This is a genomic window from Sulfitobacter albidus, from assembly GCF_018200035.1.
Taxonomy (GTDB): domain Bacteria; phylum Pseudomonadota; class Alphaproteobacteria; order Rhodobacterales; family Rhodobacteraceae; genus Sulfitobacter; species Sulfitobacter albidus.
In genome coordinates this window covers 980,301-1,095,643 of record NZ_CP073581.1, presented here as the reverse complement: position 1 = coordinate 1,095,643, position 115,343 = coordinate 980,301, and the positions used below count along the sequence as shown (strand labels likewise).

The 115,343-nt window shown below is 62.7% G+C and carries 92 protein-coding genes, 3 tRNA genes and 11 pseudogenes (2 of these 106 cut by a window edge); 64 read left to right on the top strand and 42 right to left on the bottom strand.

Translation table 11 applies throughout. The features are described 5' to 3' along the window. Together tig and KDD17_RS05130 are read right to left on the bottom strand one after the other, a co-directional pair. A protein-coding gene (gene tig / locus KDD17_RS05135) for a trigger factor (RefSeq protein ID WP_212705580.1) crosses the window boundary here: on the bottom strand, nucleotides 1-629 show its 5' end (the start). It extends 703 nt beyond the left edge of the window; only the first 629 of its 1,332 coding nucleotides appear in the window; the start codon lies at nucleotides 627-629; its stop codon lies beyond the left edge, outside the window. Nucleotides 630-738: 109 nt separating this feature from the next. Continuing rightward, nucleotides 739-1,023 (bottom strand): DUF2312 domain-containing protein, encoded by a 285-nt coding sequence (locus KDD17_RS05130; RefSeq protein WP_212705579.1) that lies wholly within the window; start codon nucleotides 1,021-1,023, stop codon nucleotides 739-741. 101 nt (nucleotides 1,024-1,124) lie between these two features. Between KDD17_RS05130 and KDD17_RS05125 the strand changes: the two genes are divergently transcribed. Beyond that, nucleotides 1,125-1,364, top strand: coding sequence for a hypothetical protein (locus KDD17_RS05125; protein ID WP_212705578.1), 240 nt, complete (start codon nucleotides 1,125-1,127; stop codon nucleotides 1,362-1,364). A gap of 66 nt (nucleotides 1,365-1,430) precedes the next feature. After that, nucleotides 1,431-1,856: a protein tyrosine phosphatase family protein gene (locus KDD17_RS05120; protein WP_212705577.1), complete on the top strand. Its 426-nt coding sequence runs from the start codon at nucleotides 1,431-1,433 to the stop codon at nucleotides 1,854-1,856. A 21-nt stretch (nucleotides 1,857-1,877) separates the two neighbouring features. On the opposite strand, the gene KDD17_RS05115 is transcribed toward KDD17_RS05120, so the two are convergent. The 6 genes from KDD17_RS05115 to KDD17_RS05090 form a co-directional block, all read right to left on the bottom strand. Continuing rightward, nucleotides 1,878-2,414, bottom strand: coding sequence for a FliM/FliN family flagellar motor C-terminal domain-containing protein (locus KDD17_RS05115; protein ID WP_212705576.1), 537 nt, complete (start codon nucleotides 2,412-2,414; stop codon nucleotides 1,878-1,880). Beyond that, nucleotides 2,414-2,977, bottom strand: coding sequence for a hypothetical protein (locus tag KDD17_RS05110; protein WP_212705575.1), 564 nt, complete (start codon nucleotides 2,975-2,977; stop codon nucleotides 2,414-2,416). The genes KDD17_RS05115 and KDD17_RS05110 overlap by 1 nt, the downstream gene beginning before the upstream one ends. An 87-nt stretch (nucleotides 2,978-3,064) precedes the next feature. Further along, on the bottom strand, nucleotides 3,065-5,770 hold the full coding sequence (locus tag KDD17_RS05105; protein WP_212705574.1) for a sensor histidine kinase: 2,706 nt from the start codon (nucleotides 5,768-5,770) through the stop codon (nucleotides 3,065-3,067). Then, nucleotides 5,770-6,018, bottom strand: coding sequence for a hypothetical protein (locus tag KDD17_RS05100; RefSeq protein ID WP_212705573.1), 249 nt, complete (start codon nucleotides 6,016-6,018; stop codon nucleotides 5,770-5,772). The genes KDD17_RS05105 and KDD17_RS05100 overlap by 1 nt, the downstream gene beginning before the upstream one ends. Next, nucleotides 6,018-6,395, bottom strand: a complete 378-nt coding sequence (locus tag KDD17_RS05095) for a response regulator transcription factor (RefSeq protein WP_212705572.1) — start codon at nucleotides 6,393-6,395, stop codon at nucleotides 6,018-6,020. Before KDD17_RS05095 ends, KDD17_RS05100 begins: the two co-directional genes overlap by 1 nt. A gap of 89 nt (nucleotides 6,396-6,484) precedes the next feature. Further along, nucleotides 6,485-7,783, bottom strand: a complete 1,299-nt coding sequence (locus tag KDD17_RS05090) for a helix-turn-helix transcriptional regulator (RefSeq protein ID WP_212705571.1) — start codon at nucleotides 7,781-7,783, stop codon at nucleotides 6,485-6,487. 233 nt (nucleotides 7,784-8,016) lie between these two features. Between KDD17_RS05090 and KDD17_RS05085 the strand changes: the two genes are divergently transcribed. The 6 genes from KDD17_RS05085 (at nucleotide 8,017) to KDD17_RS19005 (ending at nucleotide 14,552) form a co-directional block, all read left to right on the top strand. Further along, a complete protein-coding gene (locus KDD17_RS05085) occupies nucleotides 8,017-9,354 on the top strand; it encodes a substrate-binding protein (RefSeq protein WP_212705570.1) in 1,338 nt (445 codons plus the stop codon). Between the two features lie 93 nt (nucleotides 9,355-9,447). Next, nucleotides 9,448-10,479 carry a branched-chain amino acid ABC transporter permease gene (locus KDD17_RS05080; protein ID WP_212705569.1) on the top strand — a complete coding sequence of 344 codons (1,032 nt, stop codon included), beginning with the start codon at nucleotides 9,448-9,450 and terminating at the stop codon, nucleotides 10,477-10,479. Between the two features lie 3 nt (nucleotides 10,480-10,482). Then, nucleotides 10,483-11,700 (top strand): branched-chain amino acid ABC transporter permease, encoded by a 1,218-nt coding sequence (locus KDD17_RS05075; RefSeq protein ID WP_212705568.1) that lies wholly within the window; start codon nucleotides 10,483-10,485, stop codon nucleotides 11,698-11,700. Between the two features lie 11 nt (nucleotides 11,701-11,711). Then, a complete protein-coding gene (locus KDD17_RS05070; RefSeq protein ID WP_212705567.1) occupies nucleotides 11,712-12,473 on the top strand; it encodes an ABC transporter ATP-binding protein in 762 nt (253 codons plus the stop codon). 10 nt (nucleotides 12,474-12,483) lie between these two features. Next, entirely contained in the window at nucleotides 12,484-13,236 is a 753-nt protein-coding gene (locus KDD17_RS05065; RefSeq protein WP_212705566.1) for an ABC transporter ATP-binding protein, read from the top strand. Between the two features lie 185 nt (nucleotides 13,237-13,421). Beyond that, the gene (locus KDD17_RS19005; protein WP_212705565.1) at nucleotides 13,422-14,552 is read left to right on the top strand and encodes a calcium-binding protein; all 1,131 of its coding nucleotides are present in this window, start codon (nucleotides 13,422-13,424) and stop codon (nucleotides 14,550-14,552) included. Between the two features lie 18 nt (nucleotides 14,553-14,570). Here KDD17_RS19005 and KDD17_RS05055 read toward each other — a convergent pair whose 3' ends face one another. Further along, a complete protein-coding gene (locus KDD17_RS05055; protein ID WP_212705564.1) occupies nucleotides 14,571-16,040 on the bottom strand; it encodes a class I adenylate-forming enzyme family protein in 1,470 nt (489 codons plus the stop codon). 130 nt (nucleotides 16,041-16,170) lie between these two features. On the opposite strand from KDD17_RS05055, the pseudogene accB reads away from it, so the two are divergent. The 3 genes and pseudogenes from accB to aat all read left to right on the top strand — a co-directional run bounded on the left by accB (nucleotide 16,171) and on the right by aat (nucleotide 18,664). After that, nucleotides 16,171-16,661, top strand: a pseudogene (gene accB / locus KDD17_RS05050) (acetyl-CoA carboxylase biotin carboxyl carrier protein). 12 nt (nucleotides 16,662-16,673) lie between these two features. Then, nucleotides 16,674-18,025 (top strand): annotated as a pseudogene (gene accC, locus KDD17_RS05045) (acetyl-CoA carboxylase biotin carboxylase subunit). Nucleotides 18,026-18,028: 3 nt separating this feature from the next. Then, nucleotides 18,029-18,664, top strand: coding sequence for a leucyl/phenylalanyl-tRNA--protein transferase (aat, locus tag KDD17_RS05040; protein WP_212705563.1), 636 nt, complete (start codon nucleotides 18,029-18,031; stop codon nucleotides 18,662-18,664). Here aat and KDD17_RS05035 read toward each other — a convergent pair. Both KDD17_RS05035 and KDD17_RS05030 read right to left on the bottom strand, forming a co-directional pair. Next, nucleotides 18,628-18,981, bottom strand: a complete 354-nt coding sequence (locus tag KDD17_RS05035) for a DUF2155 domain-containing protein (RefSeq protein ID WP_212706154.1) — start codon at nucleotides 18,979-18,981, stop codon at nucleotides 18,628-18,630. The two genes, aat and KDD17_RS05035, sit on opposite strands and share 37 nt — an antisense overlap. A 5-nt stretch (nucleotides 18,982-18,986) precedes the next feature. After that, nucleotides 18,987-19,370, bottom strand: a complete 384-nt coding sequence (locus KDD17_RS05030) for an NADH:ubiquinone oxidoreductase subunit NDUFA12 (RefSeq protein ID WP_212705562.1) — start codon at nucleotides 19,368-19,370, stop codon at nucleotides 18,987-18,989. A 354-nt stretch (nucleotides 19,371-19,724) separates the two neighbouring features. Here KDD17_RS05030 and KDD17_RS05025 point away from each other — a divergent pair, with 354 nt between their 5' ends. Further along, entirely contained in the window at nucleotides 19,725-20,375 is a 651-nt protein-coding gene (locus KDD17_RS05025) for a DUF4760 domain-containing protein (RefSeq protein WP_212705561.1), read from the top strand. Here the strand turns inward: KDD17_RS05025 and KDD17_RS05020 are convergent. The 3 genes from KDD17_RS05020 to KDD17_RS05010 form a co-directional block, all read right to left on the bottom strand. Further along, the gene (locus KDD17_RS05020) at nucleotides 20,372-20,725 is read right to left on the bottom strand and encodes a RidA family protein (protein WP_212705560.1); all 354 of its coding nucleotides are present in this window, start codon (nucleotides 20,723-20,725) and stop codon (nucleotides 20,372-20,374) included. The genes KDD17_RS05025 and KDD17_RS05020 overlap by 4 nt on opposite strands. An 80-nt stretch (nucleotides 20,726-20,805) precedes the next feature. Then, nucleotides 20,806-22,071, bottom strand: coding sequence for an ATP-dependent Clp protease ATP-binding subunit ClpX (clpX, locus tag KDD17_RS05015; protein WP_212705559.1), 1,266 nt, complete (start codon nucleotides 22,069-22,071; stop codon nucleotides 20,806-20,808). Nucleotides 22,072-22,194: 123 nt separating this feature from the next. Next, on the bottom strand, nucleotides 22,195-22,833 hold the full coding sequence (locus KDD17_RS05010) for an ATP-dependent Clp protease proteolytic subunit (protein WP_212705558.1): 639 nt from the start codon (nucleotides 22,831-22,833) through the stop codon (nucleotides 22,195-22,197). Between the two features lie 131 nt (nucleotides 22,834-22,964). Between KDD17_RS05010 and KDD17_RS05005 the strand changes: the two genes are divergently transcribed. The 5 genes and pseudogenes from KDD17_RS05005 (at nucleotide 22,965) to KDD17_RS04985 (ending at nucleotide 28,204) form a co-directional block, all read left to right on the top strand. Next, nucleotides 22,965-24,161, top strand: coding sequence for an FAD-binding domain-containing protein (locus KDD17_RS05005; RefSeq protein WP_212705557.1), 1,197 nt, complete (start codon nucleotides 22,965-22,967; stop codon nucleotides 24,159-24,161). Between the two features lie 101 nt (nucleotides 24,162-24,262). Next, nucleotides 24,263-24,724, top strand: coding sequence for a GNAT family N-acetyltransferase (locus tag KDD17_RS05000; protein ID WP_212705556.1), 462 nt, complete (start codon nucleotides 24,263-24,265; stop codon nucleotides 24,722-24,724). Between the two features lie 157 nt (nucleotides 24,725-24,881). After that, the gene (locus KDD17_RS04995) at nucleotides 24,882-25,364 is read left to right on the top strand and encodes a GNAT family N-acetyltransferase (RefSeq protein ID WP_254796893.1); all 483 of its coding nucleotides are present in this window, start codon (nucleotides 24,882-24,884) and stop codon (nucleotides 25,362-25,364) included. A gap of 121 nt (nucleotides 25,365-25,485) precedes the next feature. Beyond that, nucleotides 25,486-27,515: pseudogene (locus KDD17_RS04990) on the top strand (PhoX family protein). 101 nt (nucleotides 27,516-27,616) lie between these two features. After that, on the top strand, nucleotides 27,617-28,204 hold the full coding sequence (locus KDD17_RS04985; RefSeq protein ID WP_212705555.1) for a DUF6434 domain-containing protein: 588 nt from the start codon (nucleotides 27,617-27,619) through the stop codon (nucleotides 28,202-28,204). On the opposite strand, the gene KDD17_RS04980 is transcribed toward KDD17_RS04985, so the two are convergent. After that, nucleotides 28,201-29,247 carry a zinc ABC transporter substrate-binding protein gene (locus KDD17_RS04980; RefSeq protein ID WP_284438385.1) on the bottom strand — a complete coding sequence of 349 codons (1,047 nt, stop codon included), beginning with the start codon at nucleotides 29,245-29,247 and terminating at the stop codon, nucleotides 28,201-28,203. The genes KDD17_RS04985 and KDD17_RS04980 overlap by 4 nt on opposite strands. A gap of 80 nt (nucleotides 29,248-29,327) precedes the next feature. Here KDD17_RS04980 and KDD17_RS04975 point away from each other — a divergent pair, with 80 nt between their 5' ends. From KDD17_RS04975 to KDD17_RS04965, 3 genes are read left to right on the top strand one after another with little or no spacing between them, the layout of a single operon-like run. Further along, entirely contained in the window at nucleotides 29,328-29,810 is a 483-nt protein-coding gene (locus KDD17_RS04975) for a transcriptional repressor (protein ID WP_212705553.1), read from the top strand. Further along, nucleotides 29,807-30,544, top strand: coding sequence for a metal ABC transporter ATP-binding protein (locus tag KDD17_RS04970; RefSeq protein WP_212705552.1), 738 nt, complete (start codon nucleotides 29,807-29,809; stop codon nucleotides 30,542-30,544). The genes KDD17_RS04975 and KDD17_RS04970 overlap by 4 nt, the downstream gene beginning before the upstream one ends. Further along, complete coding sequence (locus KDD17_RS04965) at nucleotides 30,544-31,329, top strand: metal ABC transporter permease (RefSeq protein ID WP_212705551.1); 786 nt, start codon at nucleotides 30,544-30,546, stop codon at nucleotides 31,327-31,329. Before KDD17_RS04970 ends, KDD17_RS04965 begins: the two co-directional genes overlap by 1 nt. A 36-nt stretch (nucleotides 31,330-31,365) precedes the next feature. Here KDD17_RS04965 and kynU read toward each other — a convergent pair whose 3' ends face one another. Genes kynU through KDD17_RS04950 form a run of 3 tightly spaced genes read right to left on the bottom strand, consistent with a single transcriptional unit; the run spans nucleotide 31,366 to nucleotide 34,256 of the window. Then, nucleotides 31,366-32,556, bottom strand: a complete 1,191-nt coding sequence (gene kynU / locus KDD17_RS04960) for a kynureninase (protein ID WP_212705550.1) — start codon at nucleotides 32,554-32,556, stop codon at nucleotides 31,366-31,368. Continuing rightward, nucleotides 32,557-33,384 (bottom strand): tryptophan 2,3-dioxygenase, encoded by an 828-nt coding sequence (locus KDD17_RS04955; RefSeq protein ID WP_212705549.1) that lies wholly within the window; start codon nucleotides 33,382-33,384, stop codon nucleotides 32,557-32,559. Next, nucleotides 33,381-34,256, bottom strand: coding sequence for a hypothetical protein (locus tag KDD17_RS04950; protein ID WP_212705548.1), 876 nt, complete (start codon nucleotides 34,254-34,256; stop codon nucleotides 33,381-33,383). Before KDD17_RS04950 ends, KDD17_RS04955 begins: the two co-directional genes overlap by 4 nt. Before the next feature lie 122 nt (nucleotides 34,257-34,378). Between KDD17_RS04950 and KDD17_RS04945 the strand changes: the two genes are divergently transcribed. After that, nucleotides 34,379-34,454: transfer RNA gene (locus tag KDD17_RS04945), tRNA-Thr, on the top strand. A gap of 529 nt (nucleotides 34,455-34,983) precedes the next feature. On the opposite strand, the gene KDD17_RS04940 is transcribed toward KDD17_RS04945, so the two are convergent. The 9 genes from KDD17_RS04940 to KDD17_RS04900 form a co-directional block, all read right to left on the bottom strand. Next, the gene (locus KDD17_RS04940) at nucleotides 34,984-35,382 is read right to left on the bottom strand and encodes a hypothetical protein (RefSeq protein ID WP_212705547.1); all 399 of its coding nucleotides are present in this window, start codon (nucleotides 35,380-35,382) and stop codon (nucleotides 34,984-34,986) included. Nucleotides 35,383-35,750: 368 nt separating this feature from the next. Next, complete coding sequence (locus KDD17_RS04935; RefSeq protein WP_212705546.1) at nucleotides 35,751-36,986, bottom strand: SUMF1/EgtB/PvdO family nonheme iron enzyme; 1,236 nt, start codon at nucleotides 36,984-36,986, stop codon at nucleotides 35,751-35,753. Nucleotides 36,987-37,504: 518 nt separating this feature from the next. Then, complete coding sequence (locus KDD17_RS04930) at nucleotides 37,505-38,869, bottom strand: ApeA N-terminal domain 1-containing protein (RefSeq protein ID WP_212705545.1); 1,365 nt, start codon at nucleotides 38,867-38,869, stop codon at nucleotides 37,505-37,507. A gap of 267 nt (nucleotides 38,870-39,136) precedes the next feature. Then, nucleotides 39,137-40,342 carry a hypothetical protein gene (locus KDD17_RS04925; protein ID WP_212705544.1) on the bottom strand — a complete coding sequence of 402 codons (1,206 nt, stop codon included), beginning with the start codon at nucleotides 40,340-40,342 and terminating at the stop codon, nucleotides 39,137-39,139. Between the two features lie 151 nt (nucleotides 40,343-40,493). Continuing rightward, complete coding sequence (locus tag KDD17_RS04920; RefSeq protein WP_212705543.1) at nucleotides 40,494-40,715, bottom strand: hypothetical protein; 222 nt, start codon at nucleotides 40,713-40,715, stop codon at nucleotides 40,494-40,496. A 133-nt stretch (nucleotides 40,716-40,848) separates the two neighbouring features. Next, entirely contained in the window at nucleotides 40,849-41,070 is a 222-nt protein-coding gene (locus tag KDD17_RS04915; RefSeq protein WP_212705542.1) for a helix-turn-helix transcriptional regulator, read from the bottom strand. Nucleotides 41,071-41,243: 173 nt separating this feature from the next. Further along, nucleotides 41,244-42,062: a hypothetical protein gene (locus KDD17_RS04910; RefSeq protein ID WP_212705541.1), complete on the bottom strand. Its 819-nt coding sequence runs from the start codon at nucleotides 42,060-42,062 to the stop codon at nucleotides 41,244-41,246. A 41-nt stretch (nucleotides 42,063-42,103) separates the two neighbouring features. Then, the gene (locus KDD17_RS04905; RefSeq protein WP_212705540.1) at nucleotides 42,104-43,261 is read right to left on the bottom strand and encodes a site-specific integrase; all 1,158 of its coding nucleotides are present in this window, start codon (nucleotides 43,259-43,261) and stop codon (nucleotides 42,104-42,106) included. A gap of 766 nt (nucleotides 43,262-44,027) precedes the next feature. Next, nucleotides 44,028-47,753, bottom strand: coding sequence for a calcium-binding protein (locus KDD17_RS04900; protein ID WP_212705539.1), 3,726 nt, complete (start codon nucleotides 47,751-47,753; stop codon nucleotides 44,028-44,030). Nucleotides 47,754-48,037: 284 nt separating this feature from the next. On the opposite strand from KDD17_RS04900, the pseudogene KDD17_RS18735 reads away from it, so the two are divergent. The 7 genes and pseudogenes from KDD17_RS18735 (at nucleotide 48,038) to KDD17_RS04860 (ending at nucleotide 58,212) form a co-directional block, all read left to right on the top strand. Further along, a pseudogene (locus KDD17_RS18735) lies at nucleotides 48,038-50,103 on the top strand (hydantoinase/oxoprolinase family protein). After that, nucleotides 50,100-51,740, top strand: coding sequence for a hydantoinase B/oxoprolinase family protein (locus tag KDD17_RS04885; RefSeq protein WP_212705536.1), 1,641 nt, complete (start codon nucleotides 50,100-50,102; stop codon nucleotides 51,738-51,740). Before KDD17_RS18735 ends, KDD17_RS04885 begins: the two are co-directional and overlap by 4 nt. Before the next feature lie 28 nt (nucleotides 51,741-51,768). Beyond that, on the top strand, nucleotides 51,769-52,755 hold the full coding sequence (locus tag KDD17_RS04880) for a TRAP transporter substrate-binding protein (protein WP_212705535.1): 987 nt from the start codon (nucleotides 51,769-51,771) through the stop codon (nucleotides 52,753-52,755). 54 nt (nucleotides 52,756-52,809) lie between these two features. Beyond that, entirely contained in the window at nucleotides 52,810-53,331 is a 522-nt protein-coding gene (locus KDD17_RS04875) for a TRAP transporter small permease subunit (RefSeq protein ID WP_212705534.1), read from the top strand. Continuing rightward, a complete protein-coding gene (locus KDD17_RS04870; RefSeq protein WP_212705533.1) occupies nucleotides 53,324-54,613 on the top strand; it encodes a TRAP transporter large permease in 1,290 nt (429 codons plus the stop codon). Before KDD17_RS04875 ends, KDD17_RS04870 begins: the two co-directional genes overlap by 8 nt. Next, on the top strand, nucleotides 54,610-55,326 hold the full coding sequence (locus tag KDD17_RS04865; protein ID WP_212705532.1) for a GntR family transcriptional regulator: 717 nt from the start codon (nucleotides 54,610-54,612) through the stop codon (nucleotides 55,324-55,326). The genes KDD17_RS04870 and KDD17_RS04865 overlap by 4 nt, the downstream gene beginning before the upstream one ends. 450 nt (nucleotides 55,327-55,776) lie before the next feature. Next, on the top strand, nucleotides 55,777-58,212 hold the full coding sequence (locus KDD17_RS04860; RefSeq protein ID WP_212705531.1) for a GcvT family protein: 2,436 nt from the start codon (nucleotides 55,777-55,779) through the stop codon (nucleotides 58,210-58,212). Between the two features lie 49 nt (nucleotides 58,213-58,261). Here the strand turns inward: KDD17_RS04860 and KDD17_RS04855 are convergent, their stop codons facing one another. Then, nucleotides 58,262-59,875, bottom strand: coding sequence for a long-chain-fatty-acid--CoA ligase (locus KDD17_RS04855; protein WP_212705530.1), 1,614 nt, complete (start codon nucleotides 59,873-59,875; stop codon nucleotides 58,262-58,264). 193 nt (nucleotides 59,876-60,068) lie between these two features. On the opposite strand from KDD17_RS04855, the gene KDD17_RS04850 reads away from it, so the two are divergent. Together KDD17_RS04850 and KDD17_RS04845 are read left to right on the top strand one after the other, a co-directional pair. Then, on the top strand, nucleotides 60,069-60,875 hold the full coding sequence (locus KDD17_RS04850; RefSeq protein ID WP_212705529.1) for a substrate-binding periplasmic protein: 807 nt from the start codon (nucleotides 60,069-60,071) through the stop codon (nucleotides 60,873-60,875). A gap of 62 nt (nucleotides 60,876-60,937) precedes the next feature. Then, nucleotides 60,938-62,110 (top strand): sensor histidine kinase, encoded by a 1,173-nt coding sequence (locus tag KDD17_RS04845; protein ID WP_212705528.1) that lies wholly within the window; start codon nucleotides 60,938-60,940, stop codon nucleotides 62,108-62,110. Between the two features lie 227 nt (nucleotides 62,111-62,337). On the opposite strand, the gene KDD17_RS04840 is transcribed toward KDD17_RS04845, so the two are convergent. From KDD17_RS04840 to KDD17_RS04830, 3 genes are all read right to left on the bottom strand, one after another. Next, nucleotides 62,338-64,671, bottom strand: a complete 2,334-nt coding sequence (locus tag KDD17_RS04840) for a glycosyltransferase family 2 protein (protein ID WP_212705527.1) — start codon at nucleotides 64,669-64,671, stop codon at nucleotides 62,338-62,340. Then, the gene (locus tag KDD17_RS04835; protein WP_212705526.1) at nucleotides 64,668-68,750 is read right to left on the bottom strand and encodes a glycosyltransferase family protein; all 4,083 of its coding nucleotides are present in this window, start codon (nucleotides 68,748-68,750) and stop codon (nucleotides 64,668-64,670) included. Before KDD17_RS04835 ends, KDD17_RS04840 begins: the two co-directional genes overlap by 4 nt. Before the next feature lie 127 nt (nucleotides 68,751-68,877). Further along, the gene (locus KDD17_RS04830) at nucleotides 68,878-69,159 is read right to left on the bottom strand and encodes a hypothetical protein (protein ID WP_212705525.1); all 282 of its coding nucleotides are present in this window, start codon (nucleotides 69,157-69,159) and stop codon (nucleotides 68,878-68,880) included. Between the two features lie 422 nt (nucleotides 69,160-69,581). On the opposite strand from KDD17_RS04830, the gene KDD17_RS04825 reads away from it, so the two are divergent. The 10 genes and pseudogenes from KDD17_RS04825 (at nucleotide 69,582) to cysG (ending at nucleotide 83,641) form a co-directional block, all read left to right on the top strand. Next, entirely contained in the window at nucleotides 69,582-70,166 is a 585-nt protein-coding gene (locus KDD17_RS04825) for an ANTAR domain-containing response regulator (RefSeq protein ID WP_212705524.1), read from the top strand. Then, nucleotides 70,163-71,335: an ABC transporter substrate-binding protein gene (locus KDD17_RS04820; RefSeq protein WP_212705523.1), complete on the top strand. Its 1,173-nt coding sequence runs from the start codon at nucleotides 70,163-70,165 to the stop codon at nucleotides 71,333-71,335. The genes KDD17_RS04825 and KDD17_RS04820 overlap by 4 nt, the downstream gene beginning before the upstream one ends. Nucleotides 71,336-71,595: 260 nt before the next feature. After that, entirely contained in the window at nucleotides 71,596-72,957 is a 1,362-nt protein-coding gene (locus tag KDD17_RS04815) for a CmpA/NrtA family ABC transporter substrate-binding protein (RefSeq protein WP_212705522.1), read from the top strand. Nucleotides 72,958-73,035: 78 nt separating this feature from the next. Next, entirely contained in the window at nucleotides 73,036-74,118 is a 1,083-nt protein-coding gene (locus tag KDD17_RS04810; protein WP_212705521.1) for an ABC transporter permease, read from the top strand. Between the two features lie 5 nt (nucleotides 74,119-74,123). Beyond that, nucleotides 74,124-75,823: pseudogene (locus tag KDD17_RS04805) on the top strand (ABC transporter ATP-binding protein). Nucleotides 75,824-75,826: 3 nt separating this feature from the next. After that, nucleotides 75,827-78,256, top strand: a complete 2,430-nt coding sequence (nirB, locus tag KDD17_RS04800) for a nitrite reductase large subunit NirB (protein ID WP_212705520.1) — start codon at nucleotides 75,827-75,829, stop codon at nucleotides 78,254-78,256. Continuing rightward, nucleotides 78,253-78,585 (top strand): nitrite reductase small subunit NirD, encoded by a 333-nt coding sequence (gene nirD, locus KDD17_RS04795; RefSeq protein ID WP_212705519.1) that lies wholly within the window; start codon nucleotides 78,253-78,255, stop codon nucleotides 78,583-78,585. Before nirB ends, nirD begins: the two co-directional genes overlap by 4 nt. Then, nucleotides 78,582-81,181: pseudogene (locus KDD17_RS04790) on the top strand (molybdopterin-dependent oxidoreductase). The gene nirD and the pseudogene KDD17_RS04790 overlap by 4 nt, the downstream one beginning before the upstream one ends. Further along, a complete protein-coding gene (locus KDD17_RS04785; RefSeq protein WP_212705518.1) occupies nucleotides 81,178-82,146 on the top strand; it encodes a glycosyl transferase family protein in 969 nt (322 codons plus the stop codon). Before KDD17_RS04790 ends, KDD17_RS04785 begins: the two are co-directional and overlap by 4 nt. A gap of 13 nt (nucleotides 82,147-82,159) precedes the next feature. Continuing rightward, complete coding sequence (gene cysG, locus KDD17_RS04780) at nucleotides 82,160-83,641, top strand: siroheme synthase CysG (RefSeq protein WP_212705517.1); 1,482 nt, start codon at nucleotides 82,160-82,162, stop codon at nucleotides 83,639-83,641. Nucleotides 83,642-83,661: 20 nt separating this feature from the next. Here cysG and KDD17_RS18730 read toward each other — a convergent pair. After that, a pseudogene (locus KDD17_RS18730) lies at nucleotides 83,662-83,796 on the bottom strand (IS3 family transposase); the annotation flags it as partial. 518 nt (nucleotides 83,797-84,314) lie between these two features. Continuing rightward, nucleotides 84,315-85,021 (bottom strand): annotated as a pseudogene (locus KDD17_RS04775) (IS3 family transposase); the annotation flags it as partial. A gap of 232 nt (nucleotides 85,022-85,253) precedes the next feature. Here KDD17_RS04775 and KDD17_RS04765 point away from each other — a divergent pair. After that, the gene (locus KDD17_RS04765; protein ID WP_212705516.1) at nucleotides 85,254-85,823 is read left to right on the top strand and encodes an AAA family ATPase; all 570 of its coding nucleotides are present in this window, start codon (nucleotides 85,254-85,256) and stop codon (nucleotides 85,821-85,823) included. Nucleotides 85,824-86,466: 643 nt separating this feature from the next. Next, entirely contained in the window at nucleotides 86,467-87,126 is a 660-nt protein-coding gene (locus KDD17_RS04760) for a recombinase family protein (RefSeq protein WP_212705515.1), read from the top strand. A gap of 91 nt (nucleotides 87,127-87,217) precedes the next feature. Here KDD17_RS04760 and KDD17_RS04755 read toward each other — a convergent pair. Then, nucleotides 87,218-87,307: transfer RNA gene (locus tag KDD17_RS04755), tRNA-Ser, on the bottom strand. A gap of 222 nt (nucleotides 87,308-87,529) precedes the next feature. Here KDD17_RS04755 and KDD17_RS04750 point away from each other — a divergent pair. The 7 genes and pseudogenes from KDD17_RS04750 (at nucleotide 87,530) to KDD17_RS04720 (ending at nucleotide 93,967) form a co-directional block, all read left to right on the top strand. Continuing rightward, a pseudogene (locus KDD17_RS04750) lies at nucleotides 87,530-88,383 on the top strand (SPOR domain-containing protein). Between the two features lie 21 nt (nucleotides 88,384-88,404). Beyond that, nucleotides 88,405-89,565: a D-alanyl-D-alanine carboxypeptidase family protein gene (locus KDD17_RS04745; RefSeq protein WP_212705514.1), complete on the top strand. Its 1,161-nt coding sequence runs from the start codon at nucleotides 88,405-88,407 to the stop codon at nucleotides 89,563-89,565. After that, nucleotides 89,562-90,188 (top strand): dTMP kinase, encoded by a 627-nt coding sequence (gene tmk, locus KDD17_RS04740; protein ID WP_212705513.1) that lies wholly within the window; start codon nucleotides 89,562-89,564, stop codon nucleotides 90,186-90,188. The genes KDD17_RS04745 and tmk overlap by 4 nt, the downstream gene beginning before the upstream one ends. Nucleotides 90,189-90,242: 54 nt before the next feature. Then, nucleotides 90,243-91,355: a DNA polymerase III subunit delta' gene (locus KDD17_RS04735; RefSeq protein WP_212705512.1), complete on the top strand. Its 1,113-nt coding sequence runs from the start codon at nucleotides 90,243-90,245 to the stop codon at nucleotides 91,353-91,355. A 34-nt stretch (nucleotides 91,356-91,389) separates the two neighbouring features. Further along, the gene (locus KDD17_RS04730) at nucleotides 91,390-92,178 is read left to right on the top strand and encodes a TatD family hydrolase (RefSeq protein ID WP_212706152.1); all 789 of its coding nucleotides are present in this window, start codon (nucleotides 91,390-91,392) and stop codon (nucleotides 92,176-92,178) included. After that, complete coding sequence (locus tag KDD17_RS04725; protein ID WP_212705511.1) at nucleotides 92,178-92,978, top strand: MBL fold metallo-hydrolase; 801 nt, start codon at nucleotides 92,178-92,180, stop codon at nucleotides 92,976-92,978. The genes KDD17_RS04730 and KDD17_RS04725 overlap by 1 nt, the downstream gene beginning before the upstream one ends. Nucleotides 92,979-93,037: 59 nt before the next feature. Further along, a complete protein-coding gene (locus tag KDD17_RS04720) occupies nucleotides 93,038-93,967 on the top strand; it encodes an AEC family transporter (RefSeq protein WP_212705510.1) in 930 nt (309 codons plus the stop codon). Nucleotides 93,968-93,976: 9 nt separating this feature from the next. Here the strand turns inward: KDD17_RS04720 and KDD17_RS04715 are convergent. Next, nucleotides 93,977-94,060, bottom strand: a tRNA-Leu gene (locus KDD17_RS04715). A gap of 136 nt (nucleotides 94,061-94,196) precedes the next feature. Here KDD17_RS04715 and KDD17_RS04710 point away from each other — a divergent pair. From KDD17_RS04710 to KDD17_RS04690, 5 genes are all read left to right on the top strand, one after another. Then, entirely contained in the window at nucleotides 94,197-94,718 is a 522-nt protein-coding gene (locus tag KDD17_RS04710; RefSeq protein WP_212705509.1) for a Hint domain-containing protein, read from the top strand. 333 nt (nucleotides 94,719-95,051) lie between these two features. After that, on the top strand, nucleotides 95,052-95,390 hold the full coding sequence (locus KDD17_RS04705) for a P-II family nitrogen regulator (protein ID WP_212705508.1): 339 nt from the start codon (nucleotides 95,052-95,054) through the stop codon (nucleotides 95,388-95,390). A 45-nt stretch (nucleotides 95,391-95,435) separates the two neighbouring features. Then, on the top strand, nucleotides 95,436-96,842 hold the full coding sequence (gene glnA / locus KDD17_RS04700; RefSeq protein ID WP_212705507.1) for a type I glutamate--ammonia ligase: 1,407 nt from the start codon (nucleotides 95,436-95,438) through the stop codon (nucleotides 96,840-96,842). Between the two features lie 391 nt (nucleotides 96,843-97,233). Further along, nucleotides 97,234-98,037 carry a lytic murein transglycosylase gene (locus KDD17_RS04695; RefSeq protein WP_212705506.1) on the top strand — a complete coding sequence of 268 codons (804 nt, stop codon included), beginning with the start codon at nucleotides 97,234-97,236 and terminating at the stop codon, nucleotides 98,035-98,037. Between the two features lie 267 nt (nucleotides 98,038-98,304). Next, nucleotides 98,305-98,733, top strand: a complete 429-nt coding sequence (locus tag KDD17_RS04690; protein ID WP_212705505.1) for a glyoxalase superfamily protein — start codon at nucleotides 98,305-98,307, stop codon at nucleotides 98,731-98,733. An 18-nt stretch (nucleotides 98,734-98,751) separates the two neighbouring features. Here KDD17_RS04690 and KDD17_RS04685 read toward each other — a convergent pair whose 3' ends face one another. Continuing rightward, complete coding sequence (locus KDD17_RS04685) at nucleotides 98,752-99,483, bottom strand: heme-dependent oxidative N-demethylase family protein (RefSeq protein ID WP_212705504.1); 732 nt, start codon at nucleotides 99,481-99,483, stop codon at nucleotides 98,752-98,754. Nucleotides 99,484-99,607: 124 nt separating this feature from the next. Between KDD17_RS04685 and dddP the strand changes: the two genes are divergently transcribed. Next, nucleotides 99,608-100,948 carry a dimethylsulfonioproprionate lyase DddP gene (dddP, locus tag KDD17_RS04680; RefSeq protein ID WP_212705503.1) on the top strand — a complete coding sequence of 447 codons (1,341 nt, stop codon included), beginning with the start codon at nucleotides 99,608-99,610 and terminating at the stop codon, nucleotides 100,946-100,948. Here dddP and KDD17_RS04675 read toward each other — a convergent pair whose 3' ends face one another. The 3 genes from KDD17_RS04675 to KDD17_RS04665 form a co-directional block, all read right to left on the bottom strand. Next, entirely contained in the window at nucleotides 100,949-101,377 is a 429-nt protein-coding gene (locus KDD17_RS04675; protein WP_212705502.1) for a DUF4399 domain-containing protein, read from the bottom strand. 69 nt (nucleotides 101,378-101,446) lie between these two features. Beyond that, nucleotides 101,447-101,947, bottom strand: coding sequence for a GNAT family N-acetyltransferase (locus KDD17_RS04670; RefSeq protein WP_212705501.1), 501 nt, complete (start codon nucleotides 101,945-101,947; stop codon nucleotides 101,447-101,449). Continuing rightward, nucleotides 101,944-103,089, bottom strand: a complete 1,146-nt coding sequence (locus KDD17_RS04665; RefSeq protein ID WP_212705500.1) for a trans-sulfuration enzyme family protein — start codon at nucleotides 103,087-103,089, stop codon at nucleotides 101,944-101,946. The genes KDD17_RS04670 and KDD17_RS04665 overlap by 4 nt, the downstream gene beginning before the upstream one ends. Nucleotides 103,090-103,239: 150 nt before the next feature. Here KDD17_RS04665 and KDD17_RS04660 point away from each other — a divergent pair, with 150 nt between their 5' ends. Beyond that, nucleotides 103,240-104,457, top strand: coding sequence for a bifunctional alpha/beta hydrolase/OsmC family protein (locus KDD17_RS04660; protein ID WP_212705499.1), 1,218 nt, complete (start codon nucleotides 103,240-103,242; stop codon nucleotides 104,455-104,457). Here the strand turns inward: KDD17_RS04660 and KDD17_RS04655 are convergent. Beyond that, a complete protein-coding gene (locus KDD17_RS04655) occupies nucleotides 104,454-104,813 on the bottom strand; it encodes a hypothetical protein (RefSeq protein ID WP_254796892.1) in 360 nt (119 codons plus the stop codon). The two genes, KDD17_RS04660 and KDD17_RS04655, sit on opposite strands and share 4 nt — an antisense overlap. 71 nt (nucleotides 104,814-104,884) lie before the next feature. Between KDD17_RS04655 and purB the strand changes: the two genes are divergently transcribed. From purB to KDD17_RS04630, 5 genes are all read left to right on the top strand, one after another. Then, nucleotides 104,885-106,189, top strand: a complete 1,305-nt coding sequence (gene purB, locus KDD17_RS04650) for an adenylosuccinate lyase (protein ID WP_212705498.1) — start codon at nucleotides 104,885-104,887, stop codon at nucleotides 106,187-106,189. Nucleotides 106,190-106,303: 114 nt separating this feature from the next. Next, nucleotides 106,304-106,465 (top strand): carbohydrate-binding module family 14 protein, encoded by a 162-nt coding sequence (locus tag KDD17_RS04645; protein ID WP_212706294.1) that lies wholly within the window; start codon nucleotides 106,304-106,306, stop codon nucleotides 106,463-106,465. Between the two features lie 139 nt (nucleotides 106,466-106,604). Beyond that, a complete protein-coding gene (locus KDD17_RS04640) occupies nucleotides 106,605-107,126 on the top strand; it encodes a tetratricopeptide repeat protein (protein ID WP_212705497.1) in 522 nt (173 codons plus the stop codon). A 132-nt stretch (nucleotides 107,127-107,258) separates the two neighbouring features. Then, nucleotides 107,259-108,335: a flagellar motor switch protein FliG gene (locus tag KDD17_RS04635; RefSeq protein ID WP_254796891.1), complete on the top strand. Its 1,077-nt coding sequence runs from the start codon at nucleotides 107,259-107,261 to the stop codon at nucleotides 108,333-108,335. A 71-nt stretch (nucleotides 108,336-108,406) separates the two neighbouring features. Next, complete coding sequence (locus KDD17_RS04630; RefSeq protein ID WP_212705496.1) at nucleotides 108,407-109,297, top strand: lysophospholipid acyltransferase family protein; 891 nt, start codon at nucleotides 108,407-108,409, stop codon at nucleotides 109,295-109,297. Here the strand turns inward: KDD17_RS04630 and KDD17_RS04625 are convergent. Next, nucleotides 109,294-109,989, bottom strand: a complete 696-nt coding sequence (locus KDD17_RS04625; protein WP_212705495.1) for a DUF1223 domain-containing protein — start codon at nucleotides 109,987-109,989, stop codon at nucleotides 109,294-109,296. The genes KDD17_RS04630 and KDD17_RS04625 overlap by 4 nt on opposite strands. A 198-nt stretch (nucleotides 109,990-110,187) precedes the next feature. Between KDD17_RS04625 and acnA the strand changes: the two are divergent. From acnA to KDD17_RS04610, 3 genes and pseudogenes are all read left to right on the top strand, one after another. Next, nucleotides 110,188-112,973, top strand: a pseudogene (gene acnA, locus KDD17_RS04620) (aconitate hydratase AcnA). An 85-nt stretch (nucleotides 112,974-113,058) separates the two neighbouring features. Further along, entirely contained in the window at nucleotides 113,059-113,745 is a 687-nt protein-coding gene (locus KDD17_RS04615; RefSeq protein WP_212705494.1) for an SDR family NAD(P)-dependent oxidoreductase, read from the top strand. Nucleotides 113,746-113,844: 99 nt separating this feature from the next. Next, a pseudogene (locus tag KDD17_RS04610) lies at nucleotides 113,845-115,151 on the top strand (short-chain fatty acid transporter). On the opposite strand, the gene KDD17_RS04605 reads toward KDD17_RS04610, so the two are convergent. Then, nucleotides 115,148-115,343, bottom strand: the 3' end of a protein-coding gene (locus KDD17_RS04605; RefSeq protein ID WP_254796890.1) for a DsbE family thiol:disulfide interchange protein. It continues 353 nt past the right edge of the window; 196 of the gene's 549 nt are visible here — the last part of the coding sequence; its start codon lies beyond the right edge, outside the window; its stop codon occupies nucleotides 115,148-115,150. The pseudogene KDD17_RS04610 and the gene KDD17_RS04605 overlap by 4 nt on opposite strands.

The following is a 115,343-nucleotide window of genomic DNA, read 5'->3' as shown; positions in this document are numbered from 1 at the left end:
TTCACGCCGACCAGTTGCTCTTCGAAACCGGGGATGAAGGAGTTGGACCCCAGCACCAGCGGGTAGTCCTCGGCAGAGCCGCCTTCAAACGCCTCCCCGTCGACCTTGCCGACAAAATCCATGACAACCTGATCGCCGTCCTTGGCTTTTGAGCCTTTCTTGCGGGCCTTGAAATCCTGCGCCGTCTCGGCGAGCGATGCGAGCGCTTCGTCGATCGCGGCGTCATCGGCCTTCACAACCATTTTTTCCAGCTTGATTCCGGACAGGTCGACCTCGGGGATCTCGGGCAGCGCCTCGTAGGACATCTCGACCTCGACATCGTCACCCTCTTTCCAGTCCTCGTTGGTCATCTTGACCTCGGGCTGCATCGCGGGGCGGTCGCCGGATTTCTCGAAATGCTCGTTCATGGCGCCGTCGATGCTTTCCTGCATCGCCTCGCCCATGACGCGCTGGCCGAACTGCTTTTTCAGCAGCGCCATGGGCACCTTGCCCTTGCGAAAACCCTTCATCTCGACGTCGGGCTGCGCCTCGGCCAGCTTTTCGTTGACCTTGGCATCCAGCTCGGCCGCCGTCAGGGTGATGGCATAGCCGCGTTTCAGACCGTCGTTCAGCGTCTCTTTGACCTGCATGTGTGCTCCATAGCGTAGGGCCGCGCGGGGCGCGCGGGGCATCAAATTTGCGCTCTTCTATTGGCCACGTGACCGGCGTGCAAGGGCGTTTCGCCCCGCAAGCGGGCGATCACATGCCCAGCGCTTCCTTATACATCTCCATAACCGCCTCTTCTTCGGCGATATCGTCGGGCTCACGCTTGCGCAGCGCGATCACCTTGCGCAAAACCTTGGTGTCATAGCCGCGCGATTTGGCTTCGGCCATCACTTCCTTTTGCTGCTCGGCGAGGTCTTTCTTTTCGGCGTCCAGCCGTTCGATCCGCTCGACGAACTGGCGCAATTCGTTGGCGGTCACGCGGTAGTTGGCATCGCCCGCGGTTTCGGTTGGGCTGGGGTCGGTGTTGAAATCGCTCATGTCAGGCTCCTGTCGCGCGGCGGGTTGAGCGCTGTGACTACCGCGCGCGCCCGGCGGCGGCAAGCCTTGTCAGAGAGGGCGAATTCAACTAATCGGGCGGCATGGAAACCGCAGCCGCCCCCACCCTCGACACGATCATCTGGATCGGGACCGCCATCTCCCTTTTGGGGTTGTTGGGGCTGATCTATTGCATTGTCCGCGTCAGCCGGGCCAAGCGCGGCGGCATGGCCGACGAAGAACTGCGCGCGGAGCTGCGCCGCGTGGTGCCGCTGAACCTGGGCGCGCTGTTCTTGTCCGTGATCGGGTTGATGGTGGTGATCGTGGGCATCTTCCTGACCTGACGACTTCCTGACCTGACGACGCGCATGCGCTGGACAGCATATGGCCCCGGCGCTACACCCATGGTCATGGACATCAGACAGCTCACCCCGACCTATTTCGTGGCGCCGCAAATCGCGCCTGACATGCTGCCCGCGCTCAAGGAGGCGGGGATCACCCGCATCCTGTGCAACCGCCCCGACGCCGAAGTGCCGCCCGCCCTGAGCGCCGAGGCGATCGCCGGCGCCTGTGCGGCGGCGGAGCTTGAATTTGCCGTGCAGCCCCTCACCCATCAAACGATGACCCCCGACGTTATCGCGCAGAACCACGCGCTGGGGGCACAGCGGGACGGGGTGACGCTGGCCTATTGCGCCTCGGGCACGCGCTCCTGCATCGCCTGGGCGCTTGGCGAGGCGGGCACGCGCCCAGCGGAGGAGATCATCACCGCAGGCCGTCAGGCCGGCTACGATCTGGAGCAGTTGCGCGGCTATCTTTCGCAGGCGGACGCCGGATAATCAGCAAACGCGGCACGAGCCCTATGCGCGCCGCCGATCTGCCGGCTCGGCGGCCCCAGTCGCAGTCTGCGTCGCGAAATCTGCGTCCAGATCGATGTCGAGATCCAGATCGGACATGTCCGGCATCTCCTCGCCGCCGTCGAACACATCAATCTTTGTCGTCGGCGCAGGCGTCGCGGCGTTTACATCCGGCAGATCCAGATCGGCCCGGTCCGAGGCGCGGCGCATCGGATGGGCCATGCCGCGTCTGCGCTGTTCCACCTGCACGGCACGCTGGCCGTCGACCTGCCCCAGCGTGCCCCGCGCCACCGTGCGGCCCTGCGTGTCGAGCACCATCGCACCGGTAAGCCGCGTGATGGAGAGCGGGACGACATCGCCGGGCCGAAAACCGTTCACATCGCCCAGCGGCAGCGTCAGCGCGTCGATCACGATGGCAAGCTCTGCCTGCACGTCGAGGACCGCATCGCCCAGCGTGACCGGCGGCAGTGGCACGGGCGGCTCGGCGGTCTCCTCCTCGGGCGCGGGGATGTTCCCCCGCACCGGCGGCAGCACCAGCATCAGCCGCCCCGCCCCGCCCCCGCCGCGAGATCGAGCGACAGCGTCAGCACGTCGTAGTCAGGCATATCAAGCGCGAGGCAGGCGGTGCGCAGCCCGTCGGCCCGCACGCCGAACCGCCAGCCCGCCAGCAATGCACCTTCGCGCGCGTCGTCGGGCAGCGGCGCGCCATTGGTCAGAAGATCCTCCACCAACGGCGCGCAGAGCGCGGCATCGGTTGCCGTGAAGGGGCGGTTCATCTCCGCTGGCTTGATCCGGCCGGTCGTCTGCGCCTGCACAAGGCCCATGGCCAGATCGGCGTCCAGCGCGGCAAGACCGACGCGCCCTGCCCCGCCTTCGAGTAACAAAAGCAACAGATCATCGCCCAGCGCCGCGGCCACATCAACGCCGCGCACCGTGCTGCGGGTCTGACCGATCACGCTCACCGACAGGGCCATCCGCCGCTCGGCCGTGCGGGCCAACGTCAGGCGCAGCGCCCGCGCCAGCGTCATCGCGCGGGCATCATAGCTTTCGCGCCCGCTGCGTGCCTTGCGCTGCACCAATGAGGAAACCTGCCCGACGCTCATCTGTCCAATGCCCCTCGCCCCTGTTCACCGGCCCCGTGACCAGGGGCGATTGCCCGCTGTCTAGCAGCACAATGGTTACCAGCGCCTTTATGCGGGCATCTCCTGCGCCGCGCTTTGCACGCTGCGGGCCAGCGTCACCTCGAAACAGGCGCCCTGGTCCGTGGGGACATGGGTGATTGCGCCGCCCAGCCGGTCCATGATCTCGCGACAGATGGCGAGGCCAAGGCCCGCACCGTCCCCCGCGCCGCTGCCTTGTGCCAGGCGCGCGAATTTCTCGAACACCAGCGCGCGCGCGTCCTCCGGGATGCCGCTGCCGTTGTCGGTAAAGCGTACGGTGACGTCGTGCGGTCCGGGCTCCACGCTGATGCGCAGGGACGGTGCACGCGCGTCACAGTATTTCGCAGCGTTGCTGATCAGATTGATGAATACCTGCGCCAGACGGTCGGTATCGGTGACCACATCGACACGCTCCTGCGCGGGGCTGCGGAGCACGTCGATCGACTGGCGCGCGCCCCCCGTCGCCGTCATCACCGCCCTGTCGAGAACGTCGTGCAGATCCGCGCGCTGCAGCGTGAGAGAGACCTGACCGTTCTCGAGCACGGACAGATCCAGCAGATCATCCAGCAACCGCGTCAGCCGGATCGTTTCGGTATGGATGATGCTGGCGTAGTGGTGCTGCTCTTCGTCGCTCAGATCCGAGGTGTCGCGCAAAATCTCCGAAAACGCGCGGATCGAGGTCATCGGCGTGCGCAGCTCGTGGCTGATCTGGCTCAGAAAGCCATCCTTTTGCTGACTGAGTTTCAGCAGCTTCTGGTTCGCCTCGCCCAGCTCGTCGGCAGTTTCCGTCAGCTGGCGCGACTGCGCCTCCAGCCGGTTGGAATATTCAAGGATTTGCGCGGATTCGTCGGCCACCGCCAGCAGATCCTCGACCGAGACGATCTGCGCGCCGCCGATCTGGCCGATCATCGCATGCGCCGTCGCCGCGCCCACCGCCCCCGCCAGCTCCCGCTCCAGCGATTGCACGAAGTCGATCGTCGGATCGGGCAGTTTGCCCGGCCGCCCCTGCGCCGTGGCCGCCTGCGCAAAGAACCGCTGCGCCTCCAGCGCGCCGAGGATCCGCTGCGACATGATCATCAGATCCTCCGCCTGACCGGCGGCGGCGCGCGGCAAGCCGCGCGTGCCGGGCTGCGCCTCCATCACGTTGACAAACTGCGCACCCTGCAACCGCTCCAGCGGATGCGGAAAGGTAAAGGCAGAGACGGTCAGAAACATCAGCGTGTTGAGTGCGAGGCTCCACCACACCGCGTGCACCACCGGATCAAGCCCCTCGATCCCGAACATCGCCTGCGGGCGCAGCCAGCCCAGCCCCCAGAGCCCCGCATCGAAGACCCCCTGCGACAGAACCGCCCCGGGGCCAAAGCTGGGCAGCAGCATCGTGAAGACCCACAACCCGAAACCCGTCAGCAGCCCGGCCAGCGCGCCCCAGCGCGTCGCCCCCCGCCAGAAGATCCCGCCCAGGAGCGCGGGCAGGAACTGCGCCACCCCGCCAAAGGAGATCAGGCCAATCGCCGCCAGCGCCTCGGACCCGCCGGAGACCCGGTAATAGACATAGCCCAGCCCGATAATCAGCAGGATCGACAGGCGCCGCGCGCGGATCACCGCCTCGCGCACGTCGCCCGATTGCTGCGCCCCGCCCTGCCGCAGCGCCAGCCACACCGGCATTACCACGTGGTTCGACATCATCGTGGCCAACGCCAGTGTCGCCACGATCACCATCGACGTGGCAGAGGAAAATCCTCCCAGAAACGCCAGCGTCGCCAGCCCGTTCTGCCCCTCGTTCAGCGGCACGCTCAGCACATAGAGGTCGGGGTTGGCATCCGCGGGCAGCGTGCCCAGCCCGACAACGGCGATGGGTACGACAAACAGGCTCATCGCCATCAGATAAAGCGGGAAGGCCCAGCTGGCAGATTGCAGATGCCGCTCGTCGTCATTCTCGACCACCATGACCTGAAACATGCGGGGCAGGCAGACGAAGGCCGCGGCCGACAGCACGATCAGCGCCGACCAGCGGCTGCCCGAGGTCTGCCAGCTGCCGATGGGCGAGGCATCGATACGCGCGAGCGTCTCGCTCACGCCGCCCGCCACGCCCCAGACCACAAAGGCGCCCACGGCCAGCAATGCCACAAGCTTGACCACCGCTTCGACTGCGACGGCGATGACGATGCCGTGGTGACGCTCGTTGACGTTGAGGTTGCGGGTGCCGAAAAGAACGGTAAACAGCGCCAGCCCCGCCGCGATCCACAGCGCCGCCTGCGCGCTGTCGGGCGCGGTGCCGGGATCGCCTGCGGCAAATATCGACAGCGACAGCGTCACCGACTGCAATTGCAACGCGATATAGGGGGTCACGCCGATCACCGCCATCAGCGTAATCAGCACCGCCAGCGCGTTCGATTTACCATAGCGGGCCGAGATCAGATCGGCCACCGACGTCACCCGCTGCATCCGCCCGATCCGCACCAACCGGCGCAAGAGCCACCACCAACCGATCATCACAAGGCTGGGGCCCAGATAGATCGTGACGTATTCCAACCCCGAGCGCGCGGCGTAGCCGACCGCGCCGTAAAAGGTCCAGCCAGTGCAATAGATCGACAGCGACAGCGTGTAGACCAGCGGCGAGCGCAAGAGCCATTGACCGCGCCCGCGCAACGCCGCGCGTTCGGCCAGAAACGCCACGGCAAACAGCACGACAACGTAGCCCAGACAAACCGCAACCAGCTGGTTGAGCGTGACCATCAGCCCCGCGGCCCCGTCCGTTCCCGCGTGCGGCGCCACAGCGCAAAGCACGCGGTGATCGCCAGCAGCCAGATCGCAAACACGTAGCGCAGCGCTGACGACAGCGTCGTGCCCGCCCCCTCGACCGGCCACATCAGCGGCACAATGATCCAGAGCACCGCGCAGACAAAGGGCACAACCCGCACCACATCCATCAATCGCCGCGTGCGGTAGCGCTTGCGCTCCAGAAACAGCGGCTGCTCTCCCATCAGCCGACGGCTCCGGGGACGAGGCTGCGCACGGCGTCGAGCATTTCCTGATTGGAGAACGGTTTGGTCATGAACCGGCTGACCCCCGCCGCCTCTGCCATGTCACGGTCACGGGTCTGGCCGCGCGCGGTCAGCATCAGCACCGGCAGATCGGCCATGCTTTCCTCGGCGCGCAGCTCGGCCAGGATTTCAAAGCCGGTCTTGCCCGGCAACATCACGTCCAGCATCACCAGATCCGGGCGCGCGTCGCGGATGACATGCGCGGCGTTGGTGCCATTGGCCAGCACCTCCACGCGCCATCCCTCCCGGCCCAGCAGAAAACGGATCGCCTCCGCGATGTTGGTCTCGTCTTCAACCAACACGACGTGTCTGGTCATGCCAGCGTTCCTCCCTATCGCCCCGCGCGCGGATCATGCCGTCTTGTGCTGTCGGAGCCTTGGCAGGATGCACCCGTTCCGCCGCGCTGTCAAAGCCCCTCGGCGGCGAGAATGGAGGGCACCCGCCGCGCGCCGCAGGTGGCATCGGGGCAGATCCGGCAGGTTGCGCCCACCGTGCGCAGGGGCATCGTTGTGTCCCCGACCACGGCAGGCACCAGCAACAGAATTCCGCGCGCGAGCGGCGGCGCGTTATAGGCGGGTGCCACCTGCGGCTCTGCAGTGGCGTAGGCGTCAAACGCCGCCTGCCCACGCCCCAGCTGGCCGATGCGTTCGTGCAGCACCGTGCCGGGGGCGGCCAGCGCACCAAAGAGCGGCCAGAGCGGGCAACAGCTGTCGAATTGCGGCACCGAGAAGCCGTCGACGGATTTGCGAAAGATCACCGTGCCGGAGCGGTCGCAGACCACCAGCCCCACGCCCAGCGTCTCGACCGAGGCAAGGCGGCGCAGCACCACGCCCACCGGCGCGCCCAACCTGCGCGCCAGCGCCACCGGATCGGGGCGCGTCTGCGTCAATGCTTCTTGCAGGCGCGCCATGGGCAGCGCCGCCGCGTCGCTGGCCATCTGGGTCAGCACGCCGCGCAGAATGAAGGCCGCCGTCACACTCAGCGGTGGATCGGCGGCCTCCAGCAGCGCGTCGATGTCGCCCGCACCATCCTCAAGCGCCGGCAGATGATAGGCGCGCTGCGCCAGATAGGCCTCCACCTCGGCCTGCGGCGTGCCTGCCTCGGGGGCGGCCTTGACCCGGTCATCCTCCAGATAGCCGACCAGCGACTGCACGCTTTCGGCCAACCGAGCGCTGTCGGTATCGAGGTTCGTGTGGAACCGTTTTTGCCATTCGCGCTCCAGCGCTTCCTCCCCCGCGAGGATCTCGGCAGTGGAGCGCACGGCGGCGGCTGTGGTGAGCAACTCGTGCATCTGCCCGGCGAGATGCGGATCGTGGGCCATGCGGTCGCTCAACGTCTCGACCGTGCGCTCCAGATCGGCAATGCGGCGGCCTTGCGCGGCCAGCGCCTCCGCCCAGCCGGGAAAGCGCCCGGCAAAGACCTCGACACGGTCCATCTCCTCCGGCGCGATGCCCACGGCCAGCGCCGCCTCGTGCAGCGCCCCCAGCAGCGCGGCCTCGGCTCCGTCGGTAAGGGCGTGCGGCTCAACCTCAAGCGCGCGGGCGATGTCCAGCAGCAGCTTGCCGCCGATTCTGCGCTTGTTGTGCTCGATCAGGTTGAGATAGCTGGGTGAAATGCCGATGCGCTGCGCTAGCTCGGCCTGTTTGAGCGATTGCATCACCCGCCGCTCGCGGATGCGGCTGCCGGTCTGCGCCTCAGCGGACATGCACAACCCTGAGGGTAAAGCGCCGCCAATTCAGGGGCTTTCTGCACTGCAACAACATGAAATTTACAAACCTCACAATTTGACTGTACATATATTTACAAACAAATCGTTTTAATCAAGCCACTTATTGCCCGATGCCCCCGCGCTGCCAATACTGCGACCACACGCAAAGTGTATGCGTCAACGGACAAAAGAATGCCGTGGCGCCGATTTAACCTTTTGGGAGGACATCCATGTCAGTTTTCAATCCGACCCGTCGCGGCCTGATCCAGACCGGCGCCATCGCGGGCGCGGGCCTTGCGCTGCCGACCTATCTGCGCGCCGACGGTCACGCCGGTTTCACCAACGCGCCGCAGGGCGACACCGTCACGCTCGGTTTCAACGTACCGCAGTCCGGCCCCTACGCCGACGAGGGCGCGGACGAGCTGCGCGCCTATGAGCTTGCAGTCGAGCACCTGAACGGCGGCGGCGACGGCGGCATGATGGCCACCTTCTCCTCCAAGGCGCTGGAAGGCACCGGCATCCTCGGCAAGAAGGTCGAGTATGTGACAGGCGACACGCAGACCAAATCGGACGCCGCGCGCGCCTCGGCCCGGTCGATGATCGAAAAAGACGGCGCGGTGATGATCACCGGTGGCTCCTCCTCCGGTGTGGCCGTGGCCGTGCAGGCGCTCTGCCAGGAGGCCGGCGTGATCTTCATGGCGGGTCTGACCCACTCCAACGACACCACCGGCAAGGACAAGAAGGCCAACGGCTTCCGCCACTTCTTCAACTCCTACATGTCCGGTGCGGCCCTCGCGCCGATCCTCGCCGCCAACTACGGCAAGGACCGCAAGGCCTATCACCTGACCGCCGACTACAACTGGGGCTACACCACCGAGGAAGCCGTGCGCACCTCCACCGAAGCCATGGGCTGGGAAACCGTCAACGCGGTGAAAACACCGCTGACACAGACCGACTTCTCGGCCTATATCGCGCCAGTGCTTCAGTCGGATGCGGACGTTCTGGTTCTCAACCACTACGGCGGCAACATGGTGAACTCGCTGACCAACGCGGTTCAGTTCGGTCTACGCGACAAGATCGTCAACGGCAAGCAGTTCGAAATCGTCGTGCCACTCTACTCGCGCCTGATGGCCAAGGGTGCGGGCGCCAACGTGAAGGGCATCTTTGGCTCGACAAACTGGCACTGGTCGCTGACCGACGAAGGCTCCAAGGCATTCGTTCAGTCCTTCGGCACCAAATACGGCTTCCCCCCCAGCCAGGCGGCGCACACCTGCTACGTGCAGACGCTGCTCTATGCGGATGCGGTCCAGCGTGCGGGCTCGTTCAACCCATGTGCGGTTGGCGAAGCGCTCGAGGATTTCGAATTCGACGGCATGGGCAACGGCCCGACCCTGTACCGCGGTGCAGACCACCAGTGCTTCAAGGACGTGCTGGTCGTGAAAGGGAAAGAGAACCCCGAATCCGAGTTCGACCTTCTGGAGATCGTCGAAGTCACCCCGGCCGAGCAGGTCACCTACGATCCCGCCATCTTTGGTGGCGATCTGGGCACGTGCAACCCCGGCGCATAAGCCTCTGACACAATCGGAGGGCGGCACTTGCCGCCCTCCATCCCCACCACCCGCAGCCAGCGGGGTGACCCCGGCGTTGGAAAGGGTAAATCCATGGACGCAATTATCCTGCAAATTCTCAACGGGTTGGACAAGGGATCGGCCTATGCGCTGATCGCTCTCGGCCTGACGTTGATCTTTGGCACGCTGGGTGTGGTGAACTTCGCCCACGGCGCGCTCTTCATGATCGGGGCGTTCTGCGCCGTGACGTTCAGTAAGCTGCTGAGCCTGTCGCACACCGTCATCGACGAAAGCCGCACCGATTTCCTGGGCAACCCGGCCAAGGTCGAGGTGCCCTATCTGCACGACTGGTTCGGTGCGCAGACCGGCGATGCCATCATCGACTGGGCCGTGCCGCTGTCGATCCTCTTTACCATCCCCGTCATGATCGCCATCGGCTTCATCATGGAGCGCGGGCTGATCAAACACTTCTACAAGCGCCCCCACGCCGACCAGATCCTCGTGACCTTTGGTCTGGCGATCGTGCTTCAGGAAATCATCAAATATTACTACGGCGCCAATCCGATCCCGACGCCGGCGCCCGCCGCCTTTGCCGGATCGTTCGATTTTGGTGCCGCGATGGGGTTTGACCCCAACACCATCATCTATCCCTACTGGCGGCTTGTGTATTTCGCCTTTGCCGCGCTGATCATCGGTCTGGTGTTCGCTTTCCTGCAATTCACCACCTTCGGGATGGTCGTGCGTGCCGGCATGGCCGACCGCGAAACCGTGGGCCTCCTGGGCATCAACATCGACAAACGCTTTACCATCATGTTCGGGATCGCCGCCGCTGTCGCGGGGCTGGCCGGGGTGATGTACGCGCCCATCAACTCCCCCAACTATCACATGGGTATGGATTTTCTGGTGCTGAGCTTTGTCGTGGTCGTCGTCGGCGGCATGGGCAGCCTGCCCGGTGCCGTCCTGGCGGGTTTCCTGCTGGGTATCCTCGAGAGCTTTGCCTCGATGGCCGTCGTGCTTGAGACGCTGCCCGGCATCAACCAGATCATCATCTACCTTGTCGCAATCATCATCTTGCTGACCCGGCCCCGTGGCCTGATGGGCCGCAAGGGCGTGATGGAGGAATAATCAATGTTCGGACTGAACTCACGAGACGCGGGCCTTCTGGTCATCGTCGCCATCCTGTGCCTCGCGGCACCCTTCATCCTCAACCCCTTCCCCGAAGGGTCCGGCATGGCGCAATTCAACGCGGGCTACCCGGATCTGATGCAGCGGCTGGTGATCTTTGGCATCTTTGCCATCGGTTTCAACATCCTGTTCGGCCTCACCGGCTATCTCAGCTTTGGTCACGCGGCCTTTCTGGGTGTGGGATCCTACGCCGCGATCTGGATGATGAAGCTGCTGACGATGAACGTCATCCCGGCGATCATCATTTCGGTCATCATCGCGGGTCTGTTCTCCCTTCTGGTGGGCTGGATTTCGCTGCGCCGCTCGGGGATCTACTTTTCGATCCTGACACTGGCCTTCGCACAAATGTCCTACGCGCTGGCCTATTCGGTGCTGACGCCGATCACCGGCGGTGAAACGGGCCTTCAGCCCACCCCCTCCGATCCGCGCATCCTTGACGGGGCGCTGGCCGAGGGCGAGACCGCGCGCGCCAACCTCTTTGGCCTTGAGATGCACCAGAGTTTCGAGCTGTCCATGGGCGGATGGATCTTTACCTTCAACGCGGGCTACTACATCGCGGCGGTGGTGATGATCCTTGCCTTCTACCTGTCGATCCGCATCTTCCGCTCGCCTTTCGGCATGATGCTGCGGGCGGTGAAATCGAACCAGCAGCGCATGAACTACACCGGTCTGAATACCCGTCCCTACACGCTGGCGGCTTTTGTGATCTCGGGCATGTACGCCGGGCTTGCCGGTGGTCTGCTGGTCGCGATGGACACGCAGGTGGGTGCGGAGCGGATGTTCTGGACCGCCTCTGGCGAGGTCGTGCTGATGACCATCCTCGGCGGGGCTGGCACGCTGATCGGGCCGGTTCTGGGCGCGGGCTTCATCAAGTACATGGAAAACATCGTCTCCAAGATCAACAAGGGCATTCTTGAACAATGGTTCGCCTTCCTGCCCGACGGGATCGAGGATCTGCTGATCACGCTGGTCTACCCCTTCGTGGGCAAGGGCTGGCACCTGACGCTGGGCCTGTTGTTCATGCTGGTGGTGATCTTCCTGCCCGGTGGCCTTGTTGAAGGTGGCCAGCGCATCGGCCGCGTCTTCCGCCGCCGTGACAAGAACGCAGGCAGCGTCGAAGCCGACGCCGCCGAGCAACGCAGCACGCCCCCGGCGGAATAAGGAGAGACGACATGAGCATTCTTGAAGTCAAAAACGTCGGTAAACGCTTCGGTGGCCTTCAAGCGCTGGGGAATGTGAACCTGAGCGTGGCCGAAGGATCGGTGCACGCCATCATCGGCCCAAACGGGGCGGGCAAATCCACCCTGCTCAATTGTCTGGTGGGCAAGCTGATCCCGGATACCGGATCGGTCATGTTCGACGGGCAATCGGTGCTGGGGCGCAAACCCTATGAGATCAACCAGATGGGCATCTCCCGCGTATTCCAGACACCCGAGATCTTTGGCGATCTGTCGGTGATGGAAAACATGATGATCCCCTGCTTTGCTAAACGCGACGGCGCATTCGCCATGAACGCCATCGGCAGCGTAACGGGCCAGCGCGACATCCACGAGCAGGCCGAGCATATGCTGGAAGAGATGAACATGGCCGACAAGCGGCACATGATCGCCTCATCCCTGTCACGCGGCGACAAGCGGCGGCTCGAAATCGGGATGTGCCTGAGCCAGCAGCCCCGCCTTCTGCTGCTGGATGAGCCGACCGCCGGCATGGCGCGCGCGGACACCAACAACACCATCGACCTGCTCAAACAGATCAGCGACGAGCGTGACATCACCATCGCCATCATCGAGCACGACATGCACGTCGTGTTCTCCCTCGCCCAGCGGATCACCGTGCTGGCGCAGGGCACCCCGCTGGTCGAGGATACACCCGACAACATCAAGGGCCACCCCAAGGTCAAGGAAGCCTATCTGGGCGAAACACAGGCCGCGTGAGGAGAGACCCATGAGCACTGCCACCAAACCATCGAGCGCCAATCACGCCTCCTCCGCCCCCGCCTTTCTGTCGGTGTGGGACATCCACGCCTACTACGGCGAAAGCTATATCGTGCAGGGCGTCAGCTTTAACGTGCACGAGGGCGAGATCCTGGCCCTTCTGGGCCGCAACGGCGCGGGCAAGACGTCGACCCTGCGCACAATCGCGCAGATCGGCAGCCCGGAGTTGAAAAAGGGCGAGGTCTGGCTGGATCATCAGCCCTTGCACAAGATGAAAAGCCACGAGGCCGCCGCCGCGGGTCTGGCACTGGTGCCCGAAGATCGGCGCATCATCGCGGGCCTGACGGTCGAGGAGAACCTCAAGCTTGCGCAAATCGCCCCGCCCATTGGCTGGTCGCTGGAGCGGGTGTACGAATTGTTCCCCCGTCTGGGGGAGCGCAAGAAACAGGAAGGCACGACGCTGTCGGGCGGCGAGCAGCAGATGCTGGCCATCGCCCGCGCGCTGTGCCGCGACATCAAGGTGCTGCTGCTGGATGAGCCTTACGAAGGGCTCGCCCCCGTGATCGTAGATGAGATCGAAAAGACGCTTGAGATCATCAAGGCGCAGGGCATCACGACCATTCTGGTCGAGCAGAACGCCGTGCGCGCGCTCAAGCTGGCGGACCGCGCCGTGATCCTCGACACGGGCGGTGTGGTCTACGACGGCTCGGCGCAGGACGTGCTTGAGAACGAAGCGCTGCGGGCCGAATACCTCGCGATCTGATTCGCGCCTTCCCGCCACTGAATCCCAAAGCCCCGCCCGGCCCGGCGGGGCTTTTTTGCGTCTGTGACGTCCCAGTGTGTCCCCTGCCCCGGCACTGTCTCCGCTGTGGAAACCGAAATCGAATTTGCTAGGCGTCGGTTGAATTGGGGCAGTACTGTGGCGCAAGTTTCAAAGGGACCGCAAAAATGCCATTTTTCTTCAACTCCACAACGAACCAGCACGAAGGCGCCGTCGCCATCGGCGAGACCGTCGGCGCCTATGATTTCGACGTCTTTGGCGGGCTGATCACCAACGAGGGCACCGTCGCGGGGCCGATCACGGCCCTGACCGACGCCAACATCACCCTGACCAGCACCGAAGGCGCGCTGATCAGCAAGGCGCCGGGCAGCAAATACGCGCTGGATCTGCAGGGCAACGGCGCGCGGTTTGTCATCAACGACGGCGAAATCTTTGGCGAGGTCCGATTTGGCAATGGCTGGGATACGCTGTCGAACACCGGCACGATGACCGGCAGGGTCGATCTGGGCGGCGGCAATGATCTGGTCTTGAACCAATCGATCCCGGGCTCTGACGGGGTGCAGAGCGCGGGGTTGATCAACGGTGGCCTGTTCACCGGCGCCGGCAACGACACGGTGCTGAATTCCGGAACCCTGCGCGATGTATTTCTGGGCGACGGGGCCGACACCTACTCGGCGAGTTTCGGCGGGATTACCGGCAAAGGCATCGCGGCATCGGTGCGCGGCGGCACGGGCAACGATACCATGACGGGCGGCAACGACGCCGACCAGCTCTTTGGCAACGACGGGGACGACCGGATCAACGGCGGCGGCGGCAACGACAAGATCGGCGGTGGCACGGGCAATGACCTGATCTGGGGCGGTGCACGCAATGACCGGATCGGCGCGGGCGCCGGCGATGACACCATCGACGGCGGCACCGGCAACGACCAGATCTGGGGCGCCGGCGGGGCAGACCTGATCGACGGCGGGCGCGGCAACGACAGGCTGGAGGGCGGATCGGGCGCGGATACCTTCGTCTTTGGTCTGCGCAGCGGGCGCGACACGATCACCGATTTTGGTCTGGGCGACCGGATCGAAATCGTGCAGCAGGTGGCAGATGCCGCGACGTTCGCCGACATTCTGGCCCACGCGACCGAAATCAACGAATCGACCACCATCGATCTCGGCGGCCTGTTCAACGACCTGGGCTTTGCCAGCCTCAACACCGGCACCAGCCGCATCACCTTGCAAGGGGTCGAAATCAGCGAGCTGGACAGCTTCATGTTCAACATCGATGACGTCTTTGCCGTCGGATAATGCGCCGTCCCCGCCCGTCTAATCGGGCGGGGCGTTCGCACTGCGCAGCGCGGTTTTCAGCACCTTGCCATAGTTATTCTTGGGCAGCTCGGGCAAAAAGACAAATGCCTTGGGGATCTTGAACCGCGCGATCTGGGTGGCGCAATGCGCGCGCAGGGCCGCCTCATCCGCGTCGCCGACCACGCAGGCCACGACCTCCTCTCCCCAATCGGGATGGGTGCGCCCGATCACCGACGCCTCGCGCACACCCGGATGGGTCAGCAGCACTTCTTCGACCTCGCGCGGGTAGATGTTTGAGCCGCCCGAGATGATCACATCCTTCGAGCGGTCCAGCAGCGTGAGGTATCCGGTTGCGTCCAGCCGCCCGATATCGCCGGTGCGCAGCCAACCATCGCGCAGCGTGTCGGCAGTGGCTGCGTCGTTTTTCCAGTACCCCGGCATCACGGGCGCGCCGCGCACCAGCACTTCGCCCACATCACCGCCATCGATCGCCACCTCCACCAGCGATTGCGCCCGCCCGACAGAGCCCAGACGCGCGCGCCAGTCGGGATGACTGCGGTCGGCCACATCCGCGCGCGGCAGCGCCGTGATCGCCATCGGGCACTCACCCTGCCCGTAGATCTGCACGAACTTCGGTCCGAAATGATCCACGGCAGCGAGGATGTCGGCGGTATACATCGGCCCGCCCGCGTAGACGACCGTGCGGAGCCCGTCGCCGCGCGCGCCATGGTGCACCGCGTGGTCGGTCAACCGCCTGACCATCGTGGGCGCGGCAAAGAGATGCGCGCGACCAAAGTGTTCGGCCAGCGCCAACAGCTCAGCCGGATCAAAGCCGCCCGACGGCGGGCATACGTGCCGCGCCCCCGCCTGCACATGCATGAAATTATAGAGCCCTGCCCCGTGGCTCATCGGGGCGGCATAGATCGTGGCATCGCGCCCATCGACGCGATCCACATCCGCGAGATAGCTGAGCGCCATGGCCGCGATCATCCCGTGGGTGATGCGCACCCCCTTGGGCCGTCCGGTGGTGCCGGAGGTATAGAACAGCCACGCCAGATCCTCCCCCGCGCGGGCCACGGGGCCGGTTTCCGGGCGGTCCTCCTCGATATCCGCAGGCGCGTCCAGCGCGCAGGACACCCCCGCTGCACGCAGGCTGTCGCCGTGCACCGCATCGACGAAACACAACACCGCGCCGCTGTCGTACAGGATGAAGTCAGCCTCACGCCCGTGTAGTTTGGCGTTGATCGGCACCGCGGCGGCCCCGGCATAGAGAATGCCGTAGAAGCCTATCAGCCAGTCGGGCGCATTGCCCATGAAGATCGCCACGCGGTCGCCCGGCGCAATACCCCGCGCGCGCAGCCCCGCGGCCACACCGCGCGCCCGCGCGTCGAACGCCGCATAGTCCGCCACGCAGGACCTGCCGTGAAAAAGCGCTTGCGATCCGGGCGATACCCGCGCGCGACGCGCCAGCCACTCAGCGATATTCATCCGATCCTCCGCGCATTCCCCTCGACGCAGGGTAAAGTCGCGCCTTTCATTGCCCCTGTCCATGCCATATAAGCCCGGATCAAAGCAGCAAGCGCCCCAAAGGCGCCCCCCGCAACGTTCGAGGACCCGTATGACAAAGAATACCCACGATGCCGATGTCGCCTTCATCCGCGCACTGGCCGAGTTGCTGAACGAAAACGATCTCACTGAATTGCAGGTCAAACGGGACTATGCCGAAGACGACAGCCTGAACGTGCGCGTCTCGCGCAAACCGCCGCAGCAGATCATGGCCGCAGCCCCGGCACAGGCGGCCCCGGCCCCGATGGCATCGCCCGCGCCTGCCCCGATGGCGGCCCCCGACGCGGCCGCCAGCGATCCCTCGTCCGATCCCGGCGCCGTGACCTCGCCCATGGTCGGCACCGTCTATCTGCAGCCTGAACCGGGATCGCCTGCGTTCGTGTCCGTCGGTGCACAGGTCAAGGAAGGCGATACGCTGCTGATCGTCGAGGCGATGAAAACGATGAACCACATCCCCGCCCCAAGGCCGGCACGGTCAAACGAATTCTGGTCGACGACGGCGCCGCCGTCGAATTTGGCTCCCCGCTCGTCATCCTCGAATAAGGAGGGGGCACCATGTTCAAGAAAATTCTTGTCGCCAACCGGGGCGAAATCGCCCTGCGCGTGATCCGTGCAGCGCGTGAGATGGGTATCGGCACCGTCGCTGTGCATTCCACCGCCGACAGCGACGCAATGCACGTGCGCATGGCCGATGAAAGCGTGTGCATCGGGCCTGCGTCCTCGACGCAGAGCTATCTGTCGATCCCCTCGATCATCGCCGCCTGCGAGGTTACCGGCGCCGAAGCGATTCACCCCGGCTACGGCTTTCTGAGCGAGAACGCAGGGTTCGTGCAGGTGGTCGAGGATCACGGCCTCACCTTCATCGGCCCCACGGCCGAGCATATCCGCGTGATGGGCGACAAGATCACCGCAAAGGACACGATGAAGGCGCTCGGCGTGCCCTGCGTGCCTGGATCGGACGGCGGCGTTGCCAGCCTTGAGGATGCGCAGCGCATCGGTGAGGACATCGGCTATCCCGTCATCATCAAGGCCACGGCCGGCGGTGGCGGCAAGGGCATGAAGGTCGCGCAGAACGCAGGCGAAATGGAGCGCGCCTATCAGACCGCGCGGGCCGAGGGGAAATCGAACTTTGGCAACGACGAAGTCTATATCGAGAAGTATCTGACCACCCCCCGCCACATCGAAATTCAGGTCTTCGGCGACGGCAAGGGCCGCGCGGTGCATCTGGGGGAGCGCGATTGCTCGCTGCAACGCCGCCACCAAAAGGTGTTCGAGGAAGCCCCCGGCCCCTCGATCACCCCAGAAGAGCGCGCGCGCATCGGCAAGATCTGCGCCGACGCCGTGGCCAACATCAACTACATCGGTGCGGGCACGATCGAATTCCTCTACGAAAACGGGGAGTTCTATTTCATCGAGATGAACACCCGCCTTCAGGTCGAACACCCCGTGACCGAAGGGATCTTTGGCGTCGATCTGGTGCGCGAGCAGATCCGCGTGGCCGCGGGCCTGCCGATGGAGTTCGAACAGGACACGCTACAGATCAACGGCCACGCCATCGAAGTGCGCCTCAACGCGGAAAAACTGCCGAACTTCCGCCCCTCGCCGGGCCGCGTCACCCAGTACCACGCGCCGGGGGGCTGGGCGTGCGCATGGACAGCGCGCTTTACGCCGGCTACTCGATCCCGCCCTACTACGACAGCCTGATCGGCAAGCTGATCGTGCAGGGCCGCGACCGGCCGGAGGCGCTTGCCCGTCTGCACCGCGCATTGGGAGAGCTGATCGTCGACGGGATCGACACTACCGTGCCGCTGTTTCACGCCCTGCTGGACGAACGCGACATCCAGACCGGCGACTACAACATCCACTGGCTGGAGCACTGGCTGGAAACCAACCTCGCAGAGGGGTGATCCATGGGTGAGGTGACGCCGGAGCTTTTGCTGCACGGCTACAGCGTCGGCATCTTTCCCATGGCCGAAAGCCGCGACGACCCGGAGATGTTCTGGGTCGATCCGCGCCTCCGGGGCATCCTGCCGCTGGATGGCTTCCACCTCTCACGCAGCCTGCGGCGCGCGATGCGCCGCTGTCCGTGGGAGATCCGCATCAATACCGATTTTGCGGGCGTTGTGCAGGGATGCGCCGACCGCGACGATACCTGGATCAATGCCGAGATCTTTGACCTCTACACGGCGCTGCACCGCGAAGGCCGTGCCCATTCGCTGGAGGTCTGGGAGGGTGAGACGCTGGTGGGCGGCGTCTACGGTGTGGTACTGGGGGCCGCGTTCTTTGGTGAGAGCATGTTTTCACGCCGAACGAACGCGTCCAAGGTCGCGCTGGCCTGTCTGGTAGACCGGCTGCGGACGGGGGGATTTACCCTGTTCGATACGCAATTCCTGACGCCGCATCTGGCCTCATTGGGCGGGGTTGAGATCACCCGTGCCGAGTATCACGCAAAGCTGGCGCACGCCAAAACCCGCAACGCGCGCTTTACCGCACCACCGCCCGCCACCCCTCAGGAGGTGGTGCAGCGCATGACCCAGATATCGTAGCGGGGATGCTCCATCGCGTTGAGCGCAGGTGCAGAGGCGATCATCCAACCCGAAAAGACAGTGCCCTGCTGGCCGGTCTGCGACACTTCAAGGGACGCGTAGGCATCGCCCGAAGGGTTCCCCGCCGGATAGCGACACTCGTTCAGCACCACCTGCAAGCGGCCCAGCCGCGCCCCCTGCCCGGCGGGCACAGAGATATCGACCGTCTCGCCCGACGTCTTGTCGAGCGCGCGCAGCACCGCGCCGGAGGCAGTACTGGTCTGCTGTGCCTGCACGGCACCCGCGCACAGGGCCAGACCGAGGATCAGCGCACGCACGGTGGTCACTCCGGTGTCCACGCCTCGTAATCGCCGCGATCGGCCGGATTTTCGCGGCGGATCGATCCCGCCGGCGCGTAGGCCAGCATGGTGCCGGTCAGGTTTTCCTGATGCGGCTTTTCCCAGGTCTTGTGCGTCAGCGGCTTGTCGGTGGGCGGCTCGTCCCAAGTACGGTGCAGCCATCCATGCCAATCGGGCGACACGCGCGTCGCCTCCGCCTCACCGTTGAAAATGACCCAGCGTTTGCTGTCATCGGCGTTGCGGTAATAGATATTGCCCTGATCATCTTCGCCGACTTTCTCGCCTTTGCGCCAGGTGAACAGCTGCGTGTTGAGCGTCTGGCCGTTCCACCATGTCACGGCGCGGGCGAGCGAGTTGAAAAGTCCCATGGAAGTCTCCGATTGGCTATAGGCGGGGTATGCCGTATTGTGCGGCACAGGTCTAGGCCTGCGCCGACGCCGGCTTGAAAATTGCGCGGCTTTACGCTATGTAAAGGTTCAAGATCTATTAGGGTCTGGGTGCCGAGTGACCTTAGAAGTCGGCTTGCGCCCGCGCCCGGCGGATGCAATTGTATCCGCAAGCATTGAGGACGTGCAGAATGAAAAGCTCTAAACAGCGTGCGACGGTTCGCGACGGATTTGGCAACGGTGGCCGTTTGCTGACGTGACAAACGCGGAATGCGCTTGATCGCATCCGTATTCCTTGCGGCGTGTTTGTGCGCCGTTTTCCTGATATTTCTGGCGATGTTAGCACCAATCGCGGTGGACGCATTCGGTGCAGCCTACGCGCGCTTTCCGCAGAACCCAGACCCCCGCTACACCGCCTTTCTGGCCGCGACAGGCACATTCGTGGCCCTCGTCTCGGTCGCTGCGGCGTTGTGTACCTTTGGCTACAACGCCTACGCCGCCCGGCGCGCGCAACGCAAACAGCAGACGATGACGCTCCTGCTCGAATCGCGGCTCAGCTCTGAATTTCGCGGTATTCTCGAAAAACGCCGCCATCTTTTCCCCGAATACACCGATGTATCCTTTGACGCGTGGAATGCCGCGCGCACGGCCGCGCCCGAAGACGCAACCGACCCCGACCAGATCGCCGCTGCGGAGCGCAGCCGCGAAAGCGCGCTGGCGGTGACGCAGTTGCTCAACTACTATGAGTTTCTGGCCGTCGGCATCAAACAGGGCGATCTTGACAAGGATCTGCTGCGCAAGACGCTCCGTTCCATCATGTGCAACCTTGTCGACGATTGCCGCGATCTGATCGCGGAGATGCGGCGGCGCAAACCAAGCACCTACGAGCATCTGTGCGCGCTTTACGACGATTGGCGCGCGATGGATGCAAAGGACATCAACGGAAATCCGAACGAACGCCCGATCCCAAAGCTGCCGCCGATCTAAAGGGCGGCAGTGACCTCGATCTCGATGCGGTATTTGGGGTCGATCAGCCCACATTCGATCATCGTCGCAGCGGGAGGATGCGCGCCGAAGGTCTCCGCCAGCAGCGGCCAGCACAGCTCGAATTCCGTGCGGTCGGGCAGCATGTAGGTGACGCGCAGCACACGGGAGAAATCCGTGCCGGCCTCGCGCAGGGCGTCCCCGATGATCTCCAGGGCGGAGCGGCACTGGCTCAGCACATCGTCGCCCTGCCCCACCGTACCGGCAACATGCACCAGATCGCCCGCCACCACCGCGCGGCAATAGCCGACCTTGGCCTCAAATGCCCCTCCCGATGAAATCCGCCGGATCATGTGCCACTCCCCTTCCCGTCAAAATCAAAAAAGGCAGACCGAGGTCTGCCTTTCCATGCTTTCACCAACCGAATGTCCGATCAACTCGCCGATGCGGGCTCTTTCTCCGCTTCGGCGTGGATCATCAGCGGCTTGGCGTCCGATGTGACCGCTTCCTCGTTGACGACAACCTCATTGACGCTGTCCAGACCCGGCAGTTCGAACATCGTGTCGAGCAGGATGTCCTCAAGGATCGAGCGCAGGCCCCGCGCACCGGTCTTGCGTTCGATCGCACGTTTGGCGATGGCGCTGAGTGCGTCCTCTGTAAAGGTCAGCGCCGTATCCTCAAGCTCGAACAGACGCTGGTACTGCTTGACCAGCGCGTTCTTGGGCTGCGTCAGGATCGTGATCAGCGCGTCCTCGTCAAGGTCTTCGAGCGTGGCGAGCACGGGCAGACGGCCAACAAATTCCGGGATCAGACCGAATTTCAGCAGATCTTCTGGCTCCAGCTCTTGGAATGTCTCGCCGATGCCCTGTTCGCTGTCGTCGCGCACATCGGCACCAAAGCCCATGGCAGACCCCTTGCCCCGCTGCTTGATGATCCGGTCAAGGCCCGCAAAGGCACCGCCGCAGATGAACAGGATGTTGGTCGTGTCCACCTGCAGGAATTCCTGCTGCGGATGCTTGCGCCCGCCCTGCGGCGGCACGGAGGCGACCGTGCCTTCCATCAACTTCAACAGCGCCTGCTGCACCCCCTCGCCCGACACGTCGCGGGTGATCGATGGATTCTCAGATTTGCGAGTGATCTTGTCGACCTCGTCGATGTAGACAATGCCGCGCTGCGCGCGCTCGACGTTGTACTCGGACGCCTGCAACAGCTTGAGAATGATATTCTCGACATCCTCGCCAACGTAGCCCGCTTCGGTCAACGTGGTGGCATCCGCCATGGTAAACGGCACGTCCAGAATCCGCGCCAGCGTCTGGGCCAGCAACGTCTTGCCGCAGCCGGTAGGGCCGATCAGCAGGATGTTGGATTTCGCCAGTTCGATGTCGCCGCCCTTTTGCGCGTGGTTGAGGCGTTTGTAATGGTTATGCACCGCGACCGAGAGCACCCGTTTGGCCATCGCCTGCCCGATCACGTAGTCATCGAGCACGTCGCAGATGTCCTTCGGCGTCGGCACGCCGTCGGTGGCTTTCAGGCCGGATGCCTTTGTTTCCTCGCGGATAATATCCATGCACAGCTCGACACATTCGTCGCAGATGAACACCGTGGGGCCCGCGATCAGCTTGCGCACTTCATGCTGGCTCTTGCCGCAGAAGGAGCAGTAGAGCGTATTTTTGCTGTCGCCGCCGGATGAATTGGCCATGGGAGCCCTTTCAAATCAAATGTTGGGACAGACGCGCAGCGCCTGCCAAACGGAATTGGAACAAGCCTAAGTCACCGCCCCCGGTCCTGCAATCGTCAAAACCGGGGATCATGGATCTGTGACTTACTTGCCTTTCTTGTCGTCGTCCTCGCTCTTGCCGCGGCTTTCGACGATCTCGTCGATGTGGCCCCATTCCTTGGCTTCTTCGGGGGTCATCCACAGATCGCGGTCCAGCGCCTTTTGCACGGTCTCGTAATCCTGGCCGGAGTGCTTGACATAAAGCTGATACATCCGCTCGCGCGTCCGCTCGATGTGGCGGGCAGAGATCAGGATATCCTCGGCCACGCCCTGGCTGCCGCCCGATGGCTGGTGGATCATCACCTCGGCGTTGGGCAGCGCAAAACGCATCCCCTTTTCACCGCCGATCGCGATGACCGACCCCATCGAGGCGGCCATGCCGCAGACCAGCGTGCTGACCTTGGGGCGGATGTACTGCATGGTGTCATAGATCGACAGGCCCGCCGTCACCTCCCCCCCGGGGGAGTTGATGTACATGCTGATTTCCTTGGAGGGATTTTCTGCCTCAAGGTGCAGCAGCTGCGCCACGACGAGGTGGCTCATCCCTGAGTGGATCGGCCCGTTGATGAAGATGATCCGCTCTTTGAGAAGACGCGAGAAGATATCGTAGGCGCGCTCGCCCCGGCTGGTCTGCTCGACCACCATGGGGACGAGGTTTGCGTAGGTTTCGATGGGATTGTTCATTGCTCACGCCTTTTCATTGCAGCCGCAGGGAAATACCCGCGAAAGGTTGCTTTCAGATTAGTCGCCGTGTCTGGGAGCTTCAAGGGGGCGCGGACAGTTGAACCTATCTCACCCCGGCCTAACTGCGGGTCATGACCGATGCACTCCACAGTTTCCCGCCCACGCTTGACGCCGCCACCGAGCGGCTCGCCGCCTTTGCTCCGCGCGCGGGCAGCGAGTATGCACGCAAGCGCAACTTTGATCTGGGGCCCGGCGCGCATAGCCATGTCTCGACCCTGTCGCCCTATCTGCGGATGAAAGTGCTCGACGAGGCGGATGTCTCGCGCGCGGTTCTGTCGCGGATGAACGCGGAGGACGCCGAGAAATTCCTGATGGAGGTCTGGTGGCGCACCTACTGGAAAGGCTGGATGGAGCAGCGCCCGGCGGTGTGGGCCAGCTACCTCGACGATCTGGGGCGGCTGCACAATGAGGTGCAGACGCAATCCGGCATGCGCCAGCGCTGGGAGGCCGCCTGCCTCGGCGATACCGGCATCGCGCCGTTTGACGCCTGGGCGCGGGAGCTGGCCACGACCGGCTATCTGCACAATCACGCCCGGATGTGGTTCGCCTCGATCTGGATCTTCACGCTGGGGCTGCCGTGGCAATTGGGCGCGGATTTCTTCCTGCGCCACCTGCTCGACGGGGATGCGGCGGTCAACACACTCAGCTGGCGCTGGGTGGCGGGCATCCAGACGCAGGGCAAGACGTATCTCGCGCGTCCCGACAACATCGCAAAATTCACCGACGGCCGGTTTGTCGGCGTGCAAGGATTGGCGACAGAGGCGCCGCCGGTACAGGCGCCGAAGCCGCCCGAGCGGCAGCCGATCCCCGAAATCGCCGCCTACGCGGGTGCGCCGGGCGACCGTGTGGGCCTGCTGCTGCACAGCGACGATCTGGGCGCGCCGTTTCTGGGCCCGCTGGGCATTGACCCGGTGAGCGTGGGCTACATCGACACCACAGATGCACAAAGCCCGTGGGACGTGGCGCCCTTTGTGCCGGAGTTTCGCACGCGGCTCGCACAGGAAGCCTCACCCGGGGCCGTCATCCTGTCAGATGCGCAGGCGGTCGCGGATTGGGCATCCGAGCATAGGCTCGATCACGTCGTCACCCCGCACGCCCCCGTGGGATCCACACGTGCGCTCTTGCGCAAACTGCGCAAGGGGGATGCCGTCCCGCCGCTGAGCGAGGTCCGCCGTGAGATCGACACGGTCGCCTGGCCCCACGCCAAAGCCGGTTTCTTCAAGTTCAAGGCGCATATCCCCGATCTCATCGATCAATTCGCGCGCTGATCAAATCCTCGAAAGAGGATTTGTGCCCAAACTTTCATCCGAAAGTTTGCTCCGACCACACGTTGCTTGCGGTGCGCGCATATTTGGCGTGTTCTGCGCCCATGACGTTCACCATCGGCCCCGCCAACCCGACCGACCCCGCGATCCGTGCCCTGATCGCCGCGCATATCGCCCATGGTGACGCGCATTATCCCAGCGAGAGCAATCACCACCTCGACGTCGACGACTACGCCGATGGCAAGACGACGCTTTACGCGGCGTGGGACGGGGAAACAGCGCTTGGAATGTTGGGGATCAAACCCCTTTCCGGCACCACGGCGGAAGTAAAATCTATGCATGTGCTCGCGGCCGGTCGCGGGCGCGGCGTCGGGACCGCCCTGCTGGCGCATCTGCTCACGGCGGCGCGCAAGGCCGGCACCACGCAGCTCTTCCTCGAGACCGGCAGCGCCGAGGCGTCCGCCGCCGCGCGCAGGCTCTACGAGCGCCACGGTTTTGCGTACTGCCCACCGTTCGAGGGCTACAGCCCCGATCCTAATTCCGTCTTCATGACGCGCACGCTCTGATCTTGCGTCATGGGGTGCGGTGAACTACCCTGAGGGCGTCCCCGGATGACCGGGCGCACCGGAGTTTTGATGTCCACGATTGCCACCCTCCGCTGACCCCGCGCCCACGCGCGGCCTGGATCAGACAGATATCGCCCCTTGAGCGCGTCCGACATTCATGCGCCTTGCGCACATCAATCGAAAGACCAAACCATTGAAAATCAACGACACTCACGTGCGGGACACTCCCGCATTGCAAACCGTGCTCGACCTGACAGCGCTATTCCCCAGTGATCTCCTGCCCGCCATGATCGACGGCTCGGACGCCCTGTGGCTGACCTGTCATGCCGCGGAGCCTGTCGGCTTTTGTTTTGCCGAACCGGAGCCGATGACGGAAGGCACCTGGAACATGCGCGCCATCGCCGTGCTTCCGGCGCATCAGAACAGCGGCGCGGGAACTGCACTGACCCACGCGCTTGAGACGCGGCTGCGCGCGCTCGGTGCCCGGCTGCTGATTGCCGACACCTCGGGCCTGCCGGAGTTCGCCGCGACCCGCGCCTTCTACCGCGCGCGTGGCTATGCCGAGCAATCGCGCATCCGCGGCTTTTGGGCGCCGGGGGACGACAAGGTGACTCTGACCAAGAGCCTTGATCTCGCGTAGGCGGATCGGCGCCCTCGTCACGGGGGCGCCGAATTTCCCGCACAGCGGGAAATCAACCCATGTCATAAATCTGTAGTGGAATCGCCCCAAAAGGCGATCAGCAGCCAGCAAGGAGCCCGCTATGAATCGCAATGACATCGTCAACGACCCCGCCCACGGCAACAAGGCCGAAGCGTTTGAGGCCTTCGACGACATCCCCACAAACCCCAACCTGCAACGCACCATCGGTGAAGTGATCGCCGCGCGCTATTCCCGCCGTGACATGTTCCGCGGCGCGCTCGCCGTGACCGCGACCACCGCGATGTTCGGCACCTCCGCCATGGTCGCGCCACGTCAGACGGCAGCGCAGGGCACCTCGCGCTACAACTTCACCGAACTGGCCTGGGGCAACGACACGATGCACCACGTCGCCGAAGGCTACGACGCCGAAATCCTGCTGCGCTGGGGCGATCCGATCACCGCCGACGCGCCCGAATTTGACGTCATGAACCAGACCGCCGCCGCGCAGCTTCAGCAGTTCGGCTACAACAACGATTACGTGGGCTTTACCGCGCTGAACGAGGCGGGCACGCGCGGCCTGCTTTGCGTGAACCACGAATACACCAACGAGGAGGTCATGTTCCCCGGTCTGGGCCGCCAGGACCGCGCCGGTTTCGAGGGCATGACCAAGGAGCTCGTGGACATCGAGATGGCCGCCCACGGTGGCACCGTCGTCGAAATCGAGAAAGAGACCACCGGCCAGTGGCGCGTTGAGCGCAACGGCCAGTACAACCGCCGGATCACCCCCTGAACACCGAAATGACCGTTTCCGGACCCGCCGCCGGTCACGACCGTATGAAAACCACCGCCGATCCCGAGGGCATGGCGATCATCGGCACGCTCAACAACTGCGCGGGCGGCATGACCCCCTGGGGCACCTACCTGCTGGCCGAAGAGAACTTCCACGGCTATTTCTGGACCGACAAGGTCGATGCCGAGGGCAAGCCCGACCTGAGCGCCATGGACCCCGCAGAGGCCAAACGCGCCGAGCGTTACGGCGTGCCGGGTGGCTGGTACGCCTGGGGCAAATACTACGACCGGTTCAACATCGACAAAGAGCCGAATGAGCCAAACCGCTTTGGCTGGGTTGTTGAAGTCGATCCGCGCAACCCGGATGCGATGCCGATCAAGCATACCGCCCTTGGCCGCTTCCGCCACGAGGGCTGTGAGACGACCGTCGCAACCGATGGCCGTCTGGTGGTCTATTCGGGCGACGACAACCGCTTTGACTACCAGTACAAATACGTCTCCAACGGAACGGTCAGCGACGACGCGGCCGCCAACAGCACGCTGCTGAGCGATGGCATCCTCTATGTCGCGCGCTTTGATGAAGACGGCACCGTGGCCTGGCTGCCGCTGGTACACGGTGAGGGGCCGCTGACGGCGGAAAACGGGTTCAACGATCAGGGCGACGTGGTCATCGATACGCGCATCGCCGCCGATCTGGTGGGTGCGACGCCCATGGACCGCCCCGAGGACGCGCAGCCGCGCGGTGACGGCTCGGTCTATCTGATGCTCACCAACAACTCCAAGCGGAAACCCGATCAGGTGAACGCGGCCAACCCGCGCCCCGAAAGCGCGTTCGGCCACATCATCGAGATCAAGGAAGAGGGCGGCAACCACGCGGCCACCACAGGCACATGGTCGATCCTGGTGCAGTGTGGCGACCCGTCCGTGGCCGAAGTGGGCGCCGTCTGGAACCCCGAGACTTCGGACAACGGCTGGTTCGGATCGCCCGACAACGCCGCCATCGACGCCGATGGCCGTCTGTGGGTATCGACCGATCAGGGCGGCAACTGGGGCAAGACCGGCAAATCCGATGGCCTCTACGCGGTGGAAACCGAAGGCGAGGCGCGCGGCACGTCCAAGCTGTTCTTCCGCTGCCCGGTGGGTGGTGAGATGTGCGGGCCTTACTTCACCGACGACGCCGAGACGCTGTTCGTCGCCGTGCAGCACCCCGGCACTGACGGTGTGAAAGACCTTGAAGGCTTCGAGCGTGACAGCACCTTCGAGGATCCGGCGACCCGCTGGCCCGACTTCGACCCGGCCATGCCGCCGCGCCCCTCGGTCGTGGTGATCACCAAACAGGGCGGTGGTAAGATCGCCGTCTGATTTCCCCCGCAAAGGCCTTTTCAACCGCTCTGCCCCGTCGCCCTTTTCGGTCGGCGGGGCAATTTCTTTGCGCGGGCGCTGTGATGGGCTATCCTCACCCCATGGAAACCCGACCCGACATTCACGAAGTCACCACCGGAGCGGAGCTGCGCCGCTGGTACTGGCTACGTGCGGAGCTGGCCGATGCCCTGCGCGACCGGGGACTGCCGGTAAGCGGCAACAAGCACGTGCTGCTCGACCGGCTGGCGACCTTTCTGGATACCGGCGACGTGTTGCGACCCAAACCGCGCGCGCAGCGGTCGGATTTCGACTGGCACAGCGCGCCGCTGGACCCCACGACCGTCATCACCGACAGCTACCGCAACACCCAGAACGTGCGGCGGTTCTTTCGCGACCACGCAGGCGCGGGGTTCAAATTCAACATCGCCTTCATGACATGGATGCGCGAGAACACGGGCCGCACGCTGGCCGACGCGGTTGAAGCGTACCACGCCATCAGGGCCGACGGCGCCAGGACCCGCAGCACCATCGCGCCGGACAACCAGTTCAACAAATACACCCGCGATTTTCTGGACGACAATCCGACGCTGGGCATGGCGGAGGTGCGCAAATACTGGGCCCTGAAACGCGCGCGCCCGTCCGAGGACGGGCGCCACACCTACGATCCGTCGGATCTGGATCTCGGCTAGTTTTTGCCGGTCAGGCAGTCGGCCATGGATGTGGCCAGTGTGCGGATCAGCCCCGCATAGTCGCTGCCGTCGCCCAGCGGATCGAGTGTGGCAATGCGCACGTCCTGCCCCTCGACCGCCGTCTCGATCAGCGATGTGTTCATCTGTGGTTCGGCAAAGGCGCAGGTGATCTGCGTCTCGCTCAGCGTGGCGCGCAGGGCCGACAAGCGCCGTGCGCCGGGGCTGGATCCTTCGCCGTCGATGACCGACCCCGTTGCCTCGATCTCGAAGGCGTCCTCGAAGTAGTGGAAGGCATCGTGCAGCACGATGAAATCCTGCCCGCGCGCGGGCGCGAGGATTTCGGTCACCTCCACCTCAAGCGCGGTCATCTCACCGGCAAAGGCGCTGGCGTTCGCGGCATAGAGCTCGGCGTTCGCGGGGTCGCGGCTGCCCAGCAGCTCTGCAAGTGCGGCGGCCGCCTGAACGGCATTGGCCGGGTCGAGCCAGAGATGCGGATCGACCGCCCCCGCGTGATCGTGGCCCGCGTGATCGTCGTGGCCCTCTTCGCCGGCGTGGTCATGATCGTCATGACCCTCTTCCTTGGCGTGGTCATGATCGTGATGACCCTCTTCCTTAGCATGGTCGTGATCGTCGTGGCCCTCTTCCTTGTCGTGATCGTCATGGTCGGCGTGGTCTTGGTCATGATCATGGTCGTCGAACGACACCCCTTCACGATAGGGCAGCAGGGCGAGCGGCGCGTCCATCAGCTCCAGCACGGCGGCGTCTTCGGAAAGCGCCTCGATCGGGTCTTCGAGAAAGCCGGTCAGCCCGTGGCCGACCCAGACGACCACATCCGCCGCTGCCAACGCGCGTGCCTCCGAGGGGCGCAGCGCATAGTCGTGGGGCGACGCGCCGGGCGGGACCAGCACCGTGGGCTCCCCCGCCCCCTGCATCACCCGCTTGGCAATCGCGCCGACGGGTGGGATATCTGTCACGACGCGCGGCACTTCGGCAAAGGCAAATCCGGGAACGACAGTGAGCGACAGCAAAAGAGTACGGCGCATGGGAGACCTCATGGATTGATTCCCTCTCTTGCTAACAGTGATGTTATAACATATCAACCACCACCAATACCGGAGGCCCCATGACAGATCCCATCGGATTCGCCCGCCACGACCATAGCGCCTGTATCGACAGCACGCTTGCGCGCGCCGACGCCGACTGCGCGTCCCGTGGCCTGCGCCTGACCCCCGTGCGCCGCCGCGCGCTCGAGATCCTGCTGCGCGAGCACCGCGCGCTTGGCGCCTACGATCTGCTGGCGCATCTGAAGGCCGACGGCATGGGCAGCCAGCCGCCCGTCGCCTACCGGGCGCTGGATTTTCTGGTCAAGGCGGGGTTCGCCCACAAGATCGAAGCGCTCAACGCCTATATCGCCTGTGCGCATCCCGGGGCCGATCACGCGCCTGCGTTTCTGATCTGCCGCGCCTGCAACACCGTGGCCGAGGCCGACACCGCCCCCGCCGCGGGCCGGTTGGGCGATGCCGCTGCCGCCGCGGGCTTTGCCATCGAGCGCACGGTGGTCGAGGCCGAGGGCCTCTGCCCCGCCTGTCAGGACGCCCCCGCATGAGCCGCTTGATCACCACCGACGCGCTCACCCTCGCCTACGGCGCCACGCCGGTGCTGCGCGACGTGGACATGCACATCGACCGGGGTGAGATCGTGACCATCGTGGGGCCGAACGGATCGGGAAAAAGTTCGCTTTTGCGCGGCCTGATCGGCGCGCTGCCTGCATTCTCGGGCACCGTCACCCGCGCGCCCGCGCTGCGCGTGGGCTACGTGCCGCAAAGCCTTGCGGTGGATGCCACCCTGCCCCTGACGGTCGCGCGGTTTCTCAACCTGCCCAGCCGTGTGGCCCGCGCCGATTGGCAGGCCGCGCTGGTGGACGTGGGCGCCGAGGCGCTGGCGGATCGGCAGATCCGCGGCCTCTCGGGCGGACAATTGCAGCGGGTGCTGCTGGCGCGCGCGCTGTTGGGCGCGCCGGATCTGCTGATGCTCGACGAGCCGACGCAGGGGCTGGATCAACCGGGGGCCGCGCAATTCTACCGCCTGATCGAAGAGGTCCGGCGCACGCGGGGGTGTGCCGTGCTGATGGTGAGCCACGATCTGCACGTCGTCATGGCCGCCTCCGATCGGGTGCTGTGCCTCAACGGGCATCTGTGCTGTCAGGGCACGCCCAAGGTTGTGGCCGACGCGCCGGAATACCGCGCGCTTTTTGGTTCCGGCACGCGGGGCGCGCTGGCGCTCTACCAGCATGACCACGATCACGACCACCACCCCCACGACTGTTCCGAGCACGCCTGATGATCGACGCTTTCCTCATTCGTGCGGCCCTTGCGGGCCTTGGCGTGGCGCTGGCCGCGGCGCCGCTGGGCTGTTTCGTCGTGTGGCGGCGCATGGCCTATTTTGGCGATGCCACCAGCCATGCGGCGATCCTTGGGGTGGCGCTGGCGCTGGCCGTGGATCTGCCGGTCATGGGCGGCGTGCTGGCGGTGGCGCTCGCGATGGCGCTGATCCTGACGCGGCTCTCGTCACGGGGCATCGGCGCGGATGCGCTGCTGGGCGTTCTGGCCCATTCCGCGCTGGCGCTGGGGCTGATGGCCGTGGCGCTCATCGACGGGGTGCGCGTGGACATCGAAAGCTATCTCTTTGGAGAGATCCTTGCCGTGACGGCGCAGGATCTGGCGTTGATCTGGACCGGGGCGGCGCTGGTGCTCGCGCTTTTGGGCTGGCGCTGGCAGGCGCTGCTGACGGCGACGCTGTCGCCGGATCTGGCGCAGGCGAGCGGTCTGTCGCCCCGGCGCGAGCAGTTGATCCTGACGGTGGCGCTGGCTGTCGTGGTGGCCGTGGCGCTCAAGGTGGTGGGCGCACTGCTGATCGCCGCGATGCTCATCATCCCCGCCGCCGCCGCGCGACCGCTTGCGCGCACGCCCGAAGGCATGGCGATCACGGCGGCGCTGCTGGGCGCGCTATCGGTTCTGGGTGGGTTGACGGCCGCATTCGTGATCGACACGCCCGCCGGACCCAGCATTGTGAGCGTGGCCGCCGTGCTGTTTGCGATCACACAGATGGTGCGCCGCGAAACTTAAGGCAGAGCCTTAAGGTCGCAGCGCATCCGGCTGGCATTACGTAACTTTTGATCTGACCTTGTACTTGTCCTGATCCCAAAGATCGTCGTTCATCACCTCCGCGATGATCTTGACCGCCGCAGTCACATCGCCGCTATCGAGATACATCGGCGTGAAGCCAAAGCGCATGATGTCGGGCGCCCGGAAGTCTCCGATCACCCCGCGATCAATCACCGCCTGCATCGCGGCGTAGCCTTCGGCAAAGCGGAACGAGACCTGACTGCCGCGCACCGCGGCGTCGCGGGGCGAGGCAAGCGTCAGCTGTGGCACGTCGCGCTCGATCTCTTCGATGAACTGTTCTTGCAGCGCGACGGAGGCTGTGCGCAGCTCCTGCATATCGACATCGTCCCAAAGCGCCATGGCAACTTCCAAAGCGGTGAGTTGCAATACCGGCGGGGTGCCCACGCGCATCCGCTCGATCCCCTGCCCGGGGGTGTAGCCCAGATCGAAATCAAAGGGCTTGCGGTGACCGAGCCACCCGCTCAGCGCGGGCTCGACCCGGTCCGCCAGATCGGGGCGCACGTAGATGAACGCAGGCGCGCCCGGACCGCCATTGAGGTATTTGTAGGTGCAGCCAATCGCCATCTCGCAGCCCGAGCCCGCCAGATCCACCGGCAGCGCGCCGGCCGAATGGGCCAGATCCCAGACCATCACGGCCCCTGCGTCCTGTGCGGCGCGGGTGACTGCGTTCATGTCGTGCTTGCGCCCGGTGCGGTAATCCACTTCCGTGAGCATCACCACGGCGACGCTGTCATCAGTGGCACCCAGCACCTCCTCGGGGGCGACGGTGCGCAAGGCGTAGCCCTGTCCCAGCAGCCCCACCAGCCCCTCGGCCATGTAGAGATCGGAGGGGAAATTGCCGGTATCCGACAGGATCACCCGCCGCTCCGGCACCAGCTTGATGCCTGCCGCCAGCGCCTGAAACACCTTGATCGACAGGGTATCGCCCATCACGACCGACCCGGGTGCCGCGCCGATGATCCGCGCCACGCTGTCGCCCACGCGGCTGGGCTGATCCATCCAACCCGCCCCGTTCCAGCCGCGGATCAACATTTCGCCCCATTCGTCGCTGAGCATGTCCTGCATGCGCGCGCCCACGCCGCGCGGCAGTGGCCCCAGCGAGTTGCCGTCGAGGTAGATCACCCCCTCGGGGATATCGAACGCCTCTTTCCTCAAAATACCAGCCACCTACAACGCTCCTCTGACGTGCCACAGCTCGGGGAACAGCTCCACCTCAAGCATCTTTCGCAGATAGGACACGCCCGCCGTGCCGCCAGTGCCGCGTTTGAAACCGATGATGCGTTCGACCGTCGTGACGTGGTTGAACCGCCAGCGGCGGAAGTAATCCTCAAGATCGACAAGCTTTTCAGCCAGCTCGTAAAGCTCCCAATTGGTGCCACGGTCCTCGTAGACGCGCTGCCACAGATCCTGCACGCGGGTGTCGGCCTGCCAGGCCTGCGGCCCCGGCGCGCCCGCCAGATCCTCGACCTCCAGCCGTGCGCACAGGACGGTCAGCGCCACCTGATAGAGGCTTGGCTGCGTCAACTCATCGGCCAGCCGCGCGTGCGCCTCCGGGCGGTGCGCGTGCACCTTCATCAGCGCGCCAATGCGGTTGCCAAGGATGTATTCGACCAGTCGGTACTGGTGCGACTGAAAGCCCGAGGATTTGCCCAGGCTGGGGCGAAATTCAGTGTATTCCGAGGGGGTCATCGTGCGCAGCACGTCCCAGGCGTTATTCAGCTGCTCGAAAATGCGCGTGACACGCGACAGCATCTTGAACGCGGGCCGCAGGGAGCCGCGCTGAAGCGCCGTGCGCGCCGCCTCCAGCTCGTGGATCGCCAACCGCATCCACAGCTCCGACGTCTGGTGCTGCACAATGAACAACATTTCATCGTGGGCGTCGGATAGCGGGTGTTGTGCTGTCAGGATCGCGTCGAGGCCAAGGTAGTCCCCGTAGGACATATCGGCCGAGAAATCCATTTGCGCGCCATCGGAGGCTTTGTCAAAATCGCTCATGGCATGAGCAATCGCACGCCGGGGATGGCCGCGATGGCCTCCATATCAGCGTCGTAGATCTCGGTCAGCTCGTCGACCAGTTCGTCGGTCCAGCCAGGCATGTCGAGCTCTTCCTCCACCGCCTCCTCCACCGCGTATTTGTCGAGAAACGCGGCGATGGCGCGGCGTTTCTGGTGCTCCGTCATGACCGGATGATCCTTGAGATAGGCGCGAAAGCGTTTCATGCCCTCATCGCTCATGATCGAATTGAGCAGATCAAACCCGCCGATGATCTTGCGATCGTCGGGCAGCCCGGCCATTTGCCGAATGATATGCGCCCAGATCAGCGGCGTATCCTCGTTGCACCAAACGGTGATCGGCGCCTGGGGTACGGAGGAGCGCATCAGCCCGATCACTTCCGACCAGCGGATGTCCGTCGGCACCCGCCCGGCCCAGAAGTCCTCCGGCTCAGGCTTGGTCGCCTTGCGGTGCAGAATGGGCAGCAACGTCGCCGGATTGCGGATACCGATGAAAATCTCGACATCATCGACGGCAAAAAGCTGCACCAGCCGCATCATCCTCACCGGCGCGGAGGGATACAGCATTCCCTGCTGCACCGCCGTCTTTGGCGTGCGAAAGAAGTTCGGATCCGACAAGATGACCCGGCTGGCGTCCCCTTCGTCGAGGATTGCATCCATCAACACGTCCCGCGCCCCATCCGCCGCGGGCGCGCGCACCATTGCATTGAGGGTCTCGCGCAGGATACCGCGGTATTTGCTGGGTCCGGGCACGGCAACACCGATCTTCGAGAAGTCCTCTGCATTGCGCAAAAGACACTTCATCAGTCGGTCTTCTTCGGTAAAATGTACCCCTGCGTGCAGGACAAGTTTCATCTCGGACGCCCCTGTGGCTGTTGCCAGCGGTATACTCCGAAGCCCGCCCCGGACGAAACCCGCAATCTTGGTGAAAATCACACTTGCACGATGGTCCAACAGGCATTAAACGCCCCCGCAGTGCCCCTATAGCTCAGCTGGTAGAGCAACTGATTTGTAATCAGTAGGTCCGCGGTTCGAGTCCGTGTGGGGGCACCATTTTCACATAAAAATCAGTGAGTTACGACGCTTGTGACTTTTGCGGCAATCGGCGGAAATATCCGGAAGCTTATCGGAAGCCGTCGTTCGGTGCCTTAGGGCCGTGCTGCTGGAATCACGCTTTGAATAAATTGAATGAATCCCGTTGACCTTCGGTCCCTTCGCTTTGCAGTTCACATTGAGGATGTAAACAAAACAGCCCATTGCTGCCGTTCAACTAAGCTCTCGACACTTCATCGCGGCGCACCCAAAGCAGACGTTGATCAACCTTGCAGCATCCAGAAGCGTTTGATGGCAGCTATGCGGACTTTGCCGCCATTCGGTTTTCGAGCTTCGCTGACGCAGCATCCTCTCGCGTCTGCGGCATGTCATTTGTTGCAGCGCAGCGCATGTCGTCATTGCGGTCATTCTCAGGGGTCGATTTGGCCCGAACCGACACCACACTTTCGCTGCTGCTATGTCCGACCATCCAAACGCGGGACTTTACTGCCGTTGAAGAAATCTAACTGAAAGTCTGCTCGGCTATGAATCAGCTACCCTTCGCTATGATGAGATTATGCCTGTACTCGATTTGCTTTGGCCGCCAAAACGGGATCAAGATCAAACCGGTTGTGGTGTCATTGACCCAAGTGTCACCTTGCCAAGCCTGAACAGTCCAACTGCATTCCATCGCGCCACGTTTTGTCACCTTGAGGCGACACTCTTGTGAAAGGCCAAACGTGAAGCAGTTTAGGGCTTCTTCCTCGTTCTCAAAGTGTTCGTGCCAACCGTCGAAGCTAACCTGAAATTCGCTGCCAAAAGCTTGAAACGATATGTCAAAGCTCTCGGCGTTATTGCAGGAAACGATGATGTGATCATCGTTGAAGTCGATATCAAACCCGCTGTACCCATCGAGCTTTGAGAGGATTGCTTCGTGCCACTTTGTCATGGGAAGACTGTGCCTGCCCTAACATAAGAAGTGGAGCGAAATATCTCCTAAAATAGCGATGGTCGCTTCTTAGCGGACCTTCGAGTAGGTCGCAGCATCGGTAACTTCGGGTTCCCACCCCGATTTTGCCGCCATCTTCACGAACGCCAGCTCACCAATCTCCAATGATGGCTGCCGCCAGAGCCTCCCGCAACATCATGGGCTTGCAAGAAACTGCGGATGGCGGGTCCTGGTCGGCCTGCCGCATCGGCATTGCTGCGCCAGCATGGACCCGTTCAGAGCCCATACTTCCCGACTTTCTGCAATGCCGCCAATGTCTGCTATTCATCGCAGGGCCAAAATTCGAGTGTCATTCGACGCCTCATGTCTTATGTATATGGTCCCACGCATCGAAAGCCTAAACACCGGCCCTTTGCGTCCGGAATTCGCCCCCGTCTGTAAGATGATCTGGAAAGGTCTGTTGGGCTTACCCAACTCCCGCCACGCTCGCTCCGTATTCCAGTGCAAGAGGGCGCGCCGCCTCTAGCGTATGCCGACGGATCGAACCAATCTGCGCACCATTGCCAGACATTCCCAGCCATCTGGAGACCGCCAAATGGCGAGACACCCAACTTGGCATTCACAGGTTCAAGGGGAAGATCAGCTACATCTTTATACGCGGCGTGGCGCTGATGCTTACCTGCGTTGATGGCATCGCTTTCTAGATCGTCATCTCCCCATGGCCATCGTTTCGATGTCGGTCCGCGCGCCGCATACTCCCATTGCGCCTCCGAAGGCAGAAACGTGCTGTTTTCAGCGTGCCAGTCATGGCCATTCGCCCAAAGCGAGTAGGCAACCGCGCCATACCATGTGACCAAAATCATCGGCCATTCCTCAGTCCCGGATTTTGGCGACCAACCCGCACTGTTGCTTTCGATTAGCTGGTGATCGAAGCGGCGTTCTCCTGGCCGGATTAGAAACCATTTGCACAAAACCTCATCATCAATTGCGCCGATGCTGTTCAAAAAGCGGCAGAAAGCTGTCGTAGAAACTGTCTCTCGATCTATGAGAAATGGCTCAATATCAACAGTATGGAGCGGCTTTTCATCTGGATGGGCATCTGCACACTTGCTGCCAATCTCCACACTGCCACCCTTAAGCAGCATACAGACCATGCCGTCTGTCATCCGCCTAAACTGCTCAACACCCAGATCGGATTTACCAAGTGAGCGATAAAGCTCGGATGGCTGAGATTCCAGTGCGCCGCCAAGCTGCGAAAATGCTGCCTTTTCGTGGTATTGGTGCGTTGCTTTTCCAAATCCTGTTTGCTCAGTGTGACCACTGCCCGATCGCAGGTGAACTAACTCCGCCATATCTTTGAAGGTTAGGTACCTGCGCGTGAAAACCTCTTTGTATGCCGGATCGCCAACCTCTTTTGCATCGGGAAGCGAAACGTCAAATGCCTCTTCAACGGCCATCATCCATTCGATGAGGTCTAAGCTATCAATGCCTAGGTCTTGAACAGGTCGGGTGTTGAGCGAAATCTTGGCTGATCTGATGCCGAATTGCTCAGCGCTCAAGGCAAGAATATTAGCCTCAATTTCTTCTAATGCCTGTCGCGCCATGTTTGCCTGCCTCGGTCACCACTAATCACTGACTTTCGAAGGTTATCACGACTTAGTCGGCAATTGGAACGTAGAGGTCGGTGTCAGGATGGGCCTTTCGCTCGACAATGACGGGCGTTGGATAGCTCCAAGAAAATCGGACCGTTTGTTAAGGGGCTCGCCAAACCCGCCATTGGCGCAGCCGCAGAGAAGTTACACTTGGTCCCGCGTCTTGTGAATTGCCATCGAAGTTGTTGCCGCGCGGCGAACGAATGGCAGCGATCTCTGCCGCCGCGCGGCGTATTGGACCGAGCATCTGCGGCGATTTCCGTGCTGCAAGCGCACGCAGCATAAAAGTTCGATGACCGCCTTGGGCTCACTGCCGCCATTAGATCGACCGCAGCATTCGCGACTGAAAGGTCCTTTGCGAATGATAGGAACGGCCCAAAGCGGACTTTGACCGGCAACCGCTCTCGCGGTAGTACTGCATCGATAAGCAGCTGTCCTCCAGCAAAAGAAGTAGAACCAAAGCGGCACACTTATCTTGGCAATACCAGATATTCCGTAAAATTATTGGGGCCGTAACCCCAATGATGATCGGCAGGAAGAGGTAATTTTCGATATAGGAGAAAGAAGGCCAAAGCTTCTACCGCCTGAGTACACCTCACATAGTCTCCAAATTCATCGTTGCTTGTATGGTCAAATTTGGAATGAGCAAATCTTCCACGAATGTTGAACGCTTTATGGATATCTTTGAGAAACCGTTCCTTTAGCAGAGGATCATCTTTTTGAACGGTCAAATCGATTAACCTTTTGAGGAGATCGTTTCGACTTTCGGTTCTAAGTTGGCTGATGGCCCCCAAAATCCTGTCAGACAAATCAAGACCAAGATCGCACGCTTTCTCAATCGCAGCCTCTGAAATTTTTTTCAGCTCATATTTATTGTCCAGTTTCAGCTGTTTGGCATCGGGAGTGGACTCAAGCCATTTGCAAGCATTCAGAATTCGACTAGTATCAAAAATGTTACCTTCGCGTGTTGCTAACAAAAGACCGGAGAAAGCAGGGTTCCATGTCGCCCAGTTCTCCATCCAAAACGTCAAACAGCTAGACGTTGATTTCCGATCTACTTCTTCGAAGCACCGCAAGACGCTTGTTGGTTGGTGATCCCGGTTTTCCTCTGCTGCTTCTGCCTGTCCAGTAGGCCAAATTAGCTGAAACGATGCGGGGGCTGTTCCACCACCCACCAGAGGTTGTTCTTGATCTCTATCTGGAACGAGCCAGTAGTCTCCAGTACGCACTTCAATAGCAGCGGCCATGGTGAAAAAGGTTCGCAGAACCGCAACAAATTTGCTGACTTCTGCGACCGACTTGGGTTTTGCAAACTCCACGCTGCCATGCGCGTCAGAGACGCTGAAGTTGTCGTCGCGCCAATCGAACGAATAACTATAAGATATCGTAACTGTTGCATCGCCTGACCGAGCTTCAATTATTGTAGCATCCGGTAGGTCCCCTAATTTTGATACCGTGATTCTGCGTCTAATGTCCGGCGCGTCCAACAATCCATTTGTGTTCGATAATTTGAAATGGAATTCTTTGACACGATCATCTTCTTCCCAAGGCCGAAATCCGAGAATTACTTGCCGCGCATCGAACGTAAGATAGTGGCATGTGTGACGCGCTGTGGACGCGGAGCCCGGTGATGTCGAGATCGGCGTAACGGTGCAGTATTGGTTGTCCTCAAGTCTAAGTGCTATGCTTGCATCGTGCTTGAAGTAAACGAAGTCTTCAAATCCAACCAGTTTGACGTCGATCCGCTCAGGTGAAAACGAAATTCGTCCGGGAATTGATTTGCCTTCATAATTCGCTCTGCAAAGTAACGTTTTCCCGTAGTAAGTTTTGTCCAAATGTCCGCCGCCTTAAATGAATTCGAATAATGTGTGAAATGCTGACGCACGTGAATACTACACTATGTATAAGAGCACTTGTTTGATAGCCTATTACATTCCCACAAGCTCCGGCCAAAGTTGACTTTCACGATGCCGCCTTTAAAGGTTCGCGTCCATAGCGAATGACCGCTTCCCGCCCTTCGTCTTGTGTCGCATGACACGCGGAACCGCCCTGCTTGCTGCAAGGCGGTTTCGGCTGTCTAGTTTGTTAAGCCTTACGCAGATTTAGGCCCCCGCAAGGAACACATACCGCTCTTGCGCCTCCCTGAGCTGCTTTTCAGTCCTTCGCGGGTTTGCCTGTATCTGTCCCTTCATGTCTTCCGCAATCTGATCAATGGCGGCTGGCAGCCCGTCAAATTCAATCCCGCGCAAGGCCGCTATCGTGACGCTACATCCCAGCACGTTGCGAAAGACCATCCCGATATGTTGTTCGCGGTGAACCTCTTTCATCGGGTTGGGATCCGCGCCGCTCCGCATCTCGGTCAGGTCATCATTCATCTCCGCACAGACAATTTCCCAAAGCGGATGGTTGGGCCAGCGTGCACGGTTGGTGTCGGTCTGATCTGGATCAGTATAGCGCACCGCCTCGCCTGACTGGCGGCACAGATCACCGAAGCGGTCGAAGAACTGCTCCCACGTGCGAATGCCCCACGTATCCTTAAGCAAGTCCTTCCCCGCGCGAAACTCTACTCGCCAAACACGGTTGGCCCGTGCTTGGTCCGGATCGGGGGTCAGGATCGGGGGCGGGTCGTCTGCCTTATGTAGCGTACCGTTACGTAGGCCCCCCTCAGTGAAACTACGTAACGTATGGTTCCAGATATTCCACCAGTAAGATTTGCTATGGGCAATTACCTCGGCGCGTTTGTCATAGACAATCACCTGCCGGTTGCGCGATGCGCCAACGGTAACAGACGTTGTGCGCCCCGATTTCCCGTTCACCGACATTTCTGTGTCGGTCACAAAGTCCCGCCGCCCCGCCGCGCTGTGCATCACAAAATGTTCGGGTGTGAGGGCAAAATCAGGCGCATGTACGTCTACGCAAAAATCTGCCCGCGATATGCTGATATCCTCAGGACCGAAGCGCACGCCAAGCCGTTGCAAGGTATCATCCACATGAGCCTTGGCACGACCTAGCCCATTCATCGCCATGAAGTATGACCCGAACGAAAGCCGGATACCCCATTCATCCTTGGCATTGGGTTTCTTGAAGAACCAAGTCGCGCCATCGGGGCCACCGCTGGCGATGAACCTGTACCCGTTGCCACCATGCGCCTTGAGATGCAATTTGACGCCGTTGTAGTCGATCAGAATTTCGCGGCCTTCTTCATCGGCGCGCTCTTTCTCTGCCTCAAGATAGTCAAACAACCCATTAGGAATGTTTGCCTTTACCGCCAGCGCCAATGTGTCAAAACCACGGTGCAAAACAGTCATGCCGTGCGGGTCGGTATTTCCAGAGGGGGGTGCTACAACCACCCCCCTTTGACCGGAATTGCGCACTGCCTCCGGATGCAGCTGGTTCCTGCCTGTGCCTCCGGCGGGGTAGCTTTTGTTTTGGGGCCGTTTTGCGCGTGACGCATTTTGATCAGGTGTTTGCATTGGTCTGCTTCGCAATCCAGATTTCTGCGCGTTCTGCGCATTTCGCTAGGTTCAAAAGATCGGCATGGGCAAAGCTGGTTGTGTTTTGCCATGTGCCATTGGCGTCTTTGTAAGAACGAGACATATCAACGCTATAGAAGCCGTTGTTGTCCCAGATTGTCGCCGTGGTCAGGCCAAGCCGGATCTTGTGGCTGGGTGTTTTCGTCATTGGTTTTCCTCTCTGACGGGTAAGCGGTAGACAAAGAAAGGGCGCACGCTGCCGTTTGAACGTGCGCCCTGTTTGAAAGCCATCCGGCCCCAAAATCCCTTGGCGTGCTACCAACCCGCCAAGGGCAAACTGATTATGGTGTGGTGTTTTGTGAGGTGTTGGATACCGTGCGGTCGGCAATCCACTTTTCCAGATCAGCGCGGCGATAGCGCACGGATCGGGCGGATACCTTCACGAAGTCAGGGCCACCGCCACGGTGCCGCCAATTCTGCAAAGCACGCACTGAATAGCAAAGGATGGACGCGGCTTCGCGTTCGTTGACGAGAGACGAAGAGTTGATGACGTTGTGCGGCATTATATGACCTCATGTGAGTTTAGGTGTTCTTAGTGAGGTCAAAGGTAGTTTGGCGCTGATCTTGCGAATAGACGACACAAATCATGGCATTGGAAAAAAATCGAAGCACCCTCAAGTTACTGACTTTAAAAAGTAAAATATCTAAAATTCTAGGCGCAATGATTGTGCTATGATTAGCTTCTGGTTTTCGGGCCTGCAACCTTCCAGCTATCTGGGGCAAAACTGTCCCAATGCCTCGCAGCCTCTCGCTGCGACATAGGGGAAAATTTGTCTCTCAACTCGGTTGTGAAGGCAAGCTTCTTGGGTGGCGCGGAATGAGACTTCGTGGCTGCAGCGAAATATGACTTTATCCTATCCTCTTTTGATCGCTTGATTCCGTCGGAAGAAAAGTCGGATTGAGTCGCATACCAAATATCAAATTTATCTTTTCTGACGTGCGCTGTATTCTTCCTACGTCCGGATTTAGATCGCGGTGCATAGATTAAAGAAAACACAAAACTGATGTAAAAGTCTTTTTCTTGAGACCAATTCTTCCAAATTACATCACAACTTGCACCACAAATTAATGTAAGCTCATTTCTGGCGAAAGCGGTGCACAGTCGATTTTCCACGGCCAAGCGCCTTTGCCATGTTGCGTCATCGATGTATTTACTCTCATAACGTCCTCGAATCCTGTGCAAATTATTTCGAGCCTCTAACGCTTTGTTGGCTAGGTTCTCTTGCTGCGCCATATGTTTTTCGAACTCTGCATGATCTAAGCCAGAGCTATCGAGCAGGGCAAGAGCACGCGCTTGCCGCGTATATCTTTGATACTCATCTTCCAATGCCACTTTACGGGCTTTGATAGCTTCGATATCGCTTACCGGTGCAGCAAACTGCTCCAGTCCAGACCATGTGTCCGGATACATCGCCAAACCTACACGAAAAAATGCCTCGCTTAGGATGTAATGTGTAGTCAGATCAAACTGTATCGGTGCTGTTCTTGGACTCATTTTTTCACCTGAGTTCGTGTGTCGATTGTCTGTTATTCAGATTACGCCATACTCCCCAAGGTAGCCGCAAGTCGATTTGCAATCTGTCCTGCTGCCTTCTGAACCGCATCATCGGAGAGATGTGCATACCGTAACGTTGTCGACAGGTTTTTGTGGCCAAGGATCTCTTTCAACATGAACGGATCAACACCATTCATGACAGCAACAGAGGCGTATGTGTGACGCAGATCATGGACGCGAACGTCCTCAAGCCCTGCCCTCGCCCTGATTTTTCGCCAAGGCTTTTGCATATCATTGTAGTGACCAGTGCCATGGTCACCCAAAATCACGTAGGGATTGCCCTCGCGTCGCTCCAGCGTGTCGATAAGAGCGCGTGCTTCACGGGGCAAAGGGATACGTCTACGGCCCGTCTTGCTATCGGGCAACTCTAGGTGAGTTTTGGTCACAAAGTCCCATTTCAGTTTTTGAATTTCACTGAGGCGGCAACCAGTGAGCAAAAGCAAATAGAACGCGACAAAAACGTAACGTGAGATTTGTCCGGATTTGAACATTTCTGCAAGCACTTCGCCAAGCCGTTCCTGTTCAGTTTCGTCCAGATATCGCTTTTTCTCTTCCTCTGGATAGCGTTTGATACGGCGCGTCGGGTTGGTGTTCATAGCGCGCAAGCCCCAATCCTCGGCAAGGTTCAGCATCTTGGATAGGACCATGACGCCACGGTTGGCTTGGTAAGGGGTGTCACGCCGCTTGAGGTGGAAAGCCTGAATGTCGCTAAAGGTGATTTCCGATACCTTGATACCGCCCAAAACAGGGTTCACGACGCCGCGCAGCAGATTGCGGTAGTCGTAAAGCGTCGTCGGTTTGCAATGCAGAGAAACGTGCTCTTTCAAAAAGCGTTCGCCCAGCTGTTTGATCGTAGGGCTGCGCAGACGGGCCTTGCGTTCGGCAGATGGATCCATGCCCCGCGCAACATCTGCCTGCACCAGCTTGGCGCCTTTGCGCGCCTCGTCGGCAGTCACGACGCCATGCCGTCCCAGCGTCTTGCGCCGCGTGCGCCCGTGCAGTTTGTACTGGACGATGTACACCTTCCGCCCACTTGGGTAGCTACGCAGCCCAAAGCCCGCAAGCTCGTCATCCCAGCTGATGCTTTCCTTATCGCCAGCCGCAAGGCTATCGACATACCTTGTCGTCAGTTTTGCCATCTCTACCCACCAAAACCGGAAGCCTATCGGAAGACTCGTGCAGCGTTTCGTGGCGTTGGTGGTGACAGACAAGCGCAGCGCGCGTCAAATAAAAACATGCGTTATCAGTTATTTATGTGCGATTGGCGCGACTTGGCGAAATCGAGCGAAATCCCATTTTGGCCGTTTGTAATCAGTAGGTCCGCGGTTCGAGTCCGTGTGGGGGCACCATTTTTCCGAATGGAACAATGAATTACTCGATCTATGTGCAGGTCGGAGATCTGACTCGCAGATATGGAGCGTGTTGGAAGGCGTTGCTGCGCTGGAGCGTGGGAATCAGACATCGCTGTGTGCAGTGAAGCATGGTTGACCGTTGATCCGATGCGCGGCGTGGTGACATGCTTGCTTCTGCGTCCGCTCATTCAGATCAGTTTTGTTCAGGTTTTGGTGTCTTCCGCGGTCGGTTTCCCCATTCAAGGGAGCTATGCCGCGCGAGGCCAGGAGCGATGCCGGTTTTGGACCTCCAGACGCCTTTGCCCCCCTGAGTTGCGGGGATGGCGCAGGCTTTTGTACGGATGCTCACGAAAGGTTCCGGTCTTCTGCCTGCGTTGACGCTTTTGACAAGACCGCTCCGCGTGAGCCACCCAATGTCACCGTACGCGGCCGGGCAGAGAGATGCGATACCGTGTGAAAGCACCTCACCCGACCGGAAGTGGAACAAAAGAACCCCTGCCCCGCAAACATGCGTTTTGCAGGACAGGGGTCGGTTGGCGGATCAGCCGCAGGATCAAAGGATGAAATCGGCCGCCGTCATTGAGGTCACACCGAGCAACAGGATATTGAGGTCGGTCGCGCCATCCCCGTCCACATCGCCCAGAACAAAACCATTTGTCCCGTTGGTAACAAAACGCAGATCGCCCGCACCTCCGAACCCAGCCGCCCCGATGAAGGTGAAGGCCTGGTTCCCGCCCGTATTGGCGTTTGCATCGATGACAGAAAGATCAACCCGGTCTGCACCGCCGACGCCGAAATCGACAATCGTGTCGCGCTCGGAAAAGAAGGAATGGCTGACGTCGTTGAACACGAACGTGTCCGATCCATTACCCCCGTTCAGGCTATCCGCCCCCCGGCCACCGGCAAGCGTGTCGTTCCCCTGCATCCCGATCAGGTTGTCATCACCGCCGAAGCCGAAGACACGGTCATTGCCGCCAAAGCCCAGAACGATGTTGTCATTGTCATCCCCCACGAGCACGTCACCGCCGACGTTCGAGCCGTAGATATTTTCAAACCCTTCGAACGTGTCCACGCCCGAGGAGCCGCCGACGGCCTGCGCTGTGCCTTGCAAACGCAGGTTTACCGTTACCCCGCCCCCGGAATTGAAGTAGCTGATGATATCGGCGTCACCGGCGCCGCCATCCATGCTGTCATTGCCGCCGGAGCCTTCGATCAGGTCGTTGCCGCTCCCGCCCCGCAAGACGTCGCCAGCGCCGATGCCGTAGATCTGATCATTGCCTGCGCCACCGTCGATCACATTGCCCGCCGCGTTGCCGACCAAAAGGTCATTTCCGGAGCCGCCAAGGATCCCCTCGATGGAGACAAAACGGTCCGTGCCCATCTGGGCGGAAACGGTCTGATCCCCCGCGAAGTTGATATTGACAACAAGGCTCTGCGTGGCATCGGAATAATCAGCCGTGTCGAAATTTCCGCCGCCGTTCAGTTCGTCGTTGCCGCTGCCGCCATTCAGCATGTCATTGCCAGAGCCGCCGAAGAGCCTGTCATCGCCCTCCCCGCCGAACAGACTGTCGTTGCCAGCCTCCCCGCCGACGATGTCGTTGCCCGCATCGCCGTACACCTCGTCAAAGCCGCCATTGCCCGAAAGGGTGTCATTGCCCCCATCGCCGTAAACCGTATCCGCCCCACCGGCGCCGGACACAGCGTCATTGCCCTGACCGCCTTCGAAAAGCTCGCTCTGCCCCGCACCGATGAAGGTGTCATTTCCCTGCGTGCCCCGGAACCATTCAAATCCCGAGATCGCATCCGTGAAGGAACCGCCGGATCCGAGCACCCCTGTCGCAACGCCGGTCGCGGCGTTGATGTCTACCGATTGGATCGGCCCGTCGTACCGCAAGCGGTCAAAACCTGTCCCGCCGTCCAGCATGTCGTTTCCGCCGTTCGAGCGGAAGGACTCGGCGTTGCTCGACCCGACAAAAACATCATCGCCGGCGGTGCCGCGCACCTCCCAGACCGGGCCGGTGCCGCCGATGGTCTCGGCGTTGCCAAATCCGTCATCTGCAATCGTGCGGGTCGCGAGATTGACATTGATCCCGTTGCCATCGCGCATGTCGATGCGCACCGCCCCGACGGGATCATCGACGTCGACACGTGTCGTGCTGTTTGCGTTGATGATGATCGTATCCACCCCGTCACCGGGCCGGATAATCATCCATTGTTCACCCTCTGGCGAGACGTCAAACGTATCGTTGCCCGTCGTGCCCCGGATTTCGAGCCCGCCCGTTGTCCAGCCGGACAGCAGCGGGTTTTCGACATCCACGAGGGTATCGGTGCCTGCCGCGCCCTTGCCGATGGTGCCAGTATTGGCGCCGCCGTCGATCGCGACCGCGATGGCGTTGCCAGTGCCGTTGAGAAAGCTGTAATCCAGTTCGACAAAGCCGTTGACGATATCGCCCATATCCACGGTATCGTTGCCAGAGCCGGTCTGGATGAAGTCAAAGCCGCTGTCTCCGCCCGCATTCTCTCCGGGATTGATGTAGTCACTGCCACCGCCGCCCCAGATATCGTCGTTGCCGGCAAGGCCAAGAAACGTCTCGCCCGCGGCGGAGCCAAAGAACCTGTTGTCGCCCTCGGTGCCTTGGAACAGATTTGTCGCTGCGGGGTCAATGAATTGCACGTCGGCGTCTGACAAATCCGCAAGCGTCCTGCCCGCGAAAAGCACCGATGACCCGCCGCCGAAATTCACCAGAACGCCATTGGGGCCCTCGGATACGTTGTTATCGAGCGCAAAGTCGAATCCGGCCTGGGTCAACCCGGCCACACGCACCTGAAGCGTTTCGGTCGAGGCATCGAAATCGCCAATCGTATCCGCCCCGCCGGTATGGACAAAGATATCCGAACCCCTGCGGCCTTGCAGCAGGTTCCCGACACCCGCTTCCGAGACGATCCGGTCATCCGAATTTGAGCCGCGCAGGTGTTCAAACCCCGAGATCGTGTCGGTGAAAATCTGACCGTGCTGTGACAGTGGATTAAAGCGCAGCCCGCTGACGACACCGGCCTCGGCATCGATGTTTACGCCAAAGGTGCGGCCCGAATCGTAGCGCAGCCTGTCAAAGCCCGCTCCCCCATCGAGGTCATTGTTGCCGCCGAAGTCGCGAAAGGATTCGTCATTGCTCGATCCGACAAACGTGTCGTTCTGAGACGAGCCCCGCACCTCCCAGACCGCGCCCGCGCCGCCAATCGTCTCGGCGTTGCCAAACCCATCGTTCGCGATCGTACCGGTGCCAAGATTGACGTCGATGCCCTGCGATGCATCCCTGAAATCAAGCCGGACAAGGCCCGTGCCGTTGATCGTATAGCTGTCGGCACCGTCGCCGCCGCGCACCGACATCCATTGCTCCCCTTCGGGTGCCAGAATGAACGTGTCGCCCGACGCCGTCCCGACAACCCCAAGGCCGCCGTTTTCAAAGCCGGCGTTGAGCGGCTGCACAACACCGAGCAGCGTATCGGTGCCGCTGCCCTTGACCACGCTGCCGGTATTCGCATCCCCATCGATGTTGACGGTCACAGGACCGGCCAGCCCGCTGTAATCGAGGGAAATGAACCCGTTCACGCCGTCGTTGCCGAACATGTCGATGGTATCATTGCCGGCCGAGCCTACGACCTGATCGCCATCCGAGGTCGCATTGCCCGTTGCGATGTAGTCGTTCCCGGCAGTCCCGGACAGGAAATCGTCCCCCGGGGTCCCCGTTATGGTGGGGTTCGGATCGACCGTGGTGTTTGCAAAGCTGTTGAAGTCAATCGACACACCGGGCGCGAATGCGCCTGTCGCCGTTCCAAAATTACCGATGAAATCGATCGAGGATTCCAGGGCTTCGAATTCCGGCAATGACGTCGGTATCGTCAGCGCGGCGCCGCCGATCTGGAAAATCAGATCAATCCGGCTGCCGTCCTCCTGCGGCAATTCGATGTTCAGCAGAATATGGACCCCCTCGGAGGATTCCACGAAACCCAGGAAATCGATAGTATCTTCCGGCAGGCTTGCCGTGCCCCCGGGGATGCCGGGGCCCGTTCCCGTGACCGAGATATCGCTCGACGTGATGTCGACCCGCGGGATGCCGTCCGGCAAAGTCTCTACCACACTGTAGGTGAGGAACTCCTGACCATCGGGCACCACGACGTTCAGGTCGACGGGATTGATTGCGATCGCATCGGCGTCGCCCGTTACCGGATCTGGGACGTCACGATTAACCTGAAAACCCGAAAGCGTGAAAGTTGGCATTGGAAAATTCCTCCTCAAAAAAGCCTTGCGCATCAATAAGCCGCAACTTCGAATCCCAGAATATCAAAGGTCGAAGTTCTGGATCAAGACTTCGCCCCCCTCCACCAGCCGCAGTGTGCTGCGATTGGGTGTCGGCGTTCGCCATCGACCGTCACGCGGCACGATGTCATCCGAGGCCCTTTTGAAGGCGCGAAAGACAGACGAACGCGGCCCGCTGCGCGCCGCTCGCAGGGCCAGCCCTGAGAAGTATTGACACAGGCAATTAAGTACGTACTAATAATTCCATGCTGAGGTTTTCCATCGACATCGGCGGGACCTTTACGGATGTCGTTGCCGAGACCGAGGCAGGGCTTTCCTCCGTCAAGGTGCTCACCACACCGGCAGCCCCCGATGAGGGCGCGCTCGACGGAATGGCACGGCTGCTGAAGGATCTGGGCAAGACACATGCCGATATCTCTGCCGTCATCCACGGGACGACGCTGGCGACCAACGCGCTGATCGAACGGCGCGGCGCCCGGACCGCTTTTGTCACCACGGCGGGATTTCGCGATGTGCTCGACATGCGGTACGAAAAGCGGTTCGCGCAGTATGATCTGAACATCGAAATGCCCAGCTCGCTCGTCGACCGCCCGCTGCGGTTTGGATTGGATGAACGTATCCTGGCCGATGGCGCGATCCTCAAGGCGCCGACGGATGCGGAGATTGACGCATTGGCCGACGAGATGGAACACGCGCAGGTCGAGGCTGTGGCGATCGGTTTTCTGCATTCCTACCGAAACCCTGCCCATGAAATCCACGTCGCCGACCGGTTGCGCGAGCGGCTGAGCCCGGATGTCACGATCTGCCGCAGCGCGGATGTCGCCTGCGAAATCCGCGAGTACGAGCGGTTCTCGACGGTCTGCGCCAATGCCTACGTACGTCCGCTGATGTCGCGGTATCTTGGCGCGCTCAAGGCCGCGCTGAACGATCTGGGATTTGAGGGATCGTTCCTGATGATGCTGTCCGGTGGCGGCCTTACAACGCTCGACCAGGCGATGCGGTTTCCCATCCGGCTTGTCGAAAGCGGACCCGCCGGCGGTGTTGCCCTCGCGGCGCATGTCGCCCGCGAAGTCGGGTCGAGAAAGACCCTGTCCCTCGACATCGGGGGCACCACGGCAAAGATCTGTTTTATCCGCGACGGCGATCCGCAAACGACACGGCGATTTGAGGTGGCCCGCGCATGGCGCGACGTGAAGGGCAGCGGGCTGCCGGTGCGCGTGCCCACGGTCGAACTGGTCGAGATCGGCGCGGGCGGCGGCTCTATCGCCGAGGTCGATACGCTCGGGCGGCTCAAGGTCGGTCCGCGCAGTGCGGGATCCGACCCGGGTCCGGCGGGCTACGGGCGCGGTGGGACGGATGCGACGATCACGGATGCGCACCTGAGCGTCGGCAACATTTCCGCCGAAGGGTTTGCGGGGGGATGATCTCGCTCACCCCTGAAAACGCCCCTGCCGCGATATGCGCGCATGTGCAGACCCCGATGGGCATCGACGATGTGCAGACGGCTGCGGCGGGTATCGTTGAACTGGCCGATGAGACCATGGCCAATGCCGCGCGCGTGCATGGCATCGAACTGGGCCACGATATTTCATCCTTTGATCTGTTGGTCACCGGCGGTGGCGGCGCCCTGCATGCCGCGCGGATCGCCGAAAAGCTCGACATCGCGCGCATCATCGTGCCGCAGAATGCAGGCGTCGGCTCTGCCGTCGGATTTCTGCGCTCGCCGGTCGCGTTCGAAGCCGCCATTTCCTTGATGGAGCCGCTGGCAGACATCGACGCCACGGCCCTGTCGGACCGCGTGACCACGCAGATTGCCCACGTCCGCGCAATCGTCGAAGAGGCCGTTCCCGCAGACCGCATTCTCACCACCGCCAAGATTGAGATGCGCTATCAGGGTCAGGGTCTGGAAATCGTGCTGGAACAGGCCGCAGACGCGGATTTTGCGATTGATCCTGCGCAGCTGGAGGCCGAATTCATCACCCGCTACAGATCGCTTGTCGGTTTTACGCTCAAGGATATCCCGCTTGATCTCGTCTCTGTCAGCGTAACCGCGCGCGAAAACCGCAGCCTGGGCACGCCTCCCGTCACGCCCGGCGCACAGCCGGGCGCGCCCGCCCTTCGGCAGGTCTTTGATCTGGGTGAAAAAGAGCACATCGCCTACCGCGTTCTGGACCGGGCCTGCGTCGGGCGCGACGTCACGCAAGGCCCCGCAATCGTCACCGAAGACCAGACCACGACCTTGGTGCGTCCCGGTTGGTCAGTGCATGCCTCGGACGCCGGGCACCTTGTTCTGGAGCGTCATGCGCCATGACCGACACCCTCGACATCGTGACGCGCAACGTCCTGTGGAACCGGTTGATTTCCGTCTGCGAAGAGCAGGCCAATGCCCTGATGCGCGCAGCGTTCGGGGCGATCGTACGCGAAGCGGGCGATCTGTCGGCAGGTGTATTTGACGCAAACGGCGACATGCTGGCGCAGGCCGTGACCGGTACGCCGGGGCACGTGAACACAATGGCGGCCTCCGTGCGCGCCATGCTTGCCCATGTGCCGGCCGACACGCTTGGACCCGGTGACGCCCTGGTGACCAACGATCCGTGGCTGGGGGCCGGGCATGTGTTCGACTTCGTGGTCGTCACGCCCGCTTTTCTGGAGGGTGAGATTATCGGCTACCTTGCCTCGACCAGCCACATCGTCGACATCGGCGGGCGCGGCTGGTCGGCTGAGGCGGCATCTGTCTACGAGGAGGGGGTCACCTTCCCCGTGCTCCACCTGCGCCGTGGCACAGCCCTGAACGAAGACCTGCTGGCGATAGTTACCGCGAATTCGCGCGTCCCGCATGAGGCGCGCGGCGATATCCTGTCGCTTTTGTCGTGCAATGACACGGGCGTCGCGCGCCTTCTGGATCTGCTGGAGGAATATCATCTGGCGGATCTCGTCTCCATCGCCGACTTCATTTTCGAGCGGTCCGCTACCGGCACCAAGGCCGCTCTGGCGCGCGCGCCCGAGGGCATTTACGAAAACAAGATGCATCTGGATGGCTATGACGCGCCGATCACGCTCAAGGCCCGGATGACCATCGGGAATGGGACCATCGCCGTAGACTTGTCGGGATCCTCTGCGGCGGTCGCGCGCGGCATCAACTGCCCGTTGAACTATAGCGCCGCCTACGCCTCTTTCGGGATCCGCGCCCTGCTGACGCCCGAAATTCCCAATAATCAGGCGTCGCTTGACGCGATCACCATCACGGCCGATCCCGGCCTTGTCGTCAGCGCCCAGAGGCCAAGCCCGGTTTCGGCGCGCCACGTCATCGGACAGGCCTTGCCCGATCTCATGCTGGGCTGCCTTGAGCAGGCCTTGCCCGGTGAGGTGCTTGCGGAAAGTGCGGGCGCCTTGTGGACGCTTTCGCTGTCGGGGGCGGGCAAGACGGCATTCTCGTCGCTGAACGTCGCCTTGGGTGGCATGGGCGCACGGCCCGGCGCTGACGGTCTGTCGACCACGGCGTTTCCGTCCGGTGTCGGCTCTGTTCCCGTCGAAGCAGCCGAAGTCGCAGCACCCGTCATCTACCACGCCAAGGAATTCATCCGCGACAGCGGCGGTGCCGGACAGTTCCGCGGAGGATTGGCCCAGCGCATCGAAATCAGTGCGCGTCTTGGCGAGGACATGTTCATGTCTGCCGCCGCTTTCGAGCGTCTCACCAGCGGCCCGGAAGGACGGCAGGGCGGCCAGCGGGGCGCCAGCGGCAGGGTCACCATCAGCGATGGGACAGAAATTTCAGACAAGGGCATGTATACGATCCCCGCAGGCGAGCGGGTGATCCTGCAGACGCCGGGCGGCGGTGGATACGGGGATCCGGCAAAGCGCGACCGCGCGGCGGTGCAGCGGGATCTGACCGACGGGCTGATATCCGACGACGCCGCGCGAACAGACTACAAATTTGACGCAGAATAACATTCGAAACCAACGGGAGCGTAAAACAATGACCAAGATGACAACGATACTGGGGATTTCCACGGCCCTGTCGCTGACGGCGGCAGGCGCGTTTGCAGAAACGAAATGGGATCTGTCGACCGCCTGGGGGGCCAGCAACTTTCATGCGCAAAGTGCGATCGCCTTTGCCGACGCCGTGCGCGAGGCGACCGATGGATCGGTCGACATCACCGTACATCTCTCGGGCGAAACCGGCGTGAAGATCACCGAAAAGCTCGCGGCGGTCGAAACCGGCATCGTGCAGATGGCCGACATGCTGCTGTTTCTGCAAGCGGGCGAGGAGCCGTTTCTGGGCGTCGACACCCTGCCCTATCTGATCCAGGGACAGGATGAAATGGCACAGTGGCTTGAAGTGGCAGGCCCGACCTACGACGCGATATTCGAGCGTCGCAACCAAAAGGTGCTCTATTACGTGCCGTGGCCCTCGCCGGGCGTGTATACCAAAAACCCGGTCGTCAGCGCCGATGACATGGCAGGCCAGCGCATCCGTGCGTTCAACGCCACCTCCTTCACCTTCCTCGAAAAGATGGGCGCCGCTCCGGTCGAATTGCCGTTTGAGGAATTGGCCACCGCCGTTGCCGCCGGAACCGTGGACGGCGCTGCCACATCGACCTCGACCGGTGCCAACTCGAAACTCTATCAGTTCACCGAGCACTTCAACCCGCTGAACTGGTCCATGTCGCCCGACGCCGTGACCGTGAACCTCGATGCCTGGAACGCGCTGAGCGATGAAGAGCGCACCGCAATCGAGGGCCTCGCGGACAGCATGGAAGCGGAGTTCTGGGCCGCCTCAGCCGCAGAGGATGAGGCCCAGACCGCGGTACTTGTGGAAAACGGCATGACAATCTCCGCCGCCGATGACACACTGACCGCAAAGATGGCCGAAGCGGGAAAGGCAATGTGGGCGGACTTCTTTTCAACCGTGCCCGAAGCGCAGAGCGTCGTCGAAGCCTACGCCGAAAAAGCCGGGAAATAGGCATCGTGGGGGAGAGGTGGCATCCGGTCACCTTTCCCGCCGCCCAGCCCCGGTATGACCCGTTTTCTCACACTCATTGACCGCCTGTCGCGCCTCGCGGAAACTGCCGCCGTCGCGCTCATAATCGGCTATTGCCTGTTGATGCTCACCGAGGTCGTGGCCCGCGCGCGGGCGCAAAGCTTTTCGTTCACGTGGGAATTTTCCACCTACGCCATGGCGGCGGTCTTTGCGCTTGCTGCGGGGCCCGCGATCCGCACGGCCGTGCATGTGCGGATTACCCTCGTCACCGAATTGCTCTCGTCTCGGGTGACAAAATGGCTGGACGTCGGCGCGAATTTTGTGGCCCTCGTGATCGTGGCCGCCGTCGTCTGGGCGATATACGTCAAGACGGCCGGATCGTTTGATCGCAACATTCTGGCAACCTCCGTCTCGAAAACCCCGCTTTGGATCCCGCAGGCCCTTGTGCTGTGGGGGTTTGCGCAGCTCTGGCTCGATCTGCTGGCACGGCTGATCCGGCGGGCCAGCGACCGACCGTTCGAATGGCGCGGCGCGGACAAGGAACCATCCGATGTTTGAAATCGCCCTCGTTGCCAGCCTGCTCTTTGTGGCGCTGCTTGCCGGGTCTGTTTGGATCGGTTTGTCGCTCTTTGCGACGGGCTATGTCCTGCTGTCGGTGTTCAAACCCAACATCCCGATGGATGTATTCAGCGGGGGCGTCATCTGGGGGAGCATGATCCCCACGCCGCTTCTGTCCCTGCCGCTGTTCATTCTGATGAGCGAAATCCTCGTCAGTGCCGGGCTGGGCCGGTCCCTGTTTTCGGGATTGGCACCCTGGGTCGGGCGGCTTCCAGGCGGTCTGCTGCATGTCAACGTCGTAGGCTCGACGCTTTTTGCCGCCGTCTCAGGCTCCTCGGCCGCGACCACAGCGATCGTGGGCAATGTCACCCTGCCCGAACTCAAGGCGCGCGGGTACGACCGACAGCTTGCCATGGGCTCGCTCGCCGGGGCGGGCACGCTGGGCTTTCTGATTCCGCCGTCGATCATCATGATCATCTACGGCGTCGTGGCAGAGCAGTCCATTCTGGAGCTTTTCATCGCCGGTGTCATTCCGGGCCTGACACTGGCCGGGATCTACATGGCCTATATCGCAGCCCACCAAAGCCTGACGGGAACCCAGCCGGCAGTCGACCGCGCGACCGCGGCGGATCTGTGGCGCGGCGCGCGCGACATCGGACCGATCGCAGCGCTCATCGGCACCATCATGGCCGCCCTCTATCTGGGCTTTGCCAGCGTCAGCGAACTGGCCGCCCTGGGCGTCTTGGGCGCGGTGCTGATCGCGCTGTCTATGGGGCGGTGCAGTGTTGCGGGCATGCTTGCGGCGGGCCGCCGCGCGGTGCGCACCTCAGCGATGATCGGTCTGATCATCATCGGGGCGGCCCTTTTGAACGCCGCCTTCGGGTTCCTCGGCATTCCAAAGGCAATCGCCGGGCAGATCGCCAGCTTTGGTCTGTCACCGATGGCACTGATTGCGGTCCTGCTGGTGTTCTACGCGCTGTTGGGCATGTTCCTTGATGGCACGTCGATCATCGTGATGACCCTGCCGATCACCCTGCCCCTGATCACGGCGGCGGGGTTTGATCCCATCTGGTTCGGCATCTTTGTCGTCGTTGCCGTCGAGATCAGCCAGATCACACCGCCCATCGGCTTCAACCTGTTTGTCATTCAATCCCAAACCGGTGAGAGCATGGGGCGCATCGCGCGCGCCGCGCTGCCGTTCTTTTTCATCCTGCTGGGATTTGCGATGCTGCTGGCACTTTTTCCCGATCTGGCCCTGTGGCTCCCCCGGACGCTGCAATGACAACGCTGCATCAGGAACTCGCCTCGACGCTGCTGGACCGGATCGAGACGCGCGAATTGCGGGTGGGCGACAAACTCCCCCCCGAGGCGCAATACGCCGCCGAACTGGGGGTCAGCCGCTCAACCCTGCGGTTGGCCTATTCCGAGCTGGAGCGCCTGGGCGTCCTGCAACGGCGCAAACGTGCCGGCACCACGATCATTGCTGATAAACCCAAGGCGCAATTCAACATGAGCACCGCCGGGCTGCACGAATTGCTTAGCCTGGGACGCGATACCAATCTTGCGCTGTCGGGGACACGAACAGTGCCAACCGCCGAAATCGAACACCTGCAAGGGTTCATCAGCGAGGCGGATCACTGGCTGGAAATCAGCGGCACCCGCACCCTGTCCGAAGAAGACGTGCCATTCAACACCACGCAGATCTACGTGCCCGCGCGCTTTGCGGGGATCGCGCATAGTCTCAGCGACACGGAGCCATCCATCTTTCGCAAGATCGAAGAACATTTTGATCTGGTCGTGGGGCGCGTCAGCCAGACGGCGCAGGCGATCCGCTGTCCGTCCGGGATCGCAAAGGTTCTGGGTCTGGAGCCAGATGCCCCAGCCCTGCGGATCGTCGCACAGCTTTACGACCGCGACGGGATCTTGATCGAGGTCTCAATCGCCACCTTCGATCCCGACCGGTTCCAGCTCAGGACGGATGTGCGCATAGACTGATCCGCGCGCGCAGGCGGCAGCGCTGCATCGGGAACGCTAGGCCGGTGCTTGCAATGGTTGACGCACAGGCCCATCGGGCCAGCGGTTTTCGGGAATCGTATTTCCCTAAGGCATCCAATCAGCAAACTGCCGAAAGGCGCGGTCCGTTCGGCCCGTGCAGGAGAGCACCGTAAACCCCCTCGGGAATGATCGGCTGCAGGGGTTCCCCGTCGCAAACCGGCGGAGCCGGTAGTCCGCAATCCGTTTGGGGGTAGCCCTGAATATCCTGTGCACCTTTTGCCCGGATCAACCCAGCCCTTCATTCAGCCGCCGCGATCGCGCCCTGCGCATCGCGGCAATACCCGATTGTCGGTTGACGCCGCTTCCTCTACGTTCGCGGCACGCACGGGGGCACCTGAACTGACACGGGAGCCGCCCCGATGCACACCCCGCCTACAGGAGATCCGGCCCATGAAATCGCGCACCAAGGTTGTGGTCATCGGCGGCGGCATTGCCGGCTGCTCCACGCTCTATCACCTGACGCAGGAAGGGTGGAGCGACGTTGTTCTGATCGAGCGGGATGAGCTGACCTCGGGCACGACATGGCATTCGGCAGCACAGGTCACGAATTTCGGAATGAACCAGACGATGGTGGGCCTGAAATCCCATTCCATCGCGCTCTATAAAAAGCTGCGCGACGACCCCGATTACCCGGTGGGCTATCACCACGGCGATGGCGGCATCCGGCTGGCCAATACCGAAGGGCACATGCAGGGCTATCGCCACTTTGCCTCGATGGCGCGGGGCATGGGCGTCGAATACGAGGTGATCGACGCGCAGGAATGCGCACGCCGTCATCCGCTGATCTCGACAGAGAACCTCATCGGCGGCCTGTGGGACGGCGAGGATGGCGATATCGACCCCGCGCAGCTTTGTCAGGCGCTGGCGTTCCACGCGCGCCGCGCGGGCGCCGAAGTCTATCGCCAGACCGCCGTTACCGGCCTCTCGCAGCACCGCGACGATACCTGGACGGTCGAGACCGACAAGGGCCCCATCGACGCCGATATCGTCGTGAACGCCTGCGGTTACCGCGTCAACGAGGTGGGTGCCATGATGGGCGTGCACCACCCCGTCGCCTCGATGGAGCATCAGTATTTCATCACCGAAGACATCCCCGCCATCGCCGCCGCCGGTCACCGGATGCCGCTGCTGCGCTGCCCGATTTCGGACTACTATTCGCGGCAGGAGAAAGGCGGCCTGCTCGTCGGATTTTACGAACAGGACTGCAAGACTTGGGGGATGGACGGGATCTCACCTGATTTCAGCAATGATCTGTGCCCCGACGATCTGGAGCGGGTGATGGACGTGCTCGAAGGCGCGTTCGAGCGGATGCCGGTCCTGCAGGAGGTCGGCATCAAGCGGGTCGTCAACGGCCCCATCACCTATACCATCGACGGCGCGCCGCTGGTCGGTCCGATCCCCGGCAAGCGCAACGCCTATTGCATCATCGGCCTGCGCGCGGGGCTGGGCGAAGGGGGCGGGCACGGCTGGCTGCTGGCCCAGCAGATCGTGCACGGCGAGGCGCAGTATGACACATGGGTCATCGATCCGCGCCGGTTTACCGGGCACACCAATGTCGAGCTGACGGCGCTGAAGGCCATCGAAGATTATCAAAACGAATTCCGCTTTCACTTCCCCCACGAACACCGTCCCGCAGGGCGCGGCGCCAAGACAACCCCGCTGACCCCGATCCTGGCCGCCGAGGGCGCCGAATTCACGGTCGTCAACGGGTGGGAGCGTGTCGACTACATCAAGCCCACGCCGGATTTTCACCCCAGCCTGACCTTCGATTTCGACGAAACCTTTGACGTGGTCGCAGCCGAGGTGCGCAACCTGCGCGACAACGTCGGCCTGTGCGAGGTCAACGGCTTCAACCGGTTCGAGATCACCGGCGCGGACAGGCACCGTTTCCTCGACCGGATGATGTGCGGCACCGTGACGAAAAAGGACGGGCGCGTGGGACTGGGCTATTTGCTCAACGCGCATGGCATGATCAAGGCCGAGGCGACGATCGCCAATCTGCCCGCGTCCCATACCGGGCCCGCGCGCGTCTGGTACGGATCCGCCGCGGCGGCAGAAGCCCATGATATGGACTGGCTGACGCAGCATCTCGATCCCGACGAAGACGTCACAATCCGCAGCCTGACAAACGATCAGACCATCCTTGTGCTGGCCGGCCCCAAGGCGCGCGATGTGCTGGCAGCCTGCGCGCGCGGGGATTGGTCGCGCGCGGCATTCCCGTGGCTGTCGGTGCGCGAGTGTTTCATCGGTTTCGCGCCTGCCACCGTTCTGGGCGTCAGTTTCTCCGGCGAGCTGGCCTATGAAATTCACGTGCCAAACGCGTCGCTCTTTGCGGCCTACACGGCCCTGCGACAGGCGGGAGAGGCCCATGGCCTGCAGCTTTTTGGTGCGCGCGCGGTCGATGCGATGCGGATGGAGAAAGGGTTTTTGCACTGGAAAGCGGATCTGCTGACCGAATTCGACCCTTTCGAGACCGGGCTTGATCGTTTTGTGCGTCTGGAAAAGGGGCCGTTTGTGGGCCGCGACGCGCTGCGTGAGCGCCGGGCCGACGGGCCGCGCCGCAAGCTCGTGACGCTCAGGATCGACAGCACCACCGCGCCCGCCCATCCCGGCGGCTCGCTGATGGCGGGCACGGAGGTGATTGGCACGATCACCTCGGGCGGTTGGGGGCACCGCACGGGGCTGAACCTCGCCTACGCCTTCGTGATGCCCGACAAGGCCGCCCTTGGCACGCGGATGCAGCTCGATCTATGCGGCGATCTTGTGGACGCGGAGGTGATCGCCCCCTCCCCCTTCGATCCCGATCACGAATGGATGCGCGGCTAGGCCCGGCAGTGGCGGGCGGTGCGCCGTGCTGCACCCCCCTGCCCGACCGCTATCCCGCGATCAGCACCTGACCGTATTCCTCGCGCAGCTTGTTCTTTTGCACCTTGCCCGTCGATCCGATGGGCAGCTCATCGACAAAGATCACGCGGTCGGGGATCTGCCAGCTTTCCACCTCGCCCTTGAAGGAGGCGAGCAGTTCTTCCTCGGTGACGTCACCGGCCTTGATCACCACCAGCACCGGGCGTTCGTCCCATTTGGGATGGGCGGCGGCGATGGCGGCGGCGTTGGCGACACCCGGATGCGCGATGGCGATGTTTTCCAGCGTCACGGTCGAAATCCACTCGCCCCCCGATTTGATGATGTCCTTCGAGCGGTCGCGGATGATCATGAACCCCTCGGCATCGATGGTCGCCACGTCGCCCGTGTCGAACCAACCGTCGTCGGTGAGCGCCGGCGTGTCCTTGCCGAAATACGTATCCACGATCCAGAGACCGCGAATTTGCAGATCACCCTGCGCCGCGCCGTCGTGGGGCAGCGGCGCGCCCGCCTCGTCCACGATGCGCAGATCGACGCCGTAGGGCGGGCGCCCCTGCCCCAGCCGCAGCGCCGCCTGCGCCTCGGGCGTAAGGCTGCGGTGGCTGGCGAGCAGTTGGTTCATCGTGCCCAGCGGTGAGGTTTCCGTCATCCCCCAGGCGTGGATCAACTCCACCCCGTATTCGGCAAATTTCGGGATCATCGAGGGCGGCAGCGCCGAGCCACCGACCACCGTGCGCGTCATCGAGGGGATCTTTGATCCCGTCTCTTTCAACGCCCCCAGCAGGCCCATCCAGATCGTCGGCACCCCCAGCGCCAGCGTCACCTCCGCCGCGTCGATGAGGTTCACAAGGCTTTTGCCATCGAGGTTCGGGCCGGGCAGCACCAGCTTGCAGCCCGTACCGGCCGCAATATAGGGAACGCCCCAGGCGTTGACGTGGAACATCGGCACCACCGGCAGCACCGTATCCATGGCCGAGATGTTGATCCCGTCAGGCTGGTTGCCCGCAATCGAGTGCAGCACGGTCGAGCGGTGCGAATAGAGCACCCCCTTTGGATCGCCCGTGGTGCCGGAGGTGTAGCACAGGCTCGACGCGGCGTTCTCATCCAGATCGGGCCACGGCTCCGACGCGTCGCCCTCGGCCAGCAGCTCATCGTAGAACAGGATACCCGGCACGGCCTCGGCGGCGGCCTCATCGCGCGGGCCCATCAGCACGATGTGCTTGCAATGCTTGAGCGCCGGCGCAAGCTTGCCCGCTGCGGGCACGAATGTTGCGTCGATGAACAGCACCTGATCTTCGGCGTGATTGATGACATAGACCATCTGTTCGGGGCCCATGCGCGGATTGATCGTGTGGCAGACAAAACCGCCCCCCGCGACGCCGAAATAGATCTCAAGATGGCGGCGGTTGTTCCACGCAATCGTGCCGCAGCGCGCGCCGGGCTCAAGCCCCCGCTTGCGCAGCGCCGAGGCCAGCGCGCGGGCGTTGGCGCCCACCTGCCCCCAGGTGGTCCGCTCTGTTCCGCCGGTCGTTTCGACCGAGATGATCTCGCCCTGCGCGTGCCAGCGCGCGGCATGGTCGATCAGGCTGCCGATGGTCAGCGATTGGGTCATCATTTGTCCGAGCATGGCGGCACTCCTTGTCTGTTGTGTCCTATGGGCGCGCGCGCACGGCCCGTGGCCTCGCAGTAAGGCGCAAGCCTGCGGCGCTGTCCACAAAAACCACCGCGCCCGAACGCAGCGTCGCAGAGCCGGGACACATTCAACCTTTATTGAGAGCTTGGCGCTAGGCTCACGATGAGACCGGTTCAGGAATTTTGTTATGTCCTCTCTTTTCCAGCGATTGTGCTGTTTCACCTTTGTGCTGGCGTGCATACTGGCGCCGCAGGTTGCCCATGCGCAGGACCGTACACTGCGCATGGCCTACGAGGAATTTGACCCGTATTCCTTCACCGACGAAAACGGCCAGGCCCGCGGCCTGTCGGTCGATCTGTTTCGCCATATTGCGGAGGCTGCGGGCTATTCCGCCGATTTCGTCAAAGCCGAAAACCCCGGCGACGCGCTAGACATGCTCAACGCGGGCGCGGCAGAGCTTACCTCGCTGCTGGCGTTGACCCCCGCGCGGCTTGACCGCGGGCTGGCGACCGATCCGCTTGGCGCCTTTGAATCGCGGGCCTTCGCGCTCAGGCGCAGCGGGCGGCGCACCGTCGAGGATCTGGCTGGCGCGCGTGTGGGCGTGGTACGCGGCAGCTACGCACTGGCCACGGCGGGCGCCATTCCGTTTGTGCAACTGGTGGAGTTTGCGCAGACCGACGATATGGTGGTACCCCTGTTGAGCGGAGAGATCGACGCCGTCGTCTCCGCCGGTGACAGCTTTCGCGCGCGCCTGCGGGCCATGGAGGTGTCGGACGCGGTGCACAGCGTCACCCCTGCCCTTGCCGTCAGCCCCTACGGATTTGTCATCGCACCCGAGCGCGCGGATGTGCAGGCCGCCTTCAACGCGGCCATTGCCGCCGATCTGTCGCAGGCCCAGCTTGCCACGCTGCGGCGCCTGTGGTTCGGCAGTGACCGCCGCCTGACCGAAACGCCGCTGTTCTGGGCGATCCTCGGGGGGCGGTCAGCGTCCTGACACTCCTGCTGTGGAGCGCGGTTCAAATTCTGCGCAACAAACGTCGCGCGGATGATCTGATCGTGGAAAACCGTGAGAATGCCCTGCTGATCGCCGCCCTCGATCAGGTGGCGGGTGCGATCATGATCTACGACAGCGACATGCGCGCGCTGCATTGGAACAAAGGGTTCGAGGCAACATTCCCTTTCCTGATCGAGCCGTGCAAAGGCGGCGCTACCATGCGCGAACTGATGCAACTGGCCCGCGCCCACGGAAACCTGCCCGAAGGCGTGACGCCGCAAGGCGCGCAGGCCTTCACCGATCAGCGCATCGCACAGATCCGGGCCGGACGGGCAGAGCCGATGACGATCCACTGCCCCGATGGCAGCGTGATCGAGGCGCGCGATTTTCAGCTTGGTCCGGAAAATTTCGCGTCGATCCGGGTGGATGTGACGCGGCTCCAGCAACAGCGCGACCTGATCGCGCGGCAGGCGGACAAGCTGTCGACTACCAACCAGCAACTGGGTGAATTTGCTGCGATTGCCGCACATGACCTGCGCGCCCCCCTGTCGCGGCAAAGCATGATGCTGGAACTCATCGCAGAAATCCTTGCCGAGGACGGGCGCGACCTGCCTGCGGAAGCGCAAAAATACTGGAGCCTCGTCGAGGAAGGCAGCACCCGGATGAAACAACTTGTCGAGGATCTGCTGGAATACGCTCAGATCGAGACCGACGCGTCCGCGCTCGAGACCTTTTGCGCCGCAACCGCGATGCAGGAATGTCTGGCGCTCTTGACCATCCCCGACGGATTTGACGTGCGCCTGCCGCCAGAGGCCCCGATGCTGCGGGGCAGCGCCACGGCCTTCAAGGCAGTGCTACGCAACCTGATTTCCAACGCGATCAAACATCATGATGCGCCCATCGGCAGGATCGACGTGACCTGCACCGTTACCGCCCGGACCGCCTGTATCCGGGTGCAGGATGACGGCCCCGGCGTGCCCGATCGTTTCAAGAAAAAGATATTCGAGCCATTCCAGCGCCTGTCGAAAAATACCAGCGGTAGCGGTCTTGGCCTCGCGTATATTCGCAAGACGGTCGAAAATTGGGGCGGCACCGCACGGATCGACGATGCCGAGGGGCACGGCAGCGTATTTTCGATCACTGCCCCGCTGGCCACGGCCAATGTAATCCCTTTGGCCGAAGCACGCGCTGCCGCGCCTCAGCCTCCTGTGCCTGCCCACGCGCGGCGGCGCTAGGCCCGACTGCGCCAGGGCGCCTCCGGCAAGACAAACAGATTTTGGCGGAAGCTTAGGTACAGGCGCGCCCGCAGCCTCGCACGTCCCTGTCGAAAGGCAAGGTTCCAGACCGTTCGGGACCTAAACCCGTTTGTCGGCGTGCGTAGTGGCATGGGCACGAAAAGCTGTCATCTCCCCCCGTGCCCGGCTGGTGCGGGCCGTAGGAGCAAAGCCGGTCCGGACCCGCCTTAGCCCGGCAACGGTTCCGCCGGGAAAATTGCGCGATTTCCCGCGCGCCCGAACCGGATGAAATGGATGAACGCAAACATGCCTGCCTCCAAGACGTCCGGATTGGCCTCGTAATAGCGTAGCGTGTCAAAATCCGGCCCCGGATTGCGGCACTCAAACGCGCCGACATGCAGGTAGTGCAAGGCCGGATCGGCCCCGCTTTCGGCCACATCCGGGTAAGTGGTCTGGTACCACGCAGGATCGAATTCGGGCGCGTCCTTGATCGCGGCGATCAGGATTGCGGAGGTTTTGGGTAAACCCTTGGCGTTCTTGTCGAAGGTGCCTCGCACGCCGTGCGTATCCTTTTCGAGCAAGCGTGCGCGCGATTTATCCAGCAGCTCACGCCGTGTCATGGACGGGCTGTCGTCCTTGACCGGTTGGACGGTGCTCTCGGCGCTGACGACCGGCAGCGTCAGGCGGTCGATTTGCGCCTGTGAGCGATTGAGGGGGCTAGGGTGCGCGATCGACAGGCCCGCGTCCCTCGCCAGTTTGGCCGTTCCCAGAACATGGTGCAGATAGCGTGTCGTACGCTCGATCTCTTTAGCGATGCTTGAAAGCCGCGCGTGCAGCTCAGGCATCCGGTCATTGACCGCAAGCGCGCGCAGAACGTCATAGGTTTCCTTCACGACGTCGGGGACTTGCGCGGCATGCATCACGTCAGCTTCCGAGTGCGCAAATGCGGCAACGGAGCCTTGAAGCGCGGCATTGATATCGTCACCGTCGGCCCGGTGCGCACGCGGCCACTGTGGCTTGATCGCGCGCAGGAATCTATCTGCAGCGGCTTCCCAGTCACTGGTCATGTCCGCAATCTCAACGATGTGGCGCGGCAGATCACGGCTCTCGCGCTCCATACGGATTATACGTCGCGCCCACAGGAGCGCCCCAACCTCGACGGGGATACCCATTTGCTGTTGGATCCTTTTTGCGGCGGTCAGCGGGTTATCCAGAACCAGTGCCACGTGAAGGCCGAGATAGTTCGCCTTTGCCACATCGCGCCACAGCGGCAACAGCGCGTCCAGGGTTGGGTCGCACAAGACCGCAAAATCAAGATCGGCGTGCTGGGCCAAGAGCAATTCCATCACCGTCACATGCCATGATTTGGCCGATGTCCCCTTGAACCATTCCGGCGGCGGATCCCGGAAATCCAACGCGGCGCGCTCCATCTCGGACAGGATCGCGCGGTGCGCATCCAAAAGCAGATCAGAAGGCCCCGCATCGGGGCGCCCGCCGGGGGCGCCCAGCTTTTGCAGAAAGTCCGCGACTGTGTTTGCCGCATTCTCTTCGGCGCCCATGACCAGCACCAGATCTCCGACGGTGTTGTCCTGAAGCAAAGGGACCGGCGGCGCGGCTTCGGGCGATACTGTGTCGGCGGTCGGCTGCGGCATGATCCGGTCGAGCAGTTGCAGGATCACGGGCTCCTCGACCAGATATCCATTTGCCAGATCCCGCATGACCCGCTTGCGGTCAGGCAGGGCGTCACAGAAAGCAGGCCAGATCGAATTGGCACGTTCGGCCATGTATTGCCAGCGCCGGTATTTCCACGATGTCTGGATGGCCACGCCGGGCGTGCGCGCGACCGCACTTTCGATGCGCTGCACAGAGCGTTGCAGCTCGACGCGCGACCGGATCGGAAAATGAAAGATTTCCACTTCGCAAGCCGCAGGATTTGGCAATGTGCGATCGTAGTGCCCGGTATGTGCACCGCGCACGACATATTGCAGCCCCTGCGCAGGGAAAATCATTTTTCCATGTAGCTGATAGTAGAAGAGCGGGTGGTCGAGCTCCAGTTCGGCGATGCCGACCAGATCATTCGGAATTTCGGGAAAGGTCGGCGGCGTTGCCGGCCGGTAGGTCAGTGCCTGCCGCCAATCGGTGTGGTCAAGCGCATCGCGCGGGCCGATCATCTGATGACGCACGCAGGTCAGCATCGTCTCGTGACCATCTAGGGGTGGCAGGGCGTCCTTGAGATTGCCGGTCGGCGACCACCAGAATTCATCCGCGTCGTTGCAGATGATCCACTCCGCGCCGAAAGTCTCGCGGGCCATGACGGCCATCCGGGTCATCCAGACGTCCTGAAGGTAGTCTTGCGACGGCTCGTCGAGGATCGTGATTTTCCGGTCTGCGGCAAAAGGTTCAAGCACGGCGCGCGTGCCATCGACAGAGCCGTTGTCCATCACGATGATATGGTCGACCCCCTGATCGAGGTGAAAGGCGATATTCTGCCCGATGATATCGGCCTCGTCACGCACCAGGATTGTCATCACCAGCGGGTATTTCTGCGTGCGCTGGCTCATGTGTCTGTCCGTTCGAGAAGATACAACTGGCGCCCGCCGTCCTGCAAAGAGGTCACGACAATGCGTCGGCCATCCCTCGACGGAACCGGGTGCAAGTCGCAGCGGAAGGGCCCGTGATGCGGGACGTGGCCGGTGAACCGGGCCAACCTGTTGGTCTGCCCCGTCGTCTGGTCGATCTGGATAATATCGATTTCCTCGGCGTAGGGGGTATCGTAAATGGCCTGATCGGGGTCGTCGGGAATGTGCCGAAAGTGGACATTCGCGGTGATGGTGTCAGGAAACGGTGTCGTTTTTTCACGCCCCCGAGGTACCGCATCGCGGATCATGGCAAAGCATTTTTCGGCCTGATGCCAGAAATAGAGCCGCTCATCATCCAGCCACATCACGTGGCTTGTCCCCCGTTCGAGCAGCGCAAGCTCCGTACCATCCATATTGCACGTAACGCTGACGCCCATAAGGCCGCTCCAGCCGCCTTTCAGATCCGCATCGCGCCACCGCAGCTTGGCCGTAAAGCGACGGCCGTCGGGCGAAATCTTCACGTGGTTGAACCAATGCACGTATGCGCCTGACAGATGTACCGCACGCTCTTCCTCCGGCAGCTGTTCGGCCAGGAACGCAACCGCCCGCGCCAGCGGCAAGATCAGCTGCGGCGCCCCGTCCCGTATCCTCAGATCAAGCCGCCACATGCCGTCATCCTGCGGCGCGCCGACGTCCAGCCCGGCACCGGCCCCGCCGGTATACCCGTATCCCGGTCGGGCCGCGTCGAGCCGGGCCATATTGACCGAAAGCGCGCTGTGCCCGTCCGGTGACAGCGCATAGATGGGACGCGCAATCGTTCGCGTGCGTCCGCTTTCCAGATCGAAGATACGCGCAACGAACCTGTCCCCGTCATTACCATCGCCCTGGGTGGCGGGAATGCGGTCGTTCCAGACCATGCGCTGACCACCCGGCAGCCACTGCGCCATCGGACCCTGCTGCCAACTCCAGGCGCGGCTGATCCCGATGGGCACAAACCCGCCCTGCGCCACATCGACGATACCGATCTGCACGGCATCCTCGGAGGTCATCCAGCGCCCTTCAAAATTCATCCGGTAGGCGGCGATGCGCGTTGCGTCATCGTTCAGGATCGGGATGTCGTAATAGCTGTGGGCGTGATACTGCCCGGCGCCGCTGCCAAAGGTCAGCTGTCTGACCGTCCAGCCGTCGGCCGTGGTTGCATCCCACGCCCCGCGCGTCACCCGGTAACGGTTTGCGCGGTCGGAGCGGCTGCGCAGCAGCGCCGCGGCCTGCGACAGCTGCGCGATGCGGGCCTGCCAGCTTTCCGCGATACCGGGGCGCCTGAGCGGCACGCGCGTCAGATCATCCAGCGCGATCCGGCCCCCGTTTTTTTCGAGATACGCAAGGATCCTGCCGCCGTAGCGTGATCCTGCGGGGCTGGCACCGGGTGCTGCGCGCCGCCGCTCGAGCGAGCCCGCAAGCCCGTCTGTCCATTTGTAGTGCCACACACGGAACGGCAGATGCGCCCGAAATGCCGATGCCTTGATCCGCGGAAATTCGGTGAGCGGCATGCCGTAGAGATGGTGCCGGGGCGCAAGATCCTTAGGGTGATGCCCGCCAAGGGTGGGCAGCACATCGCCTCGGTGCAACATCAGCTTGATGGTCCCCGTCGCGTCCCCTGCCCCCGGTGTCTTTCCCAAGGCGATGCCGACATCTGCCGCCACGGGAAACTGCTGGCCCAGATCCGTGTCCGCCGCGACCGCGCGCAGCGACCCATCGGCGCTGATCCGGTCGATCATCGGGCCCTGCACGCAGCGGATCTGGTGGATTGCGCAGTAGGTCGTCAGTTCCTTCAGGGTGCACGGATAGTCATGAAACTCGTCCACATCTGCATTCAGGATCCAATCCTCTGCCGAGGCCGTCCTGATCTGCAAATCGGATCGGCGCTTCCACATCTCCGCGCTGGTATACTCGCCGATCCAAACCTCCGGCTCGGCTGTGCCCGCCTCGTCCAGAAACGCGCGCGCCTCGGCAAGTGACGCGCTCTCCGCCGTGCGCGCGTTGAGTATGAAATGCATACGCGCGGGCGCCACGCCAAGGCTTTGGTAGTGGCGCACGAAATGTGGCAGCAACCGCAGATCACTGTTGGCATCGCTGACACCGTCGACGCCGACGCAGGACAAAAGACGCGGCGTATCCAGTGCGGCCTTTGCAACGCCCGCGCCATCGCCCAACGAGGCCAGATGCTGGGCGTGCCTTGCCTCGATCTCCGCCTTGTCGCGGAGCCATTCGGGGGCTTCCCGAAAGGCAGCAAGCCGGGCCGTGACGTCTGCCGATGTCAGTGCCGTGACGGGGAGAGGAGCTTTCTCGGTCAAGCCGATCCGGGTGAGAAACGCGCCGATGTCATCGGGGAATTCCCGCCGGTCGATCCGCACATTCCGTGCGCCTTCCGCGCGCGGCAAGCGGAGCTGAGCGATGTCTTCGGGCCGCTCCAACGCGTGCAGCGCGACCTTGAGATCAGGCTGACGGGCCGCCTCGCGGTCCCAGTACGCCCGCGCGTATTCCATGAATCGGGCGTGTTTGCGCGAATGCACCACGACCTTGCGGAAGATATCGACAAAGCTTTGCTCGGCATCGTGCAACCCGACCGGCAGATCGCAGTCGATCCAGGGGGAGCCCGCATTTTTCATCTGCCGCTTGATGTAGGATTCGGGACGCCTTTGCGCCGGGTCGAAATCGCAGGTGTCGAGGATCTGGTGCAAGAGCGACGTCCGGTACAGGTGTTGACCTGCAACGCGCCACTGGCCCAGCAGCGGGTCCGCGACCTGACCGCTGATCCCCAGGATATTCGCGTCCTGACGGTTTGCCTGCGCCACCAGATCGGCGATGGCGCCGGGGCGCAACAGCACGTCGGCGTCCAGAAACAGCGTCCATTTGGCGCCCGCCAGCGTGCCACGCTCGCAGGCCTTGCGGATTGCGGTCGCAAAGGGGACTTCACGCAGCAGCGCGACCTTGGCCGCGCCCACCTGCTCGGCGGCGAGGTGTTGTGCAAGCGCCTGCGTCCGCTCCCCCGCCGCGCGCACGACGACAAAGACGTCACCGCCGGACGCGGCAGGATTGGCAATCGCGGATGCCTCGGCCCGCATGATCCGCATCTGTTTGCGCCATCCCCCTGCGGGCGCCCCTGCTCCGTCTTTCAGGGCGACGTTCTCCAGCGGCATCCTGCCGTGTTCGCCGAGATATTCGAGGATCTTGCCGCCGTATTCCTCGCCCGCCGGGCTGACACCGTCGGTCGCGATGCGCTTGCGCACGGACGGTATCCGGCTCGCCGTCCATTTGAAATGCGCGCTGGTGAAGGGAAAGGCAAAGCGATAGGCCGGATCGGCAATCGCCGCGATCTGGTGCAGCGGGCGTCCGGCCAGAAACCGCGGCACGACGCCCCGTTTGCCTTCGGCGGCATCTGCGATGATGCCTTCGGGATTGTGGCCACCGCGACGCGGGAATACCTGCGCGCTGTGCAGCATCAGTTTGGTGGTGGCCGAGATTCCGTGATGTTTGCCCGTGCCAAAGATATGAAACGACGCCTCGCCCTCGATCGGGAACTGCGCAGCCTGGGACGGTGACTCCCGAACCGCAGCCAGAACGCCATTCGGCGCAAAGCGATCAATCTGGAGCCCTTGCACACAGTTCACACCAATCTGCAGGCAATGGGCCACGACGTCGGCGAGCGGTGCCGGAAAGTGATAATGCTCATCGATGTCGGAATTGACGATCCAGTCAGCGGGGCCTGCGACCTCCTCTTGCAACGCCCGCCGCTGCGCCCACATCGCATCGCTTGTGTAGTCGCCGATCCAGCGTTTGGGGGGTGCGGCGCCAAAAGACCGCAAGACAGTCGCGGCGCGCAGAATGTCGTCGCCATCCTCGGACGTGCCCTGAAGGATGATGTGCATATTCTCGGGCGCGATCCCGATCGACGCGTAATGCGCAAGGAAATGCGGCAGCATATCCAGATCAAGCGCCGCCCCCAGGCAGGAGACCAGCCGGATCACTACACCGCCGCCGACTGGTCGATCATCCCCCATACCGGGCCCCGCAGCGTTCGGTCGTGCTCAAATTTCGACGCGGGGCGTACCCGCGTATGGCATTCGTATCGGGTGCCGGGTCGTCTGCCCTGCAAAGGGGGGTCAACTGCTGCATGCGCGTGTCCAGTCAAAGAGTGTCGTAAATTGGCGTGCGATCCTTGGTCACCTTCTTGAACCGCAAAAGGAATTTTGTAGCCACCAATGAGGGCTGCGCCGGTGTCATAAAATGCACTTTCCGGGTAATTTTCGTTCGGCGTCCCGCAACCAGCGCGGGTGTGGCATATTTGAAGCGATTTGCAACGTGCTGCAAGCCGCTCTTGCACACGCCCGCTTCAAAACGCGCAAAACCCGTCGCGCGCCCGTCATGATTGCCATGACCTTCAGGATACGCCCCCTTAAACGACCACACGTCTAGTAAACCCTCACAACAGCAGCGCCAACGGCGACGAAAGACGCAGGCAACCGCCCTTGACCACGCGCGACCCATTTGATCGACCCGGCACTGCGGCAAGGTCTACCGGAGGCTGGGACGCGATTTTCCATCACAAGGACCGCTTTCCGGCCCAGTCCTTCCCACGCCCCGAACGCGGCAGCCTTCGCAAACAGCCACAGGCCCACACGCGGCGACGCTGTCCGGACCCGAGGGCTTTGCTGCTCAAGAAGAACGCGGTGCCGGGCACATCGGGGCGACGGCCCCCTTTGGCAGAGCAATCGCCGCCATTGCGGGCTGACCCGGAAAACTCCGCCGATAATTTAAGCATCCGTCGGCTTCCGCGTGTCCGAGCCATACTTATTCTTGTTTTTTCACAAAGGCAGTGAAACCCGAAAGGAATGAAGAACGATCTTTCCATTGTGATTGTCGAACAGGATGCCGAAAGGGCCGAGCAGATCGTCAATGCGCTCGCCTCTGCGTCTTTGGGAAAGGTCGAGGTCTTGACAGAGCGCGGCACACTCGCCGCACGGATAAAGACGATCAACCCGGATGTCGTGCTGATCGATGTCAGCGATCCGTCGCGTGACACGCTGGAGGAATTGACGCTCGCCGCCGATCCGATGACGCGGCCGGTCGCGATGTTTGTGGAGCATGACAACGCCGGTCTTGCGCAATCGGCGATCGAGGCGGGCGTTTCAGCCTATGTTGTGGACGGGCTCAGCGCCAAGCGTTTGCGCCCCATCCTCGAAGCGGCGATCACGCGGTTCAATATGTTCGGCCGTTTGCGCAAGGAGTTGGAACAATCCAAGCGCGCCCTTGAGGAGCGCAAGGTGATCGACCGCGCCAAGGGCATCTTGATGAAAGCACGCGGTGTGGACGAGGAGGAAGCCTATGCGTTGCTGCGCCGTACCGCCATGGATCAGGGCCGCAAGGTTGCCGATGTGGCGCAAGGATTGGTGACGGCGGCGGGGCTTTTGTCATGACCACCGTCTCGATCGGATATGTGCCCTTGCTTGATGCCGCCCCCCTCATCATCGCACAGGAAATGGGATTTGCGCGCGAAGAAGGGCTCGATCTGAACCTTCGGCCTGCGCCGTCATGGTCCTCGGTGCGCGACATGCTCAGCTTTGGCGCGGTGGATGCGGCACATATGCTGGCGCCCTTGCCGATCGCCTCGGCCCTTGGTCTGGGGGCTGGCACCGCGCCAATGTGTGCCGTCTCCGTGCTGTCGATGAACGGCTCGGTCATCGGAGTGTCAAAGGCGCTGGCGGACAAATTGCGCGCAGCCGGGCATGATTTCGGGTTCACCGATGCCCGCCCGGCGGGCACGGCGCTGATTGCGGCGACCCGCGCACCGCTGCGCATCGGCGTGCCCTTTCCGTTTTCCATGCACGCCGAATTGCTGATTTACTGGCTCTCGGCCCTTGGCCTGCCCGCGCCGCAAAACGTCGACATCCGCACGGTGCCACCCTCGTCCATGGCCGATGCGTTGGCCGCGGACGAGATTGATGCCTTTTGCGTGGGCGAACCCTGGGGCTCGCTGGTGGTGGAACAGGATGTGGGTCAGCTGCTGCTGCCGTGCAGTACGATCTGGCGCAGCTTTCCCGAAAAAGTCTTGGCGATGCGCACGACCTGGGCCGAGGAAAATCCCGTGCTTTGCGGCAAGCTCGTGCGCGCATTGGTCAAGGCGGCCGCATGGTTGGCCAATCCCACGTCCCCCGCGCTCACCGCCGAGATGCTCGCGCGGCCGGACTATCTGAACCTGCCGTGGGATATACTTGAGCGCGCGCTAACGGGGCATCTGGTGATTTCAGCGCGGGGCGAGCGGCGCCATGTGCCGAATTTTGTCACCTTCCACCACGGGGCCGCGACGTTCCCGTGGCGCTCGCAGGCGGAGTGGATCGGGCTGCAACTGGCGCGCCGCACGGGCCTGGACCGGACGCAGTCGATGGCGGCGGCAAGCGCTGTCTTTCGTCCCGACATCCACCGCGCCGCGCTGGAGGGATCGGGCATGGATGTGCCCGGCGCATCCAGCCGTGTTGAGGGTGCGCTGGCCCATCCGACGGCAGTCGCGTCCGCCCTGGGGCAGATCACCCTGATGCCCGATCAATTCTTCGATGGCCGCGTTTTTGACCCGCGCGCGCCTGAATGACCAAAAAACGGGCGCGCGGCACGGCAACGGGCGCCGCAATGCAGAAAAATCGGCGGCGCTAAATTTCTGCGCTTGCAAACACCCCCGACTCACCGCTTACTTGAAGCGTGGCAGGCAACGATGTCTGCCCTGGAATACCCCCAAAGTCTGGGCTCCGTGAGCAATGCCGCTCGACCCTGTGCATCCTCCCTGCACTGGATCGAAGCGGCTTTTTTCGTTTTTCAGCCCCATGGCTGAACGCCTTTCAAAAGGAATGCACCATGCAAAGATTCCTCCTCCCCCTTGCCGCCACAACCGCGCTTTGCGCGCCTGCCTGGGCGCAAGACCTCGAAGTTGACGAGCTGACCTTCGGCTTTATCAAACTGACCGACATGGCCCCGCTGGCCGTCGCCTACGAGCAAGGCTATTTCGACGACGAGGGTCTGTTCGTGACCCTTGAGGCACAGGCGAACTGGAAGGTCCTGCTCGACGGTGTGATCGACGGCACGCTGGAAGGCGCGCACATGCTGGCAGGCCAGCCTATTGCTGCCACCATCGGGTATGGCACGCAGGCCAACATCATCACGCCCTTTTCGATGGATTTGAACGGCAACGGTATCACCGTATCCAACGAGGTATGGGACATGATGCGCCCCCATATCTCCAGCATGGAGGATGGCCGCCCGCAGCACCCGATCAGCGCCGAGGCGTTGAAGCCGGTGGTGGAGGAATTCGCCGCGCGCGGTGAGCCATTCAACATGGGCATGGTCTTTCCGGTGTCCACCCACAATTACGAGTTGCGCTATTGGCTCGCCTCTGGCGGTCTGCACCCCGGTTTTTACAGCCCCGAAAACGTCACCGGCCAGATTGGCGCCGATGTGTTCCTTTCCGTGACCCCTCCACCACAAATGCCCGCCACGCTGGAGGCCGGTACGATCCACGGCTATTGCGTGGGCGAGCCCTGGAACCAACAAGCGGTGGCCAAAGGCATCGGGGTGCCGGTCATCACCGACTACGAGATCTGGAAAAACAACCCCGAGAAAGTCTTTGGCATCACCGAAGAATTCGCCGAAGCCAACCCCAATACCACAAAGGCGATTGTGCGTGCGCTGATCCGCGCGGGTATGTGGCTCGACGAGAATGACAACGCCAACCGCATGGAAGCGGTCGAGTTGCTGAGCCAGCCTGAGTATGTTGGGGCCGATGCAGATGTGATCGCAGCCTCGATGACCGGTACGTTCGAGTATGAGAAGGGTGACGTGCGCGACATCCCCGATTTCAACGTCTTCTTCCGCTACAATGCGACCTATCCCTACTACTCCGATGCGGTCTGGTATCTGACCCAGATGCGCCGCTGGGGCCAGATCGCCGAGACCCAGACAGACGCGTGGTATGACGAGGTGGCCAAATCGGTGTACCGCCCCGACATCTATCTGGCCGCCGCGCGCAGCCTCGTGGATGAGGGTCTGGCGAATGAGGCAGACTTCCCCTGGGACACAAACGGCTACCGCCCGGCGACCCCCGAAGGCGATATCATCGACGGTGTGGTCTATGACGGCACAACACCGAACGCCTACATCGACAGCCTGACCATTGGCCTGAAATCAGGTGAAACGGTCAAGGATGGCGAAGTCGTCAACTGACCCGACAGGCCGCGCAGGGCATGACTTTGCGCGGCCACCTCCCCTCCCATTCGCAACACGCCAGCCGGAGCATCCCCGATGACAACCGTTGACCCGAGTTTTGAAACCGAGGCCGCCAAGGCCGCCCGCAAGGCGCGGCTTTTCTCGCGCATCACCACCGCCGACAAATGGTTCAGCGTCATTGGCCTGACATGGGTCACGCCCCTGCTGCGGGCCGCTGCCGGTGACAACCCCAAGGGGCAAATCAAGGAGATCTGGCGTTTGCTGGTCGTGCCGCTTCTGGCCATCGTGATTTTTCTGGCGCTCTGGGCCACGCTGGCACCCCGCGTGGTCACGTCGCTCGGTGCCATTCCCGGCCCCGCTGCCGTCTGGACCGAAGCGGTCAACCTGCACGAGGACGCGCAGCGCAAGGCCGACAAAGAAGCCGCATTCATGGAGCGCGTGGACGCCCGCAACCAGCGCCTGATCGACGCGGGGCGCGCGGATGAGGTCAAGCAGATCGCCTTTACCGGGCCGCCGTCCTATTACGACCAGATCTGGACGTCGATCGGCACGGTGTTCTTTGGTTTTCTGATCGCCTCCGCCGTTGCGATCCCGTTGGGCATTGCGGCGGGCCTGTCGCCGACGGCCAACGCGGCGCTCAACCCGCTCATTCAGATTTTCAAGCCCGTCTCGCCGCTGGCATGGCTGCCGATTGTGACGATGGTCGTCTCGGCGGTTTATGTGACCAACGATGGATTGTTTGCGAAATCCTTCCTCGTCTCGGCGATCACCGTGACGCTGTGCTCGCTTTGGCCCACGCTGATCAACACCGCCCTCGGCGTGGCCAGCATCGACAAGGATCTCGTCAGCGTCAGCCGTGTGCTGAAAATGAACACCTACACCAAGATCACCAAACTGGTGCTGCCCTCGGCGCTGCCGCTGATCTTTACCGGTCTGCGTCTGAGCCTCGGCGTCGGCTGGATGGTTCTGATCGCGGCGGAAATGCTCGCGCAGAACCCCGGCCTTGGCAAATTCGTCTGGGATGAATTCCAGAACGGATCGTCCCAATCGCTGGCCAAGATCATCGTCGCCGTGCTGACCATCGGCATCATCGGGTTCCTCTTGGATCGAGTGATGTACGCACTGCAATCCCTGTTCACATTCTCGAATAACCGGTGAGCGATATGGCAATCCTATCTTTCGACAACCTGTGTCGCGGCTTTGGCCAGGGGACCGACCGCGCTGAAATCCTGCGCAATATCTCCCTGGACGTCGAGGAGGGCGAGTTCATCGCCATCCTCGGGTTCTCGGGCACGGGCAAGACCACGCTGATCAACATGGTGGCGGGGCTGGACACCCCCGATACGGGATCGGTGACCTTCAAGGGTCAGCCCATCACAGGCCCCGGCCCCGAGCGCGGATTGGTATTTCAATCCTATTCGCTGATGCCGTGGCTGACGGTGAAGGGCAACGTCCTGCTCGCGGTCGAGGCGGTCTTTCCCAAGCTGTCCAAGGCGGAAAAATCCGCAAAGGCCGACCACTACATCGACATGGTGGGACTGGGCCACGCATCCGCGCGCCGTCCGGCAGAGCTGTCGGGGGCATGCGTCAGCGGGTTTCCGTGGCGCGGGCGCTCGCGATGGACCCCGAGTTGTTGCTGCTGGATGAGCCATTGTCCGCGCTGGATGCGCTGACGCGGGCAAATCTGGCCGATGAAATCCTCGAGATCTGGGAGCAGGACAAAAAGACCTGCCTGCTGATCACCAATGACGTGGATGAGGCAATCCTGATGGCCGACCGCGTGATCGTACTGAACCCGGATGGCACGCTGGCCGACCCGTTTCCCGTCACGCTGGCCCGCCCGCGCGACCGATCTGCGATGAACACGGATGACGCGTTCAAGGCCCTGCGCGCCGAGATCACCAAGTACCTGATGGATGTGGGTATCGAGGCAAAGGTCGAGGAAACCCGCACCCTGCCGAATGTCACGCCGATCCACGCCGTCCCCGCGGCTGTGAAAGCCGCGCAAGCCAGCCCGCTGGAGGAGCGCTATCTCACCTTCTCGAAGCTCGACAAGGTCTACCCCACGCCTAAAGGTCCGCTGACGGTGGTGGAAGACTTCGACCTCAAGGTGAACAAGGGCGAGTTCATCTCGCTGATCGGGCACTCGGGCTGCGGCAAATCCACGGTTCTGACAATGGCCGCGGGCCTGAACCCCATCTCCAGCGGTGCGATACGCCTGGATGGCTGGCACGTGGAGGGGGCCGACCCCGAGCGCGCCGTGGTGTTCCAGTCGCCCAACCTCTTTCCATGGCTGACGGCCAAGGAAAACGTCTCGATCGGGGTGGATAAAGTGTATCCGAATGCGTCGCGTGCCGAGCGTCAGGATGTGGTGGAATACTACCTCGAGCGCGTGGGCCTTGCCGACAGCATGGACAAGGGCGCGGCGGATCTGTCGAACGGCATGAAACAGCGGGTGGGCATCGCGCGGGCCTTTGCGCTGTCGCCCAAGCTGCTGCTCTTGGACGAACCCTTTGGCATGCTCGACAGCCTCACCCGGTGGGAACTGCAGGAAGTCCTGATGGAGGTCTGGTCGCGCACCAAGGTCACCGCCATTTGCGTCACCCACGATGTGGACGAGGCGATCTTGCTGGCTGACCGCGTGGTGATGATGACCAACGGTCCGCAAGCGACCATCGGCAAGATCACGGATGTAAAACTGCCCCGCCCGCGCACCCGCAAAGCGCTGCTGGAGCACCCCGACTACTATACCTACCGTCAGGAAGTGCTCGATTTCCTTGAGGAATACGAGCACGGCGCGAAGCCCAAGACGCCCACCTCCGGCGGGACACCTAAATCCAAACCAGCCATTGCGGCGGAGTAGATCATGACACAGAAACTGATCGTTATCGGGGCCGGCATGGCCACGGGGCGGATGCTGGAGACGCTTGTCGAACAGCACGCGGACTTCGACATCACGCTCTTCAACGCCGAGCCGCGCGGCAATTACAACCGCATCATGCTCTCACCCGTTCTGTCGGGCGAGAAGACCTATGCCGAGATCGTCACACATGATGACGATTGGTATACGGCATCGGGCATCACTTGCCGCTTTGGCGAGCGGATCGCGGGTATCAACACCGCCGCAAAGACCGTTACGGCAGAGAACGGCGATGTGCTGGAATATGACAAGTTGGTCTTTGGCACCGGCTCCAACCCCTTCATGATCCCGCTCCCCGGGCACGATCTGGAGGGCGTCATCGCCTACCGCGATCTGGAAGACACCCAGCGGATGATGGACCTGGGGGAGGGCAACAAGGTCGTCGTCATAGGCGGCGGCTTGCTGGGGCTTGAGGCGGCGGCAGGCATGGCTGCACGGGGCGTCGATGTCACCGTCGTGCATATCATGGACCACCTGATGGAGCGGCAGCTGGACGAGGCCGCGGGCTACCTGCTGCGCCGCGCGCTGGTTGATAAGGGCATCACCGTCAAATGCGCCGCCAACTCCAAGGAGATCCTCGGCGAGAAGGGCAAGGTGCGCGCCCTGCTGCTGGATGACGGAACCGAGCTTCCCTGCGACCTGCTGGTGATGGCCGTGGGCATCCGCCCGAACATCAAACTGGCAACGGAGGCCGGCCTTGCCGTCGGCAAAGGCATTCATGTGGATGACCAGATGGTCACCTCTGACGCCGATATCCTCGCCGTGGGCGAATGTGTGGAGCATCAAGGCGCGATCTTTGGCCTTGTCGCCCCGCTTTACGATCAGGCGAAGGTCGCGGCGCAGACGCTGATGGGGCAAGAGGCCGCCTTCGTGCAGAAGGAACTGTCCACCAAGCTCAAGGTCACCGGCTGTGACCTGTTCAGTGCGGGTGATTTCGCCGAAGGTGAGACGCGCGAGGACATCGTGTTCCGCGATCCGGCACGCGGTGTCTACAAACGGCTGGTGTTGGAAAACAATGTTGTCGTCGGGGCCGTGTTCTATGGCGACACCACCGACAGCAACTGGTTCTTTGGCCTGATCCGCGACAAGACCGATATCAGCGATATGCGCGAAACGCTGATCTTTGGCCCCAACATGCAAGGCGGTGAAGTGGACCCGTTGCAGGCCGTTGCAGCCTTACCGGCTGACGCAGAAATCTGCGGCTGCAACGGCATTTGCAAAGGTCAGATCGTAGAAGCCATCGAAGGCGGCGCCACCACGCTCGCCGACATCAAGGCAGGCACCAAGGCCAGCGGGTCCTGCGGGACGTGCACAGGATTGGTGGAGCAGGTTCTTGCCGTCACCCTGGGCGATGACTTTGTCGTTCCAGCGGCGGCATCGGTCTGCGGCTGTACGGAGCTTACCCACGAGGACGTGCGCCGCCTGATCAAGAGCCAGGGGCTGAAATCCCAGGACGCCGTCTGGCAGCAGCTGGCCTGGAGCACGCCCAACGGCTGTCATGTCTGCCGCCCCGCCATCAACTATTACCTGATCGCCGATTGGCCGCTGGAGTATCAAGACGACCCGCAATCGCGCTTTGTCAACGAACGCAACCACGCCAACATCCAGAAGGACGGCACCTATTCGGTGGTGCCGCGCATGTGGGGGGGCATCACCACGCCGGACGAGCTGCGCGCGATTGCGGATGCGGCGGACAAATACAACGTGCCCACGGTCAAGGTGACCGGCGGTCAGCGCATCGACCTGCTGGGCGTGCGAAAAGAGGACCTGCCCGCCATGTGGTACGATCTGAACAAGGCGGGAATGGTGTCGGGCCATGCCTATTCCAAAGGGCTGCGCACGGTGAAAACCTGTGTCGGTACGGACCATTGCCGCTTTGGCACGCAGGACAGCACGGGCCTTGGCATCAAGCTTGAGAAACTGCTTTGGGGGTCGTGGACACCGCACAAGGTCAAGCTCGGCGTTTCGGGCTGTCCGCGCAATTGCGCGGAGGCGACGTGCAAGGATGTGGGCATCATCTGCGTGGACAGCGGCTATGAAGTCTCCGTCGCGGGGGCCGCGGGCATGGACGTGCGCGAGACGGAGCTGCTCGCCAAGGTCCCGACCGAGGAAGAAGCCATCGCCGTGACCACCGCCTACATCCAGATCTACCGCGAGAACGCCAAATACCTTGATCGTGGCTACAAATGGGTCGCCAAAGTGGGCCTGGATTGGGTCAAGGAACAGGTGGTCGATGACCTTGAAAACCGCGCCGCACTGGTCGCCCGGTTCGAGCTGTCGCAATCCATCTATCGCAACGATCCATGGGCCGAACACGCGGCGAAGGCGGATGCCTATCAGCCGCTCGCAGATCTTACATTGGAGGCCGCAGAATGAGCTGGATTGACGTGGGCCATATCGACGACATCCCCCTGCGCGGGGCGCGTCTGGTCAAAACACCCGCGGGGTGCGTGGCGCTCTTTCGCACCAGCGAGGCCGAGGTCTTTGCCGCCTCCGACACCTGCCCTCACAAGGGCGGGCCGTTGTCCGAGGGGATCGTGCATGGCCGCTCTGTCACCTGTCCGCTGCACAACTGGGTGTTCTCGCTCGAGACGGGCGCGGCGCAGGGGGCGGATGAGGGGCAAATCCCCACCTATGAAGTGAAGCTCGAGGAGGGGCGCATCCTGCTCGACACGGCGGCACTCTCCGCGCGGGCTGCGGCATGACCACGCGCTCGACATGCCCCTATTGCGGGGTTGGCTGCGGCGTCTTGCTGACGGCTACGGACGCGGGCCTTGAGGTCAAGGGCGATCCAGATCACCTCGCCAATTTCGGGCGGCTGTGCTCGAAGGGGCTGGCGCTTGGCGAGACTGTCGGTCACGAAGGACGGCTCAACGCGCCAATGGTACAGGGTAAAGAAGTCGCATGGGACAACGCGCTGCAACTGGTGGCCGACAGGTTTGCGCAGACCATCGCGGCGCACGGGCCGGACAGCGTGGCGTTTTATCTCTCGGGCCAGATGCTGACCGAGGATTACTACGTCGCCAACAAGCTGGCCAAAGGCTTCATCGGCACGGCCAATATCGACACCAATTCACGGCTTTGCATGGCCTCGACCGTCGCGGGCCACAAACGCGCCTTCGGCAGCGACACCGTGCCCGGCACCTTTGAGGACCTCGAGCTGGCCGATACCATCGTGCTGGTCGGCAGCAACCTTGCCTGGTGCCATCCTGTCCTGCATCAGCGCATTCTGGCCGCAAAATCCGCGCGACCGCATATGAAACTCGTCGTGATCGACCCACGCCGGACCGCCACCTGTGATGCGGCTGATCTGCATCTGCCACTGGCGCCGGGGTCCGATGTGGCGCTGTTCAATCACTTGCTCACCCAAATCGACGATCAGGGCGCGATGGACGCAGGCTATGTCGCGGCCCACGTCGACGGCTACCCCGAGGCGCTGCGCTGCGCCCGCGCCAGCGACGTGGCAGCGACCGAGCTTGACGGCCACCAGTTGCGCGCCTTTGTGAACATCTGGCTGCGCTCGGAAAAAACGGTCACGATCTTCAGCCAGGGGGTGAACCAATCGACCAGCGGGGCCGACAAGGTCAACGCGATCCTGAATTGCCACCTTGCCACGGGCCGCATCGGTACGCCGGGCTGCGGGCCGTTTTCCGTGACGGGCCAGCCCAACGCCATGGGCGGGCGTGAAGTGGGCGGTCTGGCCAACATGCTGGCCTGCCACCTCGATCTGGAAAACCCCGCCCACCGCCACGCCGTGCGCCTGTTCTGGGAGGCGCCCCGGATGCCCGAGGCGGCAGGCCTCAAGGCTGTCGACATGTTCCGCGCCGAGGGCGCAGGCCGGATCAAGGCGCTTTGGATCATCCACACCAACCCTGCCGTCTCCATGCCCGACGCCGATGCCGTGGCCGCCGCGATCGCGGGCTGCGACTTTACGGTTGTCAGCGACGTGACGGGCCAGACCGATACCGCGCGGCTTGCCGATGTGCTTTTGCCCGCAAGTGCGTGGGGCGAAAAGGACGGCACCGTCACCAACTCCGACCGCACGATCAGCCGCCAGCGTGCCGTGCTGCCTGCCTTTGGCGGATCACGCCCAGATTGGGCGCAGCTTGCCGAGGTGGGGCGCCGGATGGGCTGGCGCGCGGCGTTTGATTTCACCAATCCTGCGGAGATTTTCCGCGAACACGCTGCCCTGTCGGGCATCGCTGGCGGGTTGGGGCGCGATTTTGACATCTCCGGCCACGCGGATCTGACAGATACGCAATATGACGCGCTTGCACCCTTCCGCTGGCCCCATGCCGCGCAAAAAGGTGGACGGTTCTTTGCAAAGGGGGGTTTTTCACCAAATCGGGCCGCGCCAACATGCTGCCGGTCACCCCTGCGCCGATGGCGCGGCCGACCGATGCGGCGTTTCCCTTTCGCCTCAACACCGGCCGGACCCGCGATCAGTGGCACACGATGACGCGCACGGGCAAATCCGCCCGGCTGTCTGCCCATCTGGCAGAGCCCTTCATCGAAATCCACCCGCGCGATGCCTCTGTCCACGGGATCACCGATGCAAGCCTCGTGCAGGTTACGGGCATCACCGGTACGGCTATCCTGCGCGCCTTGATCACCGACCGGGTGCGCAAGGGCGAGGTCTTTGCGCCGATCCACTGGACGGGCGAGACGGCGCCCAGCGGCCGCATTGATACGGTCGTTCCGGATGTCGTCGATCCCGTCTCCGGCCAGCCCGAAAGCAAAGGGGCCGTCGTCGCCCTGGCCCCCTATTCCGCCCGCTGGTATGGCTTTGCGGTCTCGCGCAAACCGCTGTCGCCCCAAAGCGCCTATTGGGCGCGGGTGCGCACCGATGCAGGCTGGCGGTGTGAGCTGGCCGGGCCCGAGGCACCGCAGGATTGGGAGAGCTACGCCCGTGATCTGCTCGGTGTGAATGATCTTGCCGCGCAAACGATAACGGATCCCAAGGGCGGCAGTTTCCGGGCCGTCTTTATGGGTGAGGCAGGCGTGGAGGCCGCAATATTCGTGTCGCCGAACCCGGTTTCGGTCATGCGCGACTATCTTGCCGATTTGCCCGATGACATGCTGTCAGGCCGCGCGCCCGTCGGGCGACCCGATCCCGGGCCGATCCTGTGCGCCTGCTTCAAGGTCGGGGTGAACACAATCCTGCGCGCGGTCGAGGCAGAGGGCCTCGCGTCGGTCGAACAGATTGGCGAGGCGCTTCAGGCGGGAACGAATTGCGGCTCCTGCCGCCCCGAGATCAAGGCGCTTCTTGGCGCGGGCATGCTGCGCGAGGCGGCAGAATGAGCATCGCGCCTTATGTGCGGATTTTGGGGCGCGGTCCCGGGCGCGCACGCTCCCTCGATCAGGATGAAGCGCGCGCGGCGATGGCGATCATTCTTTCGGGGCAAGCCGCACCCGAAGCCATCGGTGCCCTGCTCATGCTGATGCGCATGAAGGGCGAAACGGCGGCGGAGCTTGCCGGGTTTGTGCAGGCGGCCCGCGCCCAAATCGATGTGCCCCGCCTCGCCCCCGCACTGGATTGGCCAAGCTATGCTGCGGGACGGACCCGTGGCCTGCCGTGGTTCTTGCTCAGCGCGAAACTGGTGGCTCAGGCAGGCTATCCCGTTCTGCTGCACGGGTGGAATTCGCATCAATCAAGCCACGCGGACGTGCGGCGCGGCTGTCGGGCACTGGGCATTCACATCGCGACCGATCAGGCGACGGCGCAAGAGACGCTGGCGGCCCACGGCATTGCCTATCTGCCGCTTGAAATCCTCTCCCCGCCGATGTTTGCGCTTTTGCAACTGCGCGACACGTTTGGCCTGCGGTCGTGCATCAATACGGTTGTGCGCCTGCTCAATCCCTTTGCGGCAAATGCCGCGGTGCAGGGGGTTTTCCACCCCGTCTACCGCGAAATCCAGGCGGATGCCTCGGCGCTGCTGGGACAGAAAAACCTCAGCGTCATCAAGGGTGGCGGTGGCGAGTTCGAGCGGCATCCCAGCAAGGATATCGCCGCTTTTGGCTTGCGAAACGGTGCCCCATGGCAAGGCAAGGCTGCCGCGCAATTGGATGAGATCCGGCGTCTGGCCCCCGTCGCACCTGACGCGTCAGATCTCACGGCGCTATGGGCCGGCCAGCTGAAGGATCCCTTTGCGCAGGCGGTTGTCGAAGGGACCACGGCACTCGCGCTTGAGACTTTGGGCGTTGCGGACGCGGACAGCCGCGCCCGCGCTCTTTGGGAAAACCGGTCCCGTTCAAAAGCTGCCTGACAGGAGACTGCACATGAAAAGTTTTCCGATGTTCATCAAGACCACCAATCGCCGCGTGGTGATTGCCGGTGGGGGCGAGCAAGCCGCGCAAAAGGCGCGCCTGATGTTGAAGACCGATGCGCAGATCGTGCTATTGGCGGACCGCCTCGAGGATGAATTGCAGGGTTTGGTGGAAGCGCACCGCGCCACGCAGATGAAAGGCCCCATCAGCGCGTCCAGCTTTGAGGGGGCCGCCATGGTGTTTATCGGCACCGGATGCCCCGGCATCGACGCCAGCCTGCACGCGATTGCAAAGGCCGCGTCGGTGCCCGTCAATGTCGTCGACCAGCCGGATCTATGCGACATCACGACGCCTTCGCTGGTTGACCGTGAACCGGTCGTTGTGGCCATCGGAACCGAGGGCACGGCACCGGTACTGGCGCGTGGCATCAAAACCCAGATCGAGCAGTTGCTCGACCCCTCGCTGGGCAGCTTTGCCGCTCTTGCCGGGCGCATGCGCAGCGCGGTTGCGCAAAAAGTGCCGCGGGCCCAGCGGCGCGCGTTCTGGGGGTGGGCCTTTCGGGAGGCGCCCTGGCAGGCGCACAAACGCGGCGCGGAGCGTGAGGCCGCCACCCTGCTGAAAGAGGCGATCAGCAATGGCGGCGCGGTCGAGGCCGAAGCCACCGGGTCGATCTCGCTGGTGGGTGCAGGCCCGGGGGCGCGGGATCTGCTGACACTGCGGGCCGTCGAGCGCTTGCAAGAGGCCGATATCATCTTCTACGACCGGCTGGTGGATCCAGAGGTGCTTGAACTTGCCCGCCGCGACGCAGAGCGCGTGTTTGTCGGCAAAGTGGTGGGCGCCAGCGCATGGCCGCAGGAACGCATTTGCGCCGTGATCGTGGCTGCCGTGAAACAGGGCAAGCGGGTCGTGCGTCTGAAATCAGGCGATCCAATGCTGTTCGGCCGTGCCACGGAAGAATTGGATGCCGCCCGGGCGGCCGGAATTCCGATCGAAGTCGTTCCCGGAATAACGGCCGCGAGCGCCGCGGCGGCGGCCCTGCAGCGGCCGTTGACCAGTCGGGGAGAAACCGATACGGTGGTGTTTTCTACCGGCCAGACCCAGCCCGGTGCGGACACGCCCGATTGGCACAGCCGCGCCGTCCCAGGCACGACATTGGCGTTTTACATGGCCATCGGGAAATCCGCTGAAATCGCCGCGCAATTGATCGCGCGAGGGCTTCCCGCGTCAACAAAAGTGACCGTTGCGGCAAACGTCTCAAAACCATCCCAGAGTTTTGTCGAAACCTGCCTCGGGGCCCTCGATCGCGACCTGAAGAAACACCAAATCAACGGATGCAGCATCTTGTTGGTTACGTGCCCGCGCTCCGCACCGATGCAGAGCGCCGATAAACGCGAAGGAGCGTTTCGATCAACGGATTTCGCCGCACAGGCAAGGAGGGCTGACGCGGAACAGAGGTCGTTCCGTTTGTCTGAACATTTTCGACGCGTTTTGTAAGTAGCTTTCCCGCTCGGTGGAGCCGCCACCGGGATTGGTGACGACGGGTTGAGACATGCCTGATCGGGCGTTTGCCCGTCCAGCGATGAATGCGGTCTCCTTGAGTTGTGCAATGCCAGATTCCGGCGCAGGCCTTCCCGCGCGGCCACGACGCTGGCGGAAACAGATAAACATCGAACTGTGTCACCAGCGCGCTCATCGTCTTATCGCCCTCCAAAGCCAAAGCCAAAGGCATGTGGCAACGCAGCTACCAGCGCAAACGGTTTGAAATTCAGTGGTGCGAACAGCAAGCAAACCAGCTGTTTCCAAGCGAATCTGCGCCCCTTCTCAGCGCAGAGGACCGCCAGATCCTATTCGATGCGTGATAGGCGACAATGACAGCCACATCACGGCTTAAGGTTGACCTTACACGCAGTCGCACGCCTATTGGGTGAAACAGGAGCGCGCAGGAATTATGTTGACACCCCAAGCCTTTATCAAATAATAGTGCACGAACGAACTCAAAGAGCGGTCCGCCTCTCAATCGCATTTCAACGACCTTTGCAAACTTCTCGACATTGACGACCCGACCACAGCGGACGGGAAAGGCGAATGGTTCACGTTTGAGAAAGGCGCATCCAAGATCAGCGATGGTGAGGCTGGCGTGCCCCCATCGGGTGGTCCGATTTGTTTATTAGTGCATCGTCGGTCTGTGGTCCATTGGAACGGTGCTTTCCGGCGCAGGTGGTCGATACGCCAACGAGCTGTGCGGCCTGACTGTGTTGTAGTGGATGCGCCATTGCTCGATCAGGATTTGGGCTTCACGTAGGCTGTAAATGAGCTCACCGTCCAGCAATTCGTTGCGGAATCTGGCATTGAAGCTCTCGCAGTAGCCGTTCTCCCAGGGTGATCCTGGTTCGATGTAGGCCGTCTTTGCTCCAACGGCGGCGATCCAGTCCCGTACTTTCAGGGCGATAAATTCCGGCCCATTATCTGACCTGATGTATGCCGGCGGGCCACGCAGGATGAACAAATCGGTCAACGCGTCCAGCACGTCCTTGGAGTTGAGCTTGCGATCGACACGGATCATCAGCGCCTCCCTGGTGTACTCGTCGATGATGTTCAGTGTTCGATAGACCCGCCCGTCAGCGGTCCGATCCTGCACGAAGTCGTAAGACCAGACGTGGTTGGGGCGTTCAGGCCGTAGGCGCACGCACGACCCGTCATTCAGCCAGAGCCGTCCTTTCTTCTTCTGCTTTTGCGGGACCTTCAGCCCTTCACGTCGCCGCTCGCCATTGGGCTTGAACCAATGGCGCCTTCAATGGCTCGCCGTTCCACGCGCTTGTGGTTCACGCTCCAGCCTGCATTGTTCAGCAAACCCGTCACCATGCGATACCCGTAGGCGCGCTCAACTTCCGACCCGACCGAGTGCGCCAAGTTCTTCTCAGCAACTTCGCGCGGCACATTGGCAACCTCGGACGCCCAATCGCGAAACGTCGATCGAGAGCCATGGACTGTGGCCCCCTCCACATCCATCCGGCGCAAAAGCATAAGCATCGACACATTGGACAACGGTTTGTGGCGCTTTTGACCTTCGAACACAAAATCCGACCTTAGCGCCTTTACCGTCCCCATGACGCCCAGCGCCTGGGTTCTCGACCAGCTTCTTCGTCAACTTACCAGAAAGGGCCATTCAAGAAGTACCACACTCCATACCACTCAAGGAACGAATACAGACACTACCCGTGAGGGCTTGGGGGCAGTGAAAGGAGCGCTAAACGCTGAGACACCCTCTCTGACACTCAGCGTAGCCGACTTTGAAGGCACAACCGCGCCTGACAGAAAATGGATCGTCGAAGATATGATACCTGATCGCCAAGTGACACTGTTCACAGGTGATGGCGGGACAGGTAAATCTTTGATCGCCATGCAGCTTGCGACAGCAGTGGCGCTGCGTGAGAAAAAGCCTCTACAGACTTGGCTAGGACGCCCCGTTATTAGTGGAAGCGCTCTATATTTCGGCGCTGAAGACGAGCAAGACGAAATGCACCGTCGCTTAGAGGGCATTGTTGCAGCTGAAAAATGCAGCTTTCATAACCTTTCACAGCTACGCATCTGCTCATTAGCGGGCGAAGATGCGCTACTCGCAGTCGAAGGCGCAACACATGGCCCCTTTCTGCGTCACCCCTCTACAACAGGATAACGAGGGAGCTTTTGAGGTTCTCCCCCAAGGTTGTTGTGTTGGACACCCTTGCAGACATGTCCCGGCAAATGAGAATGACCGCGCTAAGGTTCGGCAGTTTTTTGGGATGCTGAAATCATTGGCGATCACTTATGACTGTGCCGTAGTGTTGCTAGCTCACCCATCAAAGTCAGGCATGGAAACCGGGGGCGGCGACAGCGGGTCAACAGCGTGGAACGGTTCGGTGCGTTCGCGGCTAACCGTCATTATGGTAAGCGGCGGTTTCCAACTCTGTCGGATCACCTCTTTCGGGGCGAATTTTTAGCCACGGTGCCATTCCAAATAATCATATATCCGCTCGGGTGAAGCGAAGAATCTAACCAATGCGCAACGCGATGTTCCGGTTTGTTTACTCTTTCCGTTAAACCGTGCTTGTGCCGTTGACCGCACGGGCAAACAAAGACCCCAATCGGATGTTTGTTCGAGTAGTTGGATTCAACCTCATACGTCTGCATAATATTCTCCTGCATTCCACGCCAAGTCAGGCTAGCTTCGCAAGTGGATCGGCGCGAGAAATTGAAGACTATCGCTGTTGCAAGAGCGCGAGAATTAGTCGTATAAAAAGCTAACCAACGTAAGCAATTTATACAGAAGGCGCTTAGCCATGAAATTTGTCAGCTACCTGCGCGTTAGCACGGATCGCCAAGGCAAAAGTGGCTTAGGCTTAGATGCCCAGCGCAAAGCAGTGTTGGATCACGTCACGGGCAAGGGCGAAATCGTTTCTGAATTTGTCGAAGTCGAAAGCGGTAAGTGGAACGACCGCCCGAAACTGGCCCTAGCATTAGCTGACGCGAAAAAGCAGGGCGCTGTGCTCTTGATCGCCAAATTAGACCGTCTAGCGCGCAACGTGGCTTTCATTGCAAACCTGTTAGAAAGTGGCGTCGAAGTCGCGGCGGCTGACATGCCCGAAGCAAATCGCTTCTTGTTGCATGTTATGGCTGCTGTAGCAGAGCATGAGGCCCGTGCAATCTCTGACCGAACCAAAGCCGCCCTAAGTGCCGCTAAGGCCCGTGGCGTGGCGCTGGGCGCGTCTAACCCTACAATACGAAAGGCATTGCAGGCGGGTGAAGCTAAGTCGCTAATTACGCGCCGAAGGAACGCCGACGAACACGCGGCTACCGTGCTCCCCCTTATTAATTCCATCAAGGAGCGCGGTATCTCTTTGCGTCAGATTGCGATTGAACTGAATGAAAGAGGCGTAAAGACAGCTAGAGGTGGGCAATGGCATGCAATGACCGTTCGCAATGCACTGGAGCGCGGCTGAGTTTTGAGGCCAAATGAGTTGGCGGATAGGATGGCGGGTAGGCGCATGTCGCTTAAAATTATCACATAAAATCAAACAGATGGATAAGGTATGGCGGAGGCTCAGGGATTCGAACCCTGGGGACGCTCTCACGCCCGTCGGTTTTCAAGACCGGTGCAATCGACCACTCTGCCAAACCTCCGCAATGGCGACCGTGTACATGAGACCGGCGCGATTCGGCAATCGGGCAATCGCTGGGCGCCGGACGGGGAAAATTGCCGATCCTGTGCGGGTTCCCTTGCCCGACGGGGGCCTTGCGCGTAAAACCAATCGCAATCGCCCTGACAAAGGGCCAAAACGTGTGCCGCAACGGGTACGCAGGTCCCCTCACCGCGCGGTGGGCCCATCAGGCAAGGACACCGACATGAGCCGTCAGAGCATTCCCCTTCCCCTCCGCACCCTTGCGGCACTTGGCCTTGCGGGCGCGCTTGCGGCCTGTGACGACAGCGGTCAGTTTGCCTTTCCGTCACTCGGCGGCGCCAACGCAGGGGGCTCGGTCGCGGCGGCTCCCGACGGGCCCGTGGTAGAGCGGGACGTAGAGGCCCCCGAGGTATTCTCGGTAACCGATGACGGGCTCTGGGACGGCCGGCCCAGCCTGGGCGGTGTCTGGGTCGCGCATCCGGATGTGACCGACCCCGAGCGGGTGATCATCCGCAACCAATCCAACGGTAAATTCGTCGTCGGCGCGCTGTTCCGGCGCGAGCGGGACATTCCGGGGCCGAGCCTTCAGATCTCCTCCGACGCCGCGGTCGAGCTTGGGATCCTTGCGGGCGCGCCGACCAAGCTGAACGTCACCGCGCTGCGCAAGGTCGAGGCTCCGGCCGATGCGGCCCCCATCACAGACGACACCCCCGATGCCGCTGCCGTGCCCGAGGCCACCCCGGTCGAGACCGCCGCCCTCGATCCCGTCGCAGCCTCCGCCGGTGCCGCGATCGAGGCCGCGACGCCCACGCCGCCCCCTGCCCCCGCCCGCAGACGTCATCGTTGGACAAACCCTTCATCCAGATCGGGATTTTCAGCGTCGAGGCGAATGCCAACCGCGCGGCCAAACAGATGAGCGGTGCCGGGCTTGCCCCCACCGTCAAGCAAAGCCAGATCAACGGCAAAACCTTCTGGCGTGTGGTCGTCGGCCCCGCCACCAGTTCCGCCGAACGCGCGCGGATCCTCTCGACCATCAAATCCGAAGGTTTCACCGACGCCTACGCCGTCTCGAGCTGACCCTACCAAGGAGCCTGCCCCATGCGCCGCCTGCTATTCACTCTCTGCGCTCTCGCGCTTTCCGCGACCTCCCTCGCCGCACAGGGTTTCGAGACCCGCGCGACATCGGCCTACGTGATGGATTTCAACACTGGCACCGTGCTTCTGGCAAAGGAGGCGGATACGCCATTGCCGCCCGCCTCGATGTCCAAGCTGATGACGCTCTACATGGCTTTTGAAGCGATTGATGCGGGCATCCTCAACCTTGATCAGGAGCTGCCCGTTTCCGCGGCAGCGCAGGCTTACGGTGGATCGACGATGTTCCTGCAGGCGGGCGAGCGGGTCCGCGTCGAGGATCTGTTGCGCGGGATCATCGTGCTTTCGGGCAATGACGCCTGCGTCGTGCTGGCCGAAGCGCTTGCGGGGACGGAGGCGAAGTTCGCCCGCCGCATGACCATGCGCGCGCAACAGCTGGGCATGACAAATTCGACCTTCACCAATTCCAATGGCTGGCCCAAAGCCGGGCATCGCATGTCGATGCGCGATCTGGGATTGCTGTCGGCACGGCTGATCCGCGATTTCCCGCAGTACTACCCCATGTTCGCCGAAAAGGAGTTCCTTTTCGACGCGAAAGAGGCGCAGAACCGTTTCAACCGCAACCCGTTGCTGGGATTGGGCATCGGCGCGGACGGGCTCAAGACCGGCCATACGCAGGAGGCCGGATACGGCCTTGCGGGGTCGGCGAAACAGGGCGACCGGCGGGTGATTTTCGTGCTCTCCGGTCTCGACACCGCACAGGCCCGCGCGCAGGAGGCCGAGGCGGTGGCAAACTGGGCATTCCGCCAGTTCGCGCAGACCGAGCTGGGCGCGGCGGGGACGGTGATCGCGCAGGCCGATGTCTCCGTCGGGGCCGAAAAAACGGTCGGCATGGAGTTGGCCGAAGATCTGTCGATGCTGATCCCCACCAATCCGATCGAGCCGTTGCAGACCGAAATCGTCTACGACGGCCCCGTTCAGGCCCCCATCGCCAAGGGCGACCAGATCGGTGAGCTGATCATCCGCCCCGAGGGGCTGCCCGAAAAACGCGTGCCGCTGGTCGCGGATCGGGCCATCGCGCCCTACGGGTTTGTCGATCGCATGCTGGCCGCGGCCACCCATCTGATTGCCCGGATCAACGCAGGCCCGGCTGACACTGCTTCGTGAGCACGCGGGGGCTTTTCATCAGCTTTGAAGGCATCGACGGCTCCGGCAAATCCACGCAGGTGGGTCTGTTGGCTGACCATCTGCGCGCGCGGGGCCGCGAGGTCGTCGTCACGCGCGAGCCCGGCGGCAGTGCGGGTGCCGAAGAGATCCGCGCACTGGTCTTGCAAGGCGATCCCGACCGCTGGTCGGCCGAGACCGAGCTCTTGCTCTTTACCGCCGCGCGCCGCGATCATCTGGAACGGTTGATCCGCCCCGCGCTCGCGGCGGGAAAGATCGTGATCTGTGACCGTTTTGCCGACAGCACGCGCATGTATCAGGGGCTCAGCCGCGGGGATCTGCGCGCCACGGTCGATCAGCTGCACGATCTGATGATCGGGGTCGAGCCGGATCTGACCCTGCTCATCGACATGGACCCGGCAGCGGGGCTGGCCCGCGCCAAGGCCCGCAAGGGGATCGAGGAACGGTTCGAGGATTTCGGCACCGATCTGCAGACAGCGATGCGGGCCGGATTTCTCGCGTTGGCCCAGGAATTCGCCGACCGCTTTACCGTCATCGACGGCGCGCGCACGGTCGAGGCGGTGACGGCGGATGTCGTCGCGGCGGTCGATCGCAAGCTCACCTGAAAAACACCGCCTGCGCCCGTTCCAAATACCCGCCAAGCCCGCTAAACCACGCCTATGAGCGATGATACACCTCCCCAGCCCGAACGCCTGACCGGCGCGCCGCACCCGCGCGATACGCCCCGGCTGATCGGGCAGGACGCGGCGGAGGCTGCATTTGTCGAGGCGTTCAATACCGGGCGCCTGCACCATGCCTGGCTGCTGGCCGGCCCGCGCGGCGTCGGCAAGGCAACTCTGGCCTGGCGCATCGCGCGGTTCCTGCTGGCAACACCGCTTCCGCAGGACGCGGGCATGTTCGCGCCCGACCCCGCGCAAAGCCTCGACATCTCGCCCGACCATCCCGTGGCGCAGCGGATCGCCTCCGGTGGCGAAGGGGGGGTGCGCAACGTCACCCGCACGCCGCATCCGCAGACCAAGAAGATGCGGCAAGAGATTACCGCCGACGATATTCGCGCGCTGAATGGCTTTTTCCAGATGTCCGCGCCCGATGGTGGCACGCGGGTCGTGATCATCGACGACGCCGACCAGATGAATGCAACCGCCGCAAACGCGCTGTTGAAAATGCTCGAAGAGCCGCCCGCCCGCACGGTATTGTTGCTGATCTCGCACCAACCTTCGGGGTTGTTGCCGACAATTCGATCGCGCTGCCGCACCCTGCCCCTGCGCAGCCTCGACGCCGGCGAGGTGGCGCAGGCAATGGCGCAGGCCGAGGTGCCCGCAGGCGATCCTGACGCGCTGACCGCGCTCTCGGGCGGATCGGTTGGCGGGGCCATGCGCCTGTCGCTGCTCGATGGTGAAACGCTTTATGCCGATCTGCTCGCGCTCATCGACACGCTGCCGCAGATGGACCGGGGCCGCGCGCTGAAGCTTGCCGAGGCCGCGGGCGCGCGCGGCGCCGAGGACCGCCGCGATCTGACGTTCGTGCTCATTGAGTTGTTGCTCAGCCGCCTCGCGCGCACCGGCGCCACCGGCGCAGCACCTGAGCCGCAGGCACATCGGAGCGAGGCCGCGATTTTGCAACGCCTGTCGCACGACGCGCACCGGGCGCGCGTCTGGGCCGATCTGGCCGCGACCACCCGCGCGCGGGCGCGTCACGGCATCGCGGTCAACCTTGACCCTGCAGCGCTCGTTCTAGATACCTTCTTGAAGATTTCGCAGGCCGCGCGCTGACGCGGCAGCCCGACAGGATGCTCATGCCCCCCGGATCACCGACAGCCATTGCCACCTCGATTTCCCCGATTTTGACGGTGAACTGCCAGACGTCATCGCCCGCGCCGCCGAGGCCGGTGTGGCGCGCATGGTCACCATCTGCACCAAGCTGCGGGCAGAGCCGCAGGTGCGCGCCATCGCCGAGGCGCACGCGCCGGTGTTCTACGCCGCAGGCACCCACCCGATGAGCGTCGCGGCCGAGCCGATGGCCAGCGTTGACGATCTGATCGCCCTCACCCAACACCCCAAAATGGTCGGCATCGGCGAGACGGGATTGGATTACCACTACACATCCGAGAGCGCACAGGCGCAGCAGACATCGCTACGCACCCATATCACGGCGGCGCGCGAAACCGGGCTGCCGCTGATCATCCACAGCCGCGATGCGGACGACGACATGGCCGCGATCCTGCGCGATGAACACGCCAAGGGGGCCTACGCTTGCGTCATGCATTGTTTTTCCTCGTCGGAGGATCTGGCGCGTGCGGCGCTTGATCTGGGGTTCTACCTCAGCATGTCCGGCATCACCGCTTTCCCGAAATCCGCACCCCTGCGCGAGATTTTCGCCAACGCCCCGCTGGAGCGTATACTGGTCGAGACCGACAGCCCCTATCTCGCCCCCCCGCCCCACCGGGGCAAGCGGAACGAGCCGGCCTTCACCGCCCATACCGCTGAACGCGCGGCGGAGACATTCGGCATCGACTACCCCGCCTTTGCCGCCGCGACTGAGGCGAATTTCGACCGTCTCTTTGCCAAGGCTGCCGCCTACGCCGGGGCCGCCTGATGGCCCAGATGCGTATCACCATCCTTGGCTGCGGATCCTCGGGCGGTGTGCCGCGCCTCGGCGGCATCTGGGGCGCCTGCGATCCCGATGAGCCGCGCAACACCCGCCGCCGCTGCTCAGCCCTGGTGGAGCGGATCACGGACGCGGGCACGACGACGGTGCTGATCGATACCTCCCCCGACATGCGCGCGCAGCTTTTGGACGCGGGCGTCGGGCGGCTTGACGCGGTGCTGTATACCCACGCGCATGCCGATCACGTGCACGGGCTCGATGATCTGCGCATGATCGTGATCAACATGCGCGCGCGGGTGCCCGTCTGGGCCGACACGCCAACGCGCGACGCGCTGCTGGACCGCTTTGGCTATGTGTTCATCCAGCCCGAAGGGTCCAGCTATCCGCCCATCCTCGAGATGAACCATATGCAGGGCGATGTGACCATTGACGGGCCGGGCGGTGCGCTGACGTTCTCGCATTTTGCGGTGCCGCACGGCGGGATGGACGCGCTGGGATTTCGCGTGAACGACGTCGCGTATCTGCCTGATGTTGCAAACCTTCCTGACGACGCTTGGCCACATCTCACCGGTCTGCGCTGCTGGATCGTGGACGCGCTGCGCCGCGATCCGCACCCCACCCACAGTCACCTTGCGCAAACCCTCGACTGGATCGCCCGCGCCGCGCCGCAAGAGGCGGTGCTGACCAACATGCACACCGATCTCGATTACCGCACGCTGGTCGATGAGGTGCCGACAGGTGTGCGCCCGGCTTACGACGGGATGCAGCTGACCTTCGATCTGGGCTGAGCCTTCCCCTCCGCGCGATGCGGGTATAGGCAAGGGCCAACGGCTCAAAGGCGCGCGCGATGCAAACACTTCTCGAGGTTATCCTGCCGGTCTTTCTGGTGATCGGTTTCGGCTATGTTTCGGTCTGGCGTGGCTGGTTCCCTGTCAGCGGCGTCGACGGTGTGCTGAAATTCGCGCAAAGCTTTGCCGTGCCCTGCCTGTTGTTTCAGGCGATCGCCAATCTGGATCTGGGCGCGTCGTTCAACGCGGGCCTGTTGATCAGCTTCTACGCGGGCGCCGCGATCTGCTTTGCGCTTGGGATGATCGGGGCGCGCGTGCTTTTCGGGCGCGAGTGGGAGGATTGCGTGGCCATCGGCTTTTGCTGCCTGTTCTCCAACTCCGTCCTGCTGGGCCTGCCCATATCCGAGCGGGCCTACGGCGCGGACGCGTTGACCGGGAACTACATGATCATCGCGGTGCACTCGCCCTTCTGCTACGGCCTCGGCATCACCGTGATGGAGATCGTCAAGGGCCGCGGTCAGGGAGCGCTCGCCATGACAAGGTCGGTTGGCAACGCGATGTTCCATAACCCGCTGGTCATCGGGATCATGGCCGGGTTTGCGGTGAATTTCAGCGGGATCGCCCTGCCCGGCGTGATCGACGATGCGCTGTCGCTGATCGTGCGCGCGGCCCTGCCCGCCGCTCTGTTCGCGCTGGGAGGTGTGTTGATCCAATACCGTCCCGAAGGTGACATGAAGGCTATCGCCATGGTCTGCGCCATCGCCCTGCTGGTGCATCCGTCACTTGTCTGGCTGTTCGGCGGCGCGCTCGATGTCCCGGATGAGCTGTTCCGCGCGGGCGTGCTGACAGCGGCCATGGCACCGGGTTTCAACGCCTATATCTTTGCCAACATGTACGGCCGCGGCCGCAGGGTCGCCGCCTCATCCGTGCTGATCGCAACAGCAAGCTCGATCCTGACGGTCTGGGTCTGGCTGGGGATCTTGGGATAAACCGGGATGTGGTGCGGGTGAAGGGACTCGAACCCCCACGCCAAAGGCGCCAGAACCTAAATCTGGTGCGTCTACCAATTCCGCCACACCCGCACGTGTCAGCATCCGCCGACAGCGCGTGCCTAGCAAAGCACAGCCGCCATGGCGAGCCAAAAAAACGCGCGACATTAACATCATCTTGTCTTATTGTTGGTGATACCTGAGGCAGGTAGACAAGAAAGAGACGCCCATGAAACCGAATACGGTCGGGCGCGTTGGTGGAGAGCTTCCACAAACGGGCCGCTATGCGCCTTACGCATCCCGCGATACCGGGCTGCTGCAAGGCACCACACTTCTGACGCTCGACGGCGAGATGCCCGTCGAATTTGCAAGCGTCGGGGACAAGGTGATTACGCGTGACAGCGGGATCGCGAAAATCGAACATATTCAACGCTCTACCAGGATGGTTCACACCATCGGACTCGCCGCCGGATCGCTGGGGCATACCCGCCCCGAGCGCGATGCGCTGCTGGCGGGCGATCAGATGTGCCTGATCCGGGATTGGCGCGCACAGGCGATGTTCAGTTCAGATCGCGCGCTGGTCGCGGCCCGCACCCTCGTTGACGGAGAGTTCATCCGCGATCTGGGTGTACAGGAGCAGACGATCATCCAGATTTTCTGTGACGGGCCGCATATCCTTTATGCTGACGGGCTTGAGCTCAGCACCGCCGATGGCGCCCGCGCTCGCGGTGAGGTCCTGCACGCCGCCTGATCCCCAACGCCCAGACACTGCGGGACATCCCCGGCCGGATCCAATGTGATCGGGCCGGGGTAAAACGTTTGCGCAACGGATAGACGCGCGCAGGAGGCGACGCCATCGCGTGCCTTCACGAGGCGTAATCCACCCGCCCCTGCAGGCCGTGCATCTGCAAAAAATGGCGGTTGCATCACCCGGGTTCATTTACGATTACTTTTTGGGCGATGCGCCTATTTTGGAGGCGCACCTTCGCTTTTTCAGCGGTGAACGGCACCGTCGGGGTCCAACGCGTCTGGATTCCCCCCGCCACCGGTGAAATTACCGGGACAAAAGCGCAGGGAGGCCACCATGAAGAAAATCGAAGCCATCATCAAACCGTTCAAGCTTGATGAGGTCAAAGAGGCGCTTCAGGAGGTTGGCGTTCAGGGTCTTTCGGTGATCGAGGTCAAGGGCTTTGGTCGCCAGAAGGGCCATACGGAACTCTACCGTGGCGCCGAGTATGTCGTGGATTTCCTGCCAAAGGTCAAAGTCGAGATCGTGCTGGACGACGATCAGGTCGATGCCGCCATCGAGGCGATTGTCGGCGCGGCAAAAACGGAAAAGATCGGCGACGGCAAGATTTTTGTCTCCCCCGTCGAGCAAACCCTGCGCATCCGTACCGGTGAGACCGGCTCGGACGCGCTTTGAACCCACCCAACCCAAGATACCACTGACAACCAAAAGGAAGCCACGATGAGCAATAAAGACCTGCTTAAGATGATCAAGGACGAGGACGTCGATTACGTCGATATCCGTTTCACCGATACGCGCGGCAAACTGCAGCACGTCACGGTGATGAGCGATCAGGTCGATGAGGACTTCCTTGAGGAAGGGTTCATGTTCGACGGCTCCTCCATCGCTGGTTGGAAATCCATCGAAGCCTCCGACATGAAGCTGATGCCCGATGTCGACAGCGCCTATATCGATCCCTTCTACGCTGAGAAGACCGTCTGTCTGCACTGCTCCGTCGTGGAGCCGGACACCGGCGAATCATACGAACGCGACCCCCGCGGCACGGCGCAAAAGGCCGAAGCCTACCTGAAATCCTCCGGTATCGGCGATGTCGCCTACATGGGGCCAGAGGCCGAGTTCTTCCTGTTCGACAACGTGAAATTCTCGAACACGATCAACAAGGTATCGTATGAAGTTGATGCATCGGATGCATCCTGGAACTCCGACACCGACTACGAGATGGGCAACATGGGCCACCGTCCCGGCGTCAAGGGCGGCTATTTCCCGGTGAACCCCACGGATGAGTCCCAGGATCTGCGCTCCGAAATGCTCTCGACGATGAAACGTCTGGGCATGAAGGTCGACAAGCACCACCACGAGGTGGCCTCGTGCCAGCACGAGCTGGGCCTCATCTTTGACAGCCTGACCAAACAGGCCGACGAGCTGCAGAAATACAAATACGTGATCCACAACGTGGCCCACGCCTATGGCAAATCGGCAACCTTCATGCCAAAGCCCATCGCGGGCGACAACGGCACGGGCATGCACGTGAACATGTCGATCTGGAAAGACGGCAAGCCGCTGTTTGCGGGCGACAAATACGCGGATCTGAGCCAGGAAGCCCTGTGGTACATCGGCGGCATCCTGACCCACGCGAAAGCGCTCAACGCCTTCACCAACCCGGCGACCAACAGCTACAAGCGGCTGATCCCCGGTTTCGAGGCGCCCGTGCTGCGCGCCTACTCCGCGCGCAACCGCTCGGGCTGTGTGCGCATCCCGTGGACCGAAAGCCCAAAGGCCAAGCGTGTGGAGGCCCGCTTCCCCGATCCGGCGGCCAACCCCTACCTCGCGTTCGCGGCACTGCTGATGGCCGGCCTTGACGGCATCAAGAACAAGATCGATCCCGGCGAGGCGATGGACAAGAACCTCTACGACCTGCCCGCCGAGGAACTGGCGGACATCCCAACGGTCTGCGGCTCCTTGCGCGAAGCGCTCGACGAGCTGCAAAAGGACATGGACTTCCTGCTGGCTGGCGATGTCTTCACCAAGGACCAGATCGAAGGTTACATCGAGCTCAAGATGGAAGAGGTCGAAGCCTACGAGCACACGCCACACCCGGTGGAATTCCAGCTCTACTACAGCTGCTGAACCAAACCCTCAGCCAGATTTGCAGGCGCCCTTCCGGGGGCGCCTGTTTTCGTTTCAACGTGCCGTCGCGGCACCCGCACGCTCTTTCCCCCAAGCCGCCACATTGTCGCCGCACCCGCCCGGCTCTCTACCTATAGGAGAACAATCGCTGGAGAGAAAATGACCGATCCCTTCCCCCTTCCCCGTAGAACACGCGACCGGACCATCGTCTACGCCGCTGGCGGACCGATCCCGATACCGGCGCCCGCCAATGAAAACAGCGCCCCCGATACCGATCCCGGAGCTTGCTGCGCCGCCTGAAACCGCACGCGACGCGGGCAAAAAGGGGGGATTGCATCGTTGGCCCCTTCGGGTACTCTTTGGCCAACACATAGCCAGGGAAACCCGCACCATGCCAACGCTCAAATCTCTCACCGTCACCGCCACCCTCTGCGCGGCCCTTGCAGGGCCAGCCATCGCTGCGCAATGCGGCAACAATGCCGGCGGGTTTGGCGCATGGAAAACAGCCTTCGCCGCCGAAGCACAGCGCGCAGGCGTCAAGCAGCGCGGCCTCGACGCGTTGGCCAACGCCAGATACGCAACCGACACCATCAAGGCCGACCGCAACCAAAAAAGCTTCAAATACTCGCTCGATAAATTCATGCAGGTGCGTGGCGCTCCCGCGATCGTGAGCCAGGGCCGCAAACGCAAGGCACGCAATGCAGGCTTCTACGCAGCACTCGAGCGTCAATACGGCGTGCCCGCTGGCGTGCTGCTCGCGATTCACGGGATGGAGACCGGCTTTGGCGGATTCATGGGCAACAGCGCCGTGGTCTCTGCCATCACGACACTCGCCTACGATTGCCGCCGCTCGGGCTTTTTCACCCCGCACGCCATCGGCGCGCTGATGCTGGTGGACCGCGGCTCAATCACGGGCAACACCAAAGGCGCCAAACACGGGGAGCTTGGCCACACCCAGTTCCTGCCCGGCAACGCGCTGCGCTACGGCGTGGACGGGGACGGAAACGGGCGTGTCGATCTCTACAACCAGACCGACGCCATGGCCTCCACTGCCAATTTCCTGCGCAAAAAGGGCTGGCGCCCTGGTGCCGACTACCAGCAGGGCCAGCCCAACTTCAACGTCATCAAACAATGGAACGCCGCGACCGTCTACCAACAGGCCATCGCGATCATGGCCGCCCAAATCGACGGCTAACCCCACAGATACCGGCGCGCCCCGCCCCCGCTGGGGCGCGCCCTCCCCTGCACCCTTTCAAAAATACCTGAATGCCACGGCAGCCGCCTTGCGCTGCCGCCCGCTCTTGCGCGCCTCCACCTGCCCCCCTATGTGGGATCCAAGGGTCAGGCCCCTGCCGTCCGCAACTGGTGAAGTCCTGAAGTCAAGACGCCCTCAACCACCCCTCTTCACGTGGTCCATGGCAACGCGGACACCCGAACGACAGACGTGACAGGAGTGATTGATATGACACCCCCTCTCCCCCCGCGTGACGCGCTCAAGCGTCAGGCAAAAGCCCTGCGTGCCGATCTTGCGGCGCAGGGAACCACGATGACCCATGCGGCATCGCTCGAAACCGTGGCCCACCAATGGGGCATGCGTGACTGGAACACGCTGGCCGCAAAATCCGAGGCAACGGCGACGGTCTGGCATCCCGCGCAGCGGGTCAAGGGCACCTATCTGGGCCATCCCTTCACCGGAACGCTCAAGGCCGCACAGATGAATGCGGGCGGCTTCTGGCGTGTGACGGTGCGGTTCGATGTGCCGATCGACGTGGTCAGCTCTGACCAATTCAGCGCCCTGCGCCGTCAGGTCAACGCGACGCTGACCGCCGACGGCCGCACGGTCGAGACGATTTCGACCGGGGTGCCGCATATGGAGCTGCACCCCGCCTGACCCCACGCGCGTGGGCGGCTACGCGTCGCCCGCGCGCACCACATAAGTGTGGATCGTGAACACGCAGACATCGCTGTCGGGCATCCGCAGGATGCACTGCCGCTCGGATCGGACGTAGGGCGCGGGCGCCCCCGCCATCGCGCGCGGGGCTACCCGCGAGCGCGGCTGGAAAAGCTCCGGATCCTCGTACCACAACCGATTGAACCGCCACAGCGGTCGCCCGACCCGAACCCCGTCGAACAGCCGCTGCACCCGCCGCGCCAGCGCGTCGTCGTACTCAGCAACCGGCGCATGGATACCGACCAGGGGGCGCCCGGCCTTCTCCGCCAAACGCCAGCTTGCGGGAAAGCACAGCACCGCACCGACCAGCACATGTTCGGCGCCCTCTTTGCGCATCAGGCAGATGTCCTCCTGCACAAGACGGCCAAGGGTGCCCAGCGGGTCGCTCTGATCCGCGACCACCAGCCGCCCGTCGGGGCAGCGGATGCCGTCCGGCCCGTCCTCAAATCCCAGACCGGGCAGCAGGTGGCGCGCCTGCGCCAGCACCTCGCGCGCGGCGCCCAGCGCTGTCGGGTCGAGAAAGAGCACCTCCGCCGCCCGCGTCTCCAGCAGGTCAATCCGTCGCGCCATCTGGCCCGCGTAGGCATCATCGACGCGCAACCAGTCATCGGAAGCCGCCGGCGCCGTGCCCGGCAGCCGACTGGGCGCGCGCATCTCGGGCGGTAGGCTGTGCTGTAAAATCAGGCTCATGCCCGCGCTGATAGCCCCCAAAGCGCGCGCTGTCAGGTCAAAAGCGACAGGTTTGCAGGTCGCAAATCGCCAAACCCGCCGCGCGAATCTGCGCAAAGCTATCCTAACGGCACGGGAGGACGCCATGAACCAGCACTACCGCGAGACCCGCAAGATCGATCCCACGAAGGGCAGCACCCTTGGCGACGGCACGCCCAACGATGCCGACCGGATCGAGATCGGCCCGACGCAGCTGGCCTTTGCCGAGTGGGAAGCCGCCGGACTGGTCTTGCCGGATCTGGCCGCGATGCGCGAATTTCGCTGGCGACGGCTGACGCAGCATATCGTCGATCGCGGCTACGGCGGATTGCTGATGTTCGACCCGCTCAACATCCGCTACGCCACCGACACCACCAATATGCAGCTGTGGAACACGCATAACCCGTTCCGCGCGGTCCTGTTGTGCGCCGATGGCTATATGGTGATCTGGGACTACAAGAACGCACCGTTTCTGGCGGATTTCAATCCGCTCGTGCGCGAGGCGCGCTCCGGCGCGTCGATGTTCTATTTCGCCAACGGGGACAAGATCGACCCCGCGGCGGACGCCTTTGCAAACGAGGTGCGCGAGATCATGGCCGCCCATGCCGGCACCAACACCCGCCTTGCGGTGGACAAGATCATGCTGCACGGCGCCCGCGCGCTGGAAGCGCAGGGGTTCACGATCATGGACGGCGAAGAGGTCACCGAGAAATCCCGCGCCGTCAAAGGCCCCGATGAAATCCTCGCCATGCGCTGCGCCAACCATGCCTGCGAGACGACCGTCAAGCTGATGGAGGATTTTGCCCGCACCCACGTGGGCGACGGCAAAACGTCAGAGGATGACGTTTGGGCAGTAATGCACGCCGAGAACATCCGGCGCGGCGGCGAGTGGATCGAGACGCGGCTGCTGGCCTCCGGCCCGCGCACCAACCCGTGGTTTCAGGAATGCGGGCCCCGCATCTGCCAGCAAAACGAGGTGATCTCATTTGACACCGACCTCATCGGCGCCTACGGCATCTGCATCGACATCTCGCGCAGCTGGTGGATCGGCGACCGCAAGCCGCGCGCCGACATGGTCTATGCCATGCAGCACGGGGTCGAGCATATCAAACGAAACATGGAGATGCTCAGACCCGGCGTCACCATTCCCGAGCTTATCGAAAACTGTCACCGGCTGGACGACAAGTTTCAGGCGCAGAAATACAGCTGCCTGATGCATGGCGTGGGGCTGTGCGATGAGTGGCCGCTCGTCGCCTATGCGGACAAGGCCGTGCCGGGCGCCTTTGACTACGCGTTGGAACCCGGCATGACGCTGTGCGTCGAGGCGTTGGTGAGCGAAGCGGGCAGTGATTTCTCGATCAAGCTCGAAGATCAGGTGCTGATCACCGAAGACGGGTTCGAGCGGCTCACCACCTACCCCTTTGACGCGGCCCTCATGGGCGCGTGATCATTCAACGGTGATGGTGATCGCCTCGCTCAGCACGGGCGGGTCGTGCGGCACGTGGTTGAGATCGCCCAGCAGCAGTTGCAGCGTATGCGTGCCTGCGGGCAGATCCGTCGTCACCTGCGTCTGACCGCCACCAAAATGCACGATCTGGTCGGTTGCAGGCAGGCTGGTGGTCATATCAAGACTGTCGGGATCGGTGTTGATCAGCAGATGATGGTGGCCGGTATTCTCGGCCTCGGTGCCCGCAGGCGCCACGCCCATCCCTTCAAGCCCGAACAGGATCGTCACCGGATTGGTGAGCGTCGCGCCATCCTCGGGCGCGATGATCGAGGCCTGCGCGCCTTCGGGGGCGGCGTTGCGGTGACCGTCGGCAAAGGCGGTACCGGCAAGCGCAAGTGCAGCGGCGGTGCCAAGAAGAAGTGTCTTCATGGGGTTGTTCCTCCCTTTTTTATGTAGATCCCAATGGTAGCCGGGAGAGGCCCCTTTTCAACCGATGCGTCAACACGCCTTGGTGAGCACCACGTTCCTGTAGCCTTGACCGGCAAGGTGAAAATCCGTCTCCCCGATCTGGTCAAAGCCCTGCGCGCGGTAAAAGACGATGGCGGGCGCGTTTTCGGCATTGGTGGCCAGCCAGAGAGCATCGCGTACCTGTGCGGCGCCAAATCCGGCAGCAAGCAACGCCCGCCCGATGCCCCGCCCGTGGTGCCGCGGCTGCACGTAAAGGGTGGCGATTTCGCCCACCGGCCCCCCGTCCACGGGGCAAGGGGCCGCGCGGTCGAGGCGGATGTAGCCATCAATCCCGGCCACGTTCTGCGACACGATCAGCGTCTGATCCGGGTCGGCGATCAGGCGGGCCAGATTGGCGGCGGTAAAGGTTTCAAGCGCGTAATCGGCAAAAACACCGCTCACCCCCGCGCGCAGATAGGTGCCCAGCCAGACCTCGATGCTCAGCGCCGCGAGGCTGGAGGCATCGGCGGGTGTGGCCGGGCGCAGGTTCATTGCCCCAGCGCCTGCGCCAGATCATCGCGCAGATCGCCCGCGTCCTCGATCCCGACCGACAGGCGCAAGAGGCCCTCGGGGATGCCCGTGTGCGGCTCGATCGTGTGGCGATGCTCCACCAGGCTTTCGACCCCGCCCAGCGATGTGGCGCGGTGAAAGAGCTTCAGCCGCCCGACCGCGCCCAGCGCCGCCTCCGCCCCGCCCCGGACGACGAAGGACAACAGCGGGCCAAACCCGCCGCACATCTGGCGCGCGGCCAGATCGTGGCCCGGATGCGTGGGCAGACCGGGATAGAGCACCGCCTCGACCCGGGGGTGATCGGCGAGGTATTCGGCCAGCGCCTGCGCGTTGGCGCTCATCCGCTCCATCCGCAGGGGCAGCGTGCGCATCCCGCGCAGCAGCAGCCATGCCTCGAACGGGCCAAGCACGGCACCGGCCATGTCCCGGTCCGCCCGGATCGCGGCCCATGTATCGCTGCCCCCGTCGCGCGTGGCCAGCGCACCGGCCAGCACATCGGAATGCCCGTTCAGCCCCTTTGTGGCTGAATGCATCACCAGATCGGCGCCAAAATCCAGCGCGCGGGTCAGCACCGGCGTCACGGTGGTCATATCCGCCACCAGCAGCCCGCCTGCATCGTGCACGGCCTGCGCACAGGCGGCGATATCGACGATGCGCAGCCAGGGGTTCGACGGCGTCTCGACCCAGGCAAGCGCGGGACGGTGCGCGGTACAGGCGGCGGTGAAGGCATCGGTGTCCGACGCCTCAACCTCGATCAAGGTAACGTCGCGCCGGGTACAAAAATCGCGGATCCACGCGGTTGTGCCCCAGTAGATCTGGCTTTGTACCAGTACGCAGGCACCGGCGGGCAGCGTGCGGAACACCGCCGCGACCGCCGCCATGCCCGAAGGGAACACCATCGTTTCCGCCGCGCCTTCGAGCCGGGCCAGCACGTCCTCGACCATGCGCGCGTTGGGCGCGTGGCTGCGCGAATAGACGTTGCCGTCGGGGCCGGTCGCGTAGGCTTCATCGCGCAGAAAGGTCGTCGCGGGGTGGATCGCGGGCACCACACCGCGGGTCAGGTCATCGACATGCCCCGCGGCCTGCGCGGCAATCGTGGCGGGTTTGAGCGGGTCATCTGTCATCGCGGGGGGCGTCCTTTGCATCCTGCCCAAGGCATACGCAGCCCCTCCGCCGGAGGCAATCATTCCGTCACCTGCGCGTGAGGGATGTGTCAGCGGTCTTGCGCGCCCCCTGCCCATGCGCCACCTTCATGCCAACACGAAGGAACGCCCATGCCCACCTCACGCATCACCTTTCCCGGTCACGACGGCAGCCCCCTGTCCGCACGGCTCGATACCCCGACCGGGCCGCATCTGGGCACGGCGATCTTTGCGCATTGCTTTACCTGCGGCAAAGACATTCCCGCCGCGCGCCGGATCGCCGCACATCTTGCCGCCCTTGGCATCGCCGTGCTGCGGTTCGATTTCACCGGGCTTGGACATTCCGAGGGCGAATTCGCCAATACCTCCTTCACCAGCAATGTCGATGATCTGATCGCCGCCGCCGATTGGGCGCGCGGCGAGGGCATGGCGCCCGACATGCTGATCGGGCACAGCCTGGGTGGGGCCGCAGTGATCGCCGCGGCGCCGCGCATTGAGGGCATCCGCGCCATCGCCACGCTGGGCGCGCCGTTCGATCCCAGCCACGTGCAAACCCATTTTGCCGACGCCCTGTCTGAGATCGCCGAGCGTGGCCAGGCCGAGGTCACCCTTGGCGGGCGCCCCTTCACCATCGGGCGCGCCTTTGTCGAGGATACGGGCGCCGAGCGGCTTACCAAGACATTGCGCGATCTCAAACCCGCCCTGCTGGTGCTGCACAGCCCCGTGGACGCGGTTGTCAGCATCGACAACGCGAGCGAGATCTTTCTCGCCGCCAAACACCCCAAAAGCTTTGTCACACTCGACGATGCCGATCACCTTATCACCCGCGCCGAGGATGCCGAATACGCGGCGGAGGTGATTGCGTCGTGGTCCGCCCGCTATCTTAACCGCCGCCCGCCTGCCCCGCCCATCGGCACGCCCGAAGGGATCGTACGGGTGTCGGAGGCCGACCGCGACGGTTTCCTGCAGGACATCACCTCGGGCAGCCACATCCACCTGCTCGCGGATGAGCCGCTGGCCTACGGTGGCACCAACCGTGGCATGTCGCCCTACGGGTTCCTGTCGGCAAGCCTTGGCGCCTGTACGTCGATGACGATCCGGATGTACGCGCGGCGCAAGGACTGGCCGCTTGATCACGTCACCGTTGAGGTTTGCCACGAAAAGGTGCACGCGCAGGACGCAGGCATGGCCACGGATGAGCGGATCGACACCTTCCGCCGCCGCATCCGTCTGACCGGCGACGCATTGACCGACGACCAACGCGCGCGCCTTATGGAGATCGCCGACCGCTGCCCCGTGCACCGCACGCTTGAGCGCGCCTCGAAGGTGACGACGGCAGTGCTCCCCTAATCGCGCAGGCGTCCTTCGGTCACGTCGCCCTCAGCCCCGATGAACCGCAGCCGGTCATCGAGACGCTGCATACCGTAGCACGCCCAAAGATCGCTCGGCGGCCACTGGCTGCAATAAAGATCGCCGCGCACGGCCCAATATCCCCAGCTGTCGCGCCCCGCATTGTAGAGCGTGCGGCCCGACGCGCGGAAATCCTGCCAGGCAGTGGCGTACTCCACCGTGGCGCCGGTCAGCGTCTGCACGATCTGCGCCCCGTCCATCGCGCGCCATTCCTCCGCCTGCGCCTGCACCCCGCCCGCCAGTGCCAAAACAATCCCGATCCACCGCATCGCACGCCCCTCCGCCTTGTCCTTCATGCGCCCACAGTTTATGCCGCGCGCAACCCTCCTCCCAGCGCCGAAGGGCGCGTTCACGCAAAGGTGTGCCGATGATCCCCCGCTATTCCCGTCCCGACATGGTTGCCATCTGGTCTCCGGAGGCGAAATTCCGCATCTGGTACGAGATCGAGGCGCACGCCTGTGACGCCATGGCTGATCTGGGCGTGATCCCGCGCGAGAACGCCGAGGCCGTGTGGAAGGCAAAGGATGTCGAATTCAACGTCGCCCGCATCGACGAGATCGAGGCCGTGACCAAGCACGACGTCATCGCGTTCCTCACCCATCTGGCCGAGCATGTGGGCGCCGAGGAGGCGCGTTTCGTGCATCAGGGCATGACCAGCTCTGACGTGCTCGACACCTGTTTCAACGTACAGCTTACCCGCGCCGCCGATCTGCTGATCACCGGCACCGAAGGGCTGCTGGCTGCACTCAAGCGCCGCGCGATCGAGCATAAGGACACCGTGCGCATCGGCCGCTCCCACGGGATCCACGCGGAGCCGACGACGATGGGTCTGACCTTCGCGCGCTTCTACGCCGAGATGGACCGCAACCTGCGCCGCCTGAAGACCGCGCGCGCCGAGATTGCCACCGGGGCGATCAGCGGCGCCGTGGGCACCTTTGCCAACATCGACCCGGCGGTCGAGGAGCATGTATGCGAGAAACTCGGCCTCTACCCCGAGCCGATCAGCACGCAGGTCATCCCCCGCGACCGTCACGCGGCGTTTTTTGCGGCCCTCGGCGTCGTCGGTTCCAGCATCGAGAACATCGCGACCGAAATCCGCCACATGCAGCGCACCGAGGTGCTGGAGGCGGCGGAGTTCTTCTCCATGGGCCAGAAAGGCTCCTCGGCGATGCCGCACAAGAAAAACCCGGTGCTGACCGAAAACCTCACCGGCCTCGCCCGGCTGGTGCGCATGGCCGTGATCCCCGCGATGGAGAATGTGGCGCTGTGGCACGAGCGCGACATCTCGCACTCCTCGGTCGAGCGGATGATCGGCCCGGACACCACGATCACGCTGGATTTTGCGCTGGCGCGGCTGACGCAGGTGATCGACAAGCTGCTCGTTTATCCGCAGAACATGCTCGACAACATGAACAAGTTCCCCGGCCTCGTGATGTCGCAGCGCGTGCTTCTGGCGCTCACGCAAGCGGGCGTGAGCCGCGAGGACGCCTACCGGCTTGTGCAGCGCAACGCGATGAAGGTCTGGGACGAGCGCACCGATTTCCGCGAGGAACTGCTGGCCGATGAAGAGGTCCGCGCCGCGCTGAGCGAGGAAGAGATCAACGAAAAATTCGACCTTGGCTATCACACCAAACACGTCGACACGATCTTCAAACGCGTGTTTGGCGACTAAACCGGCGGCATTTTTGGCAATTTGACTGCGACAAACCGCGCGGGCGCGCAATTTTCTTTTGCAAGCCCCGCGCGGGACGCTACCCTTACGTCACGTTCAAAAGGAGTAAGTCAAATGAAACTGAAGATCGCACTCGCCACCACCGCCCTCATGCTGGCCCCCTCGCTGGCACTTGCCATGGGCTGCTCCGGCAGCCATTCGACGCAAGCGATGTCCTGCGCGGCGGGCACCGTTTATGACGCCGACAGCAACAGCTGCGTGGCCACAACAACCTGACGGGCGGATTTATTCGATCCATTCCGGCAAATTTAAAGTGATCGTTCGCGGCGGCTCCGGCCCTTTACCGCGGACGATTTTGACGTAAGTCTCAGGGCACGCACCCCGCGTCACTCGTATCAATTACAGGAATTTTCCCATGCGTCTTCTTCTCGCGACTACCCTGGCCCTTTCACTCCCCATGGCCGCCCTCGCCGCCGGCGGCGGCGAAGAAAAAGCCCCGTCAAAGCCCAAGTGCGCCGACGGTCTGGTCTATGACAAATCGACCAAGACCTGCGTAAACGCCAACAACAACACGCTCGACGTCGACACGCTGTACCAGACCGTGCGCTCGCTGGCCCACGACGGGCAGTACGACGCCGCACAGGTCGTGCTGGCGGCCATGCCGCAGGACGATGACCGCACGCTGACCTACATGGGCTTTACCGCCCGCAAGATGGGCCAGACAGAGGCGGCGATGACCTACTATAGCCGCGCGCTTGCCCGGAACCCCGGCAACGTGTTGGCCCGGTCCTACATGGGTCAGGGCATGGTCGACGCAGGCGACATGAAGGGCGCACTGGCCCAGCTGCGCGCGATCCGCGCCCACGGCGGCACCGGGACCTGGGCCGAAGCGTCGCTGCGCACGGCGATTGCCACGGGCAAGACCTTCAGCTGGTAAACCCCGCCCCGAATTGACTGAAACGGCGCCCCGATGCGGGCGCCGTTTTGCGTTTTGATTGCGCGGTCTTAGCCGCTTGTTCACGAAATTGCGCCACATCTGCGTCAACCGTGCGCAACTGGCAGGATTCCGATGAACGCCCTTTCCCCCATGCCCCTCTCCCCCGACGCCCCGCTGGCACATCTGGTGCCCGACACCACGATCAGTCAGCGCGCAAAGGCGGCAATCGTCGTGCGCCTGCTCATCAACGAGGGCGCTGACATTCCGCTCGAAGAGCTGCCCGAAAGCTTGCAGGCAGAGTTGACGCGACAGATGGGCGCGATGCGGGTCATCGACCGTGCGACCCTCGCCCATGTGGTCGAGGAATTCGCCGATGCGCTTGACGCGATTGGCCTGTCGTTCCCCGGTGGCATCGCGGGCGCGCTGGACGCGCTGGAGGGGCGGATCAGCCGGGAGACCGCCAAACGCCTGCGCAAAGAGGCTGGCGTGCGCGCGGCGGGCGATCCGTGGAAGCGGCTGCGCGCGCTGGATGCGGATGCACTGAGCGCCATCATCACCGCGGAAAGCACTGAAGTCGCCGCCGTCCTGCTGTCAAAGCTTGACGTGCCCAAGGCGGCAGCGCTTTTGGGGCAATTGCCCGGCCCTGTAGCGCGCCAGATCACCTATGCGGTCTCGCTGACCGCCGATATCACGCCAGACGCCGTCGACTGCATCGGCCTGTCGCTGGCCACACAGCTGGACGAACGGCGCACGCCCGCCTTTGACACCGGCGCGGCCGAGCGATTGGGCGCGATCCTCAACTCCTCCTCCACGCCGACGCGCGACGACATGCTCGACGGGTTGCAGCAAACCGATGAGGTGCTGGCCGACGCGGTGCGCCGCGCGATTTTCACCTTCGGCAACATCGAAGAGCGTGTGAGCCCGCGCGACATCCCCCGCATTCTGCGCGAGGTCGATCCCGACAGCCTGCGCATCGCCATGGCCGGGGCCGAGGAGATGGGATTTGCCACCGCGCGCGACTACATCCTCGAGAATATGTCGAGCCGCATGGCCGACCAATTGCGCGAAGAGATCGAGGAAAGCGGCAAAGTCAAAGCCGCCGAAGCCGATGCCGCCATGTCCACCGTCGTCGCCGCCATCCGCGCGATGGAAGAACGCGGGGAATTGGTCCTGAACGAGCCCGAGGAGGACGACAGCGACGCGGCCTGACACGCCGCTCCCTTGTTGCGCGCCCGCCCGCGGTTTATCACGGGGGCGAACCCAGAGCGGAGCGCGCCTGCATGCCCCCCAAACCCGATACCCTGCGTCGCCGCACCGGGCACTACATCAGCAATGCGGTCATCGTCGGTCTGATCGGCGCGATGCGCGCCCTGCCCTACGGACTGCGGGTGCGCGCGATGGGACGGATCGTGCAGCATGTGATCGGCCCCGTCGCGGGCTACCGGCGCCGCGCGCTGCGCAACCTTGCGATGGTCTGGGCCGACAAACCGCTGGCCGAGCGGCAGCGCATCGCGCGGGCCTGCCTCAACAACGTGGGCCGCACATTTATCGAGAATTATTCAACCCGTGATTTCCCCGAACGGCTGGCCGACAACCCACTCACCGGCGCGGGGGTCGACGACTTGCAGGCGGCGGCGGCTGAGGGCCGACCGGTGGTGCTGGTCACGGGGCACTACGGGAATTACGAGGCCACGCGCGCCGCACTGGTGGCGCGCGGATATCACATCGGCGGGCTCTACCGCGATATGAAAAACCCCTATTTCAACGCCCATTACGTCAAGACGATGGAAGCCTTCGGCGGCCCGGTTTTCCCCCAGGGACGCCGTGGCACCGCCGGTTTTGTGCGTCATCTCAAGGATGGCGGTCAGCTGGTGCTGCTGTTCGATCAGCATGTCTTTGGCGCGCCAACCTTCGATTTTCTGGGCCATCCCGCCCACACGGCGCTGTCGGCGGCGGAGCTTGCGCTGCGCTATAACGCGGAGTTGATCCCATTCTACGGAATACGACAGGACGACGGGCTCAGTTTCGAGACCGTGCTGGAGGCGCCGATCCCGCACAGCGACGCCCACACCATGACGCAAGCCATCACCGACAGCCTTGCCGCGCGGGTGCGGGCCCGACCGGAACAATGGTTCTGGGTGCACCGACGCTGGCGACCCGACAGCGACTAGTCGATGCGCGCACCGGCAAGGATCGGCCCGCCGTCGGGGGTCTGCATCAGCACCACAATCGGCGCATCCCCATCGACCGTGAGGCTGTGCGTGTAGCTGCCCGTGCCATCCCATTGATCGACGGTGCGCAGATCCTGTGCGATATTGCTGTAGGTAATTGTTTTCCCACGGTTCTCACCGCGCGTAATCTTGGTGGTATGGGTGGGCAGGATGCGCAGGACATGCACCTCGACCGGCCCGGACGCGCCTTCGGCCCGCAGATCCAGCGTGGTGCCGTCGCGGCGGATATCAAGCGTGATCTCGGGGCCCATCTCCTTGTGCTCCGCAATCGCCTTTGACAGCTTCATCGGCTTCGCGCCCACGATATCCGTCTGACCATTGACGAGAATCTCGGGCGTGTAAATCGCGCGGCGATTGGCAAAGTTGGCATAGCTGCGCTGCCGCTCGGCGTGGGCGGGATCGCCGAATTCATCCTTCCAGCCGATGTAGTCCCAGTAATCCACGTGCAGCGCGATGGCGATCACATCGTCGCGCTCGGACAGCGCGTGAAGCAACTCGTCGGCAGGCGGGCAACTGGAGCAGCCCTGCGACGTGAAAAGCTCGACCACCACAGGGCGCTGCTGCGCAGATGCGGGCATCGATAGGGCGACTGCGAGGGCGGTGCCGAAAAGCGTGGTGAACAGACTGCGCATGTGATTCCTAATTCCGTTGGCACCTCTTACCTAGAGCGCATCGGCACGAAAAACCAATCAAGGTTTCGCGAGAGCCGCGTGTGCCCCGCCCCGCCGGGCAAGGAGCCAAAGGGTCTGTTTCAGGTTGAATTTCGCCCTGCGATCCGCCATCTAAAGCAGAGTTTCGCCCTCGTAGCCACCATGCCAAAGGAGCCACATATGCCCATTATCGTCGGACAGGACACCACAAAGACCCGCAAGACCCTCACCGCGGGAGACCAGTCGGTTGCCTATTATTCGATCCCGGCGGCGCAAGCGGCAGGGCTGGGCGATTTCACCAAGCTGCCAGCCGCTTTGAAAGTCGTGCTGGAAAACATGCTGCGCTTCGAGGATGGCAAGACCGTCACCGTCGACGACATCAAGGCGTTTGCCGAATGGGCCACCAAGGGCGGTAAGAACCCGCGCGAAATCGCCTATCGCCCCGCCCGCGTGCTGATGCAGGATTTCACCGGGGTTCCGGCGGTCGTCGATCTGGCCGCGATGCGCGACGGTCTGGTGGCGCTGGGGGGCGACGCGGAGCAGATCAACCCGCTCAACCCCGTGGATCTGGTCATCGACCATTCGGTGATGATCGACGAATTCGGCAACCCGCGCGCGTTCCAGATGAACGTGGACCGCGAGTACGAGCGCAACATCGAACGCTATACCTTCCTCAAGTGGGGGCAAAAGGCGTTCAACAATTTCCGCGTGGTGCCCCCGGCACCGGCATCTGCCACCAGGTGAACCTTGAATACCTGGCGCAGACGGTCTGGACCGACACCGACCAGCACGGCGACGAGGTCGCCTATCCCGATACGCTGGTGGGCACCGACAGCCACACCACCATGGTCAACGGCATGGCCGTTCTGGGCTGGGGCGTCGGCGGGATCGAGGCAGAGGCCGCGATGCTGGGCCAGCCGATTTCGATGCTGATCCCCGAGGTCGTGGGATTCGAGCTGACGGGTGCGATGATGGAAGGCACCACCGGCACTGATCTGGTGCTGAAGGTCGTCGAGATGCTGCGCGAAAAGGGCGTCGTCGGCAAATTCGTCGAATTCTACGGATCCGGCCTCGACAATCTGCCGCTGGCCGATCGTGCGACCATCGCCAACATGGCGCCGGAATACGGCGCGACCTGCGGGTTCTTCCCAATCGACGGTGAAACGCTGCGCTACATGCGGACCACGGGCCGGGACGAGGACCGCATCGCGCTGGTCGAAGCCTACGCCCGCGAGAACGGCATGTGGCGCGATGCGGATTACGCGCCGGTCTATACCGACACGCTCACGCTCGACATGGGTACCATCGTGCCCGCGATCTCGGGCCCCAAGCGGCCCCAGGATTTCATCGCCCTGACCGAGGCGCACACGGCCTTTGGCAACTACGTCAAAGGCATCCGCGAAGGGAAAGATGCCTCCAAAGCGCAGGAAGTGGTTTGGGAAGGTGAAGGCGGCCAGCCCGAGCCCGCTGACATTCCCGGCGACGAGGGCCACCACAAGCGCGGCTATGTCGCGACCGAGGACGGCAACTACCAGTTGCACGACGGCTCCATCGTGATCGCGTCGATCACGTCGTGCACCAACACGTCCAACCCCTATGTGATGATCGGGGCGGGTCTGGTGGCGCGCAAGGCGCGGGAGCTGGGCCTGACCCGCAAGCCATGGGTCAAGACATCGCTTGCCCCCGGTTCGCAGGTCGTCTCCGCCTATCTCGAGGCCGCGGGGCTTCAGGAAGATCTGGATGCCATTGGCTTCAACCTCGTCGGCTACGGTTGCACGACCTGCATCGGCAACTCCGGCCCGCTGGAGGCACCGATCAGCAAGGCAATCAACGACTACGACCTGATTGGCACGTCTGTACTGTCGGGCAACCGCAACTTCGAGGGCCGCATCAGCCCCGACGTGCGCGCCAACTACCTCGCCTCGCCCCCGCTCGTCGTGGCCTACGCGCTGGTCGGTGACATGAACGTGGATCTGGCGAACGGCGTGCTCGGTCAGGACAAGGACGGCAACGACGTCTACCTCAAGGACATCTGGCCCTCCACGCAGGAGATCGCGGAACTGGTCGAGCAGACCGTCACGCGCGAGAGTTTCCAATCGAAATACGCCGATGTATTCAAAGGCGACGACAAATGGCAGGAGGTCGAGACCACCGACGCCAAGACCTACGACTGGCCGCCGCAATCGACCTACGTGCAAAACCCGCCCTATTTCCAGGGCATGTCCCCCGAGCCGGGCACGATCACCAACATCGAGGGTGCCAAGGTGCTGGCCGTGCTGGGCGATATGATCACGACTGACCACATCTCGCCCGCGGGCTCGTTCAAGGAAACCACACCGGCGGGCAAGTATCTGACCGACCGGCAGGTCTCCCCGCGTGAGTTCAACTCCTATGGCTCGCGCCGGGGTAACCACGAGGTCATGATGCGCGGCACCTTCGCCAACATCCGCATCCGCAACGAGATGCTCGACGGGGTCGAGGGCGGCTATACCAAGGGGCCGGATGGCGAACAGACGTCGATCTTCGATGCCGCGATGAAGCACCAGGAAAACGGCACGCCGCTGGTGATCTTTGGCGGTGAGCAATACGGCGCAGGCTCCTCGCGCGACTGGGCGGCAAAGGGCACGGCGCTCTTGGGCGTGCGCGCGGTGATTGCCGAGAATTTCGAGCGCATCCACCGCTCGAACCTCGTTGGCATGGGCGTGATCCCGTTTGAGTTCACCAATGGCGACACCCGCAAATCACTGGGTCTGACGGGGGAAGAAACCGTCAGCATCTCGGGCCTCGACACGATCAAACCGTTGCAGGAGGTGCCCTGCACCATCACCATGGCCGATGGCACTGTGAAGGAAATCACCCTCAAGTGCCGCATCGATACCGCGATCGAGATCGAATACATCGAGCACGGCGGCGTGCTACACTACGTGCTGCGCGATCTGGCCAACAAGAGCGTCGCGGCGGAGTAAGCCCGCCCAAACAAGACAAAAGCCCGCGCCGCCGATTGTGGCGCGGGCTTTTTTATGCGCAGCTTGGCGGAAACGGAGGGCCATGATGAAAGACGTCGTTTTGATTACAGGTGCGGCCCGTGGCATCGGGCGCGCCATCGCCGACGCCTTTGCCGGGGATTGCACCGTGGTCATCACCTACAACAGCACCCCGCCCGACGCGCTGCTGGCCGCGTACCCTGAGGTGCACGCGATCCGGGCTGACCTCACCGACCCGGACGCACCTGCGCACATCGTGGAAGAGATCATCGCCCGTCATGGGCAGCTTGACGTGATCGTCAACAACGCGGGCGCCCTGCTGACCGACGAAGAGGACGACGGGCGCAATCACGCCGTCAACACTGCCGCCCCTGCGGCGCTTTTGCGTGCGGCCCTGCCCCATCTGCGCCCCGGCGCGCGGGTCATCAGCGTCTCTTCGGTGAACGCCGTGCTGCCGGCCCTTGGCGCGAGCAGCTATTCAGCGAGCAAAGCCGCGCTCAATACTTGGACCCGGGGCATGGCCCGCGAGCTGGGCGCGCGGGGCATCCGCGTGAATGCCGTGGCGCCGGGGGGCATCAACACCCCCGAAAACGAACGCCCCGCAGCGCTCACTGCAAAATTCGTCGAGATGACGGCGCTGGGGCGCATCGGCGTGCCCGAAGACATTGCACCCGTGGTGCGATTCCTCGCCTCGGACGCCGCGCGCTGGATCACCGGAGAGATCATAACCGTTTCTGGCGGCTACCGTTTATAGGGGTTTTGCAAACCTGTTTGCGATTATTGATAATTTCCGGCATGTCCCTGGGCAATTGACGCGCAAGCGCTACAATTCGAGTATCAGAGGAGGATCTTCATGCTCAACGCAATTTCCCGCCCCATGGTGCGGATCGTCGACCGATATCTGCCCGACCCGTTCGTTTTTGTCACCGCCCTCACCCTGATCGCCGCCGTGGCCGCCATGGCCGTGCAGGGGTCCAGCCCGATGGAAGTGGTCACCGCCTGGGGCGATGGCTTCTGGGCGCTGTTGCAATTTGCCATGCAGATGCTGCTGGTGCTGGTCACGGGCTATATGATGGCCTCGACCCCGCTGGTGAAACGCGGGCTTGCCACGCTTGCGGGCATGGCCACCTCCCCCGGTGGCGCGATCCTGCTGGTGAGCTTCGTCTCGCTTGCGGCGAGCTGGATCAACTGGGGCTTTGGCCTTGTGGTCGGAGCACTGTTCGCCAAGGAGCTCGCGCGGCTGGTGCGCGTTGATTACCGCCTGCTGGTGGCTTCCGCCTATTCAGGCTTCATCGTCTGGCACGGCGGTCTGGCGGGCTCCGTCCCGTTGTCGATCGCTACCGAAGGGCATCCCTTTGCCGATATCACGGGCATCATTCCCACGTCCGAGACGATCTTTAGCCCCTTCAACCTCGCCATCGTGGTGGCGCTGTTTATCGCGGTGCCGCTGGTCAATCGCGGCATGCTGCCCAAGGAGGAGGACAGCATTTACATCGACCCAGCCCTGCTGAAAGAGGACGCCCCCGAGGTTCCCGAAAACCGCACCCCCGCCGAGTGGCTGGAGACGACGCCGGTGCTGTCAATGTTGATCGGAGCCGCCGGTGTGGCCTGGCTGATCCAGTATTTCATGGCCGGGAACGGATTGTCGCTGAACGTCATCAACTTTGTCTTTCTGACGCTGGCGATCCTACTGCACGGCACGCCGCGCAACCTGCTCAATTCGCTCACCGATGCGGTGAAGGGCGGCGCGGGGATCGTGATCCAGTTTCCGTTCTACGCGGGCATCATGGCGATCATGGTCGAAACCGGGTTGGCCGCGACCGTCTCGACCGGGCTGGTCAACCTCGCCTCTGAGGCGACGTTGCCGTTCTTTGCCTTCCTGTCGGCGGGCATCGTGAACTTCTTTGTGCCCTCGGGGGTGGTCAATGGGCCGTACAGGCGCCCGTGATCCTGCCCGCTGCCGAAGCGCTTGGCGTTGATTTTGCCAAGGCGTCGATGGCCGTGGCCTGGGGCGATGCGTGGACGAACATGGTGCAGCCGTTCTGGGCACTGCCCATCCTCGGCATCGCGGGCCTGCGCGCCAAGGATATCATGGGCTTTTGCGTGATCCATCTGGTGATCAGCGGTGTGATCATCTCGCTGGGGCTGTCGTTCCTCTAGCCGCCCGCCTCTGCCTGCGCTTTTTCAAGCGCGGGCAGAAACCGCTGCTCATAGGCGCTGCCCACCAGCGGCCCGGCAAAGCGGTAAAGGACCGTGCCATCGGCGCCGACGATGAACGTCTCTGGCGGCGCCGTCACCCCCCATTCGATTGCGGTACGCCCCTGCGGGTCGAACCCCACGCCGACAAACGGG

Excerpts from the sequence above, each read along its gene's own strand:
- KDD17_RS05070 (WP_212705567.1), top strand. The coding sequence starts at position 11,712 with ATGAGCATTCTTGAAGTCAAAAACGTCGGTAAACGCTTCGGTGGCCTT.
- KDD17_RS04995 (WP_254796893.1), top strand. The coding sequence starts at position 24,882 with ATGCGCCTTGCGCACATCAATCGAAAGACCAAACCATTGAAAATCAAC.
- KDD17_RS05130 (WP_212705579.1), bottom strand. The coding sequence starts at position 1,023 with ATGAGCGATTTCAACACCGACCCCAGCCCAACCGAAACCGCGGGCGAT.
- KDD17_RS04915 (WP_212705542.1), bottom strand. The coding sequence starts at position 41,070 with ATGCCGCACAACGTCATCAACTCTTCGTCTCTCGTCAACGAACGCGAA.
- KDD17_RS04940 (WP_212705547.1), bottom strand. The coding sequence starts at position 35,382 with ATGACAAAGTGGCACGAAGCAATCCTCTCAAAGCTCGATGGGTACAGC.
- KDD17_RS04950 (WP_212705548.1), bottom strand. The coding sequence starts at position 34,256 with ATGAAACTTGTCCTGCACGCAGGGGTACATTTTACCGAAGAAGACCGA.
- KDD17_RS04885 (WP_212705536.1), top strand. The coding sequence starts at position 50,100 with ATGACCGACACCCTCGACATCGTGACGCGCAACGTCCTGTGGAACCGG.
- KDD17_RS04905 (WP_212705540.1), bottom strand. The coding sequence starts at position 43,261 with ATGGCAAAACTGACGACAAGGTATGTCGATAGCCTTGCGGCTGGCGAT.
- KDD17_RS05100 (WP_212705573.1), bottom strand. The coding sequence starts at position 6,018 with ATGGGAGAGCAGCCGCTGTTTCTGGAGCGCAAGCGCTACCGCACGCGG.
- KDD17_RS04725 (WP_212705511.1), top strand. The coding sequence starts at position 92,178 with ATGGCCCAGATGCGTATCACCATCCTTGGCTGCGGATCCTCGGGCGGT.
- KDD17_RS04615 (WP_212705494.1), top strand. The coding sequence starts at position 113,059 with ATGAAAGACGTCGTTTTGATTACAGGTGCGGCCCGTGGCATCGGGCGC.
- KDD17_RS05080 (WP_212705569.1), top strand. The coding sequence starts at position 9,448 with ATGGACGCAATTATCCTGCAAATTCTCAACGGGTTGGACAAGGGATCG.
- KDD17_RS19005 (WP_212705565.1), top strand. The coding sequence starts at position 13,422 with ATGCCATTTTTCTTCAACTCCACAACGAACCAGCACGAAGGCGCCGTC.
- KDD17_RS04825 (WP_212705524.1), top strand. The coding sequence starts at position 69,582 with ATGAAGAACGATCTTTCCATTGTGATTGTCGAACAGGATGCCGAAAGG.
- KDD17_RS05030 (WP_212705562.1), bottom strand. The coding sequence starts at position 19,370 with ATGGGACTTTTCAACTCGCTCGCCCGCGCCGTGACATGGTGGAACGGC.
- KDD17_RS04975 (WP_212705553.1), top strand. The coding sequence starts at position 29,328 with ATGACAGATCCCATCGGATTCGCCCGCCACGACCATAGCGCCTGTATC.
- KDD17_RS04820 (WP_212705523.1), top strand. The coding sequence starts at position 70,163 with ATGACCACCGTCTCGATCGGATATGTGCCCTTGCTTGATGCCGCCCCC.
- nirD (WP_212705519.1), top strand. The coding sequence starts at position 78,253 with ATGAGCTGGATTGACGTGGGCCATATCGACGACATCCCCCTGCGCGGG.
- KDD17_RS05090 (WP_212705571.1), bottom strand. The coding sequence starts at position 7,783 with ATGTCCGCTGAGGCGCAGACCGGCAGCCGCATCCGCGAGCGGCGGGTG.
- KDD17_RS05125 (WP_212705578.1), top strand. The coding sequence starts at position 1,125 with ATGGAAACCGCAGCCGCCCCCACCCTCGACACGATCATCTGGATCGGG.
- KDD17_RS05055 (WP_212705564.1), bottom strand. The coding sequence starts at position 16,040 with ATGAATATCGCTGAGTGGCTGGCGCGTCGCGCGCGGGTATCGCCCGGA.
- dddP (WP_212705503.1), top strand. The coding sequence starts at position 99,608 with ATGAACCAGCACTACCGCGAGACCCGCAAGATCGATCCCACGAAGGGC.
- KDD17_RS05085 (WP_212705570.1), top strand. The coding sequence starts at position 8,017 with ATGTCAGTTTTCAATCCGACCCGTCGCGGCCTGATCCAGACCGGCGCC.
- KDD17_RS04745 (WP_212705514.1), top strand. The coding sequence starts at position 88,405 with ATGCGCCGCCTGCTATTCACTCTCTGCGCTCTCGCGCTTTCCGCGACC.
- KDD17_RS04880 (WP_212705535.1), top strand. The coding sequence starts at position 51,769 with ATGACCAAGATGACAACGATACTGGGGATTTCCACGGCCCTGTCGCTG.
- KDD17_RS04625 (WP_212705495.1), bottom strand. The coding sequence starts at position 109,989 with ATGCGCAGTCTGTTCACCACGCTTTTCGGCACCGCCCTCGCAGTCGCC.
- KDD17_RS04850 (WP_212705529.1), top strand. The coding sequence starts at position 60,069 with ATGTCCTCTCTTTTCCAGCGATTGTGCTGTTTCACCTTTGTGCTGGCG.
- KDD17_RS04655 (WP_254796892.1), bottom strand. The coding sequence starts at position 104,813 with ATGAAGGACAAGGCGGAGGGGCGTGCGATGCGGTGGATCGGGATTGTT.
- nirB (WP_212705520.1), top strand. The coding sequence starts at position 75,827 with ATGACACAGAAACTGATCGTTATCGGGGCCGGCATGGCCACGGGGCGG.
- clpX (WP_212705559.1), bottom strand. The coding sequence starts at position 22,071 with ATGGCCAATTCATCCGGCGGCGACAGCAAAAATACGCTCTACTGCTCC.
- glnA (WP_212705507.1), top strand. The coding sequence starts at position 95,436 with ATGAGCAATAAAGACCTGCTTAAGATGATCAAGGACGAGGACGTCGAT.
- KDD17_RS04835 (WP_212705526.1), bottom strand. The coding sequence starts at position 68,750 with ATGGGGGATGATCGACCAGTCGGCGGCGGTGTAGTGATCCGGCTGGTC.
- KDD17_RS05005 (WP_212705557.1), top strand. The coding sequence starts at position 22,965 with ATGACCGATGCACTCCACAGTTTCCCGCCCACGCTTGACGCCGCCACC.
- KDD17_RS04710 (WP_212705509.1), top strand. The coding sequence starts at position 94,197 with ATGAAACCGAATACGGTCGGGCGCGTTGGTGGAGAGCTTCCACAAACG.
- KDD17_RS04675 (WP_212705502.1), bottom strand. The coding sequence starts at position 101,377 with ATGAAGACACTTCTTCTTGGCACCGCCGCTGCACTTGCGCTTGCCGGT.
- KDD17_RS05065 (WP_212705566.1), top strand. The coding sequence starts at position 12,484 with ATGAGCACTGCCACCAAACCATCGAGCGCCAATCACGCCTCCTCCGCC.
- KDD17_RS04870 (WP_212705533.1), top strand. The coding sequence starts at position 53,324 with ATGTTTGAAATCGCCCTCGTTGCCAGCCTGCTCTTTGTGGCGCTGCTT.
- KDD17_RS05120 (WP_212705577.1), top strand. The coding sequence starts at position 1,431 with ATGGACATCAGACAGCTCACCCCGACCTATTTCGTGGCGCCGCAAATC.
- KDD17_RS04815 (WP_212705522.1), top strand. The coding sequence starts at position 71,596 with ATGCAAAGATTCCTCCTCCCCCTTGCCGCCACAACCGCGCTTTGCGCG.
- KDD17_RS04865 (WP_212705532.1), top strand. The coding sequence starts at position 54,610 with ATGACAACGCTGCATCAGGAACTCGCCTCGACGCTGCTGGACCGGATC.
- KDD17_RS05095 (WP_212705572.1), bottom strand. The coding sequence starts at position 6,395 with ATGACCAGACACGTCGTGTTGGTTGAAGACGAGACCAACATCGCGGAG.
- KDD17_RS04920 (WP_212705543.1), bottom strand. The coding sequence starts at position 40,715 with ATGACGAAAACACCCAGCCACAAGATCCGGCTTGGCCTGACCACGGCG.
- KDD17_RS04695 (WP_212705506.1), top strand. The coding sequence starts at position 97,234 with ATGCCAACGCTCAAATCTCTCACCGTCACCGCCACCCTCTGCGCGGCC.
- KDD17_RS05010 (WP_212705558.1), bottom strand. The coding sequence starts at position 22,833 with ATGAACAATCCCATCGAAACCTACGCAAACCTCGTCCCCATGGTGGTC.
- KDD17_RS04735 (WP_212705512.1), top strand. The coding sequence starts at position 90,243 with ATGAGCGATGATACACCTCCCCAGCCCGAACGCCTGACCGGCGCGCCG.
- KDD17_RS04970 (WP_212705552.1), top strand. The coding sequence starts at position 29,807 with ATGAGCCGCTTGATCACCACCGACGCGCTCACCCTCGCCTACGGCGCC.
- KDD17_RS04635 (WP_254796891.1), top strand. The coding sequence starts at position 107,259 with ATGAACGCCCTTTCCCCCATGCCCCTCTCCCCCGACGCCCCGCTGGCA.
- KDD17_RS04860 (WP_212705531.1), top strand. The coding sequence starts at position 55,777 with ATGAAATCGCGCACCAAGGTTGTGGTCATCGGCGGCGGCATTGCCGGC.
- KDD17_RS04630 (WP_212705496.1), top strand. The coding sequence starts at position 108,407 with ATGCCCCCCAAACCCGATACCCTGCGTCGCCGCACCGGGCACTACATC.
- KDD17_RS04765 (WP_212705516.1), top strand. The coding sequence starts at position 85,254 with ATGACGCCCAGCGCCTGGGTTCTCGACCAGCTTCTTCGTCAACTTACC.
- KDD17_RS04935 (WP_212705546.1), bottom strand. The coding sequence starts at position 36,986 with ATGGCGCGACAGGCATTAGAAGAAATTGAGGCTAATATTCTTGCCTTG.
- KDD17_RS04785 (WP_212705518.1), top strand. The coding sequence starts at position 81,178 with ATGAGCATCGCGCCTTATGTGCGGATTTTGGGGCGCGGTCCCGGGCGC.
- KDD17_RS05115 (WP_212705576.1), bottom strand. The coding sequence starts at position 2,414 with ATGCTGGTGCTGCCGCCGGTGCGGGGGAACATCCCCGCGCCCGAGGAG.
- KDD17_RS05075 (WP_212705568.1), top strand. The coding sequence starts at position 10,483 with ATGTTCGGACTGAACTCACGAGACGCGGGCCTTCTGGTCATCGTCGCC.
- KDD17_RS04705 (WP_212705508.1), top strand. The coding sequence starts at position 95,052 with ATGAAGAAAATCGAAGCCATCATCAAACCGTTCAAGCTTGATGAGGTC.
- KDD17_RS04965 (WP_212705551.1), top strand. The coding sequence starts at position 30,544 with ATGATCGACGCTTTCCTCATTCGTGCGGCCCTTGCGGGCCTTGGCGTG.
- KDD17_RS04955 (WP_212705549.1), bottom strand. The coding sequence starts at position 33,384 with ATGAGCGATTTTGACAAAGCCTCCGATGGCGCGCAAATGGATTTCTCG.
- KDD17_RS04925 (WP_212705544.1), bottom strand. The coding sequence starts at position 40,342 with ATGACTGTTTTGCACCGTGGTTTTGACACATTGGCGCTGGCGGTAAAG.
- KDD17_RS04685 (WP_212705504.1), bottom strand. The coding sequence starts at position 99,483 with ATGAGCCTGATTTTACAGCACAGCCTACCGCCCGAGATGCGCGCGCCC.
- KDD17_RS04910 (WP_212705541.1), bottom strand. The coding sequence starts at position 42,062 with ATGAGTCCAAGAACAGCACCGATACAGTTTGATCTGACTACACATTAC.
- KDD17_RS05025 (WP_212705561.1), top strand. The coding sequence starts at position 19,725 with ATGTTAGCACCAATCGCGGTGGACGCATTCGGTGCAGCCTACGCGCGC.
- KDD17_RS04660 (WP_212705499.1), top strand. The coding sequence starts at position 103,240 with ATGCCCACCTCACGCATCACCTTTCCCGGTCACGACGGCAGCCCCCTG.
- KDD17_RS04665 (WP_212705500.1), bottom strand. The coding sequence starts at position 103,089 with ATGACAGATGACCCGCTCAAACCCGCCACGATTGCCGCGCAGGCCGCG.
- KDD17_RS04760 (WP_212705515.1), top strand. The coding sequence starts at position 86,467 with ATGAAATTTGTCAGCTACCTGCGCGTTAGCACGGATCGCCAAGGCAAA.
- cysG (WP_212705517.1), top strand. The coding sequence starts at position 82,160 with ATGAAAAGTTTTCCGATGTTCATCAAGACCACCAATCGCCGCGTGGTG.
- KDD17_RS04670 (WP_212705501.1), bottom strand. The coding sequence starts at position 101,947 with ATGAACCTGCGCCCGGCCACACCCGCCGATGCCTCCAGCCTCGCGGCG.
- KDD17_RS05020 (WP_212705560.1), bottom strand. The coding sequence starts at position 20,725 with ATGATCCGGCGGATTTCATCGGGAGGGGCATTTGAGGCCAAGGTCGGC.
- KDD17_RS04645 (WP_212706294.1), top strand. The coding sequence starts at position 106,304 with ATGAAACTGAAGATCGCACTCGCCACCACCGCCCTCATGCTGGCCCCC.
- KDD17_RS05110 (WP_212705575.1), bottom strand. The coding sequence starts at position 2,977 with ATGAGCGTCGGGCAGGTTTCCTCATTGGTGCAGCGCAAGGCACGCAGC.
- KDD17_RS04840 (WP_212705527.1), bottom strand. The coding sequence starts at position 64,671 with ATGAGCCAGCGCACGCAGAAATACCCGCTGGTGATGACAATCCTGGTG.
- KDD17_RS04980 (WP_284438385.1), bottom strand. The coding sequence starts at position 29,247 with ATGCGCCGTACTCTTTTGCTGTCGCTCACTGTCGTTCCCGGATTTGCC.
- KDD17_RS04810 (WP_212705521.1), top strand. The coding sequence starts at position 73,036 with ATGACAACCGTTGACCCGAGTTTTGAAACCGAGGCCGCCAAGGCCGCC.
- KDD17_RS04900 (WP_212705539.1), bottom strand. The coding sequence starts at position 47,753 with ATGCCAACTTTCACGCTTTCGGGTTTTCAGGTTAATCGTGACGTCCCA.
- KDD17_RS05105 (WP_212705574.1), bottom strand. The coding sequence starts at position 5,770 with ATGGTCACGCTCAACCAGCTGGTTGCGGTTTGTCTGGGCTACGTTGTC.
- aat (WP_212705563.1), top strand. The coding sequence starts at position 18,029 with ATGGGTGAGGTGACGCCGGAGCTTTTGCTGCACGGCTACAGCGTCGGC.
- purB (WP_212705498.1), top strand. The coding sequence starts at position 104,885 with ATGATCCCCCGCTATTCCCGTCCCGACATGGTTGCCATCTGGTCTCCG.
- KDD17_RS04855 (WP_212705530.1), bottom strand. The coding sequence starts at position 59,875 with ATGCTCGGACAAATGATGACCCAATCGCTGACCATCGGCAGCCTGATC.
- KDD17_RS04875 (WP_212705534.1), top strand. The coding sequence starts at position 52,810 with ATGACCCGTTTTCTCACACTCATTGACCGCCTGTCGCGCCTCGCGGAA.
- KDD17_RS04985 (WP_212705555.1), top strand. The coding sequence starts at position 27,617 with ATGGAAACCCGACCCGACATTCACGAAGTCACCACCGGAGCGGAGCTG.
- KDD17_RS04690 (WP_212705505.1), top strand. The coding sequence starts at position 98,305 with ATGACACCCCCTCTCCCCCCGCGTGACGCGCTCAAGCGTCAGGCAAAA.
- KDD17_RS04640 (WP_212705497.1), top strand. The coding sequence starts at position 106,605 with ATGCGTCTTCTTCTCGCGACTACCCTGGCCCTTTCACTCCCCATGGCC.
- KDD17_RS05000 (WP_212705556.1), top strand. The coding sequence starts at position 24,263 with ATGACGTTCACCATCGGCCCCGCCAACCCGACCGACCCCGCGATCCGT.
- KDD17_RS04720 (WP_212705510.1), top strand. The coding sequence starts at position 93,038 with ATGCAAACACTTCTCGAGGTTATCCTGCCGGTCTTTCTGGTGATCGGT.